Genomic DNA, 102,825 nt, shown 5'->3' on the forward strand with positions numbered 1-102,825 from the left:
TTGAAAAGTATCAACGACTGACTGCGCAAAAAAACGCAAGCATTTCTGAATAAGATTTGCTACTATACGCGCCGAAGTGAGCTGGACGGTCGCTGCTGTGGAGGTCTTCGTGACTGAAGCAGGGGAGGAAAGTCCGGGCTTCAAAGGGCAGGGTGCCAGGTAACGCCTGGGCGGCGCGAGCCGACGGAAAGTGCAGCAGAGAGTAGACCGCCTCATTCGTGAGGTAAGGGTGAAAGGGTGCGGTAAGAGCGCACCGCGTGTCTGGTAACAGTTCACGGCATGGCAAACCCCACCAGAAGCAAGACCAAATAGGAATCCTGAGGTACGGCCCGTACTGGATTCGGGTAGGTCGCTTGAGCGTATGAGTGATTGTACGCCTAGAGGAATGATCGTCCTCGACAGAACCCGGCTTACAGGCTCACTTCCCTTATTTTTTTGAAAAAATGCTTGACGCTGTAACAAAAAGTAAAGATAATGCGCGCACAGTTTTCGGCTATGTAGCTCAGTTGGTTAGAGCACCGCACTCATAATGCGGGGGTCACAAGTTCAAGTCTCGTCATAGCCACCATTTTATAAACCATGCATCATTGCATGGTTTTTTTTTGAATAATTTTTACATTTAAATCTAAGTTTTGGTTTTTCTTGGTGTTGTGATTATGCTATTACAAGAAATAACTCTATATATTTCACATTTATAACAATAAGGACAAACTATGCCACATATTGATGCCATAGATTCTTTCCATATTTTTCAGCTTGCTCCGATTGCCATGTGGATTGAAGACTGGAGTGGTATTGCAAGACAGTTTGTCCAGTGGCGTGAACAGGGCGTTACCGATTTACGTCATTTTTTACAACAAGATCCCCAGCGTATTCGTCAGTGTGTCGAGCGGATTCAAATTCTAGACGTGAATCAGGCTACTTTAACTCTATTTGAAGCGCGTGATTTTGCGCATTTGTCAGCGCATTTATCTGATATTTTTCGCGATGAAATGTATAACCTGCAAATCGAGGGTTTGGTTGCCGTATGGGATGGTCATTTGCAGTTTGCCAGTGAGCAGGTTAATTATTCAATTTCTGGAAAATGGATTGATATTCAACTGCGAGGGCAAATTTTGCCAGAGGCGGAGCAAGATTTAAGTCGCATTTTGGTCACGACGGAAGATATTACTGCCTATCAAAATGCACGCCGTCAGGAATTTAAAAATCGTACTTTGGCAGAGGCACGGTTTGTATATTCACCTGCGGCATTGTGGGTGGAAGATTTTAGTGTGATCAAGAAAAAGCTTGATCATCTGAAATGTATTGGTATTGAAGATTTACGGACTTTTCTGGATGTACACCCAGAATTTATAAGTGACAGTATCGCGGGGATTCGGGTACTTGATGCCAATCAAAAAGTATTAGATTTATTTTTAGCACCCAATAAACACGTTCTGCTGGAAAATATTGATAAAGTTTTGGGTTGCCCAGAAATGCTCAATTCATTTCGTGAGCAGTTGCTGGAACTTTGGGAAGGTAATCTGTTTCATCAACGTGAAGTAGTCAACCATGCACTGGATGGTTCAGAGCGACATGTACTACTGCAATTTTCCATTTTTCCAAGCTATGAACATGACTGGTCGATGGTGCAACTGGCGATGACGGATATTACTGCACGCAAAAAAGCAGAGTCTTATCTGGAATATCTGGGTAAACATGATGTGTTGACCAAACTGTATAATCGCGCATTTTTCCATGAAGAGTTGAAGCGTTTAACCCGACAAAAGGTTTTTCCCGTGTCGGCAATTTATCTGGATCTCAATGCCCTAAAAACAGTGAATGATGCGTTTGGACATGATGCTGGTGATGATATCTTGCGCCGAACAGGTGAAATTCTGCAACAGGCAATCAGTCCGCCATATTCAGGTTCACGTATCGGTGGTGATGAATTCGTTTTGCTGCTACCACGTGCAGATCAGCAGGCTGCAGCAAAACTGGTCGTGACTTTGCGAGAACTATTTCACTTAGATAACCAGTACCATGCCAGCTTGCCGATGAGTATAGCAATCGGAACAGCAACCAGTGAACCACATGAAACTCTGGAAGATATGCTCAAGCGTGCCGATCATCAGATGTATCTGGATAAAAACCGTTACTATGCTAAAAACTCGGCAGTTTTAAACATTTAAGCCCAAATTATTTGCTGAAAATGTTGCTGGTAACTGGCAAGATCAATCTCTGATTTGGCTTCCTGATTGCTAATCAGCATGGAAATTTCATGGCTTTGTGCATAACGCACACGACTGACCACATCAAGCTTACTCTGATCTGCCAAAATAAAGGTTTGTTTGGCTTGCTTGACCATGGCTTGGGCAATGTTGGCTTCTTCGCTATAGAAACTGCTTGCTCCGTGTACAGGGTCAATCCCGACAGGTGACAATAACGCAATGTCTGCCTGATAACGATAAATCTCCGAAATCACCAAATCGCCTTGCGTTTGTGGGCGTTGCTGTACCCGCCCACCGAGTAAAATAATTTCATGTTGAGGGGTATCATGTTCATAGCCAACAGTTAAGTTAAATACCGCCTGTAAGCTGTTGGTAATAATGGTCAGCCCTGACAGGGTTCTGAGTTCTTCTGCCAAAATTGATATGGTACTGCCTGCATCTAGAAAAATGGTTTGCCCTCCATGCAAATGTTGTAGTGCTGCCCGTGCAATGGCGCGTTTTTCTTTTGCCATTTGAGTGTGGCGAACATTCAGCGGGGCTTCAACCGCGACGCTATCCACCGCAACAATCCCGCCATGTACCCGTTTGGCAACGCCCAATGCTTCAAGTTCAATAATGTCACGCCGTGCAGTTTCCCGAGAAATATTCAGCTCTTGCATCACACGTTCGGTGCTGATGCGTTGTATTTTTTTGAGTAGCGCCTGAATTCGGTGTAAGCGTTCTTGCTGCAACATGCCTGTTCTCAATCATGGTTTTTCTAGTGCTCATCTTACTGAGTATTGAGGAGAAAATCGAGTCGTAAATGTGTATAAAAAAGTATTTGTGTATTTTATTGCATTTTTAAAAAAAGCCGATTATGATCAAAACATGCAGAAAAATTAACCTCGATCAGCATGAGGCTTGTTTTAGGAGAATACCCATGAATACACGCTCAACCATTATGGATACCAATAGCTTCCGTGCTGAGCATGCGGATGCATTGGACACAGAAACTCGTAAACTCACCGATAAACGCAGCAAGATTTTGGGTGATTCATATCGTCTGTTTTACCGTAACCCTGTGCACTTGGTTCGAGGTGAAGGGCAGTATTTGTGGGATGCCGCAGGCAACCAGTATCTGGATGTATATAACAATGTTGCAAGCATCGGGCACTGTCATCCTGCGGTGATTGAAGCGGTCAATGCACAAATGAAAATGCTAAATACCCACACACGTTATTTGCATGAAAATATTCTGGATTACACTGAAGAATTATTGAAAACTGTGCCGAGCGAAGTAGATCGCGCCATGTATATGTGTACAGGTTCAGAAGCCAATGACTTGGCGATTCGGATTGCCCGTGAATATAGCGGCGGTACAGGTATTATTGTGTCGCAAGAAGCCTATCATGGCACCAGTAGTTTAACTTCAGGCTGTTCACCTGCACTCGGTACAGGTCAAGCCTTGGATGCAACTACACGCTTAGTCCCTGCACCCGATCATTATCGCATTCAAACTGAAGATTTGGGTGGCTGGTTTGCAGCCCAAATCCAACAACAAATTGATGACATGAAAGCACATGGCATCAAGTTTGCAGGCTTCCTTGCTGACTCGATTTTCTCCTCTGATGGCGTGATGCCAAACCCAGTCGGTTTTTTGAAAAAAGCGGTTGATGTGGTGCATACCAATGGCGGGATTTTCATTGCCGATGAAGTTCAGCCTGGTTTTGCCCGTACAGGCGATGCGTTCTGGGGCTTTGCTCGTCATGGCATTGTTCCTGATGTGATTACTACAGGTAAACCAATGGGTAACGGGATTCCAGTCTCTGGTTTATTGGCAAAAGGGGATGTTTTAGCTGCATTTAGCGATCAGATACCATATTTCAATACCTTTGGAGGCAATCCTGTTTCTATGGCTGCGGCTCAGGCGGTATTGAAAGTGATTCAGGAAGAAGAATTGCAAGCACATAGCCAAAAAGTCGGTGCGTTGTTACAGTCTGACTTGGCAAAACTGATGGACAAACACGAATGTGTTGGTGATGTGCGTGGTGCAGGTCTGTTTATCGGTTTTGAATTGGTCACAGATCGTGACAGCAAAACCCCTGATAAAGCGTTGGCTTTAAACCTGATTGAAGAATTGCGCAATACCCACCGTGTACTGACGTCAGTAGCGGGGCCTTACGGCAATATATTAAAACTTCGCCCGCCACTGGCTTTCCAAGCACATGATATTGACTGGTTAGTGAATGCGCTGGATCAAGCGATTACCAAACTCAAAGGTTAATCATCTTGCTAATTTAATATAATTTTGCAAAAGCCCTATCTAAAAAGATAGGGCTTTTTTATTCTGTTTCTAATTCTACATTTTTATCAATCATATCTTGATTGCGGTGCATACTGCTGCAAAGTTTGTATGATGACCGATAAATCCACGTCAAGTTGTGCAGACAAGATCTTAAAATATGCAATCCATTGAGAAGATTGAATCTCAATGGATTGAGTCAAAATCTCAAAATGTGTTTTGCGTAAACCTGCTTGCAGTACTTCTGCAAGCTGTTCATCTTAAAAATATTTAAATTGCTTAATGTGCATATGCCATGAAATCTTGCAGTGGGATTCGAAGATCAATGTTGATGGGATGTAAGACAATAGAAAGCTGCATTTTGCTGAGGTGATCTCAGGATACATAAGTTCTAAGCCTAACTTAATTGCGCCACTGTCTTGGATTAATTCCAAACCAGCGTTTAAAGGCACGTGAAAAAGCACTGACTTCGGAGTAACCGAGTAAAAAAGCCATTTCTGAGATCGGGATATTTTTCTGTTTCATATAATGTTCCGCCAGTTCACAGCGAACACCATCGACCAGTGAAGTAAAAGTCATGCCTTCGGACTTAAGGCGGCGGGTGAGTGAGCAGCTCGACATGCCTAAATCATCGGCAATATGCTCCAAGTTGGGTTCACCTTCACTCAGTGCCAGTTGAATCTGTGAGCGAACTTGATCACTTAAACCTTGCGTTGTATTGGACTGGTTGAGCAGCTGCAATGTATCTTGCATCATGGTGAGGAGTAGTGGATCGCTACTAGGCATATCCCGTGCCAGATCTTTTTTTGGGATTACAATCGAGTTAAAGGGTTGATCGAAATACACTGAAGTATTGAAGAGCTTGCTGTGTTCCTGCCAGTATTCGGGGCGGGTATGTTCAAAGTGAATTTCACGTGGTGAGTAGTGCGAACCCAATACCCCGCGAATCACATTCATAAACATGCCAATGGTGAGTTCGGCATCTTGGCGGCGCGTTAAAATTGCACCATGTTGGACTTGATAGTCCAGTCGCCAGCAATCTTGTTGTTCAATCATGCGGGTTAAGGTATCTTTCTGATGTAGGTGAAAATAACTCACCATATTGCGTAAAGCGGTTTCTAGTGTGGCAGAGCACAGGCCAATATAGCCAATTAATCCGAGCTCTTTTGGCTGAAACTGTTGTCCATAATGCAAGCCAAAGTTGTCGCAGCCTGAAATTTGCGCGGCTTGTTCTAAAACTTTACAATAATTAGGAAGTTGCAAGCTCAAGGTGGGGCTTGCGAGTAATTCTGGATTGATTCCACTGATCCCAAAGACACGGTCTACATCGGCACCTTTTTGCACAATAAAGTCGCTCAAACCTGATGCCGCAGCCGACAACACGCCTTGATTACCCATATTAGACTGAAAAAGTTGTGAAGAACTGGCGATGTGACGCATCTGAATCATATGAAATCTCCATATATCACATATTCATTAGATTAAGCAAAATGCATACCAACTGAGGAATCCTAAAAATGGCAGAGGGATGCATTTGCTTAAAAGGGAAATCACCTGTCCATGGTGATCAAGGGATGGCAATTTATTATGAAATGGATAACCATCCCGATATTTAAATCAATATAAAAATACAATAAAACAAGATTTATGCAGCACCAACAGGCAGTTGTTGATGATTCATATATTTTTTGCAAAGACGAACGGTATGATCTGCCCAATTTGTGCCTAAACTGAGCGCCATTTCGGTTTGAGCGTGCGAGCCAACCCACGCCATCATTTGAATACGGCGTTGCATAATGAACGTTGGAATCAGTGCATATTCTTCGTTGCTGATATGTGCTTCACGTTCGTAACCTTCAATCCAGTTGTCTACCCATTCTGGTGCAGCCGCATGATGTTCGTTGAAACTAATTGCCGCAGCCAAGTCATGCATAAACCAGCTCATGCCACAGTCATCAAAATCGATCACGCCGATACGGTCATTTTGCAGGAGTAAATTGGTGAGGCGTAAGTCGGCATGAATCAGACCATAACGATCTGCCGATTGACCAAATGTAGTCAAGTCACTACCAATACGTGTCACCGCTTCTTCAATAATGTTGTGATCCGATTTTTTCAAATACGGTGCATTGCGCCAGTCACCCCAGTGACCCTCTGTACCCAGCATAGTGTCATGGTTCCAGATAATGCGTTGAAAACTGTCTGGCATTTGCCAAGTTTTGCTGTGGCGGTGTAGTTTCGCCGTGATTTGTCCCAATTGCTGAAATGCAGTTGGATCAACTTCAGTGGTTGGCATGTCGCCTTCAACCCAGTTAAACAGGGCTGCATAACGGGTTGTGCCATCACTGAGTTCCAATGTTAGTACACGTTCGCCTTGCTCATTCAAAATGGCTTGGGGTACAGCAATGCCACTTTCAGTCAGGGCAGCAAGCCAGTGCAGTTCACTCTCGATATCTTGTTTGCTGTGATAGTTTGGGCGGTGAATACGTAAAGCATAACGTGCCTTATCGGTACGCACTAAAAAAGTGGCATTTTCAGATTGGCAAAGCAGTTTGACCTGTCCTTGATAGGCTTTTGAATATTGCAAAATTGCTTGTTCAGCAAGCATTAGTAGTGTATTTGCATCTAAATATTCATTTTGTTCTACGTGATTCATACTGTACTGACCTCGTCTGTTCACCGTGTCACATTGAATGGGACATGGGAAGATTTCCATGATTTGTATACAGCGTATGCGAGATTGATTTTTGTCGACTTGACAATAAACCGATAAAACTCGTCATTTAAAGTCAAGTTTTCTGCTTGTTGCCCGACGCATTATCTAAACAAGGACGTGCAACAGGGGTGTTGCATCAAACAATTTCTATTCTTCTGTTGAGAGGAGTGCTGCAATGAGTCATCAGCTAAAACCGACATTAGGAATCTTTCACTTGTGGGGGATTGCCGTTGGACTTGTGATTTCAGGTGAGTATTTCGGCTGGAGTTACGGTTGGGGCGTCGCGGGAACACTGGGCTTTTTAGTCACAACGCTCATCGTTGCGACCATGTATACCTGTTTTATTTTTAGTTTTACTGAGTTAACCACTGCAATTCCACATGCAGGTGGGCCTTTTGCTTATAGTCGTAAAGCCTTTGGTGAAACAGGTGGTTTTATTGCAGGAATTGCTACACTGATTGAATTTGTGTTTGCACCACCCGCAATTGCTATGGCAATCGGGGCATATCTGAATGTGCAATTTCCAGACATCAATCCCAAATTGATTGCACTGGGTGCATATGTTGTCTTTATGGGGTTAAATATTGTTGGCGTGCAGATTGCTGCAACTTTTGAGCTAATCGTCACGATTTTGGCGGTGATTGAGCTACTGGTATTTATCGGTGTGGTACAACCGGGCTTTAGTTTCTCCAATTTCGTGCTCAATGGTTGGGCGGGTTCAAATCATTTTAGCGGTACTGCACTGTCAGGTATTTTTGCTGCGATTCCGTTTGCAATCTGGTTTTTCTTGGCGATTGAAGGGGCAGCCATGGCAGCCGAAGAAGCCAAAGATCCAAAACGTACCATTCCACGTGCCTATATCACAGGGATTTTAACACTGGTCGTTTTGGCATTTTTGGTGATGGTTTTTGCAGGTGGAGTAGGTGATTGGAGTAAACTGTCTAATATTAATGATCCATTACCACAAGCCATGAAAGCGGTTGTGGGCAACAATTCTAGCTGGATGCACATGTTGGTGTGGATTGGTTTATTTGGTTTGGTGGCAAGTTTCCATGGAATTATTTTAGGTTATTCTCGTCAAATTTTTGCCTTGGGTCGTGCAGGCTTTTTGCCAAAAAGCTTGGCAAAACTTTCTCGTTTCAATACTCCGCATCGTGCCATTATTGCAGGTGGTGTCGTCGGAATTGCAGCAATCTTTAGTGATAATATTATTAACATTCAAGGAATGAGCTTAACGGCGGCGATTGTGACCATGGCATGTTTCGGCGCATTACTAATGTATATCATGAGCATGTTGAGCTTGTTTAAACTGCGCCGTTCTGAACCAAACCTAAACCGTTCATTTATGGCACCAGGTTACCCCGTGATTCCTGCGATCGCACTTGTGATTGCTGTGGTGTGTTTTGTCGCGATGTTCTATTACAACGGTACAATTGGCGAGATCTTTATTGGCTTCTTGGTTGTGGGCTATGTTTACTTCTTGGCAACTAAAACACAACGCCAGTTCAGTGAGGAAAATCAGCAACTTCTCAATCAAGCAGACCCTCAACAACTTCCTGAACACTCATAAAGTATGATGGTGTTGAGAGGTGAGTGAGCGCAAAAGCCCGAGTTTTTCGGGCTTTTGATTTTTAAATAGAGCACATTTTTTATTGTGATTTATCTTGGTTTAAGTGATCTATGAAAAAAGAAATAATTCTAATATTCCTGCAAGATCTTGCCACTAATAAAGGCAAAATACTCTCGAAGCCATGCGTTATAACGTGTTTCTAATGGTGTTTGTGCTGCAAACATCATGCTGTGAGTGTAGTGTTGTTTTCGGGCAATTGCTTGTGCACGTATGGTATGAAAGTCACTGGTGATAATCGCAATCGGCATATCTTTTGTTACCTGATGCTGTGCCAATAAAACGGCACTGTTTTTAAAATTGAGTTCAGTACTGGTGCTTTGATCTTCTAGCAACATGTGCTGCCTAGGTAGTCCATATTTTTGCTGTAAATAGTTTGCCATGACCTGTGCTTCCGTCACTGTTTCTGCAAAATCTAATCCACCCGATAGTACAATCCATGCTTGAGGCTGTTGCTTGGCAAGCTCTGCTGCGCGGTCAAGGCGCAGTGCCAATGTTGGGCTAGGCTGTCCCTGAATTACACCACTACCCAGCACAATAATCGCTCGTGCAGGTGATGTAATTTGTGTTTGCGCTTGCATATGGATTTTGAGCTGGTAAATGAAAACTGTAAAAGAAATCAGCCAGATAATAAATAATCCCCAAAGAATAAAGTACGCAGATTGCAGTGCAGGATGCTGTGCCAGATAGCTATGTATGAACTGCCATGCCAAAGCAATAAAGACAAACCCGATTCCCATCAAGAAGGGCAGTACAATGCCAATATGAATTTTGCCTTGTAACAATAAATAGATGCTGTCAGCTAAAAAAACGCTGCCAATAAAAAATAAAATAATTCGAAAACATATTGTTAGAAGAATTGTCATAGATGCTCAGTTGTTTTTTTGCAAAATGCAACGATTAATTATATTGAAACAATACTGCAAAGAAACGATTCAGATTGCATTATTCTTTCGCAGTAGAATGCTGTGGATTTCCTTTTTTGATTGTCATTTCAAAGATGCTGCCTATGAAACACTGGATTGTGACTATGACTTGTTTGGGGGCTTTGGTTGGATGTCAAAGCATTCCTCACCATGAGACTCAAACCGCAACTTTACCTATGGTTGCCACTACGGCTATTGTAGATGAAGAGGCTCAATCACGTCCAAATCTGATTAACTTTGAGCAGATCAAACAACAGCAGCATCGTCCAATTGTTGCATTGGTGCTAGGGAGTGGTGGAGCACGAGGCTATGCGCATATCGGTGCAATACAGGTGCTTGAAGAACATGGGATTCATCCTGATTTTATTGTCGGAACCAGTGCGGGCAGCATAGTGGGCGCACTGTACGCTAGTGGAAAGTCTCCTGAACAAATTAAAGATATTGCCCTAAATATGAAAGTGCAGGATGTTCGTGAAATTACCTTGCGCAAAAACGGTTTTTTAGATGGCAGTAAAGTTGAAGACTTTATCAATGATCAGATTGGTAATCTGCCTCTGGAAAAGATGAGAATTCCTTTGTTTGTTGTTGCAACAGAACTCAAAGAAGGTAAAAAAGTCGTCTTTAATTATGGTAATACAGGGCAAGCCGTACGTGCATCTTCGTCTATTCCAAGCATGTTCATTCCAACTAAAATTCAAAATAAGGAATATGTTGACGGCGGTTTGGTCAGTCCCGTTCCTGTTGATGTTGCTCGTCAGCTTGGTGCGGATATTGTGATTGCCGTGGATATTTTGGCACAACCACAATATACCGAAACAACCAATATGTGGGGGCTATTTAACCAAAATATTAATATTATGCAGCAACAGCTATCCCGTGTTGAACTGAGCCATGCCGATGTGATCATTCAACCTGATCTACGGGAAAAAGCCCATATTTTTGATGTTACCGAACGAGACCGCACCCGTTTAGCTGGAGTTTATGCCACTCAGGCTAAGCTTGAGGACATTCAGCAAGTCATTCATGATAAAGAAGAGCAACTACTTGTGGCTGCTCGGTCTTAACTGATCAAGATTAAGGCATTGATTTTAAAAAATATTAAAAACACAGCGCATCTTGATAAGATACGCTGTATAATCTTGAGCATTTCTATCTGAAATACTGATAAATAATCAGAACAATAATTATGAAAAAATCGGCTATAATTGTTAACTGTCAATTATTCTTTAGTCGAAGAGTGTTTTAATGTCACCTTTAGATCAAGTTCTACAGTCAGCGGATGACCAATCTGAATTAACCATGACGGTTCTTATGACACCTGATATGGCAAATTTCTCAGGGAATGTACATGGTGGAGCCGTCTTAAAATTACTTGACCAAGTGGCGTACGCATGTGCAAGCCGCTATTCAGGTAGTTATGTCGTGACTTTATCTGTCGATAAGGTAACTTTTAAAGAACCGATTTATGTAGGTGAACTGGTAACATTCCTTGCAAGTGTTAACCATGTAGGTCGTACTTCTATGGAAATTGGGATTCGCGTTGAAGCTCAAAATATTCGTAGCCGTAGTATGCGTCATACCAACAGTTGCTTCTTTACCATGGTCGCGGTTGATGAACACGGTCAACCTCAAGCAGTTCCTCCATTAAAATTAGACAACGAGTGGAAGCGTTGCCGTTTTGAAGCTGCTGAACAGCGTAAAAAATTACGTTTACATGAAAATCATCACCCTTCTTGTAGTATTTATAAAGAAAGTGCTAAACAGGGCGAATAATTCTGTTTGGGTAAAAAGACTGCCAGTGTCTACGCGGCGGTCTTTTTTTATTGCAGTTGGAATGAAAATGCGGTGGATCTTATTTTTTTACTAAAAATAAAAAACTAGCCATCGGTTTGTTGTTAAGAAGCCCGTAAAATAAGTTTCTTTTATTCAGAGTCTGAACAGTCATGCAAGAGTTGGAAATTATTGATCTAAAAGTCGGTGAAGGTAAAGAAGCTGTGAAAGGTGCGCTCATTACCACGCATTATACAGGCTGGTTAGAAGATGGAACGAAATTTGATTCCTCAATTGATCGTGGTCAGTATTTTGAATGTGTGATTGGTACGGGTCGAGTAATTAAGGGGTGGGATCAGGGTATTATGGGAATGCGTGTGGGCGGTAAGCGAAAATTGAAAGTGCCTGCACATTTGGCTTATGGTGAACGCAAAATGGGTAAAGTCATTCCTGCCAATTCTAACCTGATTTTTGAAATTGAATTGTTTGATGTTAAAACCCGAGACCAATAAGCGACTTGAGGTGATGGTCATTCAGTTCTTAAGCTAAGCTGAATGATCATTGTCAAAGAATTGACATGTTTGCCTATTACTATTTAGCCTCGAAGATGTACTAAATTGTAAAAATATGCAGTATCATGTAAGTGTAAGACACGGATGTTTATGATTTCTTGTGTTTTAATCTTCAAAAAAAATCACGTAAATTTTCACCAAGTTTTTGATTTTATTTGAATTTAATGTATAATTCTAAGTTATTTTATCGGTTAGCTAAACACAGTTCTTGGGATGGAAATATCTAAATCAGTGACATGGAAAGAATCAGGCTTTTAAGCTAGTTTTCAGTTTACTTTTTGAAAATATATTGTAATTACTAATCTGAATAGTCATGCAATATAAAAGATTGTTTTCACGACTTGAGTGTTTGAAGTGTAATGTCAGATTGGTTACATCACGATTTATAAAACAGGCATATTATGTTTAATCGCTTTTTAAGTTCAGTGCTTGCAACGTGCGTTGGTATGGCAGCCGTGGGTATGACTCAAGCCGTTTCCGCAAAGAAGCCAAAAATTAATCCAACAACGCTTACAGTGATTGGTTACCATGAAGTTACCGACGACAAAGAAGCGTTGATCCCGATGTATTCGGTTAGTACAGCACGCTTTGAAGAACAAGTTCGTTGGCTACAGAAAAGTGGTTTTCACTTTATTAGCGTTGATCAGTTATTAAAAGCCCATCAAGGCAAAACCGTATTACCAGAAAAACCTGTGTTATTAACAGTCGATGATGGATATGAGAATTTTTACACCAATGTTTATCCATTTGTAAAAGCGAACAAAATTCCTATCGTTCTGGCTGTTGTTGGTTCGTGGTTAGAGCCAAAAGCAGATGAAATGGTAAATTTTGGCGATGATAAAATTTCTCGTAGCAAAATTGTGACTTGGCCACAGCTTAAAGAAATGAGCAAAAGTGGTTATGTTGAAATTGCAAGCCACAGTTACGATTTACACCATGGTATCTTAGGTAACCCACAAGGTAACTCTGAACCTGCTGCAACTACACGTTTATATGATCCAGAAACCAAAACTTATGAAGGTGATGGTGCATATGCTAAACGTATTTATGATGATTTAAAGAAAAATAATGATTTGCTCAAGGCGCATGGGATTCCGTCACCGCGTGTGATGGTTTGGCCGTACGGACGCTATAATCTGGAAACAGTTCGTATCGCAAAAGGACTGGGTATGCCGATTACCGTTAGTCTTGACGACGGTCCTGTATATTTGAAAAAGTCATTGGGTGCAATCAATCGTATTTTGGTTGAACATGACATGACCTTAGACGGTTTGTCAAAAGAGATCACTATACGTGATAAAAACTTGGGTGATAATTATCGCCCACAAAAAATCATGCATGTTGACTTGGATTATATCTACGATCCAGATCCTGAGCAGCAAGAACGTAACTTAGGCGATTTGCTCGACCGTATTCAAAAAATGCACATTACAACTGTGTATTTGCAAGCATTTTCTGATCCTGATGCTAATGGTTCAGCCGATATGGTGTATTTCCCGAACCGTTATCTTCCAGTGCGTGCTGACCTGTTTAACCGTGTATCTTGGCAAATCCAAAGCCGTACTCAGGTGACTCGTTTATATGCGTGGATGCCGCTTTTAGCATGGGAATTGCCAAAATCTAACCCTGTATCTCAAGACTTGGTGGTAACACAGCAGCCTAAAAGCAGTGATCACCTGAACATGGGTTATATCCGTTTAAGTCCATTCTCTGCCCCAGCACGTCGTGTGATTGAAGGCTTGTATCAGGATTTGGCGAAGTCTTCAACTTTCAACGGTATCCTGTTCCATGATGATACGACGTTGTCAGATTATGAAGATGCGAGCCCATATGCATTGAAAGCATACGCAAAAGCAGGTCTTCCAACTAATTTGGAAGAAATGCGAAATAATGATGCTGAAATGGAAAAATGGACGAAATTCAAAACCAACTATATTGACAACTTTGCTTTGCAGTTGGCAGGTGAAGTTCGCCAGTATCAGCCATTTTTAGTGACTGCGCGTAATTTATATGCACAAGTGGCATTGAATCCGTATGCTGAAAACTGGTATGCACAATCATTAGAGCAATCTTTAAAGCGCTATGACTTTACTGCCATTATGGCAATGCCATACATGGAACAGGCACCAGATAAAGACAAGTTCTATCAAGATATTGTGGATCGTGTTAAATCCCATCCAAACGGTTTGCACAAAACAGTATTTGAGCTACAGGCAGAAAATTGGCGTACCAATGAACCTGTACCTTCAGAAGAGTTGGGCGATACGATTCAGTCTTTGTATAAACAAGGTGCTTTGCATATTGCGTATTACCCAGATGATCCAGTCAAGCAACATCCTGATGTCGATATTATGCGTAAGGCTTTTGATTCTAAACCAGATCGCATAGTGCCGTAGGAGTTTGAGCATTATGTCTGCGTTACAGCACTTTTGGCGATCTGCCTTAGAGTTCGTGTTTTATTACCCGTTATTTATGTCCTATTTGTGGATGATCGGCGCGATTGTGTTCTATATGAAAGAGCGCAAAGAGCCTGCGTACAATCAGCCAAAGGATTTGCCTTCATATCCAAAGGTAGCAGTTCTTGTTCCTTGTTTTAATGAAGGTGAAAATGCTGAAGAAACTATCAGCCATGCACTAAAACTGGATTATCCAGACTTTGAAGTGATTGCGATTAACGATGGTAGTTCGGACAATACGGGCGAAGTGCTAGATCGACTGGCGGAAAAATTTGATAAATTACGCGTGGTGCATTTGGCGCAAAATCAGGGCAAAGCCATGGGGCTTCAGGCAGGCAGTTTAATGACTGACGCTGAATTCCTGATTGGTATTGATGGCGATGCCTTGCTTGACCCACATGCGGCAAAGTGGATGATTCGCCATTTCCTTGCTGACGAAAAAATTGCAGCCGTAACAGGTAATCCGCGTATCCGTACCCGTTCAACATTGCTTGGACGGATTCAGGTGGGTGAGTTTTCATCCATTGTGGGCATGATCAAACGTGCTCAGCGGGTATTTGGACGCTTATTTACGGTTTCTGGTGTAATTACTGCTTTTCGTAAAAGCGCAGTACATGAAGTTGGCTATTGGTCTCCCAATATGCTCACTGAAGATATTGACATTACTTGGAAATTGCAACGTGCTGGTTGGGATGTAGAGTTTGAACCTAATGCATTGGTTTGGATCTTGATGCCTGAAACCTTAAAAGGTTTGTACAAGCAACGTTTGCGCTGGGCAATGGGTGGTGCACAAGTTCTAATCAAAAATTTTGATGTAATATTTCGACCTAGTTTGAACTTTTTATGGCCACTCATGATAGAATTACTACTAACATTAGTATGGTCATATTTAATGTTATTGGTAGCTTGTATTTGGTTAGTGGATCTCATCGTTCCTAATCATTTCTTACCTGTCATGAGCTCACCATTTCTCCCATACGGTACAGGTATTTTGTTAGGTGCGACCTGCTTGTTCCAATTCATGATTAGTAAATGGATGGATAGCCGTTATGAACCAGGTCTACTGAAAAATTATTACTGGATGATTTGGTATCCATTCGTATTTTGGCTAATCACCGTAACTGCTAGCATTATTGCCTTTCCAAAAGTATTGATAAGAGGGGATGGCAAACGTGCGCGCTGGGTAAGCCCGGATCGCGGTATTCGCTAAAATCGTCGATAACTTAGGTGTATATAGATTCTCATGAGTACAAATTCGTTAATTATTGACTTGCGTGCACAGTTACCTTGGCATAGACGCTATATGTCTACAACCTCAACTGCAGTCCTATGGGGTGCATGGTTCTTGCTTTGGCGTCCAATGCTAGTGTTGTTTACCCTTATGAGTTATAACAAGCCGTATGGATTCCATCGCTTGTTTAATGCTTTCTGGTTTGGTTTGCAAATGGATATGATCACTTTGCTGACCTGCGCTGCAATTTTGTGCTTATGGTGTAAGTTAATCCCTGCACATAGTGTGAAACACGCCAAAGTGAAATCGACCAATGATTATGCACGTCATTTTGATTTGCCTGAGCAAGAAATTGTACAAGGTCGTCAGCAAAAAGTGACCGTGGTACATCATAATGAACAAGGTCAAATTATTCGCGTAGAATAAAATATTTAAATCGCGACATGAAGCCCCTAAATCAGGGGCTTTTTTCGATTTATTCTTGCATGAGCGTGGATTCAGTCCTATGCTTGGCACGTTTAAAAATTTCTTGATTGCTCCCACTATGGCAAAATTAAACGCAGCGGAAAGTATTCGTGGTTTGGCATGTTTGGCTGTGGTGTTTTCACACCTCTCCTTAAGCTTTTATCCATACCTACATCACTTTAGTCCAGATGATCGAGCGCATGGTCAGTGGGACTATTTTATGCACCACTCGCCATTTGCTTTCTGGTATTCGGGTACTGCTGCAGTTTTTGTCTTTTTTGTATTAAGTGGTTTTGTATTAAGTTATGCCATTTTAAGACATGAAGATGTTCCAAGAAAAGTCACTGAAATGGCGATCAAGCGTTATCCACGATTGGCAATTCCAGCATTTTTTTCCTGTATTTTGGCTTGGTTAGCACTCAGTTATACCAGTATAAACAGTAATCTAGTCAATGATTGGTTACAAGCTTATGCAACACAGCAAGTCAGCCTGAAACAAGCAGCTTATGAAGGCAGTATAGGCGCATTTTTGTTTGCTGAAAGTAGTACTAACTGGGTTTTGTGGACCATGCAAATTGAGCTATTTGGTTCAATTCTCTTGTTTGTTTTATTGTTGCTCTATCATTATAAAAAACTGTTGTTTCATATTGGCTCAATACTTTTGCCACTGCTTGGCTTATGGGATGATGAGCGCTTTTTCTTAGGCTTGCTGAGCTTTGTGATTGGCTCTTATATGTACTTGTATGGACGGCAAATTAAACCTGTTTTTGCATGGTCAATGTTTATTGCAGGGCTATACTTTGCAGGTGCACATAATAGCAGTCATGCTTATCACTGGTTATATAAAATCTTGGGTTGGAGAACCTACGACTATAGTAATTTCTTTTCAGGCATTTTAATTGTTTATAGCATTTTACTGTGTACCCAACTGTCCGATATTTTTGATAAAAAGCCATTAGTCTATTTAGGTAAATTATCGTTCTCGATTTACTTATTACACATGATGCTGATTTATTTGGTGTGTATTCCTGCATTTAATTGGTTGATGGGCATGGGATTCAACTATGATCTTTCTGTACTGTTAGCCGTGCTGACTTGCCTGAGCAGCATTTTACTGGCTTCTGCATTTTATAGTGAATACGTCGATAGTTTGGCAGTGAAAATCAGCAATAAGTTGGCGAAATGGGCCATGAAATCTTGAGTTTTGTGTCTGTTTTTTTAGTCCAGACTTTTGTTGGCGAAACTCGGCTGTATAGTGATGTTTGTTTATGTCAAATCTAGAAATTTTTTCGGTCATTATTAGCTTGATTGGCGTTGGATTAACGATTCTTCGCAATATGTGGTGTTGGCCGTTTAATATGCTTGCTTATATTTTATATGGCTATTTGTTCTTTACTTACCAGCTTTATGGGGAAGTCATTCTGCAAATTTTCTTTTCTGTGATGAATTTGTATGGCTTCTATGTCTGGATGAAAGGCAAGCAAGTCGATCATGATATTAAAATTGAGCCATTAGCTTTTTCTAAAATTATTTTACAACTGATTGTCTCTGCAATCGCGGGTCTGGCTTTTGGCCTGATCTTGAAAAATTTTACCAATGCGGCAGTTCCAATGCTGGATGCACAACTTGCAGCGTTTAGTTTACTGGCAACGTACTGGACGAGTCGTAAACATATTGCAACATGGGTACTGTGGGTGGTTGTCGACATTATTTATGTGGGTATGTTTATTTACAAGGACTTGTATCTAACCGCAGGCTTGTATGCCGCGTTTGTCGTCATGGCAGTATATGGCTGGTATCAGTGGTTGCGTGTACAAAGTCAGCAACGTACTGAACTTATGTCGACTGAGAACTAAATCAATTAATTTCAATGGAAAGCCTGCAGATTGCAGGCTTTTAATTTTTTATGGATAAAAATAATAAGATTTTGATTTTGCAAAACTTCACTATAATTCTTGTTGAACATTTTCTACTATAACGGGCTTAAGTTGCAGCATTTCGCCTGATTGGACAATTTTTTATGTTAATACGCCTGAAACAACTAACTTGGTCCTTATGTTTGATTGGGGTAAGCACAGCAACATTTGCTCAGACTGTTTTGGTGAGAAGTCAGCATCAGATTAATGAGTACCAACTAGATAATGGTTTACGGGTGATTCTGGCCCCAAATAATAATGAAAATAAGGTGTTTATGAACACCGTTTATTTGACAGGTTCTTTGAATGATCCACAGGGTAAGGGTGGATTAGCACATTTGTTGGAACATCTAGCATTTAAAGGCACACAAGATGTGCAAGGTGAGGAATTTCAGCGCAGACTTGATCAATACACCTTAGCAACCAATGCTAGTACGGATTACTATTCAACCAAATATACCAATATTATTCGCCCTGACCAAAAAGCGATTGATCAAGTGCTTTATCTTGAAGCACAGCGTATGGATAAACTGGTTTTACAGCAAAAATTTGTACCTTCAGAAATTGAAACTGTACGTCGTGAACGTGAGTTACGTCTCGATCAGCCTTTTGCAGTGTTAATGGATCAGATGTTTAAAGCAGCTTATGGCAATCGTGATTTGGGGCGTTTGCCGATTGGTGACCTGAATGAGCTGAAATCTATTCAGATGAATGAGCTCAATCAATTTTATCGTAAATGGTACGCTCCCAATAATGCGGTGATGGTGGTTACGGGTAAGTTTGATCAGGCACAGGTGTTGCAGCGTATTGAACAAAACTTTGGCAAAATTCAGGCACATGCTGTACCTGCCATGGCTAAAGTACCTTTACTGGATGCCAGTAAAATTCAGCAGCGCCAGTTGAGCGTGCAAAAGGGCAGTGATCTGGCTAAAGTCAATATGTATCTGAATGGTCGCGATTTGAAAATCCAACCTGTGCTTGCTGTTGCACCTTATTTATATACCTTGCAACCGAGCGGGCAGTTGTATAAGGCGATGGTGGAAACAGGTATGACCACCACAGTACAATCGACCACATGGCTTGATCAGGATTTTAATGTGGTATTTATGGGAGCGATGTATGCGCCAACCCAAGATGCTCAACAAATTTCCAAAAAATTGGCACAGAATATTGAAACTCCAGCACATTTTAATGATGCTGATTTGAACCGTGTTAAAAGTGTATTTAAAAATCAGGCTGACAGTATCGCAACCAATGCAGTGGCGCTGGGCAATCGTCTGAGCGACTATGTGGTGTCTTCACATGGACATTGGGAACAATATTTTAATGATGTGCAGGCAGTTCAAAATCTGTCAACACAACAGGTCAACCAGAGCCTGAATACATTTTTTCAACCTCAACATCGTATTTCTGGTGATATTCAGCCAACGCCTGATTCACAAAAAAAAGCGATGCAGCTTCAGCCATCACAACCGAAAAAACCGTTGCAGACCGCTCAAAGTGCTGACCCAGAACCTGTTAAAAATATCCAGCAGTATCAACAAGAAATTCAGGATTATCTGACACGCTCCAAACAGCACTTACAAACCACTGAACAGCAGATTCAGCGTGGCAAGCTTAAAAATGGTTTGCGTTATGCCTTATTTTCAGTGCCTACGCATGACAACAAAGTCTATGCCACTATTAGTCTGAACTTTGGTACTGAAAAATCTTTATGGAACAAAGGGCAAATACTGGATTTAACTGCTTATTTGTTGTTGCGTGGTTCAGATCAGCAAACTTTACAGCAGGTGATGGATCAATCGATTGCTGCTGATGGGCAGGCAACTGCAGTAAGTCAAGACAATGGAATGCTGATTCAGATTCAAGCCAATAAACAGCACTTTGCCGATTATTTTCAATATATTGTTGGCATTATGCAGCACCCGAGTTTTGAGCAAAGTCAGTTTGATCTGATCAAGTCGCAAAGTCTGGCTAGCCTGAACAGACCTTATACTGAACCTGAAACTGTAGCGGCTTTAACTATGTCTCGATTAGTGGAACAGTATTCGGCAGGTGATTTGCGTTACCACTTTGAGCCTGAGCAGGTTAAACAACAACTTCAAGCCGTAACGCAGCCTCAGGTTAAACAACTGTATCGGCAGTTTATGGGGTTTAACCATGCTGAATTGGCAATGACAGGAGAATTCAATACTCAGAAAATGCATGACTTGATCACCCGCCAGTTTGCGACATGGTCATCGAAACAAAGTTATCAGCGTCTATCATCTAAATACAAAAGTTATCCCGCAACCCAAGTCCATGCGTTAGCAGAGCAGCGTGAATTTGGCAATTATCAGGGGTTACTGGTATTGCCTGTGGGAATAGACGATGCTGATGCGCCTGCTTTGCAAGTCTTGAGTTATATTTTAGGCGACTCGCAGCTTTCATCGCGTTTAGGGCAAGCACTGCGCGAAAAAAATCATTTAGTGTATGGTTTTTCGAGTGATTTAAATCTGGATTTACATGATTCGGTAGGTGTTTTGACCATTCAAGCAAATTACACTGCAAATAAAGCGGCACAAACTTCGCAAGCTGTACATCACGTATTGCAGGACTTGATTCAAAATGGCATTACTCCACAGGAGCTTGCTACGGCAAAAGCCAATATTTTAAAACAGCGTGTTACTAGCCTTGAGGATAGTCGTATTATTCATCAAATGCTCAACAGTCAGCTTGAACGTGGTAAAACCATGCTGAGTCGTGAACAGCGTGATCAGGCGATTGCACAGCTCAGAAAAGCTTATGTTGATAGCGTGATTAAAAAATATATCCAGCTTGATCATTATGTTGAAGTCATGGCAGATCAATATGGTCAGCAACAAACTGACTTAAAAGTAGCGGCATTGGGCAAATAAAAAAGCGGTATATTTCGAAAAAAAAGAGCTTGAATTCAAGCTCTTTTTTTTTCGTTTCAAACAGGGTTAATTAGTGATCGTGTTCATGATCGTGTTTATGTGCATGGAAATCTTCATTTTTACGAAAACGTAGATAATTCTCAAACTGCTCACAATACTCATCGTAATTGTCATCGAGCATCATTTGAAACTGCTGCATCAAGTAAGACATAACTTGATCTTTGGCATCACGCATTTCATTGCCATCTTTAAAATTGTTAGCAGCAACCCATGTATTAAAGCGAGCAGTTGCAAAAAGCATCGCTGCGCTTACTTGTCCGCGTAACTCGGCAGGTTTAGGTTTTTGACCTTTTTCAGGGCGACAAAAATCGTTTGCCAGTTTGATAAATTCATCGGTACGCTCGAAAAAGACTGCATTCTGTGCTTCTTCTTCAGTAATATCCGTCGCTTGAATTTTTTGGGTCATAGGGAAGTTCCAACACAAAAATGACAGCCCCTATTATAGGCAAAGCCTTGCAGAAACTAAACAGTTGGCTTAATCTTTAAATAGCCTAAGCATGATGAGCCGAATGTATGCAAGATTCAATTGCGATACAAAATCTAAAACAAGATATTCAACTTCTGCGTCAGCAAATCTGGCCGCCTGAACAGCTGGAGCATGTTGAAGGTTTACCGATTTATTATGCATCGCAAGCCGAGGCAGAGCATTATTTTAGCCAGTGGCGTGAGTTAACTGAACGGGCACAGCAGTTGTGCCAGCCGTTTTTACAAGATGAAGTGATTGATGCGATTCATTTGCCAAGCCATCTAAATTTACCGTTATTTTTCTTTCATGTAGACCGAATTCGAATTAATAAAACCCGCGCTAAAGAGTCCAAAACTTTTCGGGGCATACTTAGTCTGGTAGAAAAATGTGGGCAGTTTGACCCTGAACAGATGCTGGCAATGAAAACATGGCTGGAAACTGATGACACCGCAGCTTTGGTTGCACACCGCGAATTTATTGATTTGAGAACTTACGTATTTCAGCATGGGCAAAGTGAATATACTCGCACGCGTTTTTACAACAATGGGATTGTTCTAGGCGGGGAAAAACATTTTAAAGTGCTTGATGCGCGGGAAAAACCACGTAAACAGCGCAGTGATAGTTATAGCAACCCGCTTGCCGATAATGGTGTCTGGAAAGTATTTGGAAAGTATCGTTAAACAAAAAAAACTATGCTGTTCAAATTTAAACAGCATAGCCTGTTACCCAAATATTTGGTTTTAAACGTCTAATTTTTTTAACAGTTTTTTGATGGTTATTTCTAAATGCGCCTGTTGTGAGGGAATTTGATTGGCGAGCCAACCTAACACAAAGTATTGCTGCTCTGCTGAAACCAGATATTTATAAGCATGTTGCTGAGCAACCCAGATATCTAGACTTTCATTGAGTTCAGGCTGTAGTTCTACATAAAGTGCCAAGTGTTTTTTGATGGTAAATGGTGTGCAGAGCGCCAGAGCATCACCCCAACACTGGATATGGCTCAAGACTTGACATTTTTCAGCGACATCGAGTTGTGCAAAGTTTGCAAAATCCGCAGTAAATTCTTCAATCTGCTGTTTAAATTGCTTTTTAATGCTGCTTTTGATTTTGCGAGGTGCCTCAGCATCAGCATCGTTTAAGCTGAATGCCAGTAGTTCCAAGATCAATAATGTACAACCCGTTTGCGTAAATACATGATTGGCATGATGTAATTCTAAATCGGCAGTCTCGGCATGTTCAGCATGTAACAATATTGCAGGGTAAAGTGTTGTTGCCAAATATGCTTGATGAGTGGTCTTTAATAAGTGCTGTAACTGTGTAACATGCTGAATCAGCGCGGCTGGAGCAAAATCCTGAAATAATTGCAAGCTGCTGGCGAGTTGGCGCAGTGCCAAATAAGCCTGATAATAATGAGCCGGTTCAGCAATCTGATCTGCAATTGCAGCAAAGTTAGGTAAAGCATGACGTAGTGCAGCCGCAATCAGCTGTTTTAAAATAAAATCTGGCTGAGCTTTCTTGTCATATTTTGCAGGTGAAGCAACCGTTGCTGGACTGACTTGTAGTTTTTGAGCCAATAAATTGCCACGTTCAGCTTTACTGCGAACATCAAGCCAAATGTGATACTTTTTAACCCATTGTTGTGTCAGCTGAATTAGGTCGGAAATTTGTCCTTGCTTGAGTTCAAACTCAACTTCATAAATTTCACGTTGTTCGTCAACATTTTGTACAACACCTCGGTCAAGGCAAATTTCAATCTTGGAATTGTTAAATTGCACAACACGATAAGCACGTTGCACAATCGTTTCAAACTTTAAAATTAATCCATTAAAATCATCACCCAAGGCATTTTTGAGTAATTTCAATGCCTGTGATTCTTCTTTATAAATACTGAGATCAAGCTCTGGAGCTAGAGCTGATTCTCCTAAGTTCACTTCATGTTCGTAACGCTTTAAAGGATTTTCACCTGCACCTTTGAGGGTCTGAACCCAAAAATTTCCTTCTTTACGAATTCGGATTGCAATCTGCTTTGCTGCTAGTTTTGAGTCGGCAGTGTCAAAATAACGCGCATGTAACTCAATATGCTGAGTGGTTTTTGTGTCAAAAGCCTTAACGATTGCAGCACGTTTCTGCTCAGGAATTTGTAGTTTTAATTCAATTTCATGCATGAGCTAAGCCCTATGAGTTCTTTTGAAGATAATGTCACTATAGACTGAGATGCTTCAGTTGAACATTTAAAAAATCAGATTTGCGCTAATTTTTTTATACTTCTTTCAACTCGTTTGTAATGAGCTTATGCTCAAATCATAAGACTAATTTTAATTTTGTATATTTTTTAACTATTTACATGGTTTTTTAAGGGTTTAAAAGATAAACATTTAAAAGAATCGCGACTGATGAGTATTGTTTTGTAAGCAATTGATAGTAAAAGTATTTTTTTAATAAAAATTGCTTTTAGATTCATTGGTAAATAAATATTGACTTTATCGTATTGCTATTTAAAGTAATTATTCTAATATTGAAAACAAATGATGAAGGCTTGGAAGCCTCGTAATCGCTGTTTAACCATGATGATGGAATTTTAATTTATGAAAAAATTGACTAAAGCACTCATTCCAGCTGCTTTATTTGCAGCCAGCTTTGCAACACACGCTGAGACTTCAGAGGGCAAGGTTTTGGCTGTTTCCACAGGCTGGGCACATATTATGCCACAAGGGACTAAACAAGGTGTGTCTACTCAATTGGGGAGCACAGGCCCATATTTACCATTTACATCCTCTGCTGGTTTTGAATTGAAAGATTCTGATACTGCCGAGTTTAAATTTGATTATTTAGTAGATGACAATGTTAGTGTGGGGCTAATTGTAGGCGTGCCACCAACCTTTGATATTAAAGGTAAAGGACAATTATTAGGTGGGGCGTTAAATCTAGATAAATTTAGTAAAGTGGGTGACGTTAAAGTTTATAGCCCAGTTGTAACAGGTAAATATACTTTTGGTGCTGTAAACAATAAATTGCGCCCATATGTTGGTGCCGGTCTTATGTATGCGCACTTTAGTAACTTTAAATTAGACTCTGCAGTGGTTTCGGATACTGCGTCAAAAGGTATAAGTATCCGTAACGTAAAAATTGATGACGCTGTCGCTCCTGTAGCTTTTATCGGTGCAGACTACAATATTACGAAAAACTGGTTTGCAACAGCTTCTGTGAGCTATGTTCATCTAAGTACTAATGCCAAACTTGATGTCGCTAATAATGTAACAGGGGCTACATTGGTTACAGGTCGCAGTAAAATCGAAATCAATCCAATCGTGACTTACCTTGGTGTTGGTTACCGCTTCTAATATCTATTATGATTTAGACAATAAACCGAGAAGTGAACTTCTCGGTTTTTTTATTGGAAGTTTGAGCTTAAGAGAGGTGAGCGTTACACTAAACTCAAATTCGCTTGATATTTAGAGTTTATATGCGTGGTTTATATCTCATTACCAATGATGATCCTTTAGAAATATTACTTGAAAAACTAGACGCTGCGCTGGCGACAGGACAGGTGGCAATTTTGCAATATCGCCGTAAAAAAGTCGCTAGAAGCGATCAGCCTGTTGAGGTTGTGCAGATCAAGCAGCTTTGTGAAAAATACCAAACGCCTTTTGTGATCAATGATGATTTAAGTCTTGCTGCACAATTTGGCTTGGGTGTGCATCTGGGGCAAACAGACGGTGAAATTACCGATGCCAAAGCTCAACTCGCTGAAGGTGCAATTATTGGTCGGACTTGTGCCAATTCACTGGAACTGGCTGAACTCGCTATTGCCCAAGGCGCAACTTACGTGGCATTTGGTGCGATTTATGCCACATCGACCAAACCTGAAGCGGGCAATATCGGTCTGGAGACTTTAAACCAAGCATCCTTGCAGTTTAAAAATGTGCCGATCTGCGCGATTGGTGGTTTAAGCGTTGAAAATTCTCAGGTCGTGGTCGATTCTGGTGCAGACCTATGCGCGGTGATTAGTGATATATTAGCGCGACCAGTCGCTGAAATTCCTGCACGTGTGAATGCATGGGCGAATTTATTTTAATCATTCCTAAATCATTCAGTCTATTTGAGTAATGCTATGAGCCTTTCTGCAAAACAACAGCAACTTTTTAAGCAAGCCAGCAAACATATTCCAGGTGGTGTCAATTCACCAGTGCGTGCATTTAATGGTGTTGGTGGAACGCCTGTTTTTATTGAAAAAGCGCAAGGCGCATATTTATGGGATGTTGATGGTAAACGCTATGTCGACTACATTGGTTCATGGGGGCCGATGATTTTAGGGCATTCACATCCAAGTATTGTGAAGGCAGTTCAAGACGCAGCACAAGACGGTTTAAGCTTTGGTGCACCAACTGTACATGAAACTACGCTGGCAGATGTGATCTGCGAAATCATGCCGTCGATTGAAATGGTGCGTATGACCAACTCGGGTACAGAAGCGACCATGTCAGCGATCCGTTTGGCACGTGGCTATACGGGGCGTGACAAAATCGTGAAATTTGAAGGTTGCTATCATGGGCACTCAGATTCACTGTTGGTAAAAGCAGGTTCAGGCATGCTGACTTTGGGTGAGCCAACCTCTAAAGGCGTACCTGCTGATTTTGCTAAACATACGATTACTTTGCCATACAATGACATTGAAGCAGTGAAAGCCTGTTTTGCGAAATTTGGCGGTGAAATTGCAGGGGTGATTGTAGAACCAGTTGCCGGTAACATGAATTTGGTGAAACCAGTTGCAGGATTTTTGGAAACCATTCGCGAAATGTGTGATGAACACAAATCTGTCTTTATCATTGATGAAGTGATGACAGGTTTCCGTGTTGCTTTAGGTGGTGCACAATCGGTTTATAACGTTAAGCCTGATTTGACTACTTTAGGTAAGATTATTGGTGCAGGTTTGCCTGTGGGTGCATTTGGCGGTAAGCGCAAAATTATGGAATGCATCGCACCGCTTGGTGGCGTGTATCAGGCAGGCACATTGTCAGGTAATCCGCTAGCGATGCGTGCGGGTATCGAAATGTTCAAACATTTGCGCCAAGCAAATTTCTACACTGATTTATCTGCAAAACTGGCGAAGTTATTGGCTGGTTTTCAGCAAGTGGCTGAAGAAACGGGTATTGCACTTAAAACTGAACAAATTGGCGGCATGTTCGGTTTGTACTTTACCGATCAAGCTGAAATCACCAGCTTCGATGATATCTTGAAGTGCGATGTAAATGCCTTTAAACAGTTCTTCCACGGTATGCTGGATCGCGGGATTCATTTTGCGCCGTCTGCATTTGAAGCTGGTTTTATCTCATCTGCACATAGTGATGAAGATATTGCTTATACCATCGCGGCAGCAAAAGAAGTGTTTGCTGAGATGAAACAGGCATAAATGATTGCTCAGAAAACGGAATCACGAGATTCCGTTTTTTATTTGGTGATGCTTTCGGATGAAATAATAGGAATTTATGCTTTTGTTGCAGATTGTCTATTGTATTTCAGCCGTAAGCTTTTTATTATTGCCCGCTTGTTTTCGTGGTCAGCTTGGGATTAAATTTTGAGTAATTTTTTAACCGATCATCTGATTCATCGAGATGAAGATTTTATGGTCATCCATAAACCCGCAGGTTTACTCAGTGTTCCAGGTAAAGGCGAAGCCTTACAAGATAGCGTGCTGACACGTTTACTTGCGATAGAACCGAAAACTTTACTGATTCATCGTCTTGATCGTGACACCTCTGGCATTTTGGTCTTTGGTTTATCCCGCTTGGGGCAAAACCGAATTTCACGCCAGTTTCAGGAGCGCCATACCACCAAAACCTATCAGGCTTTGGTCGCAGGTTCGCTTTCAGGTGAAGGTACTATTGATATTCCTGTAGTGTATGATCCAGATCGACCACCACTTCATATTGTTGATCCACAACATTCCAAGCCAGCACTGACGCATTGGCAGGCGTTAGAGCAGTTTGAACTGGCAGGTCAAGTGGTGACACGTGTCAAATTAACCCCAATTACTGGGCGTTCACATCAACTTCGGGTACATATGCAATACTTGGGACATCCGATAGTCGGAGATACCCTGTATGCAACAGAGCAACAACAGCAATTGACTGATCGCTTGTGTCTACACGCACAGCAGCTCAGTTTTCATCATCCCAAAACAGATGAATTGTTGAACTTTGAATGTGCCGTACCATTTTAAAAAATCATCAGCATAACCTGACGTTTTGTTATGCTTTGTGCGAAAATATTTAGATTGAAGCTAAAAGCCAGAGTGTGCTTTTAGTGCAAACTTGAAATAAAGGTGAAAAAATTGCAACAGTTTGCTATTGGTCAACGTTGGTTATCTGATACTGAAACGGAACTTGGTTTGGGCGTTGTCATAGATGTAGATGAGCGTTCCCTCAGCATTTTATTTCCCAAAAGTGACGAAACACGAGTATATGCACGTAGCAATGCACCTTTATCTCGAATTATTTTTAATATTAATGATGAGATCTACGATCAGGAAGGTAACCTGTGGTTGGTTGAATCATTTGAAGAACGCTTTGGCGTGATTCGCTATAACGCTATACGTACTTTAGACAATGGCGAACAAGAACGTAAAACCTTAAATGAAACGCGTATTGGCGCGCAGATTCAGTTGTCTAAGCCACTTGATCGCTTACTTGCCAGTCAAGTCGATATCAAGGCGTGGTATGACTTGCGTATTGAAGCCTTACAGTTACAAGCCAGTATGCAAACCAGCCGTTTACGCGGTTTACTCGGTGCGCGTGTAGGGTTGATTCCGCATCAGCTTTATATTGCGCATGAAGTCGGGAAACGTTTTGCGCCGCGTGTTTTACTGGCCGATGAAGTTGGTCTAGGTAAAACCATCGAAGCGGGTTTAATCATTCATCAGCAGCTCAAAACAGGGCGTGCTGAACGTATTTTGATTTTAGTGCCTGATTCATTGCAGTATCAGTGGATGATTGAAATGCGTCGCCGTTTCAATCTGAATTTCTCATTGTTTGATTTGACCCGTACAGCGTCGATTAAAGAGCATGACCCCGAACTCAATCCATTCCTAACTGAGCAATGCATCATTGCCAGTGTCGATCTGATGATTGACCATGAGGATCTACGTGAACAGGCAGTTGAAGCTGGCTTTGACTTGCTTGTGGTCGATGAAGCACACCACTTGATGTGGAGTGAAGAAGAAGGCGGCAATGACCGTTATGATCTGGTTGAAGAGCTTGCAGAGAACACCGCAGGTGTATTATTACTCACTGCAACCCCTGAACAGTTGGGTGTCGAAAGCCACTTTGCCCGTCTGCGTTTACTTGATCCACAGCGTTTTAGTAGTCTAGATCGTTTCCTGGATGAAGAAGAGCAATATCAGCATACCGCCAAAATTGCGGAAGTGTTGATGTCGGATGAAGCCTTGACTGAGCAGCATTTAACTGCGCTTGAAGGTCTGCTTGGACATCGAATTGAGGATCAACCTGAGCAACGCTATCAAGCCATTCATGAACTGCTGGATCGTCACGGTACAGGACGTGTTTTGTTCCGTAATACTCGTGAAGCGATTCAAGGCTTCCCAGGACGTGACTGTCAGCCTGCGCCATTAGTTGCACCTGCTGACTGGTCTGTCGATGGCAAACTGCGTGAACAGATGTGGCCAGAAGAGAATCAGCTCGATGGTTCTTGGATGGAAACTGATCCGCGTGTGGCTTGGCTCATGGAAATCTTGCGTAAAGATTTGAAACACAAGAAAGTCTTGCTGATTGCACGTAGCGGCCCAGTGGTTGAAGCATTAGAAAGTGCTTTACGTTTGCACGCAGGTGTACGTACAGCTATGTTCCATGAAGGCATGAGCCTGCTGGAACGTGACCAAGCTGCGGCTTATTTTGCTGAAGAAAGTTATGGCGCACAGATTCTACTGTGTTCTGAAATTGGTTCCGAAGGACGTAATTTCCAGTTTGCCAGTGACCTGATTTTATTTGACTTGCCTGCAAACCCAGATGTACTGGAGCAGCGTATTGGTCGTCTAGACCGTATTGGTCAACAGAACCGCATTCAGATTCATGTGCCGTATTTGCAAGGGACAGCGCAGGAGCGTATGTTCCGCTGGTATAACGAAGCACTAAATATCTTTAGCAACATTTCACCGACAGCACAGACCTTACAAGAAAACTTCATTGTCGACTTAAAAGAATGTCTGCTGGCTGATCTTGGGCAACGATTTGAAGATCTGCTTGAAGAAGTTAATGTGCAACGTGAAGCGCTCGAAGCTGAACTACAAGCAGGTCGTGACCGTTTGCTTGAGTACAACTCTTGTCGTCCAGTCATTGCACAGGAAATTGTGCAGGCTCTCGAAGATTACGATGACAACACGACTTTGCCAATGTTTGTGAAGCGTTTCATGTCATCGACCAATATTGATTTTGATGAACAAAGTAATGGCACAGTCATCATTAAGCCGACGGATCAAATGCAAGTTCAGGGTTTAACGCTCGATGAAGAAGGCATGACTGCGACATTCTACCGTGATCAGGCACAAATTCGTGAAGATGCACAGTATTTGACCCTTGAGCATCCATTTATTGAAAGTATGATGGAGATGATCAATACGCAATCGTTTGGTAGTACCAATGTTGCGTTGTTGAAGTCAAATGCCTTGAAACAAGGTTCTGTCTTGCTTGAAGTCTGGTTTAAAGTCGATGTAATTGCGCCGAAGGCACTAAACTTGCCTGCAAGTTTGCCACAGCAGCTCGTCCGCGTATTGCTCAGTGAAACTGGTCAGGATTTATCGGCTAAAATTGACCCGATGATCCTGAAACCATATTTGCATCATCTCGATGGCAATAGTTGTCGCCAAGTGGTGAAAGCACGCCGTGACGTGATTGAAACGCGTTATCGTCAAGCACTTGATATTGCCAAAACTGTATTACCTGAGTTGCAGCAACAGGCGAAAAGTAACTACGGTCAGCAATGGCAGTACGAAATTGAGCGTTTAAGCTATTTGAAACAGTTCAATCCAAGTATTCGTCAAGATGAAATCGAACGTTTGCAAAAACTGCAACAGGAAGGTTTAAGTTTGCTCGATAGCTTGTCGATTAGCCCAGAAGCCATTCAGGTTCTAGTGGTTGTAAAACCATAAAATGAATGCTGTAAATAAAAAGCCCTTTATTCGAGATTGCTCTTCAAAAATTGCATAGTCGGATAAAGTGTTTTTTCTTTAAAAGAAAAAGCTGAGTTCTGTATTTTACAAAACTCAGCTTTTTTATTGCTATACAGGGGGTAAACCCACCAAAGCTTAGGCTTCGATGGTTTGTACTGTAATTTTTTTCGCAGGGTCAACTTTACGACGTACTTCTGGAACAGGTTCGCCGTGGTATTGGCGATCAGCAAAGTAGCTTGAACGTACCATCGGCGCAGACCAGATATTTCTAAAGCCAAGCTTACGGCCATGTTCTGCATAACGCTCAAACTCTTCTGGCGTTACAAAACGGTCAATTGGTGCATGTTCTTTAGAAGGCTGTAAATACTGACCGATGGTGACATAGTCAACATCATGCGCGCGTAGATCATCAAGTAGTGAAATGACTTCTTCTTCAGTTTCACCAATACCAACCATCAAACCACATTTGGTTGGTACATCTGGGCAGTATTCTTTAAACATTTTCAGTAAGTTTAAAGAGTGTTGATAATCTGAACCTGGGCGCATGGCTTTGTAGAGGCGAGGCACAGTTTCAATATTATGGTTAAACACGTCTGGTGGACATTCAGTCATAATGCGTAAAGCAATATCCATACGACCACGGAAGTCAGGCACCAAAATCTCTAATAAAGTTTTTGGGCTCAGCTCACGAGCTTCTTTAATACAGTCAACAAAATGCTGAGCGCCGCCATCTAATAGATCATCACGGTCAACAGAGGTAATCACCGCGTACTTTAAACCTAAGTTAGCGATGGTTTCTGCCATATGGCGTGGTTCATCAGGGTCAAGTGCATTCGGACGACCATGAGCAACGTCACAGAACGGACAACGACGGGTACAAATATCACCCATAATCATAAAGGTTGCTGTACCACCACCAAAGCATTCAGGCAGGTTCGGGCAGGCTGCCTCTTCACATACGGTATGTAGTTTTTGTGCGCGTAATGTGGTTTTAATCCGTTGAACTTCATCTGGTGCTGTCATCTTGACACGAATCCAATCTGGTTTTCGTGGCACATCAACCGTAGGAATCACTTTTACAGGAATTCTAGCGACTTTCTCTGCGCCACGAAGTTTGACACCCTGTTCAGGTTTACGGCTACTGGTCATATTCAACTTTTCCACTGTTTGACGATGAACTTTTTACTGCTTAAGCTCGCAATTATAGCGGAAAGCAAAACTTTTAGGGTGAAAAAGATATTCATAAAATAAATGTTGACATTAAATATATATGTGGTCGAAATAAACTAAATCTTTAGGAATTCAGCTAAACTATGGTCTAAACATGAAAGTAAAGGAGCATTGAATGTCACGTAAAAAAGAGGTCATGAGAGGGAGTTTTATCAAATACGATGCCGTCGTGCTTGGCTCAGGCCCTGCGGGTGAAGGCTCTGCAATGAAACTTGCCAAATCTGGCAAGCGCGTTGCGATTGTTGAAATGCGTGATCAGCTAGGTGGTAACTGTGCCCATGTTGGAACAATTCCAAGTAAAGCATTACGTCAGACAGTATCGAGCATTATCCGTTATCAACGTGATCCGATGTTTCAAAAAGTAGGTGAATGGAAAAAATTTACCATGAAACAGGTGCTCAGTCATGCGCACCGCGTGATTCAGCAGCAGGTTGCAACCCACTCTCGTTTTTATGACCGTAATAACATCGACGTTTTTCATGGTCGCGCTTATGTTCAGGATAGAAACACCCTCTTGGTTTTTACTCCAGAAGGGATTAAAGAAACCATTGTTTTTAACGAATTGGTCATTGCAACAGGTAGCCGTCCATACCAGCCACAAGGTCTAGATTTTAACCATCCTCGCGTTTTCGATTCGGACAAAATTCTTGATCTGGATTACACCATTAATAAAATCATTATTTATGGTGCAGGGGTGATTGGTTGTGAATATGCTTCTATTTTCATTGGTTTGAATCATAAAGTTGATCTGATCAATACCCAACCCAAATTACTCAGCTACTTAGATGCCGAAATTTCCGACGCCTTGTCTTATCACTTGCGTGAACAAGGGGTTTTGATTCGCCATAACGAACAAATGGATCATTTGGAAACATTTGATGATCACATTGTATTGCATCTGAAAAGTGGTAAAAAAATCAAAGCTGATGCAATTTTGTGGTGTAACGGACGCTCAGGCAATACCGATGGCTTAGGTTTGGAAAATGTAGGCTTGACCCCAAATAGCCGTGGTCAGTTGACTGTCAACGAAAAATATCAGACTGAAGTTGAAAACATTTTTGCAGCAGGTGACGTGGTCGGTTGGCCATCGCTTGCTTCGGCAGCTTATGACCAAGGGCGCTGTGCTGGCGCGAACATGAGCGGCGAAGAAAATGTAAAACCTGTAACGGATATTCCAACAGGAATTTATACCATTCCAGAAATTTCTTGCTTTGGTAAAACTGAGCAGCAATTGACTGAGGAAAAAATTCCATATGAAGTCGGGCAGTCATCTTTCCGTCACTTGGCGCGTGCGCAAATTACAGGTGATACGGTTGGTGAGTTAAAAATTTTGTTCCATCGTGATACCCTGGAAATTTTAGGAATTCATTGCTTTGGGAACAATGCCTCTGAAATTATCCATATTGGGCAGGCGATCATGCAAAGCCCGAACAATACGTTGAAATATTTTATTGAAACGACATTTAACTATCCGACCATGGCAGAAGCCTATCGCGTTGCAGCATTGAACGGTTTAAACCGTCTATTCTAATCGTGTGCTTTAAGAAGCAGGGGAACAGGAGTTTCCCTGCTTATTTTCGATTGAACAACATGTGGCATTCGGACTTGGTGTTTTCATTTGCTGTTCAATATAATCTTGTGTTTCACCATAACAACGATACTGATCTTTTCCTTCATGCTTAGCAATATAAAGTGCCAGATCGGCTTGCACGATCAGATCATTAAAATTTTGGCTGGTCATGTGTGGGCATAAACTGGATACCCCAATACTGTAAGTAATGTTAATCGTAACATCATCATGGCAAATACGGGTTTTTGATGATTGCTGCATTAAGCCTTGTGCCAGTTGATGAATTTCTGTGCCTGAACGACAAACCTTAATAAAAACAAATTCTTCTCCGCCATAGCGTGCAAAAAAACCATTGACCTTCTGACTATAGCTGTCCAATGCATCTGCAACCAGCATAAGACAAATATCACCAAATGGGTGTCCATAGGTGTCGTTGATATTTTTAAAGTTATCAATATCGATCATCATCCATGCGAGACATTGCTGCTGAGCTTTGGCTTGATCCCATAATATGCTGAGCTGTTTGTCTGCATTTAATCGATTGGGCTTTTGAGTAAGAAAATCGGTAAAAGCCATATTTTCCAAAGTGATAGACTTTTGCTTAAAATAGGAAAAAGTAATGAGTGCCTGCCAGTAATCCCGACACTTAAGTTGAGATGAGCGAATAATATACAGAATATTTAGACTTGCTAAAGGTAAGAAAACCAGATTTTCTGAAGAATTATCCACCAATACAGCAGTTAACGCAGGCAAAATCATGGCAAGTGGCACCATAATTTTATATATAGGGTCAATGGTTAAAAGTAATGAGGTTGCTGTGCATAACACCGCAGTAATAATAATAAAGGGAACAGTAATGGTGTAAATAATATGAAGATAAATACACCATGAACAAATTGAGCCAAGCATTAAGCAGGGAATAATAATTAATATGGCAAGAAATAAACGTGCGCGATGAAAATTATGTTCTAAAAGCTGACTAAAACGATAGTGTAAAATGATGTGAAAGATAAGTATTGTGAGAAAGAAAAATGAAATACTATAAAATGTTTCCTGAATAAAAACATCGTCTTGATTGTTTAAGGCGATAATTAGCCAGCAAGGTAAATAAATGAACGCACTGATAAAAGCACGACGCTCTAATTCTTGCATTGCATTAATGATGATTTCATTGTTACATTCAGGGAGATTGAACATAGATACTATTTCTATAGCTTAAACCACTACAACTGCTATTGTACAAAAAATAATGTCATAAAAGAGAGTTTTTTTAATCACAGATAAATTATTTTTTATTTAAAATCTGATGAGTATCAATAATAAAATCCTGTCATCATTTAAATTTTAAATCATCTATTATGTGATGTTTAAAATAATTTATTTATTTTAAATTATTAATCAATTAAAACTATTTACCATTTGGTTGAATATTGTGATTTTAATTGGTGTCTTGCATCATGGTTTATATTCTCTCTGTTTTTCTTGCTGAGCAAAACTGTAGGATATTTTAATGAAATGCAAGAGAAATAAAAATGAGTTTATAAACAACGTCTAATGTTGAAGTTGGCGTAGTTTTAGCACTATAAAATATAAGATGAAATGAAGTTAAATATATGAGTCATATACAAAATGCTTTAATTACAAAACTAAAGCGACCTGAACATTGGTATGCCTGTTTAGAATTAAAATTTTCTGCACAAGAGCAACGAACTGTTTTAGTGCATAGAAAACACTATGGCCCACTTAGAGTGCAAAAGATGCTATGGCCAGAAAAAACAGGCGTTTGTCATAGCATTATTGTGCACCCACCTGCGGGTATTGCAGGGGGAGATCATCTAACTTTTGAGATCGAAGTGCAACCGAAAGCACATGCGCTGGTTACCACGCCTGGCGCAGGAAAATGGTATAAAACCAATGCTAAACAAGCCTTTCAGCATATTCATTTACAGATAGATGATCATGCAACTTTGGAATGGCTACCTCAAGAAACCATGCTCTTTAATGGAGCGAATGCTTATTCAGAAACGCACATTCATCTGGCACAGTCGGCAAGTTTTATTGGGTGGGATATGCTGGTACTGGGGCGTCAGGCACGTCAGGAAAACTTTGAAACAGGTCAGTACCATAATCAGTTGCGTTTATGGCGTGCAGGAAAATTATTGCTTGCAGATACCTTACAGTTTCAAGGTAATGACCGCTGGTTAAGTTCGTGTTTGGGCATGAACCGCCAAGCAGTGCTTGGAAACTTGTGGGCAGTTGCTCCTGAACAGTTTCGCGCGACTTTGATTTTAGAAGAACAGATTGAGCTGATTCGTGAATTAATAATGCGTATGCAAGTACCTGTCACATTAACTCTATTGAATGATGTAGTGAGTGCGCGTTATCTAGGACAAGATGCGAGGCAATGTCATGATGCCTTTGCGGCAATTCGGGCACGTTTGCGTCGCTACTGGTTTGATCTGGATGAAGAATTTCCACGCATTTGGCGTACTTAAATTACGTCATATTGCTTATTTTCAAAACATCCAATTCCGTTAAGCTGTGTTTTAGCACATATTTTGCTTAATCAAAGACAAATAAATCAGGAAAGAGATATGGAACTCAATCCCACAGAAAAAGATAAGTTACTCATTTTTACAGCAGGTCTGGTGGCAGAGCGTCGCAAGGCGCGTGGTTTAAAACTGAATTACCCTGAAGCGATTGCTTATATTTCAGCAGCTTTGCTTGAAGGTGCACGCGATGGGATGAGTGTTGCGGAACTGATGCATTATGGAACGACCTTACTGAGCCGTGACGATGTCATGGAGGGTATTGCAGAGATGATTGCTGAAGTGCAAGTTGAGGCGACTTTTCCTGATGGTTCAAAACTGGTTACGGTTCATCAACCGATTGTTTAAACAGGAGAATAAATATGATTCCTGGAGAAGTATTGACCTCGGATGCTGACATCGAACTGAATGCTGGACGAGAAACTTTAAAAATTTCCGTGAGTAATCTTGGTGATCGCCCGATTCAGGTCGGTTCACATTTTCATTTCTATGAAGCCAATGATGCCTTGCAATTTGACCGTGAAGCCAGCAAAGGTTTTCGTTTGAATATTGCCGCAGGAACAGCGGTGCGTTTTGAGCCAGGGCAACGTCGTGATGTCGAATTGGTGGCTTTGGCAGGTAAGCGCGAAGTCTATGGTTTTGCAGGGCGTATTATGGGGAAATTGGACAGATGATACAGATCCGATCTGCGACACCACAAGATGTTCGTGCCATTCAAGCTTTGATTCAGCCTTATTTCGCTGATTTTGTGGTAGATGAATCAGGTTTGGCACATTTTAGTGAGCAAGTGGTGATGGATTTTATTCATCATTCTGAAGTGCATTCTTTTGTTGCTGAGCAAGATCAGCAGATTTTAGGTGTGGTTGCCTATCGGGAGCCTGCACATCTGTTGCATTTTTTTGTAGATCAGCATCACCATGCACAAGGAATTGGTAAGCAGCTTTGGCAATATGCCGAGCAGCATGCTTTGCAGCAGCCGATTCAGGAATTTACCGTCAATTCGAGCTGTGCTGCGCAAGAGGTATATCGCCGTTTTGGCTTTGAAGCGGTACAAGATGTTAAAGAAGCACATGGGCTGCGCTTTATTGCTATGAAAAAGACTTATCCCACAACACCATAAGATTAGGATAAAAATGATGAAAATGTCACGCCGTGCCTATGCGGAAATGTTTGGTCCTACTGTGGGTGATCGCGTCCGTTTAGCTGATACCGAGTTGTTTATTGAAGTGGAACAAGACTTCACCACTTATGGCGAAGAAGTTAAATTTGGTGGTGGCAAAGTTATCCGTGACGGGATGGGGCAGTCTCAATTGCTGGCGGATGATGTCGCAGATACTGTAATTACCAATGCCTTGATTGTGGATTGGTGGGGTATTGTCAAAGCTGATGTCGGTCTGAAAAATGGGCGCATCTGGAAAATCGGCAAGGCAGGCAATCCTGATATTCAGCCGAATATTACCATTCCACTCGGTGCAGCTACAGAAGTGATTGCAGGTGAAGGGCAGATTTTGACGGCTGGCGGAGTCGATACGCATATTCACTGGATTTGCCCGCAACAAGTGGAAACTGCGCTGATGTCTGGCGTGACCACTATGGTGGGTGGTGGAACAGGACCTGCTGCAGGCACATCGGCAACCACTGTGACGCCAGGTCCTTGGCATATTGGCACCATGCTGCAAGCTATTGACGACTTACCGATGAATATTGGTCTGCTTGGTAAAGGGAATTTGAGCCTGCCTGACCCGATTCGTGAACAGATTAAAGCAGGCGTGATCGGGCTGAAACTACATGAAGACTGGGGATCAACGCCTGCAGCGATTGATAACTGTTTAAGCGTTGCCGATGAATACGATGTGCAAGTGGCAATCCATACGGATACCTTAAATGAAGGTGGTTTTCTGGAAGAAACCCTTGCCGCATTTAAAGGGCGTACCATTCACACCTACCATACTGAAGGTGCAGGTGGTGGGCATGCACCCGACATTTTAAAAGCCATCGGGCAAAGTAATGTCTTGCCATCGTCGACCAATCCAACTCGTCCCTATACCGTCAACACCATTGATGAACACTTGGATATGCTGATGGTCTGCCATCACCTAGACCCTGCAATTGCTGAAGATGTGGCATTTGCCGAGAGCCGTATTCGCCGTGAAACCATTGCTGCCGAAGATATCTTGCAGGATATGGGGGCGATTGCCATGATGTCTTCAGACTCACAAGCCATGGGACGTGTCGGTGAAGTGATTATTCGTACATGGCAAACCGCACATAAGATGAAAGTGCAGCGTGGTAGCTTAGAGGGTGACAATGCCCAACACGATAACAACCGTGTGAAGCGCTATATCGCAAAATATACGATTAACCCTGCGATTACCCATGGTCTAAGCCATGAAATTGGTTCAGTCGAAGAAGGTAAACTGGCAGATCTGGTGTTGTGGAAGCCTGCTTTTTTTGGGGTGAAGCCGTCGATGATCATTAAAGGCGGCATGATTGCAGCAGCGCCAATGGGAGATATTAATGCCTCAATTCCAACCCCGCAGCCTGTGCATTACCGTCTGATGTTTGGTGCGTTCCCGCGAGGGGTTCATCGTACCTGTTTGACCTTCTTGCCGCAGGTCGCGATTGATGCGGGTGTAGCTGAACAGTTAGAACTGAAAAAAATGATCAGCCCGTGTAAAAACACTCGCAATATCAGCAAGCAGGACATGAAACACAACAGTTATTGCCCTGTGATGGATGTCCATCCTGAAACTTATGAAGTGCGTGCCGATGGTGAGTTACTCACCTGTGAGCCTGCGGATGTATTGCCGATGGCACAGCGTTACTTCCTATTTTAAAAAGATTGAATAAAAACCTTTGCAATATTGTGCAAGAACAAAAGCCATGAAAGTGAGTATGATGATATGAAAATTTATACCCAACGTCTTGACAATATCGCAGCAGAACAGCCTTTTGAGGTGGTGGAACTCAGCTTTGATACCCGCCAGAAATCACGTTTTCGTGCCACATTGAACAATGGCACAGACATTGGTGCAGACTTGCCACGGACGGGCATTTTACGCAGCGGTTCATTTATTGCCACGCCAAATGGTGAAATTTTACGGGTGGATGCCAAAGCTGAACGCCTGATGTGTGTGACTGCACCTACCCAGTTCGATCTACTTAAAGCTGCTTATCATTTAGGTAACCGTCATGTGCCATTGATGTTGACGCCTACAGCATTGTATTTCGAACCTGACCATGTCTTGGCAGAAATGGTGCAAGGTTTGGGCTTGGCAGTGAATGAAGTTGAACATCCGTTTGAGCCTGAAAGTGGGGCATATGCACAGCATGGCCATGACCATCGTTTAAGCCCGATTAAGGCTTTGCATCATGTCCATCACTAATGCAGCGCAACTACTGAAATTATTGACCCTGTCTTCGACTGCGCTGCCAGTTGGAGCGTACTGTTATTCGCAAGGCGTAGAAAGTGCGATTCAGATTGGGCTGATTCAGGATGAAGCCAGTAGCAAAGCCTATTTTGAAGATGTCTTGGAAATGTTGCTGGTACGCTTTGAGCTGCCGATGTTACAGCGTTTGATGCAAAGCTATGCAGACACAGAACAGTTTGAGGTATGGGCAAATATCTACCGTGCCAGTCGAGAAACCAAGGAATTTTTGGCGGAGTCACAGCAACTGGCATTTTCATTAAATGCTTGGATTAAAGATGTGCTGCAAATTCCTGTCGAAGTAAAAAAACAGTTTGGTTTTGTGCCTGTGTATGCGCAGCTCTGTGGGCGTTTAGAACTTGAACTGGTGGATGTTTTGACAGCGTATACATTTACCGTGTTGGAGAATCAGGTTTTGGCCGCAGTGAAAACCGTGCCACTGGGGCAAATTGCAGGGCAGCGGATTTTATGGCATGTGCATGGCTTGATTCCCGATGCCATACAGCGTGCAATGCAATTACAAGATCATGACATGAGTAGCGCCTTGCCGAACTATGCCATGCTGAGTATGCAGCATGAAACCCAATATTCACGATTATTTAGATCATAAAACAGATTCTCTCGTTCAGTGCGAGAGTCATAAATTTAGAAGGAAACAACGATGTCAGAACGTAGCCCATTACGTGTCGGAATTGGTGGTCCAGTAGGATCAGGAAAAACCGCATTAACTTTAAATTTATGCCGTGCTTTACGTGACAAATACAACATGGCAGTTGTGACCAATGACATTTATACCAAAGAAGATTCCAACTTTTTAACCCGCAATGAAGCCATGAATCCTGAGCGGATTGTCGGGGTGGAAACAGGCGGTTGTCCACATACCGCGATTCGTGAAGACGCATCGATTAACCTTGCAGCAATTGATGACTTGTGTGAAAAATTTGATGGCTTGGAGTTAATCATCATTGAAAGTGGTGGTGATAACTTGGCAGCGACATTTAGCCCAGAATTGTCGGATTTGACCCTGTATGTCATTGATGTGGCAGGTGGTGAGAAAATTCCGCGTAAAGGTGGGCCAGGCATTACCAAGTCAGATTTGCTGATTATCAATAAAACCGACTTGGCGCCAATGGTGGGTGCAAATCTGGACGTGATGGATCAGGATGCCAAGCGTATGCGCGGCGATAAACCATTTTTATTTTCCAATATGAAAACCCAAGATGGTTTGGCAGAAATTATCAGCTTCATTGAAAAGCAAGGCTTGTTTAAATCATAAGGAGAAAGGCATGAAAATTTTAAAAACATTAAGCAGTGCTTTGATCCTGAGTGCTTTACCTGTGCTAGCGATGGCGCATCCAGGGCATGAATTTCCACAGCTTGGTTTTTTAAGTGGTTTTGTTCATCCATTTACTGGGCTAGATCACATGTCCATGGCGGCAGGTTTGGGTGTACTGCTGTGGAAAACCAAACGCCAATCGCAAATGTCAGGTGTGGTTGCACTGGTTGCTGCATTACTGATTGGTTTTGTTATTGGTGCGCAAAATCTATTGAGTGCTTCGGTTGCAGAATATGGCATTGTGGCATCACTGATGGTTTTGGCTGTGGCTTTATGGCGTAAGCAAAATATGCTCATGCCTGTTGCAACTTCGGCATTGGCAATTTTTCATGGCATGGCGCATGGAGCTGAACTCAGTTCACTGGGTCACTGGGCAGGGCTGATGCTGGGAATGATTACAGCAATGGCATTGCTTTATGCGATCGGTTTGGGTGTCGGTGCATTGCTTGAGCGCTATATCCCAGAGCAAGGCCGTAAAATGGTTGCAGGTGTAGTTGCTCTTGTGGGCTTGTTCGGCTTGGCTTGATTCAGTCGTTTTAGAGATTGATAGGAAGTTAAAGTAATTCATTTGCTTTAACTTCTTTTACCTAACCATTTATATCTTCACATTGCATCACACAGCACAGTAAATTCTTTTCAAAATTTGTGATAAACCGTGTTTTAAATTACATGACCCATCAAGGTTTTTAGCTGATCTTCCCCAACAATAGCGCAGTGCTGTTGTAGAGGGGATAAAACCTCATGAAGTATTTTTGGATTGGTTTGATGTGTCTGGTGACTTTGAATGGCTGTATGGTGCCACACTCGCATGCAGTATTGCCCAGACAGACCAATCTTGCATCAGAGCCGTTCAAGCCTAAACCTTTACATGTTGACAATGGTTTTCATGACGATGATGGGTGTGAACATGAACCACAACATACGCGCCGTGAAGCAGTCTATGCGGAAGATTTACGTCGTTATGATCCACCTGATCAGGAGGAAACCACTGAGCTGTTATGAAAGCTGTTTTTGGAATAAGCCAGCCTGAACCTGACCAGCTTTGGTTTGTTTCAGGAGTTGCCATGTTGCAGGTAGTTTTAGGCTGTTCAGCGTACGATCAGCTTCCACATAAATCAGCCCCTGATCTTTTAAATGAACATCGGCAAGTTCCGCTAATTCTTGCCACAAATCTAGGCTATACGGTGGATCAAGAAAAATTAGATCAAATTCTTGAGAGAGTTTAGGTAATACACTTTGAGCAGTATTGCTATAAAGTTGACAATTTTCAGCTTTAAGCAATTGGATGTTGTCTTTCAGAAATTTAGCTTGAGTACGATCAGCTTCAATCATTACCACTTGTGCTGCACCACGTGACAGGGCTTCAAACCCGAGTGCCCCTGAACCCGTGCAGACATCCAGAACGACTGCATTTTGAATATCCCACATTAACCAGTTAAATAGCGTTTCACGCACACGGTCAGGGGTAGGACGTAAACCATCAATCGGCGCAAAGCTCAATTGGCGTCGTTTCCATTGCCCACCAATAATACGTAACTGATTTTTCATGCTTTATTCCGTGATATCTACTGGCTGTGAAGCTGCTGCAGGTTTAGGTTTTTGCTCTTGCTGTGGTTTTTGTTTGTTCGGTAGAGCTTTGGGGTCAGCCTGCAAAATGCTCTGACCGCTTGGTAATTGGCTTGGCTGAATCCCTGCTGTCATTAGGCTACCTGTAACCTGGTGAGTGGTTGGGCGAATTGGATTGGATTTGCGTTGTAGCATCCAATAATCAAATACAGGGCGTGCCAATTGTGCTGCTGCACCCCCGTGCCGACCATTTTCCAAAATGACTGCAATCGCAATTTGTGGATTGTCAGCTGGTGCAAAGCCCACAAATAAACCATGGTCAAGCTGACGGTCAGTCAGTGAAGCTTCGTTATATTTTTTACCTTGTGCAATACTTTTAACCTGCGCTGTCCCTGTTTTACCTGCGATTTGATACGCATTGGTACGAATACCACGTCCTGTCCCCTCGTTAATTACATTGACCATGGCATCGCGCATTTTTCCCCAGTCCTCATCTGTGCCCTTAAATTGTACGCGACCATCAGGAGCATTACGCACGGGGAATGGTTTTGCACCACGAGTATTGCTGACCACGTGCGGGATAAGGTGGTAACCGTGATTGGAGACAATCGAGATTGCCATTGCTAACTGAATTGGTGTTGCGGTAAATGCACCTTGCCCGATACTCACCGAAATGGTTTCACCTTTGAGCCATTTGGCTTTTCGGGTACGTAGTTTCCACTCTGGGTTCGGGTATAAGCCAGTACTTTCATTGGGCAGGTCAACTCCTGTTTTTTCACCAAAACCAAACTGGCGCATCCATGAATTCATGCGCTCAATACCCATCTGGCTCGACAGGATATAAAAATAGGTGTCGCAAGATTCCTGAATGGCTTTATTCAGATCGACAATCCCATGTCCTGTTTTTTTCCAGTCACGGAATTTATGCGAGTCGCCTGGTAAATGGAAATAACCAGGGTCATTAATGGCAGTTGACCAGTCAATCACACCATAATTAATGCCGCCTAAACCTTCAACAGGCTTAATGGTTGAACCGGGTGGATAAACCCCTTGTAAAGAACGGTTATAAAGAGGCTGATCAAGGTTGTCACGCAAGGCAACATAATCTTTTGAACTGATCCCTGATACAAACAAATTGGGGTTGAAGCTCGGGCTAGACACCATTGCCAAAATTTCCCCAGTATGCGGATCAATCGCCACGATTGCACCACGACGACCTGCCAGTTGTTCAGACGCAACCATTTGCAGACCATAATCAATCGATAAATACAGATCATTCCCGCGAACAGGGTCTTTACGCCCTAAATGACGCAGGACGTTACCGTGCGCATCGGCTTCAACCGATTCATTGCCCGGAATACCATGCAGCAAATCTTCATAAGATTTTTCAATACCGATTTTACCGATCAGGTTGGTGCCTGCGTAGACATCTTTATTGATGTTTTTTAATTCTCGGTCGTTAATTCGTCCTACATAGCCAATCACATGCGCAAACAGTTCCCCATACGGATAGTAGCGCGTCATTTGTGTTTCAATGTTGACGCCAGGAAACAGGTATTTAACCTCACTGAATTTAGCAATTTCAGTCTCGTTCAGGTTCAGTTTAAGCGCGACCCGTTCAGTTTTTTTGGCAGTTTTAATACGGCTATTGAAACGCTCAATATCGTCCTGATTCAGATTTAAAATTGGGATCAGCCGTTTGACTGTACCGTCAATATCGTCAATATCGGCTTTACTGAGTGTTGCAGTAAAAACGGGGTAGTTGTCGGCAAGCAAAATGCCGTTACGATCATAAATATAACCGCGTGCAGGAGGGAGTGGCTGTAAGCGAATTCGGTTATTATCAGAAGCTGTTTGAAATTCTTGGTAATGAAAAATCTGCAAATAGATGTAGCGGGCAATCAATGTTCCGAAACATAAGAACACCATACCGATGGCGATAAAAATGCGACTACGAAAAAGGCGTTTTTCTTCTTGAACATTCTTTAAGGGAAGATGTTGCTTCATATTCGTGTCGTCAATGAGCCATGTGAGAATAAAGGCGGATTATTTTAACTCAACATGAGAATGAAAGTCGCAAGTATTTTACGCATTCTGTGTAAAACTTGTAGTTTGGCTGATTTGACAGCAATTTTTTTGCTCAATGTTGCTACAGAGAATCCTGAAAATCTGCTACAGTGCATTGCAGAACAACATTAAAAAATCATCCTTGTAAAGCAGTCAAATCTTGGTCTTACAAATTTGGTATATTTTAAGCAATTGTATTCGTTCAAAATAGCCTTTCTCTATTGAACACCTGAAGTTATAGCGTACGAGAGCATTCATGTTCGAATTTATTAGTCATTTGTGGCAAGTTTTTATGCATCGTCCAGATCACTGGGCGATAATAAGTATTATCCCGGTGACTGCATTTGTAACATGGGCACATGTGTGGATGGCACTAAAAATGGTGTTCTATCCAATCCAGTTTTGGGGCTTTCATGTTGGCAATCTGCCCATCGGTTGGCAGGGCATTGTGCCACGTAAAGCTGGACGTATTTCTGGAATTATTACTGATAATACCCTGACAAAAATTGGTTCTCTGAGCGAATTTCTTGAGGCGATGGATCCTGAAGAGATGGCCAAGGTCATTGGCGAACAGGTTAACCACGAACTGGAGAATCTGATTGACGAGATTATGCTGGAGCGTAATCCCGTGCTTTGGGAAAATATTCCGTATTCGATTCGTCGCCGTATTTATGATCAGGCGCATAAACAGTTGCCAGCGGTACTTGAGCATTTGGTCACGGAGCTGACCTACAAGGTTGAATCGCTGGTGGATATGCGAGAAATGGTGGTTCGCCAAATGGAAGCAGATCGCAAACTTATGGTGCGTATGTTTCTAAAAGTTGGGCAAAAAGAGATTAATTTTATCTGGCACATTAGTGCCTTGATTGGCTGTTTCTTTGGTCTATTTCAGATGATTGTCTGGTTTTTGGTACCTTGGCATTGGACAGTCCCTTTCTGGGCATCCATTTGGGGATTTTTAACCAACTGGATTGCCATCTGGATGGTCTTTAATCCAATGTACCCGCACTATGTCCGCTATCCTCAGTTTTTTAGACGTACCCATAACCACCAGTTTCCTTGGGTTGTGCCTGTGATTCCACGTATTGGCACATATAACATTCAGGGTGCTTTTATGAAGCGTCAAGAGGAAGTATCCGACGTTTTTGCTAAAGTGGTGACTGAAGAGTTAATTACTTTAAAGACCATCATGAGTGAAATGATGTATGGTCATCATAAGGAAAAAACCCGACGTATTGTGAAGCAGCATGTCAATCAGATCATGGATACGCCACTGGTACGTACCACGTTGCAATTGTCTTTAGGATTAAGAGAGTACGCGAAGTTAAAAACAGACTTGATTGACCGCTCAATTGAAATTACGATGGTACCTGTAAGCGACCCTGCATTTAATGCAAGTCGCGCACGCAAAATATTTCAAATGTTTCGAGACCGTATTCGTGAGTTAACTCCAAGCGAATTTCAAAATTTGCTACGTCCCGCGTTTCAAGAGGACGAGTGGATTTTGATTGTATTGGGGGGGGTAACTGGCTTTATTGCTGGTACAATACATTTGTTTGTTGCTTTTTTATAATACTTAGCACTTTCAGAAGGTTAAACTTTCTGGACGGGTTAAGACTGTTTTTATTTTAGATGAGGATTTATTAGATGCGCATTATATTACTCGGACCACCTGGCGCAGGTAAAGGTACTCAAGCTCAGCTGATCTGTAAGCGCTATGATATCCCACAAATTTCAACTGGCGATATGCTCCGTGCCGCAATTCGTGAAGGAACCGAATTAGGGTTGAAAGCGAAAAGTGTAATGGAATCTGGTGGTTTGGTTTCTGACGATTTAATTATCGGCTTAGTCAAAGAGCGTATTGCCCAACCTGATTGTGTCAATGGCTGTATCTTCGATGGTTTCCCTCGTACGATTCCTCAAGCAGAAGCGCTAGAGAAAGAAGGCATTAGCATTGATCATGTTATCGAGATTGATGTTCCAGACGAAGAAATCGTCAAACGTCTTTCTGGTCGCCGTCAGCACCCTGCATCTGGGCGTGTTTACCATGTCGTTTATAACCCACCAAAAGTGGAAGGCAAAGACGATGAAACAGGTGAAGAGCTTGTGCAACGTCCAGATGATCAAGAAGAAACTATTCGTAAACGTTTAGCTTCATATCATACTGAAACTGAACAATTGGTCGGTTTTTACCAAGGTCGTGCGGCTTCTGGTGACAACGCGCCAAGCTATGATAAATTAAATGGCTTACGTCCGATTGATAATGTTCAAACTGATTTGTTCGCGATTTTAGATCAAGCGAAATAATCGACTTTGACATATAAAGAGCCCTCATTCATAGTAGGGCTCTTTTTTATGCTGGAAAAGGCTCAATATGTTGAAATTGGCACTGATTTTACTCATTGTTTTGAGTTTGGCCGCTTTAATTTTTCTGATTTTTCAAAGCAAAAAACTGCTGAATGATACAGTGAAGCAGCATAAGCCAATGCCTAAATCTCAAGATAAACCTCAGCCAACCCAATCATCTGTTCGTTCTAAAAAGAAACGCTAATTGAAGCATAATAAATGTATGAGTTAACCAACATTGCTTTTTAAAAGTGATTGACGCAGTTTGGGCAGAAAATTCAGTGCTATTAAAATTAGTCTTCTGCTTTAGGCTGTTCAGGTTTTACTGCACCAAAATCAAAGCGGTCTCTCCAATTACACACATCTGAAACCACGCATTCAGCACATTTGGGTTTACGTGCAACACAGCAGTAACGTCCATGCAAAATCAGCCAGTGATGAGCATCTAACATAAATTCTTCTGGGATGACTTTAATCAAACGCTGTTCAACTTCAAGCACGTTTTTTCCGACAGCCAGACCTGTACGATTGCCTAAACGAAAAATATGTGTGTCTACTGCCATCGTTGGTTGTCCAAAGGCAGTATTCAGCACGACATTGGCAGTTTTGCGCCCAACCCCAGGTAAGGCTTCCAGATCTTTACGATTGTCAGGGACTTGACTGTTGTGCTGACCAATCAAAATTTCACAGGTTTTAATGACATTTTCGGCTTTTGAATTATATAGACCAATGGTTTTGATATAGCCTTTTAAACCCTCTAAACCGAGTGCCAAAATCTGTTCGGGTGTATTGGCAACAGGAAAGAGCTTATCAGTGGCTTTATTCACACTCACATCGGTGGCTTGTGCAGACAGCATAACCGCAATGAGCAGCTCAAATGATGAGGAAAAATTTAGCTCAGTTGATGGTTTAGGACGCTGTTCACGCAGGCGTTCAAAAAATGTATATACCTGTTTTTTAGTCATGTTTTTGCTAGACATTAAGCATCACCTTGTAATGCATCTAACTGGGCATTGAGCTGCTGTAGCTGTTCGCGTTTCGCAGGATTGTCCCGAACGCTGAGCTGTTTTTCCAGTTTTTTAATTTGTGTGCGTAGTTTCGCCAGTTCAATTGTGGTTTTTACATCGGCAACCAAATCTTGTTCGGCAGATTTTTCAGCGCGTTGAATGGTCGGAACGCTATTTAAATAACTTGAGAACTGCACAAATAATTCGCTATCGATCGCGGCACGGACAATAGGGCCTTTACGTTGAATGCGACGTTGTTCTTCACGTTGAATATGTGCGTAATAACGATAACGCAAATCATCTTGCTGCTCGATTTGCTGTGTCGCTGTAGGTAATGGTTCGGTATCTTCCACCAAGTCAATACAGTCGACAGGGCATGGTGGAATACAGAGTTCACAACCTGTACACAGATCACTCAAAATACTGTGCATCAGTTTGCCACTACCAATAATTGCATCCACAGGGCAGGCATTAATACATTTGGTACAACCAATACATTCATCTTCGCGAATAATCGCTTTCATGCGCTGTGGTCGACCATCGGCTTGGATGTCCCAGACACTTTCTTCGGCTTTCAGCAAAGGGCGCTTTAGAAGCTGTGCAATAGCATCGGCAACAGGCTGACCGCCAGGTACACATTTGTTGGCGTCTTCACCTTCACTAATCGCTTTGGCATAAGGCAAACATCCATCACGATGTCCACATAAACCGCACTGGGTTTGTGGCAATAAGGCATCTATTTGCTGGATGAGAGGGAACGGCAAACTCATTTGGCTACGGCTATGCTAAATACAAAGGCAAGAATTGTGCAGAAAAATAGTGAACTCGACAAGCCTTTTTACTGGCTAAGTCTGGTTTTTCAATATGTACACGTAAAAAAACCGAAGCACAGAGCCTCGGTTGTTTATTATGACAAATTCAGCAAATTATTTGTCTACGAATGCACGTTCAATTACGTAGTCACCCATTTCACCCATACGTGGAGACTCTTTCAAACCATGTTGGTCAAGCAGTGCAGCTACATCTTTCAGGAAGTGCGGGCTACCACAAAGCATGGCGCGGTCAGTTTCAGGGTTGAAACGTGGCAAGCCGATTTTTTCAAAAATCTGACCAAATTCAATCGCAGTAGTTACACGACCTTGAGTGTGGAATGGTTCACGCGTTACAGTTGGGTAATAGACCAATTTATCTTTAATGCCCAACTCTTCGAAGAATTCGTTGTTTGGAAGTTCATTCAAAATCAAATCTTGGTAAGCTAATTCGCTGATGAAACGTGTGCCATGAACGACAATCACTTTTTCAAAGCGTTCATAAGTTTCAGGATCACGAATGACAGACAAGAATGGAGCCAAACCTGTACCTGAAGAAAGAAGGTATAAGTTTTTACCTGGCAACAAATCATCAAGAACCAAAGTTCCTGTTGGTTTTTTAGAAACTAAAATTTCATCACCCACTTGGATTTTTTGCAAAATCGAAGTCAGTGGGCCGTTTTGCACTTTAATCGAGAAGAACTCAAGTTCTTCTTCGTAGTTGGCACTTGCGATTGAGTAGGCACGCATTAACGGTTTGCCATTGACTTCAAGTCCGATCATGACAAACTGACCATTTTTAAAGCGTAGGCTTTGATCACGCGTTGTTTTAAAACTAAATAAAGTGTCATTCCAATGGTGAACATGGGTAACACGTTCAACGTTAAAAGCAGCCATTCAAGCAATCTCAATATATATAATAAAAACTAAGATGTATTTTAATCTAAAATGATTGCCTATAAACTGAATATATTTAATTGTGTTTATAAGAAAAAGTGATGATTACGCCGCTTCAAGTTCCTGTCATCGGGTTAATGCATTCTCCCTTTAAGGAAAAATTTGGTATTCCACGTCAGCCGAATCTGGTTGATGTCGAGTCTTATATTATCATGCAAGCCCCATATGACGATATTCGTGCTTTTGCAGGCATTGAAGAATTTAGCCATTTGTGGTTGTTATGGCAGTTTCATCACAATAAAGCATTAGATGGTTTCCGTCCGCAGATTCGTCCCCCACGTTTGGGCGGTAACCAAAAAATCGGGGTATTTGCTTCACGCAGTATGTATCGACCTGCACAAATTGGGCTGTCTGTGGTGCGATTAAAGCGAGTAGAACAGATCGATGGACAATTGCGAGTTTATGTATCTGGCGCAGATTTACTTGATGGGACACCAATTGTTGACATTAAACCGTATATTGCCTATTCAGATGCGATTGCCGATGCACAAAGTGGTTATGCCAGCCAAGCACCCCAGTTAAAGCGGGTGATTTGGTCAGACACAGCTCTTGCCCAGCGTACAGAGCTTGCCGAGCGGGGATTAGGCTCATCACGACAATATCAGGAAATTGAACAAGTGTTGGCATTAGACCCACGCCCAGCCTATCAGGATGACCCTGAACGAATTTATGGGCTACATTTTGCTGAATTTGACGTGCGTTTTCAGGTACATGCTACAGAAATTGTGATTGTGGAACTGATTGAATATAAAAGCTGAATAATGCTTTGTAAAAATATAGTTTCAGAGGAAATCATTAATCCCTGTGGCAGAAAGTGCTAACATAGCCCGCATAAAATCATAATTAGCATTTTTTGGGGTTTCTATGCAGTCAAATCAACGGCTTACACAATTTTCTTATTCGATTGATTTGACGTGGTGCCTAGATCAACTGCTGTGGGATGGAGTAATTACCGAGCGGGATCATGTACTGGTACAAACCACGCATCGTAACAAAAGCCAGTTAGCATGGCATCCTTTGCAATGGATTGCACAATTTGACTTGGTCAATCAGAAAGACCCCGAGCAAAAATTGACGCTAAGCTTACTTTGTCAATGGCTCGCTGAAAAAGCCAAGTTACCATTTTATGTGATTGATCCGCTCAAAGCCGATGTCCCAGCGCTGACGGAGGTTATGTCTCAAGAGTTCGCTATCCGTAATCATATTCTGGCGGTTGAAGTTAATGATGCCGAAGTGTTGATTGGGACAGACCAACCTTTTTTAACCGATTGGGTCGGGTATTTGGAAAACGGCTTAAAGCCGAAGAAAATCAAGCGGGTTTTTTTAAGCCCAGAGCAGTTACAGCGTTATTTATCTGAATACTATCAAGTGAGTCGTGCGGTTCATTCATCACAAAAAAGTCAGAACTATGAACGTGATGGTCGTGGTGTAGAAGCTTTATTGCAACTCGGAGATATTAGCCAAAACCCCGATGCCAATGATCAGCACATTGTGAAATTGGTAGACTGGATTTTACAGTTTGCCTTTGAACAGGGCGCGAGTGATATTCACCTTGAACCACGCCGCGAACACAGTAAAGTGCGTTTCCGTATTGATGGCATTTTACATACCATCTATAAAATGCCTTCCAATACTTTAGGAGCAGTCATTGCCCGAATTAAAATTTTGGGACGGATGAATGTTGCCGAAAAACGTAAACCGCAGGATGGTCGTTTAAAAACCCGCACACCACGTGGTCTGGAAACCGAGTTGCGTCTGGCGACTTTGCCAACCGCCTTCGGTGAGAAAATGGTGATGCGTATTTTTGACCCAGAAGTGTTGGTGCGTAATTTTGAGCAGTTGGGATTTGACCAAAAATTATTGAGTCAGTGGCAAGAACTGACCCAACATAGTCACGGCATTATTTTGGTGACAGGACCCACAGGTTCGGGAAAAACCACGACCTTGTATTCAACATTGAAACAACTGGCAACAGAAGAAGTCAATGTCTGTACCATTGAAGACCCGATTGAAATGATTGAAGGTAGTTTTAACCAGATGCAGGTCAATCATGGCATTGAACTGGGCTTTGCCGACGGGATTCGTGCGCTCATGCGTCAAGACCCTGACATTATTATGGTGGGTGAGGTACGTGACCAAGATACCGCAGATATGGCAATTCAGGCGGCATTGACGGGTCATTTGGTACTCTCGACCTTACATACCAACGATGCACCTTCAAGTTTGACACGTTTACATGATTTGGGTGTACAGCCATTTTTATCTTCAGCAACGTTGCTTGGGGTATTGGCGCAGCGCTTGGTACGGAAACTTTGCCCGCAGTGCAAGCGAAATGCACCGATTAATGAACAGCAATGGATGCATCTCACGACGGACTATACGGTTGATGTCCCAAAAACGGCTTATGTGCCTGTTGGTTGTGAAGCCTGTCGTTATACAGGCTATAAAGGGCGTATCGGAATTTATGAATTTATGCCGATCAGTCTGCAACTCAAACAAATGATCAGTGAAAATGTATCGTTAAATGCCTTGCGTTTTCAGTCAAAAAAAGAGGGAATTGAACCACTTCGTATCGCGGGTGCGCGTAAAATCATAGCGGGTGTAACTTCGCTTGAAGAAGTGCTTCGAGTTGTGCCATTAAGTTAATTCTGGCAGAGCCTTCATCTTAAAATTCAAATGATCTGGTTTTATTGTCATTGCAATAGAACCAGTGTATTCATCAAAAATCTAGATTAAAAATATGATTTAAATTTTTGAATTTATAGTGATTTTTTTGCGTTGGATCTAGGGGTTCTGATTACGAAAATCTTATAGGTGTTTGTCAGTCCTGAGATGAATCATTATCTGCGAGCAATAATTGCTTAAATAAAAAAGCAGCACAGTGTTTGAATGCGCTACTTTTTTCCACGTTTATTATAAACACCGCTATTTTCAATCAAGCTTATTATTTGGTGAGAATAAGTCGATTATTGCGGGTCAGGCGCAAACGATATTCTTCTCCTGCGTGCATAATGCGAATTTCACGCCCGAGCGCAAATAAATTATTCGAATGCAGCAGTGGTAAAGACTGAGTAGTATCGGTATTACGAGTAAATAAGTTAAATGGTGCGTTCATGTTATTGTGTTCTCGTGGTGTTAATTGGTGGTTTAAATGATAATTATTATCAAATATAGCTGTCAACGAAAATTTAGCACTCCATGTAAAAACTTTGTAACATGCTCAGCGTCAAGGTTAAGCATGATGAAATGTACAAAGGAGCAGTGATGCAAAAATCCCACGTAGAAGTTGCCATTGGGCTCTTATTTTCAAAAACACGTGTCTTGGTTGGATGGCGCGATGCCGAGCAGCATCAGGGCAACAAGGCTGAATTTCCTGGGGGTAAGGTTGAGCAAGGTGAAACTGCACAGCAAGCTTGCCGCCGTGAGGTTTTGGAAGAAGTCGGGATTGATCTGGTAGACTGGCATCCATTTGAGAAAATTCAGCATGAATATGAAGATGTTATCGTCCATTTACATGTATTTTTTAGTTATGTGCCTGAAGCATTGTTAACGCAGATTCAGCAACCGTGGCAGTGGTATTCGCGCCCTGAACTGGCAACCTTGAACTTCCCGAAAGCCAATCGTGCATTAATCCAGCGTTTGTGGTTTCCACAGCAAATTAAAATTCGGACGCAGTTACAGGAACTTGTCAGTCTGACTGAGGAGGGGCAGGCAATTTATTATCGCCCTGAACAGCAGCCTGAATTGGAAAGTATTAAAAGTTTACCAGTCGAACAATTAGGCAAGTTAATTCTGAATCAAACCTTGGCAGAGCAGCTGAGCCTTGAGCAACAGCATCAACTCGCCGCCATTCATCTTAAACAGCCACAACTTTTGGCAACTCAGCAAGGCGAACTGCGCGTAGGGCAATGCTATGTGGCAGCCTGTCATGATTTGCATAGTTTAAAGCATGCTCAGCAGATTGGTTGTGATGCCGCATTACTCAGCTCAGTATTGGCAACAGCAACGCACCCTGACGTAACAGGGTTAGGCTGGGTACAATTTCAGAACTTGGCAGAGCAGGTTGATTTACCCGTGATTGCTTTGGGTGGGCTTAAAGCTGGGGATTTAGTAATTGCCCAGCAACATGCCGCTTATGGAATTGCAGGCATTTCTCAAATTTAGAATTGCTGTAAAGCACGCTTGGCTTGTTGAATGGCGTTTTGGTTATGTTGCGTTTGTGCAATCTGCAAGCGAATCAGCCAAAGCTGCTTTTTGGTCGCATTGTCGTTTGCCAAACTTAGACCGCGTTGTAGCAAGGCCTCTGCATGATTGTAGTTACGTTGTTTCTGCGCTATTTGTGCCAAGATCACATAACTTTGTGCCGCCTGTGGTGAAATACGCTGTGCCTGCAAAGCCAGATGTTCAGCCTGAGTGAAATGGTTTTGTTGCAAAGCTTGTCGTGCTTGTTGAATCAGCTGACGAAAAACGGGTTTTTCTGAACCATCTGGAGTTACTGCAGGTTGTGGAGGGACAGAATGGTTTTTTACAGGTATGGATTCACGTTTAATTTCAGGAACTTGATAAGGTGTAATCTGAACACCATTGGCATGAGAATGTGGGGTGGTTTTTTTATCTGTCGGGGGAGTGCTTTGATGCTTAGATTGGGGCTGTTGTGTCAGTTGGCTACAGCCAATCAGGCTCAAACTTAATACACAACTACTGATCAGTTTTAAATGCATTCGCGAGAGTTCTCCATCTAGATACTTTAAAAAAAAAGAATTGGGCAATAGTAATAACTATTGCCCAAAGATGAAATTACTGTTCGTAACTGCCGCTTGAAATGATACGTGTTGGTGTATTGGAGTTCGTGTCACTATTGTTACTTTCCCGAATCAGGTTTTCGAGATTATCTGGGCTGGTTGTGGTAGCGGGTGCAGATGCACTAGCTTCATCAGTAGATGCTTGATGATTTGGAAACCCGCAGCTACCTCCAGGTTCAGGCAAGTGATCTGCAAGCAATGGAATATACATTGCACCTGAACAATTGGCTGCTGACAAGCGTCCTGAATGCATATTAACCCATTGCCACTGAACATTGTTGGGCTGCTTAATATTGACAGGTTGCTGGCGTAACTGCTTCATGACATTAATCCAGACAGGAAGTGCGCCTGAGGAACCTGTTAAACCTGTTACTTTGTTATTGTCTAGACCTAGCCATACTACGGTTAAATAATTACCTGAATAGCCTGCAAACCATGAATCGCGGGTGTCATTGGTTGTTCCTGATTTACCCGCCAGTTTTAGACTAGAAGGTAAGCTATTATATGCTGCTTTACCTGTACCGTTGTTCATGACTTGCTGTAAGCCATAGTTCAGAACATAGGCAGCTGCTGGATCAACAGTTTGCTGAACTTCTAGTCCATAACGGTTGAGTGTTCTGCCATTTGGATCAACAACTGAGCGAATGGCTTTGGTTGGATATTTAAAGCCACCTGTGGCAAAGTTGTTGTAAAGACCCAAAACTTCCATTGGTGATAAGTTCACTGCACCCAAGAAAACAGATGGATAAGATGGAATATCACTGGTCACACCAAATTTGCGTAACTGATTGGTGAATGTTGCAATCCCGAATTCTTGCCCTAACCGTACAGCCGCAAGGTTATAAGAATGTTGTAATGCCTGTACCATCGGCACCATACCATGCTCACCACCATCATAGTTTTTAGGTGTCCAAGCCTTCCCTTGAGTTGGGATGCTAATAGAATTGTCTTGAATCGCGGATGCCCAATTATAACGACCCGATTCAATTGCACTGAGATAAATCACAGGTTTGAGTAATGAACCCACTTGGCGTTTGGCATCAATGGTACGGTTAAAGCCAGTAAAGTTTTGTGTTGAACCTACGGCTGCAACTAGTTCGCCATTGTCTGGGCGCTGAATCAGTACAGCACCTTGTAAATCGGCTAATACACGAGGATTACGTTTTGACAGGTTGTCTACGGTATCTTTAAAGCTGTTTTGAACCTTGGTTTGTGCAATCGGGTCAAGCGTGGTGAAAATACGTAAGCCCTGATTGGTCAGGTCAGACTCTTGGTATTCACTGCGTAGTTGACGGCGTACAATATCCATAAAGTCTGGGAAGCGATTTGGACCCAATGCAGGTTTTGCCACGACACCCAGTGGGCGTGCGCTTTCTTGTTCATACTGCGCTTGAGTTAGATAGCCCATCACCAGCATATTGTGCAAAACGGTATCGCGACGGTTTTTTGCCCCTTCAGGGTTACGCCAAGGATTATATAAAGATGGTCCTTGTACCAAACCAACCAAGTAAGCTTGTTGGGCAATATTCAGTTCACCTAAAGGTAGACCAAAATAAAACTGTGAAGCTAAACCATAACCATTGATGGAATAGTTACCATTTTGCCCCAGATGCACTTCATTTAAATATGCTTCTAGAATCTCATCTTTGTTGTAGTGCATTTCCAGCAATATAGACATTAAGGCTTCATTGACCTTACGCTTTAAGGTTTTTTCTGGAGACAAGTAGAAGTTTTTCACCAACTGTTGGGTGAGTGTTGATCCACCCTGACGTTTACCGCCTGTAATGTTGCTGACAATTGCCCGAGCAGTACCACGAATCGAAATCCCATGATGCTCATAGAAATTACGGTCTTCTGTTGAAATTAGTGCATCAATGAGAGGTTTTGGTACATTTTTTAGCTTGATGAGAACGCGGTCTTCGTTATGCTGCGGATAGATGCCGCCAATCAATAATGGTTCGAGACGAGTCATTCCTGTACTGGATGGTTTGGTCGTGCGCACGTCCTGCATTTGCTCATTACCAAAGGCAATATGCAAAACTTGTTCAGGCTCATTACTGTCGCCAAAGTCAAAGCCACGCGTATGTACATAGACGCTATTGCCATTTAGTACATAGCTGCCTGGTTGAGTATAACCATCGGCTTTTTTATAGCCCAGCATTCCTAGCTCTTGTAGAAAATCAGGTTCATTTACAGGTGCCTGATTGTATATTTCTAAAGGGCGTGCATATACTTTGGCAGGGATATCCCAACGCTGACCTTCAAATTTCTTTCGAATAACACTATCAATATGAATAACATACGCGCTAAAGACGAGAAATCCTACGATAACAACAATACAAAAAATCAGGGGAAATAAACCAAGACCGCGTTGTGACTTCATAAAAAGTGATAAGCTATCCGACATAAACCCTGTAATCATGCGAAGCTTTTATTTATTTTGCAATGATTATTCGTGAAACAATACAAAATTAAGCAATAATTTAGCGTTTTATCAGAGGCTTTGTATTGTTTTTTCAAACCTGAAACAACGTGTTATTATGGCTGCGAATCCGAACGGAGCGCTTGAGTTGGTGAAAATCTCACACAAGTCGTTTCGCAACATTGGGCTAATTGGACGACCAGAAAAAGCCGCTGTTGTAGAAACACTTTGTCTTATTTATGACCATTTGCTGAAATTGGGATTGCATCCAATTTTTGATGTTGAAACAGCAAAACTTGTCCCTTATCAAAATTGCCAGATTGTCAGCCGTAATCTGATGGGTGAAGTGGCAGATTTGGTTGTCGTTGTAGGCGGTGATGGTTCTTTATTACATGCCGCACGCGCACTGGTGAAGTACAATACACCTGTAATCGGGGTCAACCGTGGACGTTTGGGATTTTTAACCGATATTAATCCAGTTGAAGTGCTACAAAAACTGGACTTGGTGCTCAAGGGAAATTTCCAGCTTGATCGGCGTTTTTTGCTGGAAATGGAAGTTCGCACTGCAGGCGAAACTGTTTATAGTGCCATTGCACTGAACGATATTGTATTGCACTCAGGCAAGTCGGTGCATATGGTGGATTTTGAACTCTCCATAGATGGACAATTTGTTTACCGCCAGCATAGCGACGGTTTGATTGTTGCGACCCCGACAGGTTCGACGGCTTATGCATTGTCAGGCGGTGGTCCAATTATTCACCCAAGTATGGATGCAATTGTCTTAGTGCCGATGCATCCGCATACACTTTCATCTCGACCAATTATTGTTGGTGATCAAAGTGAAATCAAAATTACCGTCCGTAAAAACCGTATTTTACCGATGGTCAGTGCCGATGCGCAGCATAGCGTGGCGCTAAATGTCGGAGATGTTTTGTATATTCGCAAACATCCCTTTAAATTAAGCTTATTGCATCCACCTGGTTATGACTTCTATATGGCATGTCGTACCAAGTTGGGATGGCATCAGGATTTTGAAGCATTGCAGCAGCAGGAAGAGTCATGAATATTGAACAAATGCTCTCGGTCTTAGACCCCGAAATTGTACAACGTCTAAAAACAGCAGTTGAAATTGGTAAATGGCCTAATGGTGTTGCCTTGACCCAAGAGCAGCGCGAAATTTGTATGCAGGCTGTGCTGGCATGGGAATATAAACATTTACCTGAAGAAGAACGTACAGGGTATATTGACCGCGGTACGAAAGAAGAAGGTGAAGTGTGTGAAGATGATCATCACAAAAATGAGCCTGAATTTAAGCCAATTCGCTTTGTCTAAATAAAAAAATCCCCAAACGGGGATTTTTTTATGCCCAAGGTTTTTATTGATGACGAGTTTGCCATAAGGTTTGGGCTTTTTGCATGGCGGCGTTATAACTGTCCACTACACCCATGCTATATAAAGCAATACCCATGGTTTCAACCACAGCCATCTCACCATAGCTATGCTGTTGTTTGCCTTCCCAAACTGCTTTAAAGATATTTAAATCTAACTCTTCTTCAATTGCACTACGCTCTGGTGTGAGTTTAGGTAATTCATGTTCGTACATTTCACCATCACGAATGCCGCAAATTAAGGTCTTGGCATCGGGATTACGCTCGAACTCACCGCCTTCACCTTTAATTACGGCACTATTTTTATAGCCAAGAGTAAATGCTGCACGTTGGTGTGAACTCCGATAAGCAGGATGGAAAATCGCCTGTAACGTAGCTTTAGCGTTAAATGGATTAATTAAGCGTGCCAAGGTGTGAATCGGGGAGCGTAGCCCCATGACATTGCGTAAGCCGATCAATTCATCCAGTACAGGTGAAATCGCAGCGAGAGGTAAATAAGCAAAGTTGCGCTGTTTTAATTCTTGTTCAACGTCTTCTTGCGTATGGCAAATCGGATAATTGAGAAACTCTAAAACCTGCTCGGTATAGACGCGGTTTAAGGTATGACCTGCTGCACCATGCATCACCACGCGATAGCCATGTTGTGCCAGAGTCAGCGCCGCCAGTAAAAACCATGGATAATGTTTACGTTTACCTGCATACGATGACCAGTCCAGATCAACCTCAAGTGGATGGTAGTGAAGCTGATCTTTGGTGGCTTTTACAAAGCCTGCCAGTTCTTCGACCGATTCTTCTTTGACACGTAACAACATCAGAAATGCACCAAGTTGTACATCGAGCACATCGCCTTTAAGAATCATGCTAAATGCATCATAGGCTTCCTGAAAAGTCAGTGAACGCGCACCTGTTTTGCCTTTGCCAATAATACGAATGTACTGTGCAAAAGGATGCTCAAAGTCTTGATAGATATTACGTTTAGTTGTCATGATTGAATTGTGGGCAAATAAAAGATATTCAGCATACTAGCATAAGCTGTGCCAGAACCAAGTGTGGTTATATGGTGACACCATGACAAAAAGAAATGTGAAGGAATACTTCTTTTTGTGAACAATACCACTGTATTTTTATCTCGCCTGTGAATGTCGACGTTACAGTTGAGATTCAAGACGAGTGCAAGATCGAGATTGAGCTGGCTCTGGCTATAGTTGTTAAATGCATTGATCTATTCGAAAAACTTAATTTGCCACTTAGGATGTGATGACATTTCCCAGTTGAATGTGGTTATACTTGCAGGCAGAAAAAAACATGAGCACGGGGCGAAATGACATGATCCAAGATGATCAGAAAACGACTTCTCTGAATTTAGAACAATTACGTTCGGATATTGATAGCGTAGACCAACAGATTCAGGATTTATTGAATCGTCGTGCACGCTTAGCGGAAGCAGTTGCCAAAGCTAAATTTGCAACTGAAGAGAATCCTGTGTTTTATCGCCCTGAACGTGAAGCACAAGTTTTACGTAAAGTGATGGAACGCAATGAAGGCCCGTTGTCTGATGCGACCATGGCACGTTTGTTCCGTGAAATTATGTCAGCATGTTTGGCACTTGAAGCACCACAAAGCATTGCTTTTTTAGGCCCTGAAGGCACATTTACCCAAGCTGCAGCCTTGAAGCACTTTGGTCAGGATGCAATTGTGCGTCCAATTGCAACCATTGATGAAGTATTCCGTGAAGTTGAAGCAGGCAGCGCACACTATGGTGTTGTCCCTGTAGAGAACTCATCGGAAGGTGTGGTTAACCATACTCTAGATTGTTTTAAATCATCGAGCCTGAATGTGATTGGTGAAGTTGAATTGCGTATTCATCACCAGTTTTTGATATCGGAAAATACCCGTAGAGACAGCATTAAACAGATTTATGCCCACCAGCAAACCTTGGCTCAATGTCGCAATTGGCTGGATATTCATTATCCTGGTGTTGAGCGTGTCGCAATGACTTCAAATGCTGAAGCAGCGCGCCGTATTCGCAATGAATGGCATTCAGCAGCAATTGCTTCTGATATTGCGGCAACGATGTATGGTTTAGAAATCTTGCATAGCAATATTGAAGACAATCCTGAAAATACCACGCGTTTCTTGGTGATTGGCCGTGAGAAAATTCCTGCAAGCGGTAACGACAAAACCTCTTTATTGATTTCTGCGCATAACCGTGCAGGGGCATTGCTTGATATTTTAGAACCGTTTGCCAAGCACAATATTAGTCTGACCAGTATTGAAACCCGTCCAGCGCTTCCTGAAAAATGGGCATATGTGTTCTTTGTTGACTTGGAAGGGCATATTGATCAGCCAAATGTTGCGGCTGCACTTGATGAAATTCGCCCACTGGTTAAAGAGTTGCGTGTACTGGGTTCATATCCTGTTGCCGTGTTGTAATCTGCTGGTTGAGCATTTTTATCGTATTGAGCATAGAGGCAAATTTTGGTGGTAGTTTCAGAAACACAGCCCTTGTTTCATAAAGTGGCATTTATTGGGCTGGGCTTGATTGGTTCAAGTCTGGCACGTGTGATTCAGGCAGAAGGTTTGGCAACACAGGTTGTAGCATCAACACGTTCAGCCAAAACCTTGCAGGATGCAAAAGCATTAGGACTAATTCAAGAGGGCTATGCCTCTGCAATTGACGCCGTGCAAGATGCAGATCTCGTGGTATTGGCATTGCCTGTACAAGCCACTGAAAAAGTCTTGGTGCAAATTAAGCCATATTTAAAAGCCGATGCGATTTTAACTGATGTAGGTAGTACCAAAGGTAACGTGGTGGCTGCGGCACAGCGTGTATTTGGTGAGAGTCTGCCTGTGGGTTTTGTGCCAGGACATCCGATTGCGGGCAGTGAACACACGGGTGTACATGCAGGAAAAGTGGATCTGTTTGCACATCACAAAGTGATTTTAACGCCATTGCCAAGCAGCGCGCCTTGGGCAGTTGAAAAACTGATTACCCTTTGGCAGGCAGCAAAAGCCGAAGTGATTTGTATGGATGTGCAAAAGCACGATGAAGTGTTGGCGCATACCAGTCATTTACCGCACCTGATGGCGTTTAATCTGGTGGAGCAACTGGCAAACCGCGAAGATAATCTGGATATTTTCCGTTACGCCGCAGGTGGTTTTCGCGATTTTTCACGAATTGCAGCATCTGATCCACAAATGTGGCATGACATTTTCTTTGCCAACAAAACTGCAATTTTGAAAGCTGTCGATGGCTTTGAACAACAACTGGCGATTATTCGTGGGCTGATTGAAAAAGAAGATTCGCAAGCGCTGATGGGCTTACTCGGACATGCCCAAGCCGCACGTCAGCATTTTAACCATATGCTTGCCCAAAAACCTTTAATGGAGAAAGACAAGGTGACCCAACAATTTACCATTCAACCTCAACAGCATCGTTTTCAGGGAACATTTACCGTTCCGGGTGATAAATCGGTGTCACATCGTTCGATTATGTTTGGTGCAATTGCTGAAGGCACAACACATGTCACAGGCTTCCTTGAGGGTGAAGATGCTTTGGCAACCTTGCAGGCCTTTCGTGATATGGGCGTGTCGATTGAAGGGCCAAAAAATGGTGAAGTAACCATTCATGGTGTGGGGATGCACGGTTTGAAAGCGCCAGCAAGTGCGTTGTATATGGGTAACTCGGGTACCAGTATGCGTTTGCTTTCAGGTATGTTGTCGGCACAGAAATTTGATACGGTCATGACGGGTGACGCATCGTTGTCAAAACGCCCGATGGAGCGTATTGCCAAGCCACTGCGTTTAATGGGTGCACAAATCCAGACCACAGGTGAGAGAGGTACACCACCTGTCAGCATTACAGGTTCGCAAGCACTTAAAGGTATTCAGTATGATTTGCCAATGGCATCAGCTCAGGTGAAATCAGGGATTTTACTGGCAGGTTTGTGGGCAGAAGGTGAAACTTCAGTGACTGAACCTGAGCCAACACGTGACCATACTGAACGTATGTTGCGTGCCTTTGGTTATGAAGTAAAAACCGAAGGTAACCGTATTAGCTTGCAAGGCGGTGGTAAATTGGTCGGTACAGATATCCAAGTGCCTTCAGATATTTCTTCTGCGGCATTCTTTATGGTGGGTGCAGCGATTTGTGAAAATGCCGATGTCACCTTAGAAGCGGTCGGTATTAACCCGACTCGTACTGGCGTGATTGAAATTCTAAAGGCTATGGGCGCTGATCTTGAAGTGTTGAATGAGCGTATCGCAGGCGGTGAACCGATTGCCGATATTCGTATTCGTGCAACACGGACATTAAAAGGGATTCATATTCCTGAAGACCAAGTACCATTAGCGATTGATGAATTCCCAGCCTTGTTTATTGCCGCGGCATGTGCCGAAGGTGAAACGGTATTGACAGGCGCTGCTGAACTGCGCGTGAAAGAATCTGACCGTATTCAGGTGATGGCAGACGGTTTGCAGGCAATGGGTATTCAATGTACCCCAACTGAGGATGGTATTATCATTCAAGGTCAGGGTAAATCTGGCGACTGGTCACCAATCTTTAAAGGCGCTCAGATTGAATCGCATCATGATCATCGTATTGCAATGAGTTTTAGTATTGCAGGTCTACGTGCTGCTGAAGCGATCACGATTGTGGGTACAGAAACGGTTGCGACCAGTTTCCCAACCTTTACTGAACTGGCAAATCAGGCAGGTTTAAGCATCGAAGTCTCTGAATAATTCGACCTGTTTTAAAATTAAAAGCCAAGCATCTGCTTGGCTTTTTTATATCCGCAGTTCTCTTTCGGCAAGGTTTTACCTTGTCGGCTCATTTTGCAGTATAGTGAAACCAAACAGACTTATTTTCTTTACGAGACCAGATCATGAATGCCGTTGATTTTTCTCAACTCTCACCCAAAAACGTCTGGCAGCATTTTGCCACTTTGTGCCGTATTCCGCGTCAGTCCAAACAAGAACAACAACTACGCCAATATTTACAAGACTGGGCGAAAAACAAAGGCTTAGACACTTATGTGGATATTGTTGGAAATTTAATTATCCGTAAACCTGCAACCGCAGGCATGCAGCATAAAACTGGTGTGATTTTGCAAGGGCATCTGGATATGGTGACCCAAGCCAATCGTGGTACGGTACATGATTTTAGTCGTGACCCAATTCAGCCGATTTTGGAAAATGGTTGGTTGATTGCACCAAATACCACGCTTGGTGCGGACAATGGCATTGGGGTGGCGCTGGCGTTGGCTGTACTGGATGCCGATGATATTGCTCACGGGGCGATTGAAGTGTTGCTGACAGTCGATGAAGAGGCGGGCATGAGTGGTGCACGTTTTCTTGAAGAAAATGTCCTGCAAGGCAAATGGTTATTTAATATTGACACCGAAGAGTGGGGACAACTGTATCTGGGCTGCGCAGGTAGTCAGGATATCGAAGTCGAGCAAACCCTGACTTATGTGCAAACTGATGCCGAACTGACCGCAGTTGAAGTACAGGTGCTTGGACTTAAAGGTGGGCATTCAGGTGTCGATATTCACTTGGGGCGTGGCAATGCCAATGTGATTTTAGCGCAGTTTTTACAGCAGCATTTACCTAAACTGCAAGCACATCTGGTTGAGTTCTCAGGAGGTACAGCGCGTAATGCCTTACCACGTGAAGCGACTGCCAAGATTGCTTTGCCAAAATCAGAACTTGCCCAATTAGATGCTCTACTACAACAGTCTCAAATAGATTGGCGAATGCAACTTAAAGGTGTAGATGAGGCGATTGAATTGCGTGCTCAACCACTTGATGAAGTTGTCACTGAAGCGATTGCCTATGAGCAGCAGCAAGCATGGTTGGCCGCTTTGTCGAGTTGTCCGTATGGCGTGGCACAAATGAGTCAGGCAATGCCTGATGTCGTAGAAACCTCAAACAATATTGGGGTGGTATGTTTAAACCGTGAACAAGCCAGTGTACTGATTATGGTGCGTTCAATGGTCAATGATGAACTGGAAGCACATGCACATCGGATTCAGCAGCATTTTGAATATTATGGGTTGCATTCGAGCCTTGCGCCATTCGTTTCGGGTTGGACTCCGAACCCAGAATCAGCCGCTTTAAAATGTCTGCAACGCGCTTATCAGGATACTTTCCAGATTGAACCTGAACTTAAAGTCATTCATGCAGGTTTAGAATGTGGAATTATTGCCGAGCATTATCCTGACTTGCAAATGGTGTCTTTTGGCCCAGATATTCAGGGCGCGCATGCACCAGGCGAACGAGTTAAAGTGGATACAGTAGAAAAATGCTGGCAGTTATTGGTGGCTGCACTAGCAACTGTTGATTAAAAAAAATGCACCTGATCCGCACAGTGTCGCTGAGCTGATCAGGCGCATTTTGTTTTTTTATTGAACTCATGCTCCAAATGAATTGGGCATGTTTTTAGTATCTTCCCAGATGCAAGATATTCGGACTTTAACTTCTTGCCATACAATACGAATTTACAGACGAAGATATTGGCTAATCACTTGGCGAAGTGGTTTTAAATAACCTGTAAAGAAGTGGTTTGCCCCTGGAAAAATCGTAATGGGGTGTTTTTGCGGTTTTGCCCAAACAATTAAGTCACTGAGCAAGGTAATATCATCTTCTTCGCCATGTACAAATAACATATCACCTTGAATTTCAGGTGTTTGATAGTCACGTAAACCACGTACCATCGCTGTCGGTAAACCACATAACACCAACTGTTTTGGACGCTGTGCAACATCGAGTGCAGCATAACATTTGGCTAGCACATGCGCACCAAAGCTAAATCCACCTGCATAAAAATCAAGGTTCGGGTGCATCTCACGCAATTGTTGCAAGATTGCCAAAATATCGTCGGTTTCGCCAAAACCTTCTTCATGCAAGCCTTCTGTTTGTCCTGCGCCGCGGAAACTTGGACGGTACACAATACAGCCGCGCTCGGTCAAAATATTCGAGAGTAACATCGGGACTTTATGATGGGCTGTGCCGCCTTGTAGTGGATGCGGATGACAGACAATCGCAAAACTGCGAATTTCTCCCTGTGGTTGGTCAACAAAAACCTCAATTTTCCCAGCAGGACCTTGTAAAAAAATCGTTTCAGGCATAGAACTCAATGAGCTTAATTTTAAAGTAGGGGTCATGATTGTACCGATAAACGCCATCAGAAACACGGATTGGCGTTAGAAATAGGGGACTGATATAGTGGACAGAATATAGCAAAAATGAGGATGTCTATGCTGGCTTTAATTTCACCTGCGAAAACACTGGATTATGAAACTGCATTGCCAAACAGCAACTTTACTCAGCCACGTCTGCTTGATCAGTCTGAGCAGTTGATTGAGGTGTGTCGTGAATTGTCCGCATCGCAACTGGCAAGTTTAATGAGTGTCAGCGAAAAAATTGCACAGCTCAATGTCGCGCGTTTTCAGGATTGGCAAACCGAGTTTGATCTAGCCAATGCCCGCCAAGCCATTTTTGCATTTAAAGGTGATGTTTATACAGGTCTAGATGCCTATGTATTGAACGACCCACAACTGGATTTTGCCCAACAGCATTTACGTATGTTGTCAGGTTTGTATGGTTTGCTTCGTCCACTGGACTTGATGATGCCTTACCGTTTGGAAATGGGCACAAAACTGCACAATCCGCGTGGCAGCAACTTGTATGAATTTTGGGGCAAACGTATTACCAACCTGATCCAGCAAGATTTGCAGCAAGCCAACAGCAATATTTTGCTGAACCTTGCGTCGGATGAATATTATAAAGCGGTGAAAGAATCTGAGTTGGATGTGCAAATCGTCAAACCTGTATTCCTTGATCAGAAAAATGGCAAATATAAGGTAATTAGTTTCTATGCCAAAAAAGCCCGTGGTTTAATGGCACGTTTCGTGATTGAGCAGCAAATTCAACAGGTTGAAGATTTAAAAGCCTTTAATAGCGAAGGTTATTATTTTGATGCTGAAAACTCTAATGCCAAAGAGCTCGTATTTAAACGTGAAGAACAGGCAGCATAATGCTGACTTTTCAGCAGCAGTTTAGTCAGGCATGGCGAAAACTATTCGTACAGTTTTCGCCTGAGCACTGGTCATTGCAGCAACATGAGCAGTGCTTGGCAGAATTGCTGCAAGCTTATCAGGAACCACAGCGTGCTTATCATCAGCTTCAACATATCGTGGAATGTCTGGCGCTGTTTGAAAAAGTACAAAGTCAGATTGAGGATGGTTTAGCACTGCAACTGGCAATTTTCTTTCACGATGTGGTCTATCAGCCCCGTTCTGCAAGCAATGAACAGAACAGTGCCATGTGGATGCAACAACAACTGGTAGGCGCATTGCCCTAAACTCAGCTTGATAAGATTGCGACTTGGATTTTAGCGACACAGCAACATGCCACAGCACCTGAGTCAGATTTAGCCTATTTACTGGATATTGATTTGGCGATTTTAGGCAGCTCAGCTGTACGTTTTACCGAGTATCAACAGCAAATTCGGCAGGAATATATGTGGGTCGATGAACTGATTTATCAGGAAAAACGCACGCAAGTGCTGCGCCAGTTTTATCTGGCACAACCTTTGTATCAAACCCGATATTTTCAGCAGCACTATGAGCAGCAAGCCAAAACCAACTTGCTACAAACTTTAAATTGAGGTGAGCTAGTCCAGTGCTTTAAAAGCTTCGATGGCACGCACGCGACTGCTTTTCAGATCGACAATTGCTTTTGGATAGCCTAATCCAGCTTTATAGCCTTTGGCATAAGGCTCATGAATGTTTTTATCATCTAAAGATCGAAGTTCAGGCACCCAGCGACGAATATAATCCCCATTTGGGTCAAATTTTTCTGACTGACTAATTGGGTTGAAAATCCGAAAATACGGTGCTGCATCTGTGCCTGTCGATGCGCTCCATTGCCAACCACCATTATTGGCTGCCAAATCCCCATCAATCAGATGCTGCATAAACCATTGTTCGCCTTTACGCCAGTCAATCAGTAAATTCTTGGTGAGAAACATCGCGCAAATCATGCGTACCCGATTGTGCATCCAGCCTATCGCCAGTAATTGGCGCATACCTGCATCGACAATCGGGATGCCCGTTTTACCTTGTTGCCATGCGCTTAAACCTTCAGGATCATCACGCCATTGCAGTTGCTGGGTTTTAAGCTGAAAGGGCAGGTGCTTAGAGACTTGAGGGTAATCAAATAAGATGTGCTGATAAAACTCGCGCCAGAGTAATTCATCTAGCCAGGTCTGCTGTCCCTGATCAGTGAGTAAAAACTGCCCCTGCTGTGGGCGAAATAACGCCTGTACGCATTGGCGAATCGACAGAATTCCAATATTTAAATATGCTGAGAGTTGACTGGTGCCTGCTTGAGCAGGAAAGTCACGTTGTTGCTTGTAATCTGCCAGTACATCTTCTAAAAAATTATCCAGTTGCTGCTGTGCATGCAATTCACCAACATTCCAAAGTTGTTGCTGCTCAGAAGAAGTGGGGCTGTAACCCAGTTCATGCAGTTGAGGAATATTTTGTTCTTGTTCACTCAGCTCAAGTTGCAGAGGTATTTGAATGGCAATATTGGGATAGCAGGCAGGTAATTGCTGATTGAGCCGCTCGTAGCAGTTTTTCTTAAATGGCGTAAACACCTGATACGGCTGTCCTGACTGATTACGAATACTGCCCACAGGAAATAATGTGCGGTCTTGGTACAACTCCAGTTGAGCACCCGCTTGTGTCAAAAGGTCTTGACAGTGTTTATCACGTTGTAATTCATGCACACCGAATTCAACATTGGCATGGACTTTCTGAACTTGAAGACGCTCGCACAGTTTGAGTAACACAGAAGGAATATCTTGCCAAAGTGGCACAATCTGAACGATCAGCGGAATATTATAGTGTTGTAATTGTTGCTGTAACTGGCGTAATTGACGCAAATAAAAATCCAGTTTAATTGGCGCATCATCATGTAGTTGCCACTGCTTGGGAGACAAAATCGCGAGTGCGAGACATGAACCATTTTGACTACCATGCCATAAGGCGGCATGATCAGAAATCCGTAAATCTTGACGAAACCAAATCAGGGTAGGCATAAAATCAAATCAGTCTTAAGTACTTGATGAGTCAAAAATAGCATAAAAAAAGCAAAGCGCTAGGCTTTGCTTTTTAGATTTGCACTCGGCAAAACTTAGTGGTGGTGACCACCTGCACCGTGAACATGACCATGCTCAAGTTCTTGTGCAGTCGCATCACGCACTTCAACGATTTCAACTTGGAAAGTCAAGTCTTGACCAGCAAGTGGGAAGTTTGCATCAACGATGATTGTGTCACCTTCAACTGATTTAACAGTCACGATTTGTACGCCGTCATCAGTTTGAGCTTGGAACTGCATACCTGCTTCGATTTTCTCAACGCCTTGGAACATTTGCGCAGGAACTTCTTGTACGAGGTCTGGGTTGTATTCGCCATAACCTTCAGCAGCAGGAACGTTGACAGTTAATTTTTCGCCAACAGTTTTACCTTCAAGTGCTTTTTCTAAGCCAGGAATGATGTTGCCTGCACCGTGCAAATAGGCAAGTGGTTCGCCTTGAGACTGGTCAAGTGTTTCACCCTCAGCGTTTGTTAATGTGTAGTGGAATGAAACCACGTGGTTATTTGCAATAGCAGTCATGTTTGAAATCCATACAGAGTTTTAAAGTCACATCATAAAATGAAATCCTGAATTTGGGGAATGCAAATTCAGGATTTTTGATGATGTGCATTATTTTAAACGAATTTGGGGCTGATTTAAAAAATTCAAGCCTATTTTTCTTTCGATCTTACAACAGTATCTTCGCGGGAATCACTTTTTCTGCGAGGAAAGGGAGTAATTGGCATAACCAGTGCCAGAAGCGCTGGAAAATGCTGGCATATTCAAGCTGAACATGTGAAAGCACTGGAATATCTTCTAGCCATTGACCATTTTGGTACACCTTGAGCGTTGCGATGTGCACGTTCTGATTTAAAGGCGCGGTGAGTTGTTTCTGATTCAGGTTGACCTGAATCTGGGTTTTGGTCTCATTAATCGGTTCAATATTTTGCCCGTTATAGACTAAACGTCCGCTATTATTATTGAAGCTGCGCATGTCAATATTGATCGGCTGGTTGTACAAAGAAGTCGTCATAAACTGCGTGCTTTGCGGTACAACCTGATAGCTACGGATTTTCCCGTTCATGACAGGCAAGATCGCGATGGGTTGTTGTGCTTTAACCATCACTTCGTCACGGGTGTAACTATAAGCCAGATTCATTAAGCGATGTGCGACTTCGGCACGCATCACAGGACTGGTTGTTCCAAGTACCACCACAATCAAACGACGCTCTGGCATGTTCGGATTCATGGTTGGGCGTTTTGCAGTTAAAGCAAGGTTAAAACCTGCAGCACGGGTAAAACCCGTTTTTAAACCGTCCACAGTTGGATCTTGTTTGAGCAAGATATTGGTGGCGTGATGTGGATGACCATTCCATGAATAACTGGTCTGTTTAGAGTAACCCAAATAATCGGGAAACTGTTGAATCAGTGCATTGCCCAGTTTTGCCATATCTGCGGCAGAGGAATAATGCCCATCCATGGTAATTCCTGCAGGATTGGTAAAGTGGGTATCCGTCATGCCCAATGCTTTGGCTTCTTGGTTCATGCGTGCCACAAAATGTGGAAGATCACCACCAATCCGCTGTGCCAACGTCACAGCAGCATCATTGGCAGACATCACCACTAAACCCGTGAGCAATTGATCAACCGTGATTTTTTGTCCTGGGCGCAAGAACATTTGTGATTCATCAGGCTGAACGACATGCACCACGTCATTGGCAGTAATCACATCTGTCTTTTTGAGTTTGCCTGCCTTAATTTCTTGGAGCGTAATATAGGCCACCATCATTTTGGTTAATGAAGCAGGTGCACGCTGCGCATGGCTATTGTATTCAGCAATAGTTTGACCAGATTGAGGATCATAAATTGTCCATGCTGCGGCAGGTACAGATTCGGGATCAATATTCAAAATGGCTGCATGGGCAAAACCTGAGCACAATATACCTAGCCCTGCAAACCAAGAAATAAAACGTTTCAAAGGACAAATCCTGAGGAGATCAAAAGAAAGAGAAAGCTATCTTCCATGACAAAGATTAAAGCTAACTTGATTTACTTTATCTTCTGTATGGAATACTAGCAGTAGCGCATATTAGAGTAAAAAAATGCTAAGCTAAAGCCCTGCATAACCTGATTAAGATTAGAATTCCGACTTATGTTGCACTATCAAATAGAGTTTGACGATTACCAACAGCATCTCATTCATGTGACCTTACGTTTTGTTGCCAATCCGACCCAAGAGCTGTGGTTGCCGACATGGATTCCGGGCAGTTACCTGATTCGTGAATTTGCAAAACACATTGAATCTGTCAAAGCCTATGATGAGGCAGGGCGCGAGCTTAAAATCAGTAAATTTGAAAAGAATAAATGGCGTTTATTTAACACCGATCATGAGTTGATCACGGTTGAATATGATGTCTACGCGTATGATTTATCGGTACGCGGTAGTTATGTCGACCAGACCCGTTTTTATATCAATCCAGCGTGTGTGTGCTTAGGTCTCAAAGATCAAGAAGAAGCTGAATGTGAATTGGAAGTGTTCTTGCCCGATGAGTTTAAGCATTTTTCTGTAGCGACAGGCTTGGCATCAAAAAGCTTGGTGAAAGGGCGCTATACTTTAAAAGCTGACAACTATATGCAGCTTATCGATAGTCCATTTGAACTGGCGGATCAGACCCGTTTCAGTTTCGAGGCTGAAGGCATCCCGCATGAATTTGTGATTTCGGGTAAACATGCAACCAACGTTGAACGCTTACAGGCAGATATCCAAAAAATTTGCCAAACCGAAATTCAACTTTTTGGTTCTGCACCCTTTAAAAACTATGTGTTCATGACCATGGCTACAGGCAATAGTTATGGTGGGCTTGAGCATCCAAATAGTACCAGTCTGATTACCCCACGTGATGACCTGCCAAAAGCCAATGAACCACAAGAGCCATCGGAAGATTATCAACGTTTCCTCGGGCTTTGCAGTCATGAATATTTCCACTCATGGCTGGTGAAATATATTCGCCCTGAAAACTTTATGAATTATGATTTGCATAAAGAAAGCTACACTTCGTTGTTGTGGATTTTTGAAGGCTTTACTTCATATTACGATGATTTGATTTTGCTGCGCAGTGGTGTGATTTCACAAGCCTCTTATTTGAAATTACTTAAAACACAAATTGATCGTTATTTACAGAATCCAGGTCGTGAAGTGCAGTCTGTGGCTGAGTCGAGTTTCGATACTTGGATCAAATTCTATCGCCCAGATGAAAACAGCAATAATGCAGGAACCAGCTACTACAATAAAGGTTGCTTGGTTGCATTGTGTCTGGATTTAGGTTTGCGTTTACGTGGTTCAAGTTTGGATGCGTTAGTACGTAAACTGTATGAAAATGCGCAAAAAGGCATTCAAGTCAGCGAGCGTACCATTTTTGACTTGTGTGAAGAATTAACAGGTCACTCATGGTTAGAGCAAATCAACCATCTGATCTATACCACTGATGAATTACCACTGGATCAATTGTTCCCTGAGTTTGGGATCGAGTATCAAGTTAAAAATGACAAGACTCAGCCATTTGGTTTGAAAGTTGCCGATAAACCTGAGGGTGTGTTGATTCAACAGGCACGCCGTGATGGTGCAGGTGCAAAAGCTGGGTTGTCTGCCAATGACGTGATTGTAGCGATTGACGGCTTAAAAGCTTCTGAAAAACTGTTAGCGAAGTACGCCAAGCAGCAAGGTGAATTTGTGGTCCATGCCTTCCATCGTGATGAGTTGCTTCAGTTTACGGTAAATGCAGCTGAAACTGGATTGACCACAGTTGAGTTGAAAGTGGAAGATCAGGTAAAACTTGATGGTTGGTTGAACATTTAATTTGTCTGGATATTTAAGTTTATGTAAACCGATGCTCAGGCATCGGTTTTTTATTTGAATACCCCGATAAGTCGAATACCCATACGGACTAATCTGTAGTGGAATATCAGAGTGACCAATTGAATCATCAGCCACAAAAACAATGGGTACTGATACTGTACATTTTGCTGAAGTAACTCAGATTGTGTTTGAGTTTTTGTTGGCTAAAGTAGCTAAAGATGAGGTTTTTGTGGTCGAATGAATGACCCAATTTAAGTTTTTATATCGCTGACCAATATTAAATTAAAAAATATTGCGATACATTTTGTGCTTTAAAAGTTAAAATTAATGCGCTACAGTGAATCAAATTATTCGTGAACTCAGTAGAAAGTTGCATAATAATAGACGTAGATACGTGAAAAATCTTATAGTTATATCACTTATCAATCTGAATTTTTAAACAATCTTATTGAATATAGACACTGATGACCCAAAACAAGATTGGGTATTTTTTTTCGAAATGTCGTTATCACAAGATATATCGTTGACTGAAATGCCATGAGGGTCGATACTCTCAAGGTTTTTATTTAAGCACATTAGTGAGTAGAACTGGGCCACAAGCTCGGTTCTTGAAAAATCAATTTAACACAAGGGGCTATATATGGCTGGTGGAAAGTCAAACATCATTTACACACTGACTGACGAGGCGCCATTATTGGCGACCTATTCGCTACTGCCGATCATTGAAACCTTTACTAAGCCCGCAGGTATTCAGATTGTCAAAAGTGACATCTCTGTTGCTTCGCGTGTGCTCGCAGAATTTTCGGATTACCTAAGCGACGAACAGAAGGCACCTAACAACCTCGCAGAGCTAGGTCGTCTTACGCAAGATCCAGACACCAATATTATCAAACTTCCTAATATCAGTGCTTCAGTTGGTCAATTGATCTCATGTATCAAAGAACTTCAGTCTAAAGGCTATCCAATTCCTGATTATCCTGAGAACCCGACTACTGAAGATGAAAAAGCGATTAAGACTCGCTATGGTAAATGCCTTGGTTCTGCTGTAAACCCAGTATTACGTGAAGGTAACTCTGACCGTCGTGCACCTGCTGCGGTGAAAAACTACGCTAAAAAACACCCGCATTCGATGAGCGAGTGGAAACAGTGGTCACAAACCCACGTTTCACATATGGAACATGGCGATTTTTACCACGGTGAAAAGTCGATGACTCTTGATCGTGCGCGTAACGTGAAAATGGAATTGATCACAACAAGTGGTAAAACCATCGTACTTAAGCCAAAACTTGCGCTTCAAGATGGTGAAATCATTGATTCAATGTTCATGAGTAAAAAAGCACTTTGTGACTTCTACGAGAAACAACTCGAAGATTGTCGTGAAGCGGGCATCTTGTTCTCATTACACGTAAAAGCAACCATGATGAAAGTTTCACACCCGATCGTATTTGGTCACTGTGTGAAAATCTATTATAAAGATGCATTCGAGAAACATGGCAAACTATTTGATGAGTTGGGTATCAACGTCAATAACGGTATGTCAGTGCTTTACGAGAAAATCGAAAGCCTACCAGAATCACAACGTGATGAAATCATCCGTGACTTACATGCTTGTCAAGAACACCGTCCTGCGTTAGCGATGGTTGATTCAGCGAAGGGCATCACAAACTTCCATTCACCTAACGATATTATTGTTGATGCTTCTATGCCAGCGATGATCCGTGCGGGTGGTAAAATGTGGGGTGCCGATGGTAAGCAGTATGATGCTAAAGCGGTGATGCCAGAATCAACATTTGCTCGTATCTATCAAGAAATGATCAATTTCTGTAAGTGGAATGGCAACTTTGATCCGAAAACCATGGGTACTGTACCTAACGTTGGTTTGATGGCACAGCAAGCTGAAGAATACGGTTCACACGACAAAACTTTCGAGATTCCTGAAGCAGGTATTGCCAACATCACTGACCTTGAAACAGGCGAAGTGTTGATGTCACAAAATGTTGAAGAAGGCGATATCTGGCGTATGTGTCAGGTGAAAGACGCTCCGATTCGTGACTGGGTGAAACTTGCGGTAACTCGTGCACGTAACTCAGGCATGCCTGCGATCTTCTGGCTTGACCCTTACCGTCCACATGAAAATGAATTGATCAAGAAAGTACAAGAATACTTGAAAGAGTACGATACTTCAGGTCTCAATATTCAAATCATGTCTCAAGTACGTGCAATGCGTTATACGCTTGAACGTGTGGCGCGTGGTCTGGATACTATTTCTGTGACTGGTAACATTTTACGTGATTATCTAACAGACTTGTTCCCAATCATGGAGCTTGGTACTTCTGCGAAAATGTTGTCTATCGTTCCGCTTATGGCTGGCGGTGGTATGTATGAAACGGGTGCAGGTGGTTCAGCGCCTAAACACGTTCAGCAACTTGTCGAAGAAAACCACTTACGTTGGGATTCATTGGGTGAGTTCCTGGCTCTTGCAGCTTCTTTGGAAGAGATGGGCATTAAGGAAAGCAATGACCGTGTGAAGCTGCTTGCCAAGACATTGGATCAAGCGACTGGCAAGTTGCTCGACAGTGACAAGTCACCATCACGTCGTACAGGTGAGCTTGATAACCGTGGCAGCCACTTCTATCTATCGTTGTACTGGGCTGAGGCTCTTGCTGCACAAGACGAAGATGCTGAGTTGAAAGCTAAGTTTGCTCCACTTGCGAAGGCACTGGCTGAAAACGAAGAAAAAATTGTTGCTGAACTTGCTCAAGTACAAGGTAAACCTGCTGATATCGGTGGTTATTACGTGATTGATCAAGCTAAGGTAAATGCTGTAATGCGTCCAAGCACGACGTTCAACACATTACTTGCAGCTGTTTAAGTGAAATACAAAGTCGGCAATTAGGTCGATGATGTGAAAAAAAGCCGATGCAAATGCATCGGCTTTTTTGTTTTGTAATAAATATAAAATTGATGTAAAACGTTTACTTATAATTTTTTTAAAAAAAAGATGATGAAACTAGGAATAAAGCAATTAAAAGAGTTGGCTAAGTTAGCTGATAAATTCTTATTAGATGAGAATAGAAAAAATGAGTTAATAGAGTTTTTTAACATTCAAATTGAAACTTTATTCATATTTGAGAATGATTTTTGTAAGGGGTATTTTTATTACATTTTAGGAAACTGTAGTTCCGTAATTTACAGATATCAGAGTGAAAATTGGCACTCGCAGGATTTGATTAATACGGTTAATCTATATCAAAAAGCAGTCTATTTTTTAAGAAAAGAAAAAAATGTAACATTTTTGCTTTCATTTGCATTAACAAATCTAGGTAATTTTTTATCATCACAAGGCCGTTACTTTTGTGCACAACATTATTGGGACGATGCAATTAAAATTGATGAAAACCCTGTTGCTGTAATTGCTAAAGCAACCAATATTCTTTTTAGAACAGAGCAATTATATGATGATTCTAATAAGGAGGTTTATTATTTCTTTGCTAATCAGTTAATAACTCAAGCCTATAAAAAAATTGACTTTTTAGAACGAGAGCAAAAAATACCACTTCAACAAGGTCATCTATTGTATGTTTTTCATCAATGGTATGGAGAGAACTTTAAAGAAAATGAATTTGACTATTTAAAAGAATATAAACAAAAAACAAGTACAAAAACTGAATATCGTTATTTAAATTGGGTTGCCAAGAATAAACTATTTCTGAATAACCTAAATGACCTTTTGAATGAGGAAATAGTTTTTCAAGACACTTTAGAACTTTCATCAATGAGTTACGAGATTAATACTTCATTGAGTTTAAAAGAATCATTGGTATTCTATTCAAATTTTGATGAGTTACTGAATGAGTTCACCTATGCTAGGTTTTTAATCTTTCAATCATCTGAAATAAAGGTAGACTCTGAGCATTTTTACAATAAAACATACTTTCATGTTTACGATACATTACATGCTATAGATAATTTAAAAACTTCGCATATGAAATCTGCATTTAGAATTCTATATTCAATTTTTGATAAGATTTCATATTTTATTGCAAAGTATTTTAATTTATCTATTACAGATTATGAAATTAGCTTTAAATGGATATTGTATGAAGGAAGGTTAGATAAAATACGAAATAGATTCTTTGAATCCGAGAATTATTTCTTACATGCTTTATTTTATATATTAAAAGAGGTTGAGGTTGAACCTAAAAGGAAAAACAAAGACTCTATTGAAAACATGAATAAGATCGAAAATCTATCAAATCTGGAAAAACATCGATTAGCGAAAATTAGAAATCATTTGGAGCACAGGTCTTTTCGGATTGTTGATGATTTTGGATATAAATTAAATACAAAATATAATTCTAGCGAAGTGTTTAGTTATCAAGAATTATTAGTAAGAAAAGATGAATTAGAGAAAAATAATCTTCAAAGTTCTGATGAATATATTGAAGTTATAAATAATTTAAAGGAAAAAGAGATTAAATCTAAATATATTCTGGAAATGCCTCTTTCGGAATTTGAAGAAAGTTTAATGCACTTAACAAGACTTGCTAGAAACTCTTTGATGTATTTATCTTTGCTTGTACAGTATGAAGAAAAAAATAAGCCTAGGGATGGCAAACTCGTTTTAGAAAGAGAAGTCCCTTTAAAGTAAAAGCCCACTTTCGTGAGCTTTAAAAACTTAAATCTTAACGGCTATTACGGCTACGACCGCGCGGAGCTTTGGTATTTGGGCGAGTTGTACCATTGGTTTTACGACGTGGTTTTTCACTTTCATCCATCTGCCAAATGCGTTTGGTTCCTGTTTTTTTCTTTTCGCCTTCTTTCTTTTTCTGGTGCATTGGCTTGCCACCTGTACCACCTGACTTTTTCACGTATGAGCGCGACTGATATGGTCGTTCTTCTGGAACATCCCTAAAGTCAGGATACAGCAACGGCTCAATTTCTTTAGTTTCACCTGGTTGTAAACCGAGTTGAACCAAATCGATTGAACCGATTTTGGTGCGAATCAGACGTAAAGTCGGAAAGCCAACAGCAGAGGTCATGCGGCGCACTTGGCGGTTACGACCTTCACAAATTGAGATTTCAACCCAAGAGGTAGGAATATTTGCACGGTAACGTACAGGCGGGTTGCGTTCCCATAACCATTCTGGCTCTGAAACTTTAATGGCTTTGGCAGGGAGTGTCATGCCATCATTGAGCTCAATTCCTTGACGTAATTTTTCAAGAGCTTCTTCAGAAATGTCACCATCTACCTGAACTAAATACGTTTTGTATTTTTTATTTGCAGGATTTGTAATGAACTGATTGAGACCACCGTGATCAGTTAAAAAAACCAAACCTTCAGAGTCCATATCAAGACGACCAGCCAAACGTAAAGTTGGATCATCTACAAAGTCAGACATCGTCATGTGTGCTTCGTCTTTACGAAATTGGGAGAGGACGTCATAGGGCTTGTTCAGGATGACGATTTTCATAAAAAATGACTTCTTCTTTCAGATAACCACAGGAAACATTGAGTTTTATTTGAGCGAGAAATATTGTTATTTCTCATATAAATCTCAAAAATGATTTAATTCAATTAATCTATTATGCGATAAGAAAACAGGAAAGTATTGTCTATCGGCAATTATTTTTTTAATTTGCTAATTATAATAAAAGGGAGAACCGATACAATGGGTTATCAGAAGATCGTAGTGCCTGCAGATGGCAGCAAAATTAGTGTAAACGCAGATTTGTCACTCAATGTTCCCAACCAGCCAATTATTCCGTTTATTGAAGGTGATGGTATTGGTGTGGATATTACACCTGCGATGCGAGCTGTTGTCGATGCAGCAGTACAAAAAGCATATGGTGGCAAACGATCTATCGAATGGATGGAAGTCTACTGCGGTGAAAAAGCAGATAAAATTTATGGCACATATATGCCAGAAGAAACTTTTGAGGCTCTTCGCGAATTTGTAGTATCTATCAAAGGTCCACTCACAACACCCGTCGGCGATGGTATTCGGTCATTAAATGTCGCCTTACGTCAAGAATTAGACCTTTATGTATGTGTGCGCCCAGTGCGTTGGTTTGAAGGTGTGCCTTCACCTGTTCAGCATCCTGAACTCACCGACATGGTGATCTTCCGTGAAAATTCAGAAGATATTTATGCGGGGATTGAATGGAAAGCGGATTCTGAAGAAGCGAAAAAAGTGATCAAATTTCTTCAAGAAGAAATGGGTGTGAAGAAAATCCGTTTTCCTGAAGATTGTGGTATAGGGATTAAGCCTGTATCTAAACAGGGTACTCAACGTTTGGTTCGTAAAGCAATTCAGTTTGCAATTGACAATGATAAGCCAAGTGTAACGTTAGTGCATAAAGGCAATATCATGAAGTACACTGAAGGCGCGTTCAAAGAATGGGGTTACGAGCTTGCTGTAGAGCGCTTTGGTGGCGAGTTGATTGATGGTGGCCCTTGGGTGAAAATTAAAAACCCTAAAAATGGCAAAGACATCATCATTAAAGATGTAATTGCAGATGCATTTTTGCAACAAATTTTAATGCGCCCTGCGGACTACTCGGTGATTGCGACATTGAACCTGAACGGTGATTATATCTCTGATGCACTTGCTGCTGAAGTCGGTGGTATTGGGATCGCACCAGGTGCAAATATTGGTGGTGCAATTTCAGTTTATGAGGCAACTCATGGCACTGCGCCTAAATATGCGGGTCAGGACAAAGTTAACCCAGGCTCAATCATTCTTTCCGCTGAAATGATGCTGCGTGATATGGGCTGGGTTGAGGCTGCTGACCTGATCATTAAAGGTATTTCAGGTGCTATTGCGGCTAAAACGGTCACTTATGACTTTGAGCGTTTAATGCCAGGCGCTACACTTCTTCGTTGTTCTGAATTTGGTCAGGCGATTATTGAAAACATGGGCGAATAATCCCAGATGATTTGCTGCAAAAAGACCTCGCTATACGCGAGGTTTTTTATATTTAAGGTGATTTTGGTCGATCTTGTACGCTGACTTCTTCTCCAATCAAATAGAAGTTACCACCTGCAACATGATGCAGGCTACGCCACTCAGGATCAGCGTCTTGAAAATGCCAATGCCCATCGCGGAAAATTCGGTCATCTGCCCATGCACTGACCACTTCACCAATAAACAAATCATGTGCTTGTTGATTGTGTGGTTCAGGAATCAATTTACAAACTAGCCATGCTGAACAGCCCGCAACTAAAGGCTGCTCTGAATCTTCTAAGTAAAATAGCTTCACACCGCTTTGTTCTAGTTTATTAGGCATGTCATGCAGGCTGGTTGTACCAAGTTGATAAACCAAATCAATTTGTTTGTAGGTAGGAACTTGTAAAACAAAATAACCTGATTGCTCAATAATCTGACGGGTCATGGTACTTTTATCGAGAACCACAGTCACTTTTGCGGGTTTAAATTCTAGTGCGCATGCCCATGCAGCCGTCATGACATCACGTTGTTGCTGATGCTGTGCAGAGACTAAGACCGTTGCACCATGCGTCAGTAAGCGATATGCCTTTTCAAGCGGGACATTTTTAAAATGTGAGTTGGGAAAATAATTCATAAAGTGACAATCGTATAGGATTCGGTTAAAAAAGAAATGAACTCAATCACAGTAAAAGATTCTGCGGTTCATTAATAAATTAATTCTACCTAGAGAATGTAAAACAATGAAAATTTATCAAGTGGATGCCTTTAGTCAAAAATTATTTCAAGGCAACCCTGCGGCAGTGATTGTACAAGATGAATGGTTGTCAGATGAGGTAATGCAAAATATCGCACTTGAAAATAATTTATCTGAAACGGCATTTGTAAAACGAATTGATGATACTCATTATGCGATTCGCTGGTTTACACCTACGGCTGAGGTAGCATTTTGTGGTCATGCAACATTGGCAAGTGCTTTTATCCTGTTTCGTGAATACACAAAAGCCACAGAGATTGAGTTTGAAGTCAAAAACTTGGGAACATTTTATGTATCTCAAAGCATAGATGGCAAAATCAATATGAATTTTCCGATTCGTAAACCTGAATATTTGGAAGAATACCCAGAAATTTTAAATGAAGCGCTAAATAAGCCCATTCAAGCTGTCTATGTTAATTCACAGGCGTATGTCATTGAGTTGGAGTCTGCACAAGATGTACTCGACTTGGAGGTCGATTTTTTAAAGCTCAAAGCATTAGGCCGTATACATGCTGTGATGAAAGCACCGAGTTTGGATGTTGCGGTGACAGCAAGTTATGTGGGCGAATCTACCTATGACTGTATTTCGCGTTATTTTGCGCCAGAGATCGGGATTGATGAGGATCCTGTTACAGGTTCGATTCATACGGCAATTGTACCGCTATGGGCAGAAAAACTGGGTAAAACCGAATTGGTTGCGTATCAGGCATCGGCACGTGGGGGAGAGTTATTTTGTCGAATCTTGAATGATGAGCGTATGGAAGTTTCAGGATATGCCAAGCTCTATATGATTGGTGAGCTGTTTGTTTAAACACGCACAAAATAAGGAATAGCAGTCAAGATGCAACCGATACTGACAATGGCAAGGTTGCTATCAAAAAAATAAGGATAAACCATTAAGCTTAAGCCGCAGATGAAAGGTACACTGTGCTTTTGCTTTTTTCCGTAAATAAAATAGCCTAACCCGATTGAGCCAAAAATGACCCCAAGAAAAAGTTGTGTTGCATTCATGGTATTCGTTGGTTTGTAAATTTCTGTTTATAGTATGCTGAATTCTATAAGATGAAAAATTAATTTTGAGGAAGAAAAGGTGTCTGCAATTTTACCTGTTGCCCAGCGTGGAGAAGCTATTTTAACGCTTGAAGCGGCTGCCGTTGCACAAGATGAATTAAATAGTGACTGGCTTAAGCAATTAGCACTTGCGATGCAGGCAACCATGTTGGCGCGAAATGGTGTGGGGATTGCTGCACCGCAAGTCTATATCTCGAAAAGGGTGATTATTGTGGCGTCACGCTCCAATCCACGCTATCCAGATGCGCCAGACATGTCAGCAGTCACCATGATTAATCCTGAGATTATTGAATACTCAACAGAAACCTGTTTTGGTGAAGAGGGTTGTCTGAGTGTGCCTGAGCAGCGAGGGCAGGTGGAGCGCGCTTATGCGGTTAAAGTACGTTATTTAACGCTACAGGGTGAGCAGGTTGAACAATTTTATGAAGGTTTTCCTGCACGTATTGTGCAACATGAAATTGATCATCTAAACGGAATCTTATTTGTAGAGCGACTTTAAGTCGCTTTTTTTATATGGATAGACACGAAGCTCTAAATTTTAGGCATAAAAAAACCAGCTTACGCTGGGTTTTTTACTGGCACCATTTTAACAGTCTTAAAATGGTGCCCGGGGCCGGACTCGAACCGGCACGCTTTGTGGGCGGGGGATTTTAAATCCCCTGTGTCTACCTATTTCACCACCCGGGCTTTACCAAGATTGGAGGCGGAGGTCGGAATCGAACCGGCGTCCACGGAGTTGCAGTCCGCTGCATGACCACTCTGCCACCCCGCCTTGTCTTGGTGATGCACATATTAGCAACCTTTGAAAAAAAAACAATAGGTAATTCAGAGGATATGCACATAAAATCAACATCTAAAATAAAATTGGGCAAATTATCATGTATTATTTGCGGAATTGATTGATATCGGCCTGTGGAGACGTATTGTGGCATTGGTATTAGATGGTAAAGCGTTAGCAAAGCAAATTGAGGCAGATTTATCTGCACGTGTTGGAGTATTAAAGCAAAAATCTGGTCGTACTCCGATTTTGGCAACAATTTTGGTGGGGGATGATGGCGCATCGGCAACGTATGTTCGCATGAAAGGTAATGCCTGCCGCCGCGTGGGTATGGATTCAGTTAAAATTGAATTGCCACAAGAAACCACAACTGAACAGTTGTTGGCTGAAATTGAAAAATTAAATGCCAATCCTGACGTGCATGGTATTTTGTTGCAGCATCCTGTACCTGCACAAATTGATGAGCGTGCATGTTTTGATGCAATTAGCCTTGCAAAAGATGTTGATGGTGTCACTTGCCTTGGTTTTGGCCGTATGGCAATGGGCGAAGCTGCTTATGGTTCGGCAACACCAGCCGGCATCATGACGATTTTGCAAGCAAACAACATCGAAATCGCAGGTAAACATGCCGTTGTCGTAGGTCGTTCTGCAATTTTGGGTAAACCAATGGCGATGATGTTACTTCAAGCCAATGCAACCGTGACCATTTGCCATTCACGTACCCAAAACTTGGCTGATCTTGTGAAACAAGCAGACATCGTTGTTGGTGCAGTTGGTAAAGCTGAATTGATTCAAAAAGACTGGATCAAGCAAGGCGCTGTTGTGGTTGATGCTGGTTTCCATCCACGTGATGGCGGCGGCGTTGGTGATATCCAGTTGCAAGGTATTGAAGAAATTGCTTCTGCTTACACACCAGTTCCGGGTGGTGTTGGCCCAATGACGATTACCACTTTGATTCGTCAAACGGTTGAAGCTGCTGAAAAAGCTTTAGGTTAATTTTATTTATTGAAGTTAGACTGTTATTTGATACACGTAACCGTCATCCGCAATTGTTCGAGGCATGATTACATTAAAAATTTAATGTTTCTGCGATGCTTTCGATTGTAGGTAGTATTTGTCGAGTTTTGCGGATGACAATGGTTTTGCCTACTTTTCCCGAAAGAAAAGTAGGTTGAACTGAAAGTTACTCTAAGAATTCAAATCATAATGGAATGTCTCTGTTATGCTTGTTATAAAAATTAATTAAAAAAGAAATCTGATGAGCTGCACCTTTCAACTTACCAAAGCCCCTGAACATTTACTTCAAGCCTTACATCAAGTCATCCCTCATTGTGACTTACAACCACAACAGTTACCCAATACGCAGATTTCATTGTGGTTGATACCGCCTGTATTTCCGACTGAGCGTTTGGATGATGAAGTGATTCAGCGCATCTGGAATGATACACCCTATTGGATCTTTTGCTGGGCTTCGGGTTTAGCGATGGCACAGTGGTTACTTGCAGAACCTGAGCATGTTAAAGATAAAGTGGTTCTGGATTTTGGTGCAGGTTCAGGCGTGGTGGCAATTGCTGCAAAAATGGCTGGAGCAAAACGAGTAATTTGCTGTGATATTGATCAGGTTAGTTTAAATGCTTGCCGTGAAAATGCTTTGCTTAATGGCGTAGAGCTCGAATATCTGGACGATTTATATAAAGCCGAGCCTGTGGATATTTTACTCGCGGCAGATGTTCTCTACGATCAATGCAATCGTTTTTTCTTGGATGAGTTTTTAAAGTTTGCCCCAGAGGTTTGGGTAGCAGACAGTCGAGTGAAAAATTTTAGTCACCCACAATATCAAAAAATATATGAACGTAGTGCTACGACTTGGCCAGATTTAGATGAAGCTAAAGAGTTTCGTAATGTAAGTTTTTATAAGACGCTGTAACCCATCAGCGTCTTATTGATGTGCTGTCTAACTTAGATTGAACAGCGGTAACGGATGACAGTTAGTGTGCTTGGACGAGTTTGCATAGCATTGCGCATTGCATAGTCATCATCATTGTTATTGGTGCTGGTATTGCTCAGACCAAATGTGGTGTGTGTTTTACCAATTTGTACGCCATTGCTTACTGGGATGCTTGCAGGGTTGGCAATCTCATTAGTACTTAAAATTTCAATTTTATAATCTTGGTTTGCACCCAGAACTTTCTTACAAGCATTTTGTAGCTTATTCTGATTAGCAACACGATTGGCATGAACAGCAAGCGTATAACTAATAATGGCACTATTTTCTGTTTTACTTTCAACCTGATAGCCAGAGTTCCCATTGTAACTTTGTGGAACGTTCTGGCAAGCTGTTAGCCCAATAGCAAAAGCGCTCAGACCCAATAATTTCAATGTCATTTTCATGAGGTTAAACCTTTGTCATTTCTTTACAGTATGCCATAGCTCGGTTGAATACTCATTAGATAAAACAAATATTGTCGGCTGGGTCTTGAGAGGCCTCATACATATTTACACAAAATAAAATTGGATTTTTCACACAAAGTGTCTTTATTTTAACTTAATCGGTTTGTGATTCGATAGGATTAAGTTGAGTCATGCTACTGAAAGAAACCCATGATTTAATCAAGGAAAAATGATTCAAAATTTAGCAGGATAGGCTTCTTTGACTCTAATGATTTTACTTCTTTATCGGGGAACAAAGAGGGATTAAATCCTCATGAAAGAAGCCCAATAATAAAGAAAAATAAGCTAGCCTGCTGAGATAAACAACGAGGGAGTGTGATGCTATGAGTGAAGGTGTATATACCACAGAAGAAAAGCGTAAACGTATTTTTGGTATTGTTGGCGCTGCTTCTGGTAATTTGGTTGAGTGGTTTGATTTTTATATCTATGCAGTTTTTGCAGTTTATTTTCAGCAAGCACTGACATCGCCTGATATGGCATCGACCACGAAGCAAATTTATATTTGGGGGGTATTTGCAGCGAGTTTCTTTATGCGCCCCATAGGGAGTTGGCTATTTGGTCGAATTGCTGATAAGCATGGGCGTAAACGTTCAATGGTTATTTCGATTTGTTTAATGGCTCTTAGTTCATTTTTATTTGCGATGTTACCTACCTATGAGCAGGTGGGAATGGCTGCTCCATTTTTATTGCTTCTTGTGCGCCTATTGCAGGGATTGTCAGTGGGTGGGGAATATGGTGCTGTTGCAACATATATGAGTGAAATCGCTTTAAAAGGACATCGGGGATTTTATGCCTCATTTCAGTATGTGACGCTTTCGGGGGGGCAACTCCTTGCTAGCTTACTTGGTGTGATTTTGCTTTTCTTGATGAATGAGCAGCAGCTGGAAAATGGAGGTTGGCGGATTCCGTTTGTTGTGGGTGGGATTACCGCACTTTTGTCGTTACTGGCACGTAGTCGTTTGGTTGAGACATTGGCGAATGAAGACAGCCATCATAAAGAATCTGGAACACTTAAGGCTCTTTTTAGAGATCACTGGCAGTCATTTTTACTGGTGGTTGGTTATACTTCGGCAGGCTCTTTATCTTTTTATGTCCTCACAGTTTATTCTAAAACCTATTTAACCAGTCTGGGGATTGCTGCCAAAACAGTGGGCTATATGATGACAATTGCACTGTTTGTGTATATGTTGGCTCAGCCTGTATTTGGAGCGATTGCGGATCGTATTGGTCGTCGTGCTGCGATGCTAATTTTTAGTGTTTCTTTGGCAATTTGTATTTATCCAGTCATGGTGATTGCAATGCCTGCATTTAGCAGTTCACCTGTCATAGTAACGCTAATGCTGATTTTCCTGATGTTGCTACTGAGTTTTTATACATCTATTAGTGGTTTGATTAAGGCGGAAATGTTTCCTCCACATGTACGCGCACTGGGAGTTGGTTTTTCCTATGCTGTTGCCAATGCAATTTTTGGGGGATCAGCGCCTGCTGTGGCTTTGCAATTTAAGGAAGTAGGGCATGAATATACTTTTTTTGTTTATGTCATTGTGATGCTGATTATTTGCTTCTTCTGTAGTTGGAAATTGCCAAAAGAACCTGAATATTTGCAGCATGATCATTAATAAGAGCATGAGACAATAAAAAATGCCAGTGGATCAAACTCACTGGCATTTTTTTAATAGTATATGTGCAGAAAACTTAGAGTTCTTGACCATTTGCTAAACGGCAGTTTGTAGCAGATGGGGATTTCCATTGAATGGCTGTACCTGCAATCACAGGTCGTACAAAGCGCCAAGGCCAGAAGCCGAAGCGTTGACTCGCACGATAATGAATCACGGCATCGGCATGGTATTTTTGAGTAGTTTCATGTAATCGAGGATATAAGTCCGTAACACTGCCATAAGTGCCTTTGGCAATTTTAATGCGTTTCACAACTTTATAGGGTAAATCACTCGGTGGTGTATCGGTCATGACACAGAGGGAACCTTTTACAGGCGTGCTGAGTTGAGTTGATATATTAGGGTTGGTAGTGGGAGTTGTTTCTGCATGTGTAGTTGCTGCACATACTAAAATGAGTGCAGTAAAAGGGATGGATTTTTTCATATTTAACTCAGTTGAACGTATTTATATTTTAAGTAAAGTATTAAAAATATTAGAATAAAAAAAGACCACATGGCGTGGTCTTTTTTTTATGTCGATTAAGCGTTTACATTTTCAGATTGAGTTGCTTGAACCGCTTCTAAAAGTTCAGCTTGACGTGCTTTTAATGCTTTTGGTAGACGATCGCCGAGTTTGTTGAATAACTCAGTGTGGCTTTCGATTTCTTTAATCCATAGCGCTTTGTCTTGAGAAGTTACTTTCTCAAAGTCAGCTTTAGAGAAATCTGTGCCTGTCCAGTTTAAGTCATCATAAGTTGGAACGAAACCGATTGGGGTTTCAACCGCGTTAGCACGGTTTTCACAACGGTTGATGATCCATTCAAGAACGCGCATGTTTTGACCGAAACCAGGCCATACGAAGTTGCCATTTTCGTCACGACGGAACCAGTTTACATTGAAGATTTTTGGTAATTTGTTGCCAGAAGCTTGCGCTTTTGCAGCAACTTGTTCACCAAGCTCTAACCAGTGGCTGAAATAATCCGCCATGTTGTAACCTGTGAATGGAAGCATTGCAAATGGGTCACGGCGTACAACACCTTGTTGACCAACTGCCGCAGCAGTTGTTTCTGAACCCATAGTTGCAGCTTTATAAACACCGTCAACCCAGTCAAATGCTTCAGAAATTAAAGGAACAGTGTCTGCACGGCGACCACCGAAGATGAATGCAGAAATTGGAACACCTGCTGGATTTTCCCAGTCAGCGTCGATAGAAGGGCATTGACCTGCTGATACCGTGAAACGAGCATTTGGATGCGCAGCTTTTTCACCAGCAACGTGTGGCTGACCTTTCCAGTTAGTTAGGTTTGCTGGAACTTCTTTAGATAGACCTTCCCACCATACTTGACCATCTTCAGTCACAGCAACGTTGGTATAGATTACATCTTTATGCATGGTTGCCATGCAGTTCGGGTTGGTTTTGGTATTTGTACCTGGTGCAACACCAAAGAAGCCTGCTTCTGGATTGATTGCGTATAAGCGACCATCTTCACCTGGTTTGATCCAAGCGATGTCATCACCTACAGTTTCAATTTTCCAGCCTTCGTAGCCTGCTGGTGGAATCAACATTGCAAAGTTGGTTTTACCACAAGCTGATGGGAATGCCGCAGCAACGTAGTGTTTTTCGCCTTGTGGGTTAGTGATGCCCAAAATAAGCATGTGTTCAGCTAACCAACCTTGTTCGCGACCCATCACAGAAGCGATACGTAATGCTAGGCATTTTTTACCTAACAAAGCATTGCCGCCGTAACCAGAACCGAAAGACCAGATTTCACGAGTTTCTGGGTAATGAACGATATATTTTTCTTTGTTACAAGGCCAAACAACGTCTTTTTGACCTTCAGCAAGTGGCGCACCGACAGTGTGAACACAAGGAACGAATTCGCCATCTGTACCTAAAACATCATAAACTGCTTTGCCCATGCGTGCCATTTTACGCATGCTGACTGCAACGTAAGGAGAGTCAGTGATTTCGATACCGATATGTGCGATGTGGCTTCCTAGTGGACCCATTGAAAAAGGAACCACATACATGGTGCGTCCTTGCATTGCACCATCGAACAGACCGTTTAATTTTTCGCGCATAACTGCTGGGTCTTCCCAGTTGTTAGTTGCGCCAGCATCTTCTTTTTTTGCAGAACAAATAAAAGTACGATCTTCAACACGAGCAACATCTGAAGGGTCAGAATTCGCCAAATAAGAACCAGGGTGTTTTTCTTCATTCAGCTTTTGCATGGTGCCGTTAGCAATCATCAAGTCGATTAGACGTTGATACTCTTCTTCGCTGCCGTCACACCATTCGATTTTTGCTGGCTTGGTTAATTTAGCAATTTCTTCCACCCACGCAATCAGCTTAGGGTGACGAACGAATTCTGGTGCATTCACTTGGGTCATGTTGATGCCTTTGAGATACAAAAAAACAAAACACACATTCAATATATGATCAACCCTTGATCATGAGTGTGTTAAAAAGTTTGCGTATTAAATCACAAAAGTTCTCAAATTTTAAGATGTTTAAAAACTGATCTTATAGGAAGTTGTGAGTAAAATTTATAAAAAAATCTTTAAAATCATTATCTTGTGTTTTTTATTTGCGACTATTCATAAAATAAATTATGAAAATAAAATCATTTATTTTGCAAATATGTATTTAAATTAGTGGTTTACACAGTGCGTAAAAAAGCATAAAAAACTGAAAAATTGCAAAAGTTTATGTAGTTTTTTTACATAAACACACTATTTCTTTCAAATGAAATCCAGACAATTAAAGATAAACCAATTTGCATCATAATAATTATACTATGCTAAAACCGCTCTCTATTATCTATAACCAAAAGTCAGGTTTTCATACTGCACAGCAAGAGCATGTATATGCCGAAATTATAACTATTTTTTCTAAATATAATTTTGAAATTCAAATATTTGAATTTAATGATAAGCACTCTATTGATACCTTGATGCCACAGGTTTTACAACGCCATAGTCATACGGAAAACCGTGGAGTTGTGGTGGTTGCAGGAGGGGATGGAACCTTAAATGCTGTAGCAACTTATTTATTACATACAGAAATTCCTTTGGGGATCTTGCCTATGGGAACTTTTAATTATGTAGCCAGAGTGTTAAATATTCCCTTAGATTTGAGTGAAGCAAGTAAAATCATTGCAACTGGAGAAATAAATAAAATTCATGTCGCAAAAATGAATGAACATATTTATTTAAACAATGCCAGCCTTGGCTTATATCCATTATTTATTGAGAAGCGTGAGCATTACAATCGGTTATTTGGTCGGTTTGCTTTACATGCTTATACTTCAGCGTTAGATGTATTGCTGAGGCGACATCGTGAATTAAAATTAAAAGTTGTTGTAGATGGTGATCAATATCCAGTTAAAACACCGTTGATATTTTTTGGTAATAATCACTTGCAGTTGAAAGAGCTGAATTTGAAAATTGCCCAGTCGGTACAGCAAGGCAGGGTTGCGGGCGTGATTGTTGCCAAAAGTAATAAAATCACCTTATTGAAATTGCTCTTTCAGCTCTTAAAAGGAGATATTGAGCAGGCAAATGATATTTATAGTTTTGCTGCCGAAAAGGTTGTCGTTCATGCGGCAAAAGGTAAAAAGCTACATATCGCAATAGATGGTGAAATCGTGGAAGAATTTGCACCTTTAGAATTTTCTGTTATGCGCGAAGCACTCAATGTGATGGTACCTGCTCATGTTACTTCATCTGTCTGATTTGCATTTTGGCACAGAAAAACCAGAGTGTTTGCTGGCAATACAACAGTTTTGTCGTGAGCATTCGATAGAAGTCATTGCCGTAAGCGGCGATTTGACTCAGCGTGCACGTTTTTTTCAGTTTCTAGGCTGCAAGTATTTTCTGGAGCATTTGAACTTACCTTATCTGGTTGTTCCTGGAAATCACGATATTCCGCTATATCATGTATTTAATCGGTTATTTAGCCCATTTACCCGTTATCAGGCATTTTTTGGTTCGTTGGAAAGTGTCTTGGAGACCGAACATTTTTATTTGGTTGGGGTAAACAGCATTCGGCGACGTTATCATACCAAAGGGCATATTTCCTTAGAGCAGATTCAAGAGATCGATGCCAAATTACAGGCTGCGCCAGCCAATAAATTAAAAATCGTGGTGGTGCATCAACCTTTTTATACCTCTCCTGAAGATGGTCATGCCGTGAAAGATTGCCCAGTACTTGGGCGTATGGCACTTGAGATTTGGGGCAAGCGGGGAATATTTGCGCTGTTGCATGGGCATTTGCATCAGACAGCACAATATGATTTGAACCAGATCTATGATTTGAAGCTCAAGCATCCTGTTTTTGAAATTCATGCAGGAACTGCAACCTCTCATCGTTTACGCAAAGGTGAACCGAATAGCTTTAATGTACTGACATCGCAAGGTGAGTTGCAACGCTATTGCTTTGATGCTGTAAAACGCCAATTTGTTCTTAAATGATCCACGCTAGAAAAAAATATTGGGTTTTAGACTAAAAAAACTGCAAAAAATGGGATTTTTTTTGAAATGCCCCTTGAAGCCTTGTTTTCTATCCCCAAAAAAATGACATCACAAACACTTATTGATGATGGCACATAGAAATTATGAAAAGTGCCGTTTTTAATTGAAACAAAACTTAGTCTGATGGAGTTTTATATGAGCAACATTCGCCCATTACATGATCGTGTAGTTATTCGTCGCGTTGAAGAAGAAACAAAAACTGCAGGCGGTATCTTATTACCAGGTTCAGCAGCAGAAAAACCATCTCAAGGTGAGGTGATTGCTGTCGGTAACGGTCAAATTACAGATAATGGCGTTCGTGCATTAGATGTAAAAGTAGGTGACAAAGTATTGTTCGGTACTTATGCAGGTACAACTGTAAAAGTAAGCGGTGAAGAACTTCTTATCATGAAAGAGTCTGATATCTTAGCTGTTTTGGAAGGCTAATTTTCAACCATTCATATCAGATCAAGTAAAAGCAAAAAATTCGGAGTAAATAAATAATGTCAGCTAAAGACGTAAAATTTGGTGATTCAGCTCGCTCTAAAATGATTGCAGGCGTAAACATTCTTGCAGATGCGGTTAAAGTCACTTTAGGCCCTAAAGGTCGTAACGTTGTAATTGACCGTTCTTTTGGTGCACCACACATCACTAAAGATGGTGTTACTGTTGCAAAAGAAATTTCACTTAAAGACAAGTTTGAAAACATGGGTGCTCAACTTGTTCGTGAAGTATCTTCAAAAACCAACGACATCGCGGGTGACGGTACTACGACTGCAACTGTACTTGCACAAGCAATTTTGAATGAAGGTATCAAGTCAGTGACAGCGGGTATGAACCCAATGGACTTGAAACGTGGTATTGACCTTGCGGTTAAAGCATTGGTTGCTGAAATTAAAGCAACTTCAAAACCTGCATCTGATACTAAAGCGATTGAACAAGTAGGTTCGATTTCTGCGAACTCTGATGAAACTGTGGGTAAATTGATTGCGCAAGCAATGGAACGCGTTGGTAAAGAAGGCGTGATCACAGTTGAAGAAGGTTCAGGCTTTGAAGATGCGCTTGATGTTGTAGAAGGTATGCAGTTTGACCGCGGTTATATCTCTCCATACTTCGCAAACAAACAAGACACTTTGACTGCTGAATTAGAAAACCCATTCATTCTTCTTGTAGACAAGAAAGTTAGTAATATCCGTGAGTTAATCACTGTATTGGAAGCTGTGGCTAAAACAGGTAAACCACTTCTTATCATCGCTGAAGATGTTGAAGGTGAAGCGCTTGCAACACTTGTTGTCAACAACATGCGTGGCATCATTAAAGTATGTGCAGTGAAAGCTCCTGGTTTTGGTGATCGCCGTAAAGCAATGCTTCAAGATATCGCGATTTTGACTGGTGCTACTGTTATTTCTGAAGAAGTGGGCATGTCTTTAGAACAAGCTTCTCTTCAAGATTTAGGTACTGCACATAAAATCACAGTTTCTAAAGAAAACACAGTGATTGTTGATGGTGCTGGTGATGCTGCTCAAATCGCTGAGCGTGTTCAACAAATCCGTGCGCAAATTGAAGAATCTACGTCTGAATATGACAAAGAAAAACTTCAAGAGCGTGTTGCTAAATTGGCAGGCGGTGTTGCTGTTATCAAAATTGGTGCTGCAACTGAAGTTGAAATGAAAGAGAAAAAAGACCGTGTTGACGATGCGCTTCATGCAACGCGTGCTGCGGTTGAAGAAGGTGTGGTTGCTGGTGGTGGTGTAGCGCTTGTACGTGCTGCTAAAGCGCTTGATGGTGTAGTTGGTGCAAATGATGACCAAAACGTAGGTGTGAACATCCTTCGTCGTGCAATCGAAGCACCACTTCGTCAAATCGTAGCGAATGCAGGTGATGAGCCTTCAGTTGTGATCAACGCTGTGAAAAATGGTGAAGGTAACTTCGGTTACAACGCTGCAACTTCTGAATATGGCGATATGTTGGAAATGGGTATTCTTGATCCAGCGAAAGTAACACGTTCTGCACTTGAGCATGCTGCATCTGTAGCAGGTTTAATGTTGACAACAGAATGTATGATTACTGACATTCCAGAAGACAAACCTGCTATGCCTGATATGGGCGGCATGGGTGGTATGGGCGGTATGATGTAATTCATCATCGGTTCTTACTAAAAAATCCCCGCATCATGCGGGGATTTTTTTAACCTTATTTTTATGCTTTCTTACTCTTTATTTAAAAATTAAAAAATTGTTATTTATGTGAAAAATTAAAAAATTAGCTTTAAGAAGTCTTTTAAAATTAAGCTTTTTTTAAGCTTAAGAGATTACTCTAATAAATATGGGAATTATGCTGTAGTTTCCTATTTTGGCCATACTCCTTACTGACAGAGTATGGCTTTTTTTTTGCCTAAAAATGGCGAAATATACTTTTGAACATTTCAAAGCATCTATGTTTTGTCATGCAGGTTTTGCTGATGAGTCAGGTTGAGCATAATCTTAGAATCAAAACGAATAACTTAATCAATAAATAATCAAATTTTCATTTGAATAATCAGGCTTAAATTTTTATTGCGGCTGTTGATTTTTGGCAATTCTGTTTGATTTTCAACACTGTGTTTGACTGTATTTGTTGTCATTTCAACATGTTTCGTTTTGTTTTTAATAAATATTTGATTTTAAACAAAATAATACTTGGCATGCTAATTGTTATAAATCCTCATGGTTAAGGCTTATGTTCCCTTGTGCAATAAAGTGCAAAGGAGTCACATGAATCCGGAGGAAAAGACTTGGTATGTCAAATTCATCGTTTCAGCATTTTGTAAGTTTGCTGTTGAGTCATGCTCAGCAGAAACCTAAACAGGTTGCAATACGGCAAAAGCAGTTCGGCTTATGGCATACATGGTCATGGCACGATGTACTTGAAATAAGTGAACACTATGCTAATGCATTGCACGGGTATGGCTTTAAAAAAAACCAATCGATTTTGCTACTGAGTCAGTTGAATATTGATGTAATTACCATAAGTCTTGCTGTACAGGCTTTAGGTGGAAAAGTTCAGTTCGTTGACACTGATCTGGATACTTTAACATCTGAACAAATTTTACAGTATTTTCAGCAATTGCGGCCAGAGTACGCAGTGGTGGAACATTTAGAACAATTAATCCCATTGCAGCAATTTGAAGATTTACCGCTTTATATTTTTTATCTGCAACAGAATCATCTAACCCCGCCTGAATATGAACATATAGTTTCCAGCCATCAACTATTGGCAAAAAATCAAGATCAGCGTCAGATTAAATTCGAAAATATTTTATTTGAAAACCAGCAGATTGCATTTAGTTTTGAACGATTTTCTGAGTCTGAGCATTTGCAAGTGTCCTATCGTCATCAGGAATTGATTGCTCAAGCACAGCAAATGGCACAGTTATATCAGCTAGATAGTTTGGATCAGGCATCTGTTGCAAGCGCATTTGGAAATGTACAGAAAATGCGCTATGTCTGGTCAGTTTGGCTGTATGTCGGTTTTACTTTGAATCTTCCAGAAACATTGGAAATGCTTGATCAGGATCAGCAGGTGATTGCACCTACGGTGTTATTTGGAACTCAATTTGATTATGAGCAATTGTATCACTTGATATTACAGCGGCTTCCATCAGAACGATCTATTTATTCTCGAATTTTTCAGCGGATATTAAATACACAAGATCAGGGACTAGCCCTTTCTTGGTCAGAGAAATGGGTACTGGGTTGTTTTCGCCAAGTCATTTTAGAAGAGTTTGGACTTTCTTATTTGAAAACAGCCGTTGTTATTGGTGACCCTGTTTCTGATGCGGCACAGGCATTTTATGCGGCACTGCGAATCAATTTGTGTTTTTGGGAATCTGATCCAGTTTGGCATAGTCGGTCAAATCTCGAAGAAAGATTAACGTCTATGGGTCTTGAGCCTGTAAAAATTGATGGATTAGGAGCAATGTCATGACATTGGTGGATGCTCAAGCATTATTGGAATTACAAGAAATTGATCTGGCCTTTGGAAAGTCATCTGTTCTCAAGAACTTAAGTTTTTCCGTAAGCAAGGGGGAAATTTGTAGCTTGATTGGCCCAAATGGAGCGGGAAAAAGCTCTGTAATTAATATCATTAATGGTCTTTATCAACCTCAGCTAGGGCAAATTATTTTTTCTGGCCAAATGTTGTCGGGGTATTCGGCAACACAAGCACCGCATTTAGGTATTGCACGTACCTTTCAAAATCTCGCTTTATTTAAAAATATGTCAGTTTTGGACAATGTTCTGACGGGGCGAATACTCAAAAGTCAGTCCTCTTTTTTAGCGGTATTACTTAACTTACCTCAACAGAAAAAATATGAAAATCAACAACGTGATCAAGTTGAAGTATTGCTTAAGCTTTTAAAGCTTGAAAGATATCGGCATAGCATTGTGAGTACATTGCCTTATGGGTTGCAAAAGCGGGTTGAGCTGGCAAGGGCACTTGCATCAGAGCCGAAATTACTATTGCTAGATGAACCTATGGCTGGAATGAATCACGAGGAAAAACAGAGTATTGCCAGATTTATTCAAAAGATAAATCAACGCTTGGGCATTACGGTGTTGATGATTGAACATGATATTGGGGTCGTGATGCAGATATCTGATCATATTGTGGTGCTGGATTATGGGAAAAAAATTGCTGATGGAACTGCACAAGACATACAGGCACACCCTGAAGTATTAAGTGCATATCTCGGTTCAAATTTGCTGCATGTTGGTTGAAAACAATTAAAAAACTGAAAAGTATTTAGAGGTTGAATATGTCGTTTTTTATAGATGTGCTTTTGGGTGGAACGCTCGCAGGGGTGATGTATTCCCTTGTCGCCATTGGCTTTGTATTAATTTATCGCGCTTCTGGCGTATTTAACTTTGCGCAAGGCGCTTTGGTGTTGTTCTCTGCATTGACCTTTGTCAACTTGGTTGAGCGTGGAGTGCCATTTGTGGTGGCATTTGCTGTCACCTTATTTGTCATTTTTGTTTTGGTGCTACTTATAGATGCCTTGATTCTCAGGCATTTGGTTAATCGCTCAGTCATTACTTTGTTTATGGCTACACTGGGCTTGAGTTATATCATTGAGGGTCTGGCACAAACGTTATGGGGGACACAAGTTCATGGTCTGGACTTGGGGATTTCCGACTCGCCAATCCATTTTCATGGTGTTTCACTGAGCAAATTTGATCTATTTGCAACAATAATTGCAGGTAGCTTAGTACTCATCCTGTCCTTGTTATTTAGTAAGACTCGTTTTGGTATTGCACTGCGTGCAGTGGCAGATGATCCGTTGGCCGCACAATCAGTCGGCATCAAACTTAATCATATCTGGATTTTGGTCTGGGCAGTTGCAGGTTTTGTGGCACTGGTAGCGGGGCTGCTTTGGGGCGCGCGTTTGGGGGTACAGTTTTCATTATCTCTAGTCGTGCTTAAGGCTTTACCTGTATTGATTATTGGTGGGTTCACTTCTATTACAGGTGCGATTATTGGTGGTCTTGTAATTGGAGCAACAGAGAAACTGGCTGAGATTTATTTAGGTGGAATCATTGGTTCTGGAATTGAGAACTGGTTTCCCTATTTGCTTGCAACATTATTCCTAATGATTCGACCAACAGGTTTGTTTGGTCAGCAAAATGTTACGAGGGTCTAGCCATGTTTCTATTTTCACAGGCAAGACAATTTGTTCAGAATTATCAGGATGAAAAACGTCTTTTTATCCTCAAAGAACATCGAATTTTATTTTGGTTCACGCTCTCGGTTGCATTTCTGTTTGTGCCTTTTGTGGGTTCTGAATATTTATTTAATGCCATTTTAGTGCCTTTTCTGGTTTTAGCATTAGCAGGTTTAGGACTAAATATCCTGACAGGTTATGCAGGACAATTATCTTTAGGTTCGGCTGCATTTATGGCAGTAGGTGCATTTGCAACTTACAACCTTGAATTGCGTATTCCTCAATTTCCATTGTTACTCAACCTTGTCTTAGGCGGTGTGATTGCGAGTATTTTGGGTATATTGGTGGGTTTGCCAAGTTTGAGAATTAAAGGTTTTTATCTCATTGTTTCTACCTTGGCTGCCCAGTTTTTTGTGCCGTGGTTATTTACTCAATACAGCTGGTTTACCCATGAGAACTCATCGGGTGTCATTACTGCACCGCCATTACAGATTGCTGGCATTTCTTTGAATAGCCCTGTTGGTCATTATTTACTAACGCTGAGTGTCGTGGTTTTACTGACATTATTGGCGCGTAATGTTCTCAACAGTCAGTATGGGCGTGCATTTCGAGCTGTGCGTGATATGGAAACTGCTGCAACAACGATTGGCATATCTGTCGGGAAAACCAAGTTAATTGCATTTGCCTTGAGCTCATTTTATTTAGGGGTTGCAGGTTCACTTTGGGCATTTGCTTATCTTGGAACGATTGAGGCAGATGGTCTTGACCTAAGTCGTTCATTTCAAATTCTTTTTATTATTATTATCGGCGGTTTGGGGAGTCTGGCAGGGAGTTTCCTCGGGGCTGCATTTATTGTTTTATTGCCAATAGCTTTAAGCATTTTGGGGACTTTATTGTTTGGTCATAGTCTGGATCAGGCACTTTTGCAAAATCTGCAAAAAATTATTTTTGGTGGACTCATTATTTATTTCTTGATCAAAGAACCTGAGGGTTTAATTCGCCTGTTCAGTATGGCGTATCAGCGAATAAGAAAATGGCCATTACGTTATTAATCCAAAAATTTAACATTTAATCTTGAGGGTAAAATGAAATTTATCAAATCTTTATGGTTTTGGTTGATACTTATAGGGCTAGTTTTAGTACTAATCGTATTTTTAACCACTAACAAAAAGCAGTCAACTCAGCAGGCAGTTACAAGTCAACCTGCAACCGCTGAATCTGCCAAACTATCCGATAGTCGCGAGCAGTATTTTCCATTACAAAGTTACCGTGTCGGGCCATATGCTGCTGGTGGTACGGGATTCTTTGGCGGTTTTATTGACTATATGAAATATATTAATGCGACGGGTGGTGTAAATGGCGTCAAGCTAGTCTGGTCAGAGTGTGAAACAGAATATGTCGTTGAAAAAGGCGTTGAGTGCTATGAACGTTTGAAAAAAGGTTTAAATGGTGCGCCTGCTGCGGCAACTAACCCGCTTTCTGTGGGCATCGCATATGCCACTTTGGAGCGATCAACCAAAGATAAATTACCACTGATTACGATTAATCATGGTCGTACTGATTCTACAGATGGCAGTGTTTTCCCTTATGTATTTCCATTGCAGCTGAATCCATATAGCGAAGTTTCTGCAATTATTAACTATATTGCGCAGCAAAGTGGTGGTCTGGATCACTTGAAATCTAAAAAACTTGTGGTGCTATATCATGGTTCTCCATATGGTAAAGAAACGATTCCAGTCATTGAAATTTTATCTAAAAAATATGGTTTTAGCGTAACCAATATTGAAGTGCCACACCCTGGAAATGAACAGCAATCACAGTGGCTGAAGATTAAACAGATTAATCCTGACTGGGTAATTTTACGTGGCTGGGGTGTGATGAATCCAGTTGCATTAAAAACAGCACAAAAAGTAGGTTATCCAACCAATAAAGTGATTGGCAATATTTGGTCAAATTCTGAAGAAGATGCAGCTCCAGCAGGAGATGCTGCAAAAGGCTTTATTTCGATTACGACTCATCCATCAGGTGCAAATTTCCCTGTGTTACAGGAAATTAAAAAATATGTCATCGATCAGGGGCAATCTGACCTTGCGGATACAAAGCGTTTTGGAACCGTTTACTATAATCTTGGGGTTGTAAATGGGATTTTAAATGTTGAAGCGGTACGCGTAGCACAGGAAAAATTTGGGCATCGACCATTGACTGGTGAGGAAGTTCGCTGGGGCTTTGAGCATTTAAATCTTGATAATACCCGCTTAAAAGCATTGGGTGCGTTAGGTTTGGTACAACCACTGAAACTGTCATGTGCAGATCATGAAGGTGGTGGAGCTGTGCGCTTCCAGCAATGGGATGGTAAAGAATGGAAGGTTATCAGTGATTGGGTTCAGGCAGATCGTCAATTGTTACGCCCGATTATTGAAGAGTCTTCACATAAATATGCAAAAGAGCAAGGTATTACTCCACGTAATTGTGCTGCTGAGCAATAACCTGAGACTCATGCCTGATCATATCTGATGTAGAAGTGTATGTTGTTTATCTCGTCGCCAGTTATATGGCTGTATAAACAACATACGCTGATGTCATTGGAATATGACAGCGTATATCAATCATCACTTAGCTTGTAGGGGAGACTCAATGGCTACATTGCTTGATGTCAAAAATATTGAAGTGGTCTATGACAAAAGCATTCTGGCGGTTAGGCAGGTTAGTCTATCTGTTCCAGAGGGTGCAATCATTGCATTACTTGGTGCCAATGGAGCAGGCAAAAGTACGACGTTAAAAGCGATATCGCAACTGGTTTATGCTGAAAATGGTCAGATCAATCGCGGAGATATTGTTTATCAAGGACAATCAATTCTTGGGCAAAATCCAAGCGAGGTTGTGAAAAAAGGTTTGGTGCAAGTTCTTGAAGGGCGACATATATTTGCCAATTTAACCGTAGATGAAAACCTGCGCACAGGAGGTTTTTTACATCATGCATCTGCGTCGTTATTAAAACAGCAGCTTGATAAAATTTACAGTTACTTTCCAAGGCTGCTAGAAAAAAAGAATACGCTTGCAGGCTATACCTCTGGAGGTGAACAGCAAATGCTGGCAATAGGTCGGGCATTGATGACCAAACCACGACTTATTTTGTTAGATGAACCTTCAATGGGGCTTGCGCCAAAAATAAGCTATGAGATTTTTGAACTGATTGCTTGTTTACGCCGAGAAGAAAAACTCAGTTTTTTGGTTGCAGAACAAAATATTGAATTAGCATACAAGTATACGGATGATGCATATTTGCTTGAAAATGGCCAAGTCAATAGCTTTGGTCAAACACAGGCACTTTATCAAACTGGTGTGATTCAGAATGTTTATCTAGGGCAGCCAACTTCCATTGTATAACTTTATCAATATTAGGCTTATTTCATCCGTCTATTTTGTTTTTCTTATAATGTTTTATTGAACAATATTTCAAGTTTGCTCAAGAAAAAACAAAGAATATGCAGAATATTCTGACAAAAGTTTATTGCTCAACCCTGTATATATTACAGGGTTTTTCTATTTAAAAGAGAAGGGTTTTATTTTTGAATAAATATACGATGTTTAAAAATAAACATATTGTTTGATTCTTAGCTTTCAGATTGTTTGGTTTGCATCATTTATTTTTATTTTTTAAATAAAGTAATAAAAAACAATAACTTAATTTTTGGCATTGACTTTGCAATAGATTAATTACCCAAAATAGTCATTGACTATTTTAAACAATAAACTTTTGAGTTCAGGATTATTAACAGTGAAATTTAATTTGAAAATAACAACGGCAATATTATTAGCAGCTTTTGCATCACAAGCAAAGGCAGTAGATTTGGATGCGGGTGATTATGATGTTGCTCCAGCGGGGACAAATCTAGCTTTGCTGTATTTACAATCTGCAAGTCGTGATGCACTGTATGTAGGAAGTGACAAATTGTCAGGCGACCCGAAACTGGATTCAAATGTTGGGATTGCTCGTTTTGTGCATTATACCGATATTGCAGGTGTACGTGTTGCTCCACAAATTTTAGTGCCATTTGGTGAATTAAAAGCGAAAGGTGATATTTCTGCATTGGGATCAGCCAGTGGGTTAGGAGATATTATTTTGGCTGCTCCTGTGTGGTTGCTCAATAATCCAGAGCATAAGACTTATTTTGGACTTACCCCTTATTTGTATTTACCAACAGGTCATTATGATAAACATGATTCTTTAAATTTTGGTGAGAACCATTACAAACTTGATCTTCAGGCTGCATATAGTCAACGCTTGACAGATAAATGGGCATGGGATGCGGCCGCTGATATTATTTTTTATGGTCAAAATAATGATGCCGTTGGTGGAGGAACTTTAAAACAGAATACAGGTTATCAGCTGCAAACCAATACTCGTTATTTTATTAATGATCGCTTAGATTTACGGGCAGGGCTATCTTATACCGATGCAGGTAATACCAAGCAAAATGGCATTAAGACAGATAGTTATCAGCAAACAAAGTTTTGGGTAGGGACAGCATATTCACCAACCGCAAGCACCAATGTGATTTTAGCGTATGGGCGTGATCTTGGCGTTGAAAACGGTTTTAAAGAAAATAATCGTATTAATGTTCGATTATTAAAAGTATTTTAATCTCTTTAGGCAGGTCAATCTGCCTTGACCTGCCTAAATTAAACTTGTGTTGACCAGAAGCATAACAAGATATTGAATAAACGCAGTAGAAATAAGTATAAGCCAAGAATAAAGAGCGTATTAATATACTCACAATATATAAAGCCGATGGATTTACTTGGTTAATGAATAATTTTGCTTTAACAAATGTGTTTACTTTGGAGGGTGAGCACACTCAGCCTTTGACTGTACGAGCCAAAGCTCTGGTCTTTTATGACCCAGCTTCACAGTCATTATTAAAATTAATTGAACGCCTTGCACCAAGTGATGCCCCTATTCTGATACGCGGTGAAACGGGGACAGGTAAGGAGCTGGTTGCACAGCATATTCATCGTTTAAGTGGAAGAAAAGGTCCATTCCTTGCAGTGAACTGTGGTGCTATCAATGAACAATTAGCTGAAAGTGAATTATTTGGTCATGAAGCAGGGGCATTTACTGGTGCAATCAAACAGCGTAAGGGCTGGTTTGAAGCTGCACATGGCGGAACACTGTTTTTAGATGAAATCGGTGATTTACCCTTGTGTTTGCAGGTCAAACTACTCAGAGTGTTACAAGAAAAAGAAGTCACCCGATTAGGGGCTAGACAAGCTATTCCTGTCGATATTCGATTGGTCACAGCAACCAATATTGATTTGGAGCAAGCTGTACAAGCTGAGCAATTTCGGCAGGATTTACTATTTCGTATTAACATCGCCCAATTAGAACTAAAACCATTACGGGAGCGTAAAGGGGACATTTTACCGCTGTTTGAATATTTTGTTCAGCGTTATTTAACCAAGGTAAGACGTTCTGATAACTTACAGATTTCTGCATCTGCAATTCAGCAATTACTCACATATTTATGGCCTGGTAATATCAGAGAGCTAGAAAATATTGCACATTATGCTGTGCTTGTAACTGAAGGGACGTTAATTCAGGCTGAACATTTAAAATTTAATCAGATATTCAAAAATATGGAGTATCGTTCAGCACAACCTATCACGCATACAGATGATGAGATCAACACGGCATTATCTCCCTATCAGATTATTGAGTCTCAGTTAAAGAAAATCTACGCATCGAGTCAAACCTCTTCTGGTGATTTATGGAATACTTTAGAAAGTATGATCATTGCGACTGCATACTCGTCATCATTTTCTAATCAGGTTAAAACCAGTGAATTACTGGGAATATCTAGAAATGTAGTGCGAACATTATTAAAGCGTCATCATCTTTTACCTCCTTCTATAAAAGAAATAGTTGAATAAGAGAGAAGCGAGGAGTAAATAACTTATAGGTGATAATAAAATCTTAGTCTAGAAACAGATATTATGCTGATCTACTTTTCTAATAAATCAATCAGTTTTTTATGTATTAAAAAGTAAAAAATTTAAAAAATAAATATTATATTGTTTTATATCATACCCAGTTTTTTTAGATTTGATTTTAACTGATATTTTTGAAATTCTATTTTCTTGGTTCAAATAAAAAAGCCCTTACACGATATGTAAGGGCTTTTTAGTATTTGGCGGAAGCGGTGAGATTCGAACTCACGGAGGACTCACACCCTCGTCGGTTTTCAAGACCGGTGCATTAAACCGCTCTGCCACGCTTCCAATGTGCGCTATCATATAAGGAAAAATATGCTTTGACAACTGATTTTAGTGTGAAAACAATTGAGTGGTTAAAATAAGTGCAATTTTGAGAGGTGTATTGGACTTGTAAAATACTCATAGTGAAAACATATCTTATTTATGGCATTTAAATATTTAAAATTATGCTCAGTTGAGCTTAAATTTTTATATATCAATGCTTACAATGCCCGCTTATGCAGTGTTTGTTATTGTGGTCAAAAGAGCATGACAAATGCGAATGCTCGGAAAGTTGGAATGTGTTATGGATCGGAAATTATTAACTGCTGAAGGCTATCAGCGCTTGCAAGATGAGCTGAATTATTTGCTACGACAGGAACGACCAGAAATTACTAAAATCGTGTCATGGGCAGCCAGCTTGGGTGATCGTTCAGAAAATGCCGATTATCAT

Annotated in this window: 90 protein-coding genes, 4 tRNA genes, 1 other RNA gene and 3 pseudogenes (1 of these 98 running past the window's edge); 67 read left to right on the forward strand and 31 right to left on the reverse strand. The window is 41.5% G+C overall.

Annotated features, from left to right (window positions below):
• From ACX1N5_RS06180 to ACX1N5_RS06195, 4 genes are all read left to right on the forward strand, one after another.
• On the forward strand, positions 1–53 hold the 3' end of the coding sequence (locus tag ACX1N5_RS06180; protein WP_004751130.1) for a YfhL family 4Fe-4S dicluster ferredoxin. Its footprint begins 217 nt before the window's first position; 53 of the gene's 270 nt are visible here — the last part of the coding sequence; the start codon falls outside the window, past its left edge; the stop codon is at positions 51–53.
• Positions 54–73: 20 nt separating this feature from the next.
• An RNA gene (gene rnpB, locus ACX1N5_RS06185) (RNase P RNA component class A) lies at positions 74–429 on the forward strand.
• A gap of 62 nt (positions 430–491) precedes the next feature.
• A tRNA-Met gene (locus ACX1N5_RS06190) sits at positions 492–568 on the forward strand.
• 145 nt (positions 569–713) lie between these two features.
• Positions 714–2,171: a sensor domain-containing diguanylate cyclase gene (locus ACX1N5_RS06195; RefSeq protein ID WP_458800895.1), complete on the forward strand. Its 1,458-nt coding sequence runs from the start codon at positions 714–716 to the stop codon at positions 2,169–2,171.
• Here ACX1N5_RS06195 and ACX1N5_RS06200 read toward each other — a convergent pair.
• On the reverse strand, positions 2,168–2,944 hold the full coding sequence (locus tag ACX1N5_RS06200) for a DeoR/GlpR family DNA-binding transcription regulator (RefSeq protein ID WP_131380246.1): 777 nt from the start codon (positions 2,942–2,944) through the stop codon (positions 2,168–2,170). The genes ACX1N5_RS06195 and ACX1N5_RS06200 overlap by 4 nt on opposite strands.
• A 185-nt stretch (positions 2,945–3,129) precedes the next feature.
• Between ACX1N5_RS06200 and ACX1N5_RS06205 the strand changes: the two genes are divergently transcribed.
• Entirely contained in the window at positions 3,130–4,473 is a 1,344-nt protein-coding gene (locus ACX1N5_RS06205) for an aspartate aminotransferase family protein (protein ID WP_458800897.1), read from the forward strand.
• 420 nt (positions 4,474–4,893) lie between these two features.
• On the opposite strand, the gene qhpR is transcribed toward ACX1N5_RS06205, so the two are convergent.
• Both qhpR and ACX1N5_RS06215 read right to left on the reverse strand, forming a co-directional pair.
• A complete protein-coding gene (gene qhpR / locus ACX1N5_RS06210) occupies positions 4,894–5,931 on the reverse strand; it encodes an AraC-like transcriptional regulator QhpR (protein ID WP_458801020.1) in 1,038 nt (345 codons plus the stop codon).
• A gap of 205 nt (positions 5,932–6,136) precedes the next feature.
• Entirely contained in the window at positions 6,137–7,147 is a 1,011-nt protein-coding gene (locus ACX1N5_RS06215) for a phosphotransferase enzyme family protein (RefSeq protein WP_458800899.1), read from the reverse strand.
• A gap of 235 nt (positions 7,148–7,382) precedes the next feature.
• Here ACX1N5_RS06215 and eat point away from each other — a divergent pair, with 235 nt between their 5' ends.
• Positions 7,383–8,777: an ethanolamine permease gene (eat, locus tag ACX1N5_RS06220; RefSeq protein ID WP_458800901.1), complete on the forward strand. Its 1,395-nt coding sequence runs from the start codon at positions 7,383–7,385 to the stop codon at positions 8,775–8,777.
• A 128-nt stretch (positions 8,778–8,905) separates the two neighbouring features.
• Here the strand turns inward: eat and ACX1N5_RS06225 are convergent, their stop codons facing one another.
• Positions 8,906–9,700, reverse strand: a complete 795-nt coding sequence (locus ACX1N5_RS06225) for a YdcF family protein (protein WP_131380238.1) — start codon at positions 9,698–9,700, stop codon at positions 8,906–8,908.
• 134 nt (positions 9,701–9,834) lie between these two features.
• On the opposite strand from ACX1N5_RS06225, the gene ACX1N5_RS06230 reads away from it, so the two are divergent.
• The 9 genes from ACX1N5_RS06230 to ACX1N5_RS06270 all read left to right on the forward strand — a co-directional run bounded on the left by ACX1N5_RS06230 (position 9,835) and on the right by ACX1N5_RS06270 (position 21,067).
• Entirely contained in the window at positions 9,835–10,824 is a 990-nt protein-coding gene (locus ACX1N5_RS06230) for a patatin-like phospholipase family protein (protein WP_458801022.1), read from the forward strand.
• 181 nt (positions 10,825–11,005) lie between these two features.
• Positions 11,006–11,533 carry an acyl-CoA thioesterase gene (locus tag ACX1N5_RS06235; RefSeq protein ID WP_116726432.1) on the forward strand — a complete coding sequence of 176 codons (528 nt, stop codon included), beginning with the start codon at positions 11,006–11,008 and terminating at the stop codon, positions 11,531–11,533.
• 170 nt (positions 11,534–11,703) lie between these two features.
• Positions 11,704–12,042, forward strand: a complete 339-nt coding sequence (locus ACX1N5_RS06240) for an FKBP-type peptidyl-prolyl cis-trans isomerase (RefSeq protein ID WP_004751143.1) — start codon at positions 11,704–11,706, stop codon at positions 12,040–12,042.
• A gap of 461 nt (positions 12,043–12,503) precedes the next feature.
• Positions 12,504–14,498 carry a poly-beta-1,6-N-acetyl-D-glucosamine N-deacetylase PgaB gene (gene pgaB, locus ACX1N5_RS06245; protein WP_458800904.1) on the forward strand — a complete coding sequence of 665 codons (1,995 nt, stop codon included), beginning with the start codon at positions 12,504–12,506 and terminating at the stop codon, positions 14,496–14,498.
• Between the two features lie 13 nt (positions 14,499–14,511).
• Positions 14,512–15,768 (forward strand): poly-beta-1,6-N-acetyl-D-glucosamine synthase, encoded by a 1,257-nt coding sequence (gene pgaC / locus ACX1N5_RS06250; protein ID WP_131380231.1) that lies wholly within the window; start codon positions 14,512–14,514, stop codon positions 15,766–15,768.
• Between the two features lie 33 nt (positions 15,769–15,801).
• Entirely contained in the window at positions 15,802–16,215 is a 414-nt protein-coding gene (gene pgaD, locus ACX1N5_RS06255) for a poly-beta-1,6-N-acetyl-D-glucosamine biosynthesis protein PgaD (protein WP_004900084.1), read from the forward strand.
• A gap of 79 nt (positions 16,216–16,294) precedes the next feature.
• Positions 16,295–17,455: an acyltransferase family protein gene (locus ACX1N5_RS06260; protein WP_131380229.1), complete on the forward strand. Its 1,161-nt coding sequence runs from the start codon at positions 16,295–16,297 to the stop codon at positions 17,453–17,455.
• Positions 17,456–17,522: 67 nt separating this feature from the next.
• A complete protein-coding gene (pnuC, locus tag ACX1N5_RS06265) occupies positions 17,523–18,110 on the forward strand; it encodes a nicotinamide riboside transporter PnuC (RefSeq protein ID WP_131380227.1) in 588 nt (195 codons plus the stop codon).
• A 164-nt stretch (positions 18,111–18,274) separates the two neighbouring features.
• Positions 18,275–21,067: a M16 family metallopeptidase gene (locus ACX1N5_RS06270; protein ID WP_458800908.1), complete on the forward strand. Its 2,793-nt coding sequence runs from the start codon at positions 18,275–18,277 to the stop codon at positions 21,065–21,067.
• Between the two features lie 70 nt (positions 21,068–21,137).
• Here ACX1N5_RS06270 and ACX1N5_RS06275 read toward each other — a convergent pair whose 3' ends face one another.
• Positions 21,138–21,533 (reverse strand): DUF3144 domain-containing protein, encoded by a 396-nt coding sequence (locus ACX1N5_RS06275; RefSeq protein ID WP_004751157.1) that lies wholly within the window; start codon positions 21,531–21,533, stop codon positions 21,138–21,140.
• Positions 21,534–21,640: 107 nt separating this feature from the next.
• Here ACX1N5_RS06275 and ACX1N5_RS06280 point away from each other — a divergent pair, with 107 nt between their 5' ends.
• A complete protein-coding gene (locus ACX1N5_RS06280) occupies positions 21,641–22,273 on the forward strand; it encodes a hypothetical protein (protein WP_458800910.1) in 633 nt (210 codons plus the stop codon).
• 60 nt (positions 22,274–22,333) lie between these two features.
• Here the strand turns inward: ACX1N5_RS06280 and ACX1N5_RS06285 are convergent, their stop codons facing one another.
• Positions 22,334–23,758, reverse strand: a complete 1,425-nt coding sequence (locus ACX1N5_RS06285) for a CYTH domain-containing protein (protein WP_458800912.1) — start codon at positions 23,756–23,758, stop codon at positions 22,334–22,336.
• A gap of 420 nt (positions 23,759–24,178) precedes the next feature.
• On the opposite strand from ACX1N5_RS06285, the gene ACX1N5_RS06290 reads away from it, so the two are divergent.
• The 5 genes from ACX1N5_RS06290 to rapA all read left to right on the forward strand — a co-directional run bounded on the left by ACX1N5_RS06290 (position 24,179) and on the right by rapA (position 30,753).
• Entirely contained in the window at positions 24,179–24,934 is a 756-nt protein-coding gene (locus tag ACX1N5_RS06290; protein WP_458800914.1) for an OmpW/AlkL family protein, read from the forward strand.
• A 122-nt stretch (positions 24,935–25,056) separates the two neighbouring features.
• Positions 25,057–25,668, forward strand: coding sequence for a thiamine phosphate synthase (gene thiE / locus ACX1N5_RS06295; protein ID WP_458800916.1), 612 nt, complete (start codon positions 25,057–25,059; stop codon positions 25,666–25,668).
• Positions 25,669–25,704: 36 nt separating this feature from the next.
• Positions 25,705–27,003: a glutamate-1-semialdehyde 2,1-aminomutase gene (gene hemL, locus ACX1N5_RS06300; RefSeq protein WP_458800918.1), complete on the forward strand. Its 1,299-nt coding sequence runs from the start codon at positions 25,705–25,707 to the stop codon at positions 27,001–27,003.
• A 165-nt stretch (positions 27,004–27,168) separates the two neighbouring features.
• Positions 27,169–27,813 (forward strand): RluA family pseudouridine synthase, encoded by a 645-nt coding sequence (locus tag ACX1N5_RS06305; RefSeq protein ID WP_034425779.1) that lies wholly within the window; start codon positions 27,169–27,171, stop codon positions 27,811–27,813.
• Positions 27,814–27,915: 102 nt separating this feature from the next.
• A complete protein-coding gene (gene rapA, locus ACX1N5_RS06310; RefSeq protein WP_458800920.1) occupies positions 27,916–30,753 on the forward strand; it encodes an RNA polymerase-associated protein RapA in 2,838 nt (945 codons plus the stop codon).
• A 156-nt stretch (positions 30,754–30,909) separates the two neighbouring features.
• Here the strand turns inward: rapA and lipA are convergent, their stop codons facing one another.
• Positions 30,910–31,923, reverse strand: coding sequence for a lipoyl synthase (gene lipA, locus ACX1N5_RS06315; RefSeq protein ID WP_131380210.1), 1,014 nt, complete (start codon positions 31,921–31,923; stop codon positions 30,910–30,912).
• A gap of 196 nt (positions 31,924–32,119) precedes the next feature.
• On the opposite strand from lipA, the gene sthA reads away from it, so the two are divergent.
• On the forward strand, positions 32,120–33,535 hold the full coding sequence (sthA, locus tag ACX1N5_RS06320; protein WP_004751173.1) for a Si-specific NAD(P)(+) transhydrogenase: 1,416 nt from the start codon (positions 32,120–32,122) through the stop codon (positions 33,533–33,535).
• A gap of 9 nt (positions 33,536–33,544) precedes the next feature.
• Here the strand turns inward: sthA and ACX1N5_RS06325 are convergent, their stop codons facing one another.
• Positions 33,545–34,771, reverse strand: coding sequence for a GGDEF domain-containing protein (locus tag ACX1N5_RS06325; RefSeq protein ID WP_458800922.1), 1,227 nt, complete (start codon positions 34,769–34,771; stop codon positions 33,545–33,547).
• 416 nt (positions 34,772–35,187) lie between these two features.
• Between ACX1N5_RS06325 and ACX1N5_RS06330 the strand changes: the two genes are divergently transcribed.
• From ACX1N5_RS06330 to ACX1N5_RS06375, 10 genes are all read left to right on the forward strand, one after another.
• The gene (locus ACX1N5_RS06330; RefSeq protein ID WP_458800924.1) at positions 35,188–36,069 is read left to right on the forward strand and encodes an urease accessory protein UreD; all 882 of its coding nucleotides are present in this window, start codon (positions 35,188–35,190) and stop codon (positions 36,067–36,069) included.
• Between the two features lie 99 nt (positions 36,070–36,168).
• Entirely contained in the window at positions 36,169–36,471 is a 303-nt protein-coding gene (gene ureA, locus ACX1N5_RS06335; protein WP_004751178.1) for an urease subunit gamma, read from the forward strand.
• 14 nt (positions 36,472–36,485) lie between these two features.
• Positions 36,486–36,797, forward strand: coding sequence for an urease subunit beta (locus ACX1N5_RS06340; RefSeq protein ID WP_458800926.1), 312 nt, complete (start codon positions 36,486–36,488; stop codon positions 36,795–36,797).
• Complete coding sequence (locus ACX1N5_RS06345; protein ID WP_131380203.1) at positions 36,794–37,243, forward strand: GNAT family N-acetyltransferase; 450 nt, start codon at positions 36,794–36,796, stop codon at positions 37,241–37,243. Before ACX1N5_RS06340 ends, ACX1N5_RS06345 begins: the two co-directional genes overlap by 4 nt.
• Positions 37,244–37,259: 16 nt before the next feature.
• Positions 37,260–38,960 (forward strand): urease subunit alpha, encoded by a 1,701-nt coding sequence (ureC, locus tag ACX1N5_RS06350; RefSeq protein ID WP_458800929.1) that lies wholly within the window; start codon positions 37,260–37,262, stop codon positions 38,958–38,960.
• 66 nt (positions 38,961–39,026) lie between these two features.
• Positions 39,027–39,509, forward strand: a complete 483-nt coding sequence (ureE, locus tag ACX1N5_RS06355; RefSeq protein ID WP_458800931.1) for an urease accessory protein UreE — start codon at positions 39,027–39,029, stop codon at positions 39,507–39,509.
• Positions 39,496–40,161, forward strand: coding sequence for an urease accessory protein UreF (locus tag ACX1N5_RS06360; protein WP_458800933.1), 666 nt, complete (start codon positions 39,496–39,498; stop codon positions 40,159–40,161). Before ureE ends, ACX1N5_RS06360 begins: the two co-directional genes overlap by 14 nt.
• 51 nt (positions 40,162–40,212) lie before the next feature.
• Positions 40,213–40,827: an urease accessory protein UreG gene (gene ureG, locus ACX1N5_RS06365; RefSeq protein ID WP_045792758.1), complete on the forward strand. Its 615-nt coding sequence runs from the start codon at positions 40,213–40,215 to the stop codon at positions 40,825–40,827.
• 10 nt (positions 40,828–40,837) lie between these two features.
• Complete coding sequence (locus tag ACX1N5_RS06370) at positions 40,838–41,413, forward strand: HupE/UreJ family protein (protein WP_458800935.1); 576 nt, start codon at positions 40,838–40,840, stop codon at positions 41,411–41,413.
• Between the two features lie 215 nt (positions 41,414–41,628).
• The gene (locus ACX1N5_RS06375; RefSeq protein ID WP_458800937.1) at positions 41,629–41,889 is read left to right on the forward strand and encodes a hypothetical protein; all 261 of its coding nucleotides are present in this window, start codon (positions 41,629–41,631) and stop codon (positions 41,887–41,889) included.
• Here ACX1N5_RS06375 and rsmD read toward each other — a convergent pair.
• The gene (rsmD, locus tag ACX1N5_RS06380; protein ID WP_458800939.1) at positions 41,884–42,435 is read right to left on the reverse strand and encodes a 16S rRNA (guanine(966)-N(2))-methyltransferase RsmD; all 552 of its coding nucleotides are present in this window, start codon (positions 42,433–42,435) and stop codon (positions 41,884–41,886) included. The two genes, ACX1N5_RS06375 and rsmD, sit on opposite strands and share 6 nt — an antisense overlap.
• 3 nt (positions 42,436–42,438) lie before the next feature.
• Complete coding sequence (gene mrdA, locus ACX1N5_RS06385) at positions 42,439–44,460, reverse strand: penicillin-binding protein 2 (RefSeq protein WP_458800941.1); 2,022 nt, start codon at positions 44,458–44,460, stop codon at positions 42,439–42,441.
• Positions 44,461–44,776: 316 nt separating this feature from the next.
• On the opposite strand from mrdA, the gene ACX1N5_RS06390 reads away from it, so the two are divergent.
• The 3 genes from ACX1N5_RS06390 (at position 44,777) to ACX1N5_RS06400 (ending at position 47,071) form a co-directional block, all read left to right on the forward strand.
• Entirely contained in the window at positions 44,777–46,093 is a 1,317-nt protein-coding gene (locus tag ACX1N5_RS06390) for a hypothetical protein (RefSeq protein WP_004751190.1), read from the forward strand.
• 74 nt (positions 46,094–46,167) lie between these two features.
• Entirely contained in the window at positions 46,168–46,827 is a 660-nt protein-coding gene (adk, locus tag ACX1N5_RS06395; RefSeq protein WP_004751192.1) for an adenylate kinase, read from the forward strand.
• Between the two features lie 67 nt (positions 46,828–46,894).
• A complete protein-coding gene (locus tag ACX1N5_RS06400) occupies positions 46,895–47,071 on the forward strand; it encodes a hypothetical protein (protein ID WP_458800943.1) in 177 nt (58 codons plus the stop codon).
• A gap of 88 nt (positions 47,072–47,159) precedes the next feature.
• Here ACX1N5_RS06400 and nth read toward each other — a convergent pair whose 3' ends face one another.
• From nth to ACX1N5_RS06415, 3 genes are all read right to left on the reverse strand, one after another.
• Positions 47,160–47,846 carry an endonuclease III gene (gene nth, locus ACX1N5_RS06405; protein ID WP_458800945.1) on the reverse strand — a complete coding sequence of 229 codons (687 nt, stop codon included), beginning with the start codon at positions 47,844–47,846 and terminating at the stop codon, positions 47,160–47,162.
• Positions 47,846–48,643, reverse strand: a complete 798-nt coding sequence (locus ACX1N5_RS06410) for an RnfABCDGE type electron transport complex subunit B (RefSeq protein ID WP_458800947.1) — start codon at positions 48,641–48,643, stop codon at positions 47,846–47,848. Before ACX1N5_RS06410 ends, nth begins: the two co-directional genes overlap by 1 nt.
• 156 nt (positions 48,644–48,799) lie before the next feature.
• On the reverse strand, positions 48,800–49,579 hold the full coding sequence (locus ACX1N5_RS06415; protein WP_458800949.1) for a ferredoxin--NADP reductase: 780 nt from the start codon (positions 49,577–49,579) through the stop codon (positions 48,800–48,802).
• Positions 49,580–49,680: 101 nt separating this feature from the next.
• Here ACX1N5_RS06415 and tsaA point away from each other — a divergent pair, with 101 nt between their 5' ends.
• Both tsaA and ACX1N5_RS06425 read left to right on the forward strand, forming a co-directional pair.
• A complete protein-coding gene (tsaA, locus tag ACX1N5_RS06420; protein WP_458800951.1) occupies positions 49,681–50,397 on the forward strand; it encodes a tRNA (N6-threonylcarbamoyladenosine(37)-N6)-methyltransferase TrmO in 717 nt (238 codons plus the stop codon).
• A 106-nt stretch (positions 50,398–50,503) separates the two neighbouring features.
• Positions 50,504–52,285 (forward strand): GspE/PulE family protein, encoded by a 1,782-nt coding sequence (locus ACX1N5_RS06425; protein ID WP_458800953.1) that lies wholly within the window; start codon positions 50,504–50,506, stop codon positions 52,283–52,285.
• A gap of 298 nt (positions 52,286–52,583) precedes the next feature.
• On the opposite strand, the gene hemP is transcribed toward ACX1N5_RS06425, so the two are convergent.
• Positions 52,584–52,754: a hemin uptake protein HemP gene (gene hemP / locus ACX1N5_RS06430; RefSeq protein WP_004751206.1), complete on the reverse strand. Its 171-nt coding sequence runs from the start codon at positions 52,752–52,754 to the stop codon at positions 52,584–52,586.
• A 149-nt stretch (positions 52,755–52,903) separates the two neighbouring features.
• Between hemP and ACX1N5_RS06435 the strand changes: the two genes are divergently transcribed.
• Entirely contained in the window at positions 52,904–53,803 is a 900-nt protein-coding gene (locus ACX1N5_RS06435) for an NUDIX domain-containing protein (protein WP_458800955.1), read from the forward strand.
• On the opposite strand, the gene ACX1N5_RS06440 is transcribed toward ACX1N5_RS06435, so the two are convergent.
• Together ACX1N5_RS06440 and mrcB are read right to left on the reverse strand one after the other, a co-directional pair.
• Positions 53,800–54,360 (reverse strand): tetratricopeptide repeat protein, encoded by a 561-nt coding sequence (locus tag ACX1N5_RS06440; RefSeq protein ID WP_458800957.1) that lies wholly within the window; start codon positions 54,358–54,360, stop codon positions 53,800–53,802. The genes ACX1N5_RS06435 and ACX1N5_RS06440 overlap by 4 nt on opposite strands.
• 76 nt (positions 54,361–54,436) lie before the next feature.
• Entirely contained in the window at positions 54,437–56,824 is a 2,388-nt protein-coding gene (mrcB, locus tag ACX1N5_RS06445) for a penicillin-binding protein 1B (RefSeq protein WP_458800959.1), read from the reverse strand.
• A gap of 190 nt (positions 56,825–57,014) precedes the next feature.
• Here mrcB and ACX1N5_RS06450 point away from each other — a divergent pair, with 190 nt between their 5' ends.
• Together ACX1N5_RS06450 and ACX1N5_RS06455 are read left to right on the forward strand one after the other, a co-directional pair.
• Complete coding sequence (locus tag ACX1N5_RS06450; protein WP_171063163.1) at positions 57,015–57,926, forward strand: NAD(+) kinase; 912 nt, start codon at positions 57,015–57,017, stop codon at positions 57,924–57,926.
• On the forward strand, positions 57,923–58,195 hold the full coding sequence (locus ACX1N5_RS06455; protein ID WP_004751217.1) for a YeaC family protein: 273 nt from the start codon (positions 57,923–57,925) through the stop codon (positions 58,193–58,195). The genes ACX1N5_RS06450 and ACX1N5_RS06455 overlap by 4 nt, the downstream gene beginning before the upstream one ends.
• Before the next feature lie 43 nt (positions 58,196–58,238).
• On the opposite strand, the gene ACX1N5_RS06460 is transcribed toward ACX1N5_RS06455, so the two are convergent.
• Entirely contained in the window at positions 58,239–59,237 is a 999-nt protein-coding gene (locus tag ACX1N5_RS06460; protein ID WP_458800961.1) for a glycosyl transferase family protein, read from the reverse strand.
• Positions 59,238–59,577: 340 nt separating this feature from the next.
• On the opposite strand from ACX1N5_RS06460, the gene pheA reads away from it, so the two are divergent.
• From pheA to ACX1N5_RS06475, 3 genes are all read left to right on the forward strand, one after another.
• Positions 59,578–60,684: a prephenate dehydratase gene (gene pheA / locus ACX1N5_RS06465; protein WP_458801024.1), complete on the forward strand. Its 1,107-nt coding sequence runs from the start codon at positions 59,578–59,580 to the stop codon at positions 60,682–60,684.
• A gap of 48 nt (positions 60,685–60,732) precedes the next feature.
• Positions 60,733–62,991: a bifunctional prephenate dehydrogenase/3-phosphoshikimate 1-carboxyvinyltransferase gene (locus tag ACX1N5_RS06470; protein ID WP_458800962.1), complete on the forward strand. Its 2,259-nt coding sequence runs from the start codon at positions 60,733–60,735 to the stop codon at positions 62,989–62,991.
• Positions 62,992–63,134: 143 nt separating this feature from the next.
• Positions 63,135–64,595 (forward strand): aminoacyl-histidine dipeptidase, encoded by a 1,461-nt coding sequence (locus ACX1N5_RS06475; RefSeq protein ID WP_458800964.1) that lies wholly within the window; start codon positions 63,135–63,137, stop codon positions 64,593–64,595.
• Positions 64,596–64,748: 153 nt separating this feature from the next.
• Here the strand turns inward: ACX1N5_RS06475 and ACX1N5_RS06480 are convergent, their stop codons facing one another.
• Complete coding sequence (locus tag ACX1N5_RS06480) at positions 64,749–65,378, reverse strand: alpha/beta hydrolase (RefSeq protein ID WP_458800966.1); 630 nt, start codon at positions 65,376–65,378, stop codon at positions 64,749–64,751.
• Between the two features lie 129 nt (positions 65,379–65,507).
• On the opposite strand from ACX1N5_RS06480, the gene yaaA reads away from it, so the two are divergent.
• Together yaaA and ACX1N5_RS06490 are read left to right on the forward strand one after the other, a co-directional pair.
• A complete protein-coding gene (yaaA, locus tag ACX1N5_RS06485) occupies positions 65,508–66,287 on the forward strand; it encodes a peroxide stress protein YaaA (RefSeq protein WP_458800968.1) in 780 nt (259 codons plus the stop codon).
• Positions 66,287–66,919 (forward strand): annotated as a pseudogene (locus ACX1N5_RS06490) (HD domain-containing protein). Before yaaA ends, ACX1N5_RS06490 begins: the two are co-directional and overlap by 1 nt.
• A gap of 6 nt (positions 66,920–66,925) precedes the next feature.
• Here the strand turns inward: ACX1N5_RS06490 and phrB are convergent.
• The 3 genes from phrB to ACX1N5_RS06505 form a co-directional block, all read right to left on the reverse strand.
• Complete coding sequence (gene phrB / locus ACX1N5_RS06495; protein WP_458800970.1) at positions 66,926–68,356, reverse strand: deoxyribodipyrimidine photo-lyase; 1,431 nt, start codon at positions 68,354–68,356, stop codon at positions 66,926–66,928.
• 95 nt (positions 68,357–68,451) lie between these two features.
• A complete protein-coding gene (locus tag ACX1N5_RS06500) occupies positions 68,452–68,934 on the reverse strand; it encodes an FKBP-type peptidyl-prolyl cis-trans isomerase (protein WP_004751235.1) in 483 nt (160 codons plus the stop codon).
• A gap of 148 nt (positions 68,935–69,082) precedes the next feature.
• Entirely contained in the window at positions 69,083–70,372 is a 1,290-nt protein-coding gene (locus tag ACX1N5_RS06505; protein WP_458800972.1) for a D-alanyl-D-alanine carboxypeptidase family protein, read from the reverse strand.
• Positions 70,373–70,546: 174 nt separating this feature from the next.
• Here ACX1N5_RS06505 and ACX1N5_RS06510 point away from each other — a divergent pair, with 174 nt between their 5' ends.
• On the forward strand, positions 70,547–72,250 hold the full coding sequence (locus ACX1N5_RS06510; protein ID WP_458800974.1) for a M61 family metallopeptidase: 1,704 nt from the start codon (positions 70,547–70,549) through the stop codon (positions 72,248–72,250).
• A 60-nt stretch (positions 72,251–72,310) separates the two neighbouring features.
• Here ACX1N5_RS06510 and ACX1N5_RS06515 read toward each other — a convergent pair.
• Positions 72,311–72,400: pseudogene (locus tag ACX1N5_RS06515) on the reverse strand (hydroxyisourate hydrolase); the annotation flags it as partial.
• 490 nt (positions 72,401–72,890) lie between these two features.
• Here ACX1N5_RS06515 and ACX1N5_RS06520 point away from each other — a divergent pair.
• Together ACX1N5_RS06520 and ACX1N5_RS06525 are read left to right on the forward strand one after the other, a co-directional pair.
• Positions 72,891–75,122 (forward strand): NADP-dependent isocitrate dehydrogenase, encoded by a 2,232-nt coding sequence (locus tag ACX1N5_RS06520; protein ID WP_131380157.1) that lies wholly within the window; start codon positions 72,891–72,893, stop codon positions 75,120–75,122.
• A 129-nt stretch (positions 75,123–75,251) separates the two neighbouring features.
• Complete coding sequence (locus tag ACX1N5_RS06525; protein WP_458800976.1) at positions 75,252–76,901, forward strand: LA2681 family HEPN domain-containing protein; 1,650 nt, start codon at positions 75,252–75,254, stop codon at positions 76,899–76,901.
• 34 nt (positions 76,902–76,935) lie between these two features.
• Here the strand turns inward: ACX1N5_RS06525 and ACX1N5_RS06530 are convergent, their stop codons facing one another.
• Positions 76,936–77,724: an rRNA large subunit pseudouridine synthase E gene (locus ACX1N5_RS06530; protein WP_458800978.1), complete on the reverse strand. Its 789-nt coding sequence runs from the start codon at positions 77,722–77,724 to the stop codon at positions 76,936–76,938.
• A gap of 198 nt (positions 77,725–77,922) precedes the next feature.
• On the opposite strand from ACX1N5_RS06530, the gene icd reads away from it, so the two are divergent.
• Positions 77,923–79,179: an NADP-dependent isocitrate dehydrogenase gene (gene icd / locus ACX1N5_RS06535; RefSeq protein WP_458800980.1), complete on the forward strand. Its 1,257-nt coding sequence runs from the start codon at positions 77,923–77,925 to the stop codon at positions 79,177–79,179.
• Positions 79,180–79,231: 52 nt separating this feature from the next.
• Here the strand turns inward: icd and ACX1N5_RS06540 are convergent, their stop codons facing one another.
• Positions 79,232–79,834, reverse strand: a complete 603-nt coding sequence (locus tag ACX1N5_RS06540; RefSeq protein ID WP_458800982.1) for a flavin reductase family protein — start codon at positions 79,832–79,834, stop codon at positions 79,232–79,234.
• Between the two features lie 106 nt (positions 79,835–79,940).
• Here ACX1N5_RS06540 and ACX1N5_RS06545 point away from each other — a divergent pair, with 106 nt between their 5' ends.
• On the forward strand, positions 79,941–80,765 hold the full coding sequence (locus ACX1N5_RS06545; RefSeq protein ID WP_458800984.1) for a PhzF family phenazine biosynthesis protein: 825 nt from the start codon (positions 79,941–79,943) through the stop codon (positions 80,763–80,765).
• On the opposite strand, the gene ACX1N5_RS06550 is transcribed toward ACX1N5_RS06545, so the two are convergent.
• The gene (locus ACX1N5_RS06550; protein ID WP_458800986.1) at positions 80,762–80,965 is read right to left on the reverse strand and encodes an amino acid transport protein; all 204 of its coding nucleotides are present in this window, start codon (positions 80,963–80,965) and stop codon (positions 80,762–80,764) included. The genes ACX1N5_RS06545 and ACX1N5_RS06550 overlap by 4 nt on opposite strands.
• Before the next feature lie 79 nt (positions 80,966–81,044).
• On the opposite strand from ACX1N5_RS06550, the gene def reads away from it, so the two are divergent.
• Positions 81,045–81,524, forward strand: coding sequence for a peptide deformylase (def, locus tag ACX1N5_RS06555; RefSeq protein ID WP_131380143.1), 480 nt, complete (start codon positions 81,045–81,047; stop codon positions 81,522–81,524).
• 102 nt (positions 81,525–81,626) lie between these two features.
• On the opposite strand, the gene ACX1N5_RS06560 is transcribed toward def, so the two are convergent.
• Together ACX1N5_RS06560 and ACX1N5_RS06565 are read right to left on the reverse strand one after the other, a co-directional pair.
• Positions 81,627–81,712, reverse strand: a tRNA-Leu gene (locus ACX1N5_RS06560).
• 11 nt (positions 81,713–81,723) lie between these two features.
• A tRNA-Cys gene (locus ACX1N5_RS06565) sits at positions 81,724–81,797 on the reverse strand.
• Positions 81,798–81,950: 153 nt separating this feature from the next.
• On the opposite strand from ACX1N5_RS06565, the gene folD reads away from it, so the two are divergent.
• Positions 81,951–82,799 (forward strand): bifunctional methylenetetrahydrofolate dehydrogenase/methenyltetrahydrofolate cyclohydrolase FolD, encoded by an 849-nt coding sequence (folD, locus tag ACX1N5_RS06570; protein ID WP_458800988.1) that lies wholly within the window; start codon positions 81,951–81,953, stop codon positions 82,797–82,799.
• 262 nt (positions 82,800–83,061) lie between these two features.
• Positions 83,062–83,730 (forward strand): class I SAM-dependent methyltransferase, encoded by a 669-nt coding sequence (locus tag ACX1N5_RS06575; protein ID WP_458800990.1) that lies wholly within the window; start codon positions 83,062–83,064, stop codon positions 83,728–83,730.
• Between the two features lie 32 nt (positions 83,731–83,762).
• On the opposite strand, the gene ACX1N5_RS06580 is transcribed toward ACX1N5_RS06575, so the two are convergent.
• Positions 83,763–84,194: a hypothetical protein gene (locus ACX1N5_RS06580; RefSeq protein ID WP_004751264.1), complete on the reverse strand. Its 432-nt coding sequence runs from the start codon at positions 84,192–84,194 to the stop codon at positions 83,763–83,765.
• A gap of 383 nt (positions 84,195–84,577) precedes the next feature.
• Here ACX1N5_RS06580 and ACX1N5_RS06585 point away from each other — a divergent pair, with 383 nt between their 5' ends.
• A complete protein-coding gene (locus tag ACX1N5_RS06585; RefSeq protein ID WP_131380137.1) occupies positions 84,578–85,873 on the forward strand; it encodes an MFS transporter in 1,296 nt (431 codons plus the stop codon).
• Positions 85,874–85,949: 76 nt separating this feature from the next.
• Here the strand turns inward: ACX1N5_RS06585 and ACX1N5_RS06590 are convergent, their stop codons facing one another.
• Positions 85,950–86,354 carry a hypothetical protein gene (locus tag ACX1N5_RS06590; protein ID WP_458800993.1) on the reverse strand — a complete coding sequence of 135 codons (405 nt, stop codon included), beginning with the start codon at positions 86,352–86,354 and terminating at the stop codon, positions 85,950–85,952.
• Positions 86,355–86,449: 95 nt separating this feature from the next.
• On the reverse strand, positions 86,450–88,300 hold the full coding sequence (locus ACX1N5_RS06595; protein WP_458800995.1) for a phosphoenolpyruvate carboxykinase (GTP): 1,851 nt from the start codon (positions 88,298–88,300) through the stop codon (positions 86,450–86,452).
• A 407-nt stretch (positions 88,301–88,707) separates the two neighbouring features.
• Here ACX1N5_RS06595 and ACX1N5_RS06600 point away from each other — a divergent pair, with 407 nt between their 5' ends.
• From ACX1N5_RS06600 to ACX1N5_RS06655, 12 genes are all read left to right on the forward strand, one after another.
• Positions 88,708–89,643: a diacylglycerol/lipid kinase family protein gene (locus tag ACX1N5_RS06600; protein ID WP_131380521.1), complete on the forward strand. Its 936-nt coding sequence runs from the start codon at positions 88,708–88,710 to the stop codon at positions 89,641–89,643.
• Positions 89,624–90,382 carry a metallophosphoesterase family protein gene (locus ACX1N5_RS06605; RefSeq protein WP_458800997.1) on the forward strand — a complete coding sequence of 253 codons (759 nt, stop codon included), beginning with the start codon at positions 89,624–89,626 and terminating at the stop codon, positions 90,380–90,382. Before ACX1N5_RS06600 ends, ACX1N5_RS06605 begins: the two co-directional genes overlap by 20 nt.
• A 195-nt stretch (positions 90,383–90,577) precedes the next feature.
• Positions 90,578–90,868 (forward strand): co-chaperone GroES, encoded by a 291-nt coding sequence (locus ACX1N5_RS06610; protein ID WP_004652030.1) that lies wholly within the window; start codon positions 90,578–90,580, stop codon positions 90,866–90,868.
• 56 nt (positions 90,869–90,924) lie between these two features.
• Positions 90,925–92,559 (forward strand): chaperonin GroEL, encoded by a 1,635-nt coding sequence (groL, locus tag ACX1N5_RS06615; protein ID WP_004751275.1) that lies wholly within the window; start codon positions 90,925–90,927, stop codon positions 92,557–92,559.
• Positions 92,560–93,199: 640 nt separating this feature from the next.
• Positions 93,200–94,387: an AMP-binding protein gene (locus ACX1N5_RS06620; protein ID WP_458801000.1), complete on the forward strand. Its 1,188-nt coding sequence runs from the start codon at positions 93,200–93,202 to the stop codon at positions 94,385–94,387.
• Positions 94,384–95,178 (forward strand): ABC transporter ATP-binding protein, encoded by a 795-nt coding sequence (locus tag ACX1N5_RS06625; RefSeq protein ID WP_458801002.1) that lies wholly within the window; start codon positions 94,384–94,386, stop codon positions 95,176–95,178. The genes ACX1N5_RS06620 and ACX1N5_RS06625 overlap by 4 nt, the downstream gene beginning before the upstream one ends.
• 38 nt (positions 95,179–95,216) lie before the next feature.
• Positions 95,217–96,098, forward strand: coding sequence for a branched-chain amino acid ABC transporter permease (locus ACX1N5_RS06630; RefSeq protein ID WP_458801004.1), 882 nt, complete (start codon positions 95,217–95,219; stop codon positions 96,096–96,098).
• A 2-nt stretch (positions 96,099–96,100) separates the two neighbouring features.
• Positions 96,101–97,171, forward strand: a complete 1,071-nt coding sequence (locus ACX1N5_RS06635) for a branched-chain amino acid ABC transporter permease (RefSeq protein ID WP_458801006.1) — start codon at positions 96,101–96,103, stop codon at positions 97,169–97,171.
• Positions 97,172–97,204: 33 nt separating this feature from the next.
• Entirely contained in the window at positions 97,205–98,605 is a 1,401-nt protein-coding gene (locus ACX1N5_RS06640; protein ID WP_458801008.1) for an ABC transporter substrate-binding protein, read from the forward strand.
• A 148-nt stretch (positions 98,606–98,753) separates the two neighbouring features.
• Positions 98,754–99,506: an ABC transporter ATP-binding protein gene (locus ACX1N5_RS06645; protein ID WP_458801009.1), complete on the forward strand. Its 753-nt coding sequence runs from the start codon at positions 98,754–98,756 to the stop codon at positions 99,504–99,506.
• Between the two features lie 391 nt (positions 99,507–99,897).
• Positions 99,898–100,764, forward strand: a complete 867-nt coding sequence (locus ACX1N5_RS06650) for a transporter (protein WP_458801011.1) — start codon at positions 99,898–99,900, stop codon at positions 100,762–100,764.
• 164 nt (positions 100,765–100,928) lie between these two features.
• Entirely contained in the window at positions 100,929–102,050 is a 1,122-nt protein-coding gene (locus ACX1N5_RS06655; RefSeq protein WP_458801013.1) for a sigma-54 interaction domain-containing protein, read from the forward strand.
• A 258-nt stretch (positions 102,051–102,308) separates the two neighbouring features.
• On the opposite strand, the gene ACX1N5_RS06660 is transcribed toward ACX1N5_RS06655, so the two are convergent.
• Positions 102,309–102,398 (reverse strand) — tRNA-Ser (locus ACX1N5_RS06660).
• Positions 102,399–102,678: 280 nt separating this feature from the next.
• Between ACX1N5_RS06660 and greB the strand changes: the two are divergent.
• Positions 102,679–102,825: pseudogene (gene greB, locus ACX1N5_RS06665) on the forward strand (transcription elongation factor GreB); the annotation flags it as partial.

The sequence above is a fragment of the Acinetobacter sp. ANC 4636 genome (assembly GCF_054454555.1).

What these genes read in the sequence shown, in the direction of transcription:
- rsmD (WP_458800939.1), bottom strand. Translation starts at nt 42,435, where the DNA reads ATGAAAAATCAGTTACGTATTATTGGTGGGCAATGGAAACGACGCCAA.
- ACX1N5_RS06390 (WP_004751190.1), top strand. Translation starts at nt 44,777, where the DNA reads ATGTTCGAATTTATTAGTCATTTGTGGCAAGTTTTTATGCATCGTCCA.
- ACX1N5_RS06455 (WP_004751217.1), top strand. Translation starts at nt 57,923, where the DNA reads ATGAATATTGAACAAATGCTCTCGGTCTTAGACCCCGAAATTGTACAA.
- ACX1N5_RS06235 (WP_116726432.1), top strand. Translation starts at nt 11,006, where the DNA reads ATGTCACCTTTAGATCAAGTTCTACAGTCAGCGGATGACCAATCTGAA.
- ACX1N5_RS06635 (WP_458801006.1), top strand. Translation starts at nt 96,101, where the DNA reads ATGTTTCTATTTTCACAGGCAAGACAATTTGTTCAGAATTATCAGGAT.
- ureG (WP_045792758.1), top strand. Translation starts at nt 40,213, where the DNA reads ATGTCAGAACGTAGCCCATTACGTGTCGGAATTGGTGGTCCAGTAGGA.
- ACX1N5_RS06270 (WP_458800908.1), top strand. Translation starts at nt 18,275, where the DNA reads ATGTTAATACGCCTGAAACAACTAACTTGGTCCTTATGTTTGATTGGG.
- ACX1N5_RS06460 (WP_458800961.1), bottom strand. Translation starts at nt 59,237, where the DNA reads ATGACAACTAAACGTAATATCTATCAAGACTTTGAGCATCCTTTTGCA.
- ACX1N5_RS06645 (WP_458801009.1), top strand. Translation starts at nt 98,754, where the DNA reads ATGGCTACATTGCTTGATGTCAAAAATATTGAAGTGGTCTATGACAAA.
- ACX1N5_RS06280 (WP_458800910.1), top strand. Translation starts at nt 21,641, where the DNA reads ATGCAAGATTCAATTGCGATACAAAATCTAAAACAAGATATTCAACTT.
- pgaB (WP_458800904.1), top strand. Translation starts at nt 12,504, where the DNA reads ATGTTTAATCGCTTTTTAAGTTCAGTGCTTGCAACGTGCGTTGGTATG.
- ACX1N5_RS06225 (WP_131380238.1), bottom strand. Translation starts at nt 9,700, where the DNA reads ATGACAATTCTTCTAACAATATGTTTTCGAATTATTTTATTTTTTATT.
- pgaC (WP_131380231.1), top strand. Translation starts at nt 14,512, where the DNA reads ATGTCTGCGTTACAGCACTTTTGGCGATCTGCCTTAGAGTTCGTGTTT.
- ACX1N5_RS06475 (WP_458800964.1), top strand. Translation starts at nt 63,135, where the DNA reads ATGAATGCCGTTGATTTTTCTCAACTCTCACCCAAAAACGTCTGGCAG.
- lipA (WP_131380210.1), bottom strand. Translation starts at nt 31,923, where the DNA reads ATGACCAGTAGCCGTAAACCTGAACAGGGTGTCAAACTTCGTGGCGCA.
- ACX1N5_RS06290 (WP_458800914.1), top strand. Translation starts at nt 24,179, where the DNA reads ATGAAAAAATTGACTAAAGCACTCATTCCAGCTGCTTTATTTGCAGCC.
- ureA (WP_004751178.1), top strand. Translation starts at nt 36,169, where the DNA reads ATGGAACTCAATCCCACAGAAAAAGATAAGTTACTCATTTTTACAGCA.
- ACX1N5_RS06440 (WP_458800957.1), bottom strand. Translation starts at nt 54,360, where the DNA reads ATGCATTTAAAACTGATCAGTAGTTGTGTATTAAGTTTGAGCCTGATT.
- icd (WP_458800980.1), top strand. Translation starts at nt 77,923, where the DNA reads ATGGGTTATCAGAAGATCGTAGTGCCTGCAGATGGCAGCAAAATTAGT.
- ACX1N5_RS06375 (WP_458800937.1), top strand. Translation starts at nt 41,629, where the DNA reads ATGAAGTATTTTTGGATTGGTTTGATGTGTCTGGTGACTTTGAATGGC.
- ACX1N5_RS06195 (WP_458800895.1), top strand. Translation starts at nt 714, where the DNA reads ATGCCACATATTGATGCCATAGATTCTTTCCATATTTTTCAGCTTGCT.
- ACX1N5_RS06240 (WP_004751143.1), top strand. Translation starts at nt 11,704, where the DNA reads ATGCAAGAGTTGGAAATTATTGATCTAAAAGTCGGTGAAGGTAAAGAA.
- ACX1N5_RS06530 (WP_458800978.1), bottom strand. Translation starts at nt 77,724, where the DNA reads ATGAAAATCGTCATCCTGAACAAGCCCTATGACGTCCTCTCCCAATTT.
- ACX1N5_RS06370 (WP_458800935.1), top strand. Translation starts at nt 40,838, where the DNA reads ATGAAAATTTTAAAAACATTAAGCAGTGCTTTGATCCTGAGTGCTTTA.
- ACX1N5_RS06500 (WP_004751235.1), bottom strand. Translation starts at nt 68,934, where the DNA reads ATGACTGCTATTGCAAATAACCACGTGGTTTCATTCCACTACACATTA.
- ACX1N5_RS06525 (WP_458800976.1), top strand. Translation starts at nt 75,252, where the DNA reads ATGATGAAACTAGGAATAAAGCAATTAAAAGAGTTGGCTAAGTTAGCT.
- hemL (WP_458800918.1), top strand. Translation starts at nt 25,705, where the DNA reads ATGAGCCTTTCTGCAAAACAACAGCAACTTTTTAAGCAAGCCAGCAAA.
- ACX1N5_RS06590 (WP_458800993.1), bottom strand. Translation starts at nt 86,354, where the DNA reads ATGAAAAAATCCATCCCTTTTACTGCACTCATTTTAGTATGTGCAGCA.
- ACX1N5_RS06435 (WP_458800955.1), top strand. Translation starts at nt 52,904, where the DNA reads ATGCAAAAATCCCACGTAGAAGTTGCCATTGGGCTCTTATTTTCAAAA.
- ACX1N5_RS06400 (WP_458800943.1), top strand. Translation starts at nt 46,895, where the DNA reads ATGTTGAAATTGGCACTGATTTTACTCATTGTTTTGAGTTTGGCCGCT.
- ACX1N5_RS06230 (WP_458801022.1), top strand. Translation starts at nt 9,835, where the DNA reads ATGCTGCCTATGAAACACTGGATTGTGACTATGACTTGTTTGGGGGCT.
- ACX1N5_RS06510 (WP_458800974.1), top strand. Translation starts at nt 70,547, where the DNA reads ATGTTGCACTATCAAATAGAGTTTGACGATTACCAACAGCATCTCATT.
- pheA (WP_458801024.1), top strand. Translation starts at nt 59,578, where the DNA reads ATGATCCAAGATGATCAGAAAACGACTTCTCTGAATTTAGAACAATTA.
- ACX1N5_RS06630 (WP_458801004.1), top strand. Translation starts at nt 95,217, where the DNA reads ATGTCGTTTTTTATAGATGTGCTTTTGGGTGGAACGCTCGCAGGGGTG.
- ACX1N5_RS06215 (WP_458800899.1), bottom strand. Translation starts at nt 7,147, where the DNA reads ATGAATCACGTAGAACAAAATGAATATTTAGATGCAAATACACTACTA.
- eat (WP_458800901.1), top strand. Translation starts at nt 7,383, where the DNA reads ATGAGTCATCAGCTAAAACCGACATTAGGAATCTTTCACTTGTGGGGG.
- ACX1N5_RS06580 (WP_004751264.1), bottom strand. Translation starts at nt 84,194, where the DNA reads ATGAAAATGACATTGAAATTATTGGGTCTGAGCGCTTTTGCTATTGGG.
- phrB (WP_458800970.1), bottom strand. Translation starts at nt 68,356, where the DNA reads ATGCCTACCCTGATTTGGTTTCGTCAAGATTTACGGATTTCTGATCAT.
- ACX1N5_RS06625 (WP_458801002.1), top strand. Translation starts at nt 94,384, where the DNA reads ATGACATTGGTGGATGCTCAAGCATTATTGGAATTACAAGAAATTGAT.
- ACX1N5_RS06520 (WP_131380157.1), top strand. Translation starts at nt 72,891, where the DNA reads ATGGCTGGTGGAAAGTCAAACATCATTTACACACTGACTGACGAGGCG.
- ACX1N5_RS06205 (WP_458800897.1), top strand. Translation starts at nt 3,130, where the DNA reads ATGAATACACGCTCAACCATTATGGATACCAATAGCTTCCGTGCTGAG.
- tsaA (WP_458800951.1), top strand. Translation starts at nt 49,681, where the DNA reads ATGATTACGCCGCTTCAAGTTCCTGTCATCGGGTTAATGCATTCTCCC.
- hemP (WP_004751206.1), bottom strand. Translation starts at nt 52,754, where the DNA reads ATGAACGCACCATTTAACTTATTTACTCGTAATACCGATACTACTCAG.
- ACX1N5_RS06415 (WP_458800949.1), bottom strand. Translation starts at nt 49,579, where the DNA reads ATGGCTGCTTTTAACGTTGAACGTGTTACCCATGTTCACCATTGGAAT.
- ACX1N5_RS06260 (WP_131380229.1), top strand. Translation starts at nt 16,295, where the DNA reads ATGCTTGGCACGTTTAAAAATTTCTTGATTGCTCCCACTATGGCAAAA.
- ACX1N5_RS06275 (WP_004751157.1), bottom strand. Translation starts at nt 21,533, where the DNA reads ATGACCCAAAAAATTCAAGCGACGGATATTACTGAAGAAGAAGCACAG.
- ACX1N5_RS06605 (WP_458800997.1), top strand. Translation starts at nt 89,624, where the DNA reads ATGTTACTTCATCTGTCTGATTTGCATTTTGGCACAGAAAAACCAGAG.
- ACX1N5_RS06360 (WP_458800933.1), top strand. Translation starts at nt 39,496, where the DNA reads ATGTCCATCACTAATGCAGCGCAACTACTGAAATTATTGACCCTGTCT.
- mrdA (WP_458800941.1), bottom strand. Translation starts at nt 44,460, where the DNA reads ATGAAGCAACATCTTCCCTTAAAGAATGTTCAAGAAGAAAAACGCCTT.
- ACX1N5_RS06285 (WP_458800912.1), bottom strand. Translation starts at nt 23,758, where the DNA reads ATGCATGAAATTGAATTAAAACTACAAATTCCTGAGCAGAAACGTGCT.
- ACX1N5_RS06655 (WP_458801013.1), top strand. Translation starts at nt 100,929, where the DNA reads ATGAATAATTTTGCTTTAACAAATGTGTTTACTTTGGAGGGTGAGCAC.
- ACX1N5_RS06550 (WP_458800986.1), bottom strand. Translation starts at nt 80,965, where the DNA reads ATGAATGCAACACAACTTTTTCTTGGGGTCATTTTTGGCTCAATCGGG.
- ACX1N5_RS06480 (WP_458800966.1), bottom strand. Translation starts at nt 65,378, where the DNA reads ATGCCTGAAACGATTTTTTTACAAGGTCCTGCTGGGAAAATTGAGGTT.
- ACX1N5_RS06610 (WP_004652030.1), top strand. Translation starts at nt 90,578, where the DNA reads ATGAGCAACATTCGCCCATTACATGATCGTGTAGTTATTCGTCGCGTT.
- yaaA (WP_458800968.1), top strand. Translation starts at nt 65,508, where the DNA reads ATGCTGGCTTTAATTTCACCTGCGAAAACACTGGATTATGAAACTGCA.
- ureC (WP_458800929.1), top strand. Translation starts at nt 37,260, where the DNA reads ATGAAAATGTCACGCCGTGCCTATGCGGAAATGTTTGGTCCTACTGTG.
- ACX1N5_RS06325 (WP_458800922.1), bottom strand. Translation starts at nt 34,771, where the DNA reads ATGTTCAATCTCCCTGAATGTAACAATGAAATCATCATTAATGCAATG.
- ACX1N5_RS06545 (WP_458800984.1), top strand. Translation starts at nt 79,941, where the DNA reads ATGAAAATTTATCAAGTGGATGCCTTTAGTCAAAAATTATTTCAAGGC.
- ACX1N5_RS06595 (WP_458800995.1), bottom strand. Translation starts at nt 88,300, where the DNA reads ATGACCCAAGTGAATGCACCAGAATTCGTTCGTCACCCTAAGCTGATT.
- ACX1N5_RS06585 (WP_131380137.1), top strand. Translation starts at nt 84,578, where the DNA reads ATGAGTGAAGGTGTATATACCACAGAAGAAAAGCGTAAACGTATTTTT.
- ACX1N5_RS06200 (WP_131380246.1), bottom strand. Translation starts at nt 2,944, where the DNA reads ATGTTGCAGCAAGAACGCTTACACCGAATTCAGGCGCTACTCAAAAAA.
- ACX1N5_RS06330 (WP_458800924.1), top strand. Translation starts at nt 35,188, where the DNA reads ATGAGTCATATACAAAATGCTTTAATTACAAAACTAAAGCGACCTGAA.
- ACX1N5_RS06640 (WP_458801008.1), top strand. Translation starts at nt 97,205, where the DNA reads ATGAAATTTATCAAATCTTTATGGTTTTGGTTGATACTTATAGGGCTA.
- ACX1N5_RS06340 (WP_458800926.1), top strand. Translation starts at nt 36,486, where the DNA reads ATGATTCCTGGAGAAGTATTGACCTCGGATGCTGACATCGAACTGAAT.
- ACX1N5_RS06540 (WP_458800982.1), bottom strand. Translation starts at nt 79,834, where the DNA reads ATGAATTATTTTCCCAACTCACATTTTAAAAATGTCCCGCTTGAAAAG.
- adk (WP_004751192.1), top strand. Translation starts at nt 46,168, where the DNA reads ATGCGCATTATATTACTCGGACCACCTGGCGCAGGTAAAGGTACTCAA.
- thiE (WP_458800916.1), top strand. Translation starts at nt 25,057, where the DNA reads ATGCGTGGTTTATATCTCATTACCAATGATGATCCTTTAGAAATATTA.
- ACX1N5_RS06620 (WP_458801000.1), top strand. Translation starts at nt 93,200, where the DNA reads ATGTCAAATTCATCGTTTCAGCATTTTGTAAGTTTGCTGTTGAGTCAT.
- qhpR (WP_458801020.1), bottom strand. Translation starts at nt 5,931, where the DNA reads ATGCGTCACATCGCCAGTTCTTCACAACTTTTTCAGTCTAATATGGGT.
- ACX1N5_RS06425 (WP_458800953.1), top strand. Translation starts at nt 50,504, where the DNA reads ATGCAGTCAAATCAACGGCTTACACAATTTTCTTATTCGATTGATTTG.
- ACX1N5_RS06575 (WP_458800990.1), top strand. Translation starts at nt 83,062, where the DNA reads ATGAGCTGCACCTTTCAACTTACCAAAGCCCCTGAACATTTACTTCAA.
- ureE (WP_458800931.1), top strand. Translation starts at nt 39,027, where the DNA reads ATGAAAATTTATACCCAACGTCTTGACAATATCGCAGCAGAACAGCCT.
- groL (WP_004751275.1), top strand. Translation starts at nt 90,925, where the DNA reads ATGTCAGCTAAAGACGTAAAATTTGGTGATTCAGCTCGCTCTAAAATG.
- ACX1N5_RS06600 (WP_131380521.1), top strand. Translation starts at nt 88,708, where the DNA reads ATGCTAAAACCGCTCTCTATTATCTATAACCAAAAGTCAGGTTTTCAT.
- sthA (WP_004751173.1), top strand. Translation starts at nt 32,120, where the DNA reads ATGTCACGTAAAAAAGAGGTCATGAGAGGGAGTTTTATCAAATACGAT.
- pnuC (WP_131380227.1), top strand. Translation starts at nt 17,523, where the DNA reads ATGTCAAATCTAGAAATTTTTTCGGTCATTATTAGCTTGATTGGCGTT.
- ACX1N5_RS06345 (WP_131380203.1), top strand. Translation starts at nt 36,794, where the DNA reads ATGATACAGATCCGATCTGCGACACCACAAGATGTTCGTGCCATTCAA.
- ACX1N5_RS06410 (WP_458800947.1), bottom strand. Translation starts at nt 48,643, where the DNA reads ATGAGTTTGCCGTTCCCTCTCATCCAGCAAATAGATGCCTTATTGCCA.
- pgaD (WP_004900084.1), top strand. Translation starts at nt 15,802, where the DNA reads ATGAGTACAAATTCGTTAATTATTGACTTGCGTGCACAGTTACCTTGG.
- nth (WP_458800945.1), bottom strand. Translation starts at nt 47,846, where the DNA reads ATGTCTAGCAAAAACATGACTAAAAAACAGGTATATACATTTTTTGAA.
- mrcB (WP_458800959.1), bottom strand. Translation starts at nt 56,824, where the DNA reads ATGAAGTCACAACGCGGTCTTGGTTTATTTCCCCTGATTTTTTGTATT.